The sequence below is a fragment of the Streptomyces sp. NBC_01006 genome, assembly GCF_045162725.1.
Classification (GTDB): Bacteria; Actinomycetota; Actinomycetes; order Streptomycetales; family Streptomycetaceae; genus Streptomyces.
Genome location: NZ_CP108700.1, coordinates 5,660,889 through 5,776,231 on the forward strand (window position 1 = coordinate 5,660,889; position 115,343 = coordinate 5,776,231).

Annotated in this window: 95 protein-coding genes, 1 pseudogene and 2 riboswitches (2 of these 98 cut by a window edge); of the genes and pseudogenes, 57 read left to right on the forward strand and 39 right to left on the reverse strand. The window is 71.8% G+C overall.

Annotated elements, in window-relative coordinates:
- Positions 1–851: the start of a phosphate acetyltransferase gene (gene pta / locus OG509_RS26095; protein ID WP_406184939.1), read on the reverse strand. Its footprint begins 1,234 nt before the window's first position; only the first 851 of its 2,085 coding nucleotides appear in the window; the start codon lies at positions 849–851; the stop codon falls past the left edge of the window.
- Between the two features lie 302 nt (positions 852–1,153).
- On the opposite strand from pta, the gene OG509_RS26100 reads away from it, so the two are divergent.
- A complete protein-coding gene (locus OG509_RS26100) occupies positions 1,154–2,179 on the forward strand; it encodes an ATP-dependent 6-phosphofructokinase (RefSeq protein WP_406184940.1) in 1,026 nt (341 codons plus the stop codon).
- A gap of 130 nt (positions 2,180–2,309) precedes the next feature.
- On the opposite strand, the gene OG509_RS26105 is transcribed toward OG509_RS26100, so the two are convergent.
- Entirely contained in the window at positions 2,310–3,002 is a 693-nt protein-coding gene (locus OG509_RS26105) for a helix-turn-helix domain-containing protein (protein ID WP_406184941.1), read from the reverse strand.
- 337 nt (positions 3,003–3,339) lie between these two features.
- On the opposite strand from OG509_RS26105, the gene OG509_RS26110 reads away from it, so the two are divergent.
- On the forward strand, positions 3,340–3,735 hold the full coding sequence (locus OG509_RS26110; protein WP_030857249.1) for a MerR family transcriptional regulator: 396 nt from the start codon (positions 3,340–3,342) through the stop codon (positions 3,733–3,735).
- Between the two features lie 18 nt (positions 3,736–3,753).
- Positions 3,754–4,128, forward strand: coding sequence for a thioredoxin (trxA, locus tag OG509_RS26115; RefSeq protein ID WP_406187685.1), 375 nt, complete (start codon positions 3,754–3,756; stop codon positions 4,126–4,128).
- On the opposite strand, the gene glgB is transcribed toward trxA, so the two are convergent.
- From glgB to OG509_RS26135, 4 genes are all read right to left on the reverse strand, one after another.
- Positions 4,118–6,406, reverse strand: a complete 2,289-nt coding sequence (gene glgB, locus OG509_RS26120; protein WP_406184943.1) for a 1,4-alpha-glucan branching enzyme — start codon at positions 6,404–6,406, stop codon at positions 4,118–4,120. The genes trxA and glgB overlap by 11 nt on opposite strands.
- Positions 6,403–7,854, reverse strand: a complete 1,452-nt coding sequence (locus tag OG509_RS26125; protein WP_406184945.1) for a maltokinase N-terminal cap-like domain-containing protein — start codon at positions 7,852–7,854, stop codon at positions 6,403–6,405. The genes glgB and OG509_RS26125 overlap by 4 nt, the downstream gene beginning before the upstream one ends.
- Positions 7,855–8,007: 153 nt before the next feature.
- Positions 8,008–9,702 (reverse strand): maltose alpha-D-glucosyltransferase, encoded by a 1,695-nt coding sequence (treS, locus tag OG509_RS26130; protein WP_385584442.1) that lies wholly within the window; start codon positions 9,700–9,702, stop codon positions 8,008–8,010.
- Positions 9,699–11,693, reverse strand: coding sequence for a maltotransferase domain-containing protein (locus tag OG509_RS26135; protein WP_406184948.1), 1,995 nt, complete (start codon positions 11,691–11,693; stop codon positions 9,699–9,701). Before OG509_RS26135 ends, treS begins: the two co-directional genes overlap by 4 nt.
- A gap of 665 nt (positions 11,694–12,358) precedes the next feature.
- Between OG509_RS26135 and glgP the strand changes: the two genes are divergently transcribed.
- Complete coding sequence (glgP, locus tag OG509_RS26140; protein WP_406184950.1) at positions 12,359–15,013, forward strand: alpha-glucan family phosphorylase; 2,655 nt, start codon at positions 12,359–12,361, stop codon at positions 15,011–15,013.
- Positions 15,014–15,040: 27 nt separating this feature from the next.
- Here the strand turns inward: glgP and OG509_RS26145 are convergent, their stop codons facing one another.
- Positions 15,041–16,063 carry an Lrp/AsnC family transcriptional regulator gene (locus OG509_RS26145; RefSeq protein WP_406184951.1) on the reverse strand — a complete coding sequence of 341 codons (1,023 nt, stop codon included), beginning with the start codon at positions 16,061–16,063 and terminating at the stop codon, positions 15,041–15,043.
- A gap of 158 nt (positions 16,064–16,221) precedes the next feature.
- Here OG509_RS26145 and OG509_RS26150 point away from each other — a divergent pair, with 158 nt between their 5' ends.
- Both OG509_RS26150 and OG509_RS26155 read left to right on the forward strand, forming a co-directional pair.
- Positions 16,222–17,775 carry an MFS transporter gene (locus tag OG509_RS26150; protein ID WP_406184952.1) on the forward strand — a complete coding sequence of 518 codons (1,554 nt, stop codon included), beginning with the start codon at positions 16,222–16,224 and terminating at the stop codon, positions 17,773–17,775.
- Positions 17,776–17,939: 164 nt separating this feature from the next.
- Complete coding sequence (locus OG509_RS26155) at positions 17,940–19,025, forward strand: hypothetical protein (protein WP_406184953.1); 1,086 nt, start codon at positions 17,940–17,942, stop codon at positions 19,023–19,025.
- Positions 19,026–19,210: 185 nt separating this feature from the next.
- Here OG509_RS26155 and OG509_RS26160 read toward each other — a convergent pair whose 3' ends face one another.
- Positions 19,211–21,478 (reverse strand): M4 family metallopeptidase, encoded by a 2,268-nt coding sequence (locus OG509_RS26160; protein WP_406184955.1) that lies wholly within the window; start codon positions 21,476–21,478, stop codon positions 19,211–19,213.
- Positions 21,479–21,859: 381 nt separating this feature from the next.
- Here OG509_RS26160 and OG509_RS26165 point away from each other — a divergent pair, with 381 nt between their 5' ends.
- Positions 21,860–23,347: a sugar transferase gene (locus OG509_RS26165; protein WP_406184956.1), complete on the forward strand. Its 1,488-nt coding sequence runs from the start codon at positions 21,860–21,862 to the stop codon at positions 23,345–23,347.
- A gap of 26 nt (positions 23,348–23,373) precedes the next feature.
- Here the strand turns inward: OG509_RS26165 and OG509_RS26170 are convergent, their stop codons facing one another.
- On the reverse strand, positions 23,374–24,318 hold the full coding sequence (locus OG509_RS26170) for a GDP-L-fucose synthase (RefSeq protein ID WP_053689472.1): 945 nt from the start codon (positions 24,316–24,318) through the stop codon (positions 23,374–23,376).
- 206 nt (positions 24,319–24,524) lie between these two features.
- On the opposite strand from OG509_RS26170, the gene gmd reads away from it, so the two are divergent.
- The 4 genes from gmd to OG509_RS26190 all read left to right on the forward strand — a co-directional run bounded on the left by gmd (position 24,525) and on the right by OG509_RS26190 (position 29,678).
- A complete protein-coding gene (gene gmd / locus OG509_RS26175; RefSeq protein WP_406184957.1) occupies positions 24,525–25,538 on the forward strand; it encodes a GDP-mannose 4,6-dehydratase in 1,014 nt (337 codons plus the stop codon).
- A gap of 245 nt (positions 25,539–25,783) precedes the next feature.
- The gene (locus OG509_RS26180; RefSeq protein WP_406184958.1) at positions 25,784–28,564 is read left to right on the forward strand and encodes a LamG-like jellyroll fold domain-containing protein; all 2,781 of its coding nucleotides are present in this window, start codon (positions 25,784–25,786) and stop codon (positions 28,562–28,564) included.
- A gap of 102 nt (positions 28,565–28,666) precedes the next feature.
- Positions 28,667–29,344 (forward strand): hypothetical protein, encoded by a 678-nt coding sequence (locus tag OG509_RS26185; protein WP_406184959.1) that lies wholly within the window; start codon positions 28,667–28,669, stop codon positions 29,342–29,344.
- Between the two features lie 121 nt (positions 29,345–29,465).
- Positions 29,466–29,678, forward strand: a complete 213-nt coding sequence (locus OG509_RS26190) for a DUF6458 family protein (protein ID WP_030857282.1) — start codon at positions 29,466–29,468, stop codon at positions 29,676–29,678.
- A gap of 7 nt (positions 29,679–29,685) precedes the next feature.
- Here OG509_RS26190 and OG509_RS26195 read toward each other — a convergent pair whose 3' ends face one another.
- A complete protein-coding gene (locus OG509_RS26195) occupies positions 29,686–30,801 on the reverse strand; it encodes a glycosyltransferase (protein WP_406184960.1) in 1,116 nt (371 codons plus the stop codon).
- A complete protein-coding gene (locus OG509_RS26200; protein ID WP_398906228.1) occupies positions 30,798–31,367 on the reverse strand; it encodes a WcaF family extracellular polysaccharide biosynthesis acetyltransferase in 570 nt (189 codons plus the stop codon). Before OG509_RS26200 ends, OG509_RS26195 begins: the two co-directional genes overlap by 4 nt.
- Before the next feature lie 115 nt (positions 31,368–31,482).
- On the opposite strand from OG509_RS26200, the gene OG509_RS26205 reads away from it, so the two are divergent.
- Positions 31,483–33,003, forward strand: a complete 1,521-nt coding sequence (locus tag OG509_RS26205) for a hypothetical protein (RefSeq protein WP_406184962.1) — start codon at positions 31,483–31,485, stop codon at positions 33,001–33,003.
- A 15-nt stretch (positions 33,004–33,018) separates the two neighbouring features.
- Here the strand turns inward: OG509_RS26205 and OG509_RS26210 are convergent, their stop codons facing one another.
- The 3 genes from OG509_RS26210 to OG509_RS26220 are packed head-to-tail and all read right to left on the reverse strand — an operon-like array spanning position 33,019 to position 37,228.
- Complete coding sequence (locus OG509_RS26210; protein ID WP_406184964.1) at positions 33,019–34,242, reverse strand: hypothetical protein; 1,224 nt, start codon at positions 34,240–34,242, stop codon at positions 33,019–33,021.
- Positions 34,239–36,026, reverse strand: a complete 1,788-nt coding sequence (locus OG509_RS26215) for a lipopolysaccharide biosynthesis protein (protein WP_406184965.1) — start codon at positions 36,024–36,026, stop codon at positions 34,239–34,241. The genes OG509_RS26210 and OG509_RS26215 overlap by 4 nt, the downstream gene beginning before the upstream one ends.
- Positions 36,023–37,228 carry a glycosyltransferase family 4 protein gene (locus tag OG509_RS26220; protein ID WP_406187686.1) on the reverse strand — a complete coding sequence of 402 codons (1,206 nt, stop codon included), beginning with the start codon at positions 37,226–37,228 and terminating at the stop codon, positions 36,023–36,025. The genes OG509_RS26215 and OG509_RS26220 overlap by 4 nt, the downstream gene beginning before the upstream one ends.
- Before the next feature lie 172 nt (positions 37,229–37,400).
- Here OG509_RS26220 and OG509_RS26225 point away from each other — a divergent pair, with 172 nt between their 5' ends.
- Positions 37,401–37,871, forward strand: coding sequence for an adenylyltransferase/cytidyltransferase family protein (locus tag OG509_RS26225; RefSeq protein WP_406184967.1), 471 nt, complete (start codon positions 37,401–37,403; stop codon positions 37,869–37,871).
- On the opposite strand, the gene OG509_RS26230 is transcribed toward OG509_RS26225, so the two are convergent.
- Together OG509_RS26230 and glgX are read right to left on the reverse strand one after the other, a co-directional pair.
- Positions 37,852–38,574: a CDP-alcohol phosphatidyltransferase family protein gene (locus OG509_RS26230; RefSeq protein ID WP_406184968.1), complete on the reverse strand. Its 723-nt coding sequence runs from the start codon at positions 38,572–38,574 to the stop codon at positions 37,852–37,854. The two genes, OG509_RS26225 and OG509_RS26230, sit on opposite strands and share 20 nt — an antisense overlap.
- 131 nt (positions 38,575–38,705) lie before the next feature.
- Positions 38,706–41,063, reverse strand: a complete 2,358-nt coding sequence (glgX, locus tag OG509_RS26235) for a glycogen debranching protein GlgX (RefSeq protein WP_406184970.1) — start codon at positions 41,061–41,063, stop codon at positions 38,706–38,708.
- Positions 41,064–41,243: 180 nt separating this feature from the next.
- Between glgX and OG509_RS26240 the strand changes: the two genes are divergently transcribed.
- From OG509_RS26240 to OG509_RS26270, 7 genes are all read left to right on the forward strand, one after another.
- Positions 41,244–42,464: an Ig-like domain-containing protein gene (locus tag OG509_RS26240; protein WP_406187687.1), complete on the forward strand. Its 1,221-nt coding sequence runs from the start codon at positions 41,244–41,246 to the stop codon at positions 42,462–42,464.
- A gap of 108 nt (positions 42,465–42,572) precedes the next feature.
- Positions 42,573–43,814, forward strand: coding sequence for an Ig-like domain-containing protein (locus tag OG509_RS26245; RefSeq protein WP_406184972.1), 1,242 nt, complete (start codon positions 42,573–42,575; stop codon positions 43,812–43,814).
- Between the two features lie 85 nt (positions 43,815–43,899).
- Positions 43,900–44,667, forward strand: a complete 768-nt coding sequence (locus OG509_RS26250; RefSeq protein ID WP_385588144.1) for an enoyl-CoA hydratase/isomerase family protein — start codon at positions 43,900–43,902, stop codon at positions 44,665–44,667.
- A 243-nt stretch (positions 44,668–44,910) separates the two neighbouring features.
- Positions 44,911–45,414: an ATP-binding protein gene (locus OG509_RS26255; RefSeq protein WP_406184974.1), complete on the forward strand. Its 504-nt coding sequence runs from the start codon at positions 44,911–44,913 to the stop codon at positions 45,412–45,414.
- Positions 45,415–45,817: 403 nt separating this feature from the next.
- Complete coding sequence (locus OG509_RS26260; RefSeq protein ID WP_403724278.1) at positions 45,818–46,597, forward strand: polysaccharide deacetylase family protein; 780 nt, start codon at positions 45,818–45,820, stop codon at positions 46,595–46,597.
- Complete coding sequence (locus tag OG509_RS26265; protein ID WP_406184976.1) at positions 46,594–47,784, forward strand: YncE family protein; 1,191 nt, start codon at positions 46,594–46,596, stop codon at positions 47,782–47,784. The genes OG509_RS26260 and OG509_RS26265 overlap by 4 nt, the downstream gene beginning before the upstream one ends.
- 79 nt (positions 47,785–47,863) lie before the next feature.
- The gene (locus tag OG509_RS26270) at positions 47,864–48,076 is read left to right on the forward strand and encodes an EF-hand domain-containing protein (RefSeq protein ID WP_030159204.1); all 213 of its coding nucleotides are present in this window, start codon (positions 47,864–47,866) and stop codon (positions 48,074–48,076) included.
- 62 nt (positions 48,077–48,138) lie between these two features.
- Here the strand turns inward: OG509_RS26270 and OG509_RS26275 are convergent, their stop codons facing one another.
- The 5 genes from OG509_RS26275 to OG509_RS26295 are packed head-to-tail and all read right to left on the reverse strand — an operon-like array spanning position 48,139 to position 51,380.
- Positions 48,139–48,675: a PadR family transcriptional regulator gene (locus tag OG509_RS26275; RefSeq protein ID WP_406184978.1), complete on the reverse strand. Its 537-nt coding sequence runs from the start codon at positions 48,673–48,675 to the stop codon at positions 48,139–48,141.
- Between the two features lie 25 nt (positions 48,676–48,700).
- Entirely contained in the window at positions 48,701–49,540 is an 840-nt protein-coding gene (locus tag OG509_RS26280) for an energy-coupling factor ABC transporter ATP-binding protein (protein WP_406184979.1), read from the reverse strand.
- On the reverse strand, positions 49,537–50,286 hold the full coding sequence (gene cbiQ / locus OG509_RS26285) for a cobalt ECF transporter T component CbiQ (protein WP_406184980.1): 750 nt from the start codon (positions 50,284–50,286) through the stop codon (positions 49,537–49,539). The genes OG509_RS26280 and cbiQ overlap by 4 nt, the downstream gene beginning before the upstream one ends.
- A gap of 3 nt (positions 50,287–50,289) precedes the next feature.
- Positions 50,290–50,682, reverse strand: a complete 393-nt coding sequence (locus OG509_RS26290) for an energy-coupling factor ABC transporter substrate-binding protein (RefSeq protein ID WP_406187688.1) — start codon at positions 50,680–50,682, stop codon at positions 50,290–50,292.
- Between the two features lie 2 nt (positions 50,683–50,684).
- Positions 50,685–51,380, reverse strand: a complete 696-nt coding sequence (locus OG509_RS26295; RefSeq protein WP_406184981.1) for an energy-coupling factor ABC transporter permease — start codon at positions 51,378–51,380, stop codon at positions 50,685–50,687.
- A 28-nt stretch (positions 51,381–51,408) separates the two neighbouring features.
- Positions 51,409–51,617: riboswitch (cobalamin riboswitch) on the reverse strand.
- A gap of 60 nt (positions 51,618–51,677) precedes the next feature.
- Here OG509_RS26295 and OG509_RS26300 point away from each other — a divergent pair.
- A pseudogene (locus OG509_RS26300) lies at positions 51,678–52,675 on the forward strand (IS5 family transposase).
- Between the two features lie 209 nt (positions 52,676–52,884).
- Here the strand turns inward: OG509_RS26300 and OG509_RS26305 are convergent.
- The 7 genes from OG509_RS26305 to gcvT all read right to left on the reverse strand — a co-directional run bounded on the left by OG509_RS26305 (position 52,885) and on the right by gcvT (position 59,065).
- A complete protein-coding gene (locus OG509_RS26305; RefSeq protein ID WP_406184983.1) occupies positions 52,885–53,391 on the reverse strand; it encodes a hypothetical protein in 507 nt (168 codons plus the stop codon).
- A 117-nt stretch (positions 53,392–53,508) separates the two neighbouring features.
- On the reverse strand, positions 53,509–53,916 hold the full coding sequence (locus tag OG509_RS26310; protein ID WP_406184984.1) for an SsgA family sporulation/cell division regulator: 408 nt from the start codon (positions 53,914–53,916) through the stop codon (positions 53,509–53,511).
- Between the two features lie 207 nt (positions 53,917–54,123).
- Entirely contained in the window at positions 54,124–54,402 is a 279-nt protein-coding gene (locus OG509_RS26315) for a hypothetical protein (RefSeq protein WP_406187689.1), read from the reverse strand.
- 107 nt (positions 54,403–54,509) lie between these two features.
- Positions 54,510–55,892, reverse strand: coding sequence for an L-serine ammonia-lyase (locus OG509_RS26320; protein ID WP_406184985.1), 1,383 nt, complete (start codon positions 55,890–55,892; stop codon positions 54,510–54,512).
- 279 nt (positions 55,893–56,171) lie between these two features.
- Entirely contained in the window at positions 56,172–57,428 is a 1,257-nt protein-coding gene (glyA, locus tag OG509_RS26325) for a serine hydroxymethyltransferase (RefSeq protein WP_403724243.1), read from the reverse strand.
- Positions 57,429–57,443: 15 nt separating this feature from the next.
- The gene (gcvH, locus tag OG509_RS26330; protein ID WP_406184986.1) at positions 57,444–57,824 is read right to left on the reverse strand and encodes a glycine cleavage system protein GcvH; all 381 of its coding nucleotides are present in this window, start codon (positions 57,822–57,824) and stop codon (positions 57,444–57,446) included.
- A gap of 125 nt (positions 57,825–57,949) precedes the next feature.
- Positions 57,950–59,065: a glycine cleavage system aminomethyltransferase GcvT gene (gene gcvT / locus OG509_RS26335; RefSeq protein WP_406184987.1), complete on the reverse strand. Its 1,116-nt coding sequence runs from the start codon at positions 59,063–59,065 to the stop codon at positions 57,950–57,952.
- 184 nt (positions 59,066–59,249) lie between these two features.
- A riboswitch (glycine riboswitch) is annotated at positions 59,250–59,354 on the reverse strand.
- Between the two features lie 255 nt (positions 59,355–59,609).
- Between gcvT and OG509_RS26340 the strand changes: the two genes are divergently transcribed.
- The 11 genes from OG509_RS26340 to OG509_RS26390 all read left to right on the forward strand — a co-directional run bounded on the left by OG509_RS26340 (position 59,610) and on the right by OG509_RS26390 (position 71,557).
- Positions 59,610–60,257: an AAA family ATPase gene (locus tag OG509_RS26340; RefSeq protein ID WP_406187690.1), complete on the forward strand. Its 648-nt coding sequence runs from the start codon at positions 59,610–59,612 to the stop codon at positions 60,255–60,257.
- A gap of 106 nt (positions 60,258–60,363) precedes the next feature.
- The gene (locus OG509_RS26345) at positions 60,364–61,101 is read left to right on the forward strand and encodes an enhanced serine sensitivity protein SseB (protein ID WP_406184989.1); all 738 of its coding nucleotides are present in this window, start codon (positions 60,364–60,366) and stop codon (positions 61,099–61,101) included.
- Positions 61,102–61,157: 56 nt separating this feature from the next.
- Positions 61,158–61,898 (forward strand): enhanced serine sensitivity protein SseB C-terminal domain-containing protein, encoded by a 741-nt coding sequence (locus OG509_RS26350; RefSeq protein ID WP_030159172.1) that lies wholly within the window; start codon positions 61,158–61,160, stop codon positions 61,896–61,898.
- A 511-nt stretch (positions 61,899–62,409) separates the two neighbouring features.
- A complete protein-coding gene (locus OG509_RS26355; RefSeq protein ID WP_403724231.1) occupies positions 62,410–63,402 on the forward strand; it encodes an ABC transporter permease in 993 nt (330 codons plus the stop codon).
- A 41-nt stretch (positions 63,403–63,443) separates the two neighbouring features.
- The gene (locus OG509_RS26360; protein WP_406184991.1) at positions 63,444–65,204 is read left to right on the forward strand and encodes an ABC transporter substrate-binding protein; all 1,761 of its coding nucleotides are present in this window, start codon (positions 63,444–63,446) and stop codon (positions 65,202–65,204) included.
- Between the two features lie 151 nt (positions 65,205–65,355).
- Positions 65,356–66,357: an ABC transporter permease gene (locus tag OG509_RS26365; protein WP_382985786.1), complete on the forward strand. Its 1,002-nt coding sequence runs from the start codon at positions 65,356–65,358 to the stop codon at positions 66,355–66,357.
- Between the two features lie 35 nt (positions 66,358–66,392).
- On the forward strand, positions 66,393–67,466 hold the full coding sequence (locus tag OG509_RS26370) for an ABC transporter ATP-binding protein (RefSeq protein WP_406187691.1): 1,074 nt from the start codon (positions 66,393–66,395) through the stop codon (positions 67,464–67,466).
- Between the two features lie 5 nt (positions 67,467–67,471).
- Positions 67,472–68,551: an ABC transporter ATP-binding protein gene (locus OG509_RS26375; protein ID WP_406184992.1), complete on the forward strand. Its 1,080-nt coding sequence runs from the start codon at positions 67,472–67,474 to the stop codon at positions 68,549–68,551.
- Between the two features lie 196 nt (positions 68,552–68,747).
- Positions 68,748–69,404, forward strand: a complete 657-nt coding sequence (locus OG509_RS26380) for a trimeric intracellular cation channel family protein (RefSeq protein ID WP_403724220.1) — start codon at positions 68,748–68,750, stop codon at positions 69,402–69,404.
- Between the two features lie 57 nt (positions 69,405–69,461).
- Positions 69,462–70,313, forward strand: coding sequence for a thioesterase family protein (locus tag OG509_RS26385; protein ID WP_406184994.1), 852 nt, complete (start codon positions 69,462–69,464; stop codon positions 70,311–70,313).
- An 80-nt stretch (positions 70,314–70,393) separates the two neighbouring features.
- Positions 70,394–71,557, forward strand: a complete 1,164-nt coding sequence (locus OG509_RS26390) for a cysteine desulfurase family protein (RefSeq protein WP_406184995.1) — start codon at positions 70,394–70,396, stop codon at positions 71,555–71,557.
- Here OG509_RS26390 and OG509_RS26395 read toward each other — a convergent pair.
- Positions 71,550–72,239, reverse strand: a complete 690-nt coding sequence (locus OG509_RS26395; RefSeq protein ID WP_406184996.1) for an N-acetylmuramoyl-L-alanine amidase — start codon at positions 72,237–72,239, stop codon at positions 71,550–71,552. The genes OG509_RS26390 and OG509_RS26395 overlap by 8 nt on opposite strands.
- A 69-nt stretch (positions 72,240–72,308) precedes the next feature.
- On the opposite strand from OG509_RS26395, the gene mnmA reads away from it, so the two are divergent.
- Positions 72,309–73,445 (forward strand): tRNA 2-thiouridine(34) synthase MnmA, encoded by a 1,137-nt coding sequence (gene mnmA, locus OG509_RS26400; protein WP_406184997.1) that lies wholly within the window; start codon positions 72,309–72,311, stop codon positions 73,443–73,445.
- Positions 73,446–73,554: 109 nt separating this feature from the next.
- Positions 73,555–74,079 (forward strand): CAP domain-containing protein, encoded by a 525-nt coding sequence (locus OG509_RS26405; protein ID WP_406184998.1) that lies wholly within the window; start codon positions 73,555–73,557, stop codon positions 74,077–74,079.
- Between the two features lie 22 nt (positions 74,080–74,101).
- On the opposite strand, the gene OG509_RS26410 is transcribed toward OG509_RS26405, so the two are convergent.
- On the reverse strand, positions 74,102–75,028 hold the full coding sequence (locus OG509_RS26410; RefSeq protein WP_406184999.1) for an NADP-dependent oxidoreductase: 927 nt from the start codon (positions 75,026–75,028) through the stop codon (positions 74,102–74,104).
- Positions 75,029–75,152: 124 nt separating this feature from the next.
- Between OG509_RS26410 and OG509_RS26415 the strand changes: the two genes are divergently transcribed.
- The 10 genes from OG509_RS26415 (at position 75,153) to gatB (ending at position 87,003) form a co-directional block, all read left to right on the forward strand.
- Positions 75,153–76,142: a GlxA family transcriptional regulator gene (locus OG509_RS26415; RefSeq protein ID WP_406185001.1), complete on the forward strand. Its 990-nt coding sequence runs from the start codon at positions 75,153–75,155 to the stop codon at positions 76,140–76,142.
- Between the two features lie 93 nt (positions 76,143–76,235).
- Positions 76,236–76,583, forward strand: coding sequence for a DUF1330 domain-containing protein (locus OG509_RS26420; RefSeq protein ID WP_406185003.1), 348 nt, complete (start codon positions 76,236–76,238; stop codon positions 76,581–76,583).
- 134 nt (positions 76,584–76,717) lie between these two features.
- On the forward strand, positions 76,718–77,407 hold the full coding sequence (locus OG509_RS26425) for an SDR family oxidoreductase (RefSeq protein WP_406185005.1): 690 nt from the start codon (positions 76,718–76,720) through the stop codon (positions 77,405–77,407).
- Positions 77,404–78,387, forward strand: coding sequence for a methionine synthase (locus tag OG509_RS26430; RefSeq protein WP_406185006.1), 984 nt, complete (start codon positions 77,404–77,406; stop codon positions 78,385–78,387). The genes OG509_RS26425 and OG509_RS26430 overlap by 4 nt, the downstream gene beginning before the upstream one ends.
- A 31-nt stretch (positions 78,388–78,418) precedes the next feature.
- Positions 78,419–80,632: an NAD-dependent DNA ligase LigA gene (gene ligA, locus OG509_RS26435; RefSeq protein WP_406185007.1), complete on the forward strand. Its 2,214-nt coding sequence runs from the start codon at positions 78,419–78,421 to the stop codon at positions 80,630–80,632.
- A gap of 397 nt (positions 80,633–81,029) precedes the next feature.
- Positions 81,030–83,228, forward strand: a complete 2,199-nt coding sequence (locus OG509_RS26440; protein ID WP_406185008.1) for a putative bifunctional diguanylate cyclase/phosphodiesterase — start codon at positions 81,030–81,032, stop codon at positions 83,226–83,228.
- Positions 83,229–83,434: 206 nt separating this feature from the next.
- Entirely contained in the window at positions 83,435–83,731 is a 297-nt protein-coding gene (gene gatC, locus OG509_RS26445; RefSeq protein WP_007266718.1) for an Asp-tRNA(Asn)/Glu-tRNA(Gln) amidotransferase subunit GatC, read from the forward strand.
- Between the two features lie 5 nt (positions 83,732–83,736).
- Positions 83,737–85,233: an Asp-tRNA(Asn)/Glu-tRNA(Gln) amidotransferase subunit GatA gene (gene gatA / locus OG509_RS26450; RefSeq protein ID WP_053691155.1), complete on the forward strand. Its 1,497-nt coding sequence runs from the start codon at positions 83,737–83,739 to the stop codon at positions 85,231–85,233.
- Between the two features lie 62 nt (positions 85,234–85,295).
- Entirely contained in the window at positions 85,296–85,475 is a 180-nt protein-coding gene (locus OG509_RS26455; RefSeq protein WP_229345000.1) for a hypothetical protein, read from the forward strand.
- Positions 85,476–85,491: 16 nt separating this feature from the next.
- The gene (gatB, locus tag OG509_RS26460; RefSeq protein ID WP_406185009.1) at positions 85,492–87,003 is read left to right on the forward strand and encodes an Asp-tRNA(Asn)/Glu-tRNA(Gln) amidotransferase subunit GatB; all 1,512 of its coding nucleotides are present in this window, start codon (positions 85,492–85,494) and stop codon (positions 87,001–87,003) included.
- A 74-nt stretch (positions 87,004–87,077) separates the two neighbouring features.
- On the opposite strand, the gene OG509_RS26465 is transcribed toward gatB, so the two are convergent.
- The 3 genes from OG509_RS26465 to OG509_RS26475 all read right to left on the reverse strand — a co-directional run bounded on the left by OG509_RS26465 (position 87,078) and on the right by OG509_RS26475 (position 91,727).
- The gene (locus tag OG509_RS26465; RefSeq protein WP_406185010.1) at positions 87,078–88,916 is read right to left on the reverse strand and encodes a protein kinase domain-containing protein; all 1,839 of its coding nucleotides are present in this window, start codon (positions 88,914–88,916) and stop codon (positions 87,078–87,080) included.
- Positions 88,917–88,989: 73 nt separating this feature from the next.
- The gene (locus OG509_RS26470) at positions 88,990–89,628 is read right to left on the reverse strand and encodes a GNAT family N-acetyltransferase (protein ID WP_406185011.1); all 639 of its coding nucleotides are present in this window, start codon (positions 89,626–89,628) and stop codon (positions 88,990–88,992) included.
- A complete protein-coding gene (locus OG509_RS26475) occupies positions 89,625–91,727 on the reverse strand; it encodes a penicillin acylase family protein (RefSeq protein WP_406185013.1) in 2,103 nt (700 codons plus the stop codon). Before OG509_RS26475 ends, OG509_RS26470 begins: the two co-directional genes overlap by 4 nt.
- A gap of 64 nt (positions 91,728–91,791) precedes the next feature.
- On the opposite strand from OG509_RS26475, the gene OG509_RS26480 reads away from it, so the two are divergent.
- Positions 91,792–92,526 (forward strand): siderophore-interacting protein, encoded by a 735-nt coding sequence (locus OG509_RS26480; protein ID WP_406185014.1) that lies wholly within the window; start codon positions 91,792–91,794, stop codon positions 92,524–92,526.
- A gap of 24 nt (positions 92,527–92,550) precedes the next feature.
- On the opposite strand, the gene OG509_RS26485 is transcribed toward OG509_RS26480, so the two are convergent.
- Positions 92,551–93,051: a DinB family protein gene (locus OG509_RS26485; protein ID WP_385581207.1), complete on the reverse strand. Its 501-nt coding sequence runs from the start codon at positions 93,049–93,051 to the stop codon at positions 92,551–92,553.
- A 33-nt stretch (positions 93,052–93,084) separates the two neighbouring features.
- Complete coding sequence (locus OG509_RS26490) at positions 93,085–93,882, reverse strand: GNAT family N-acetyltransferase (RefSeq protein ID WP_406187692.1); 798 nt, start codon at positions 93,880–93,882, stop codon at positions 93,085–93,087.
- 61 nt (positions 93,883–93,943) lie between these two features.
- On the opposite strand from OG509_RS26490, the gene OG509_RS26495 reads away from it, so the two are divergent.
- The 6 genes from OG509_RS26495 (at position 93,944) to OG509_RS26520 (ending at position 101,638) form a co-directional block, all read left to right on the forward strand.
- On the forward strand, positions 93,944–94,378 hold the full coding sequence (locus OG509_RS26495; protein ID WP_406185015.1) for a signal peptidase I: 435 nt from the start codon (positions 93,944–93,946) through the stop codon (positions 94,376–94,378).
- Between the two features lie 204 nt (positions 94,379–94,582).
- Positions 94,583–96,832: an MMPL family transporter gene (locus OG509_RS26500; protein WP_406185016.1), complete on the forward strand. Its 2,250-nt coding sequence runs from the start codon at positions 94,583–94,585 to the stop codon at positions 96,830–96,832.
- A 39-nt stretch (positions 96,833–96,871) separates the two neighbouring features.
- A complete protein-coding gene (locus OG509_RS26505) occupies positions 96,872–97,426 on the forward strand; it encodes a GNAT family N-acetyltransferase (RefSeq protein ID WP_406185018.1) in 555 nt (184 codons plus the stop codon).
- 103 nt (positions 97,427–97,529) lie between these two features.
- Entirely contained in the window at positions 97,530–98,147 is a 618-nt protein-coding gene (locus tag OG509_RS26510) for a hypothetical protein (RefSeq protein WP_406185019.1), read from the forward strand.
- 189 nt (positions 98,148–98,336) lie between these two features.
- The gene (locus OG509_RS26515) at positions 98,337–98,504 is read left to right on the forward strand and encodes a hypothetical protein (protein ID WP_406185021.1); all 168 of its coding nucleotides are present in this window, start codon (positions 98,337–98,339) and stop codon (positions 98,502–98,504) included.
- A gap of 80 nt (positions 98,505–98,584) precedes the next feature.
- Positions 98,585–101,638, forward strand: a complete 3,054-nt coding sequence (locus OG509_RS26520) for an AAA family ATPase (protein WP_406187693.1) — start codon at positions 98,585–98,587, stop codon at positions 101,636–101,638.
- Here the strand turns inward: OG509_RS26520 and OG509_RS26525 are convergent.
- From OG509_RS26525 to OG509_RS26535, 3 genes are all read right to left on the reverse strand, one after another.
- A complete protein-coding gene (locus OG509_RS26525) occupies positions 101,604–101,771 on the reverse strand; it encodes a DUF6191 domain-containing protein (protein ID WP_385581397.1) in 168 nt (55 codons plus the stop codon). The two genes, OG509_RS26520 and OG509_RS26525, sit on opposite strands and share 35 nt — an antisense overlap.
- A 51-nt stretch (positions 101,772–101,822) precedes the next feature.
- Complete coding sequence (locus tag OG509_RS26530; RefSeq protein WP_406185023.1) at positions 101,823–103,055, reverse strand: PQQ-dependent sugar dehydrogenase; 1,233 nt, start codon at positions 103,053–103,055, stop codon at positions 101,823–101,825.
- A gap of 165 nt (positions 103,056–103,220) precedes the next feature.
- Positions 103,221–104,228, reverse strand: a complete 1,008-nt coding sequence (locus tag OG509_RS26535) for an aldo/keto reductase (RefSeq protein ID WP_406185024.1) — start codon at positions 104,226–104,228, stop codon at positions 103,221–103,223.
- Between the two features lie 79 nt (positions 104,229–104,307).
- Between OG509_RS26535 and OG509_RS26540 the strand changes: the two genes are divergently transcribed.
- The 6 genes from OG509_RS26540 to serA all read left to right on the forward strand — a co-directional run bounded on the left by OG509_RS26540 (position 104,308) and on the right by serA (position 114,075).
- Entirely contained in the window at positions 104,308–105,255 is a 948-nt protein-coding gene (locus OG509_RS26540) for a 2-hydroxyacid dehydrogenase (RefSeq protein ID WP_406185025.1), read from the forward strand.
- A 348-nt stretch (positions 105,256–105,603) separates the two neighbouring features.
- Positions 105,604–108,438 (forward strand): putative bifunctional diguanylate cyclase/phosphodiesterase, encoded by a 2,835-nt coding sequence (locus OG509_RS26545; protein WP_406187694.1) that lies wholly within the window; start codon positions 105,604–105,606, stop codon positions 108,436–108,438.
- A gap of 204 nt (positions 108,439–108,642) precedes the next feature.
- The gene (locus tag OG509_RS26550) at positions 108,643–110,529 is read left to right on the forward strand and encodes an acetolactate synthase large subunit (RefSeq protein WP_406185026.1); all 1,887 of its coding nucleotides are present in this window, start codon (positions 108,643–108,645) and stop codon (positions 110,527–110,529) included.
- Positions 110,530–110,561: 32 nt separating this feature from the next.
- Positions 110,562–111,086 (forward strand): acetolactate synthase small subunit, encoded by a 525-nt coding sequence (gene ilvN, locus OG509_RS26555; protein ID WP_030159104.1) that lies wholly within the window; start codon positions 110,562–110,564, stop codon positions 111,084–111,086.
- A gap of 124 nt (positions 111,087–111,210) precedes the next feature.
- On the forward strand, positions 111,211–112,212 hold the full coding sequence (gene ilvC, locus OG509_RS26560) for a ketol-acid reductoisomerase (RefSeq protein WP_385581238.1): 1,002 nt from the start codon (positions 111,211–111,213) through the stop codon (positions 112,210–112,212).
- A gap of 273 nt (positions 112,213–112,485) precedes the next feature.
- The gene (gene serA, locus OG509_RS26565) at positions 112,486–114,075 is read left to right on the forward strand and encodes a phosphoglycerate dehydrogenase (protein ID WP_406185028.1); all 1,590 of its coding nucleotides are present in this window, start codon (positions 112,486–112,488) and stop codon (positions 114,073–114,075) included.
- Positions 114,076–114,169: 94 nt separating this feature from the next.
- Here the strand turns inward: serA and OG509_RS26570 are convergent, their stop codons facing one another.
- On the reverse strand, positions 114,170–115,343 hold the 3' portion of the coding sequence (locus tag OG509_RS26570; protein WP_406185030.1) for an MFS transporter. The gene runs 464 nt beyond the window's last position; only the last 1,174 of its 1,638 coding nucleotides appear in the window; its start codon lies beyond the right edge, outside the window — the gene reads right to left on this strand; its stop codon occupies positions 114,170–114,172.

The window sequence follows — 115,343 nt, forward strand, 5'->3', positions numbered from 1 at the left end:
AGGGTCAGCAGCACGCCGGCGATCGGCGGGGTGCCCGAGGCGTGCGCGGCCAGCGCCCCGATGACCAGGTCGGCGCGGTCCCCGGGGGTGACGACCAGGCAGCCGGGCGTCAAGGCGTTCAGGAAGTTCGGCAGCATGGCTCCGCCGAAGACGAAGTCCACGGCGTCGCGGGCCAGCCCGGCGTCGTCGCCGAGGAGCACCTCGGCGCCGAGCGCCCGGGTGATCTGGGCGACGGTCGGGGCGGAGAGCGACTTGTCGTCCGGCAGCACGTAGCAGGGCACGGGCAGGCGGGCGGCCAGCCGCTCGGCTATGGCGTCCCGGTCCTCGGCGGCCACCCGGTTGACCATCATCGCGACGACGTGGCAGCCGAGGCTCTCGTACGCGCGGAACGCGCTCTGGGCCTCGGCGCGCACGGCCTCGGCGGGGTGCTTGGTGCCGCCGACGACGGGCACGACGACGGCCCCCAGTTCGTTGGCGAGGCGGGCGTTGAGCGCCAGCTCGTCGGGGAGGTTCGTATCGGCGTAGTCGGTGCCGAGGACGAGCATGACCTCGTAGTCGCGGGCCACCCGGTGGTAGCCGTCCACCAGCCGGGACACGAGCTCGTCGGTGCCCTTCTCGGCCAGGATGGCGGAGGCCTCGTGGTACTCCATGCCGTAGGCCGTCGCGGAGTCCTGGTCGATCCGGTAGCGGGCCTTCAGGAGGTCGAAGAGGCGGTCCGGTGCGTCGTGGAGCAACGGCCGGTAGACGCCGACCCGTGCCGTTTGCCGGGTCAGCAGCTCCATGATCCCCAGCTCGACGACCTGGCGGCCGTCCCCCCGCTCGATACCGGTCACGTACACGCTGCGCGTCACGCGTGGTCTCCGTCCCATCGTGTGGATGTCGTGGATGTAGTGGATGTGGTGGTTTTTTCCCCGTTAGGGTGGGCCTGACCTCTTGACAATACCTCGGCGGACAGATAGGGCGCCCGCCAGGAAAGGCCTGATCGCAGGGGTCGAAAGGCCTGGTGGGCGGAGCAGCGCGGAACGCGCCGCACCCCCGGCCCGTGGAACAATCGGACAGGCCTCACCATGACGAACACGACGCCCTTCAGATGTACGGCTGTCCGCCCGCACGCGTACGGCCCGGTACGACCAGGAGCAGGAGACACAGCACGATGCGTATCGGAGTTCTCACCGCAGGCGGCGACTGCCCGGGCCTGAACGCTGTCATCCGTTCGGTCGTACACCGCGCCGTGGTCGGCCACGGCGACGAAGTCATCGGCTTCGAGGACGGCTTCAAGGGCCTCCTGGACGGCCACCACCGCCCCCTCGACATCAATGCCGTCAGCGGCATTCTGGCCCGCGGCGGCACGATTCTCGGTTCAGCCCGCATGGAGCGCGCGCGGCTGCACGAAGCCGCCGAGAACGCCGAGGAATTGGCGACGCGCTACGGCATCGACGCCCTCATCCCGATCGGCGGCGAGGGCACCCTGACCGCCGCCCGGATGCTCTCGGACGCCGGGATGCCGGTCGTCGGCGTGCCGAAGACCATCGACAACGACATCTCCTCCACCGACCGCACCTTCGGCTTCGACACCGCCGTCATGGTCGCCACCGAGGCCATCGACCGCCTCAAGACCACCGCAGAATCGCACCAGCGCGTGATGGTCGTCGAGGTCATGGGCCGGCACGCGGGCTGGATCGCCCTGGAGTCCGGCATGGCCGGCGGCGCCCACGGGATCTGCCTGCCGGAGCGCCCGTTCGAGGTGGACGCCCTGGTGAAGATGGTGGAGGAACGATTCTCACGCGGGAAGAAGTTCGCCGTCATCTGCGTGGCCGAGGGTGCGCACCCGGCCGAGGGCTCCATGCCGTACGAGAAGGGTGCCATCGACCAGTACGGTCACGAGCGCTTCGCCGGCATCGGCAACCGCCTGGCCGTCGAGCTGGAGCACCGCCTCGGCAAGGAGGCCCGCCCGGTCATCCTCGGCCACGTCCAGCGCGGCGGCGTCCCCACCGCCTACGACCGCGTCCTCGCCACCCGCTTCGGCTGGCACGCGGTGGAGGCCGTCCACCGCGGCGACTTCGGCAACATGACCGCCTTGCGCGGCACCGACATCGTGATGGCCCCCCTGGCCCACGCGGTCACCGAACTGAAGACGGTCCCGGACGACCGCATGTACGAGGCCGAATCGGTCTTCTGACCCACCCGGTCGCGGGCCTTCCGCCCCACCCGGGCGGGACCTCCGACCCGAATTGCGCAGCGAACGGCCCCGATCACGTCCACGACAGGACGCGATCGGGGCCGTTCACGCAAGCGGCGCCCCGGGCCGCCTACCGGGGCCCGGAGGCGTAGGACCAGAAGTGGGTCACTATGTCGGCCAGGAACTGGCGGCCCGCGTCGCCCGTGCCGGCCTCGCCCGAGGCGCCGCCCCAGCTCAGGGTGGCCACCATCTTCGACTGGTAGTCCTCGTGCAGCCGCTCCAGGACCGGCTCCAGGTGCTGCTTCGGCACCGGCAGCAGCTTGGCCAGCGGCTTGACGTACGCCTGCCAGCGGGTGGTCACCGCGTTGCGCAGGAGCTCGGCGAGCTCGTCCTGCTTGCCCGTCGCCGCCACGAACTGGGCCAGCGACAGCCCGAGCACCTGCGCCAGGGCCACGGACTGCCGTTCGTTGCCCTTCCAGCGCCCGGTGTCCTCCATCTTCTGGTACGCGGCCGTCTCCAGCCCGATCCGCCGGGCCAGCTCGTCGGCGGCCATGCCGCGGGCCATCCGGTGCTCCCGCAGGGTCACGGGCTCGGCGAGCAGCTCGCCGGGTGCGCACCACAGGACGCCGGCCAGCGCCGTGAGCTCGGCGGAACTCGGCGATATCTCACCGCGCTCCCAGGCCATCACGGTCTCGGGCTCGACGATCAGTCCGTACTGGGCACGCAGGCCATAGGCGACATGACCGGGAGCCATGCCCAGGGCTGCGCGGAGGCGACGCGCGGCGGGGGCATTGAAGGGAGGGCTGGAGTGCACAGGGCACACCGTAGGAGTGCCCAAGGGGTGGCGACTACAGACCGTTCAAACAAGCCCAGAACTCGTAGGAACGTCCTAGGGAGTTCAATGTCGGGGGCGAGTTTCCCGGCGACTGTCCGGTAATCGGACCAGCTCTAGATCCATTTCCCAGCGTACGGTTCCGGCCGACCGCGCGAAACCCCTGCGCACGATGTTCACCGATCTTCCCCACCCCCTCCTGAACCGGCCTCCCACCCCGTGCGTGATCCATGTCGGGGGCCCTCGCATACGGGGGTGGCGAGGGCCCCACCCCTCACCCCGATCCGCTCCTTGCCTTGACGTCGGCGTCAAGCCTTACGGTCGGGGCATGCGAATCGGCGAACTGGCGGAGCGGGCCGGGACCAGCACGCGGACCCTGCGGTACTACGAGTCGCGCGGACTGCTGCCCGCGCGCCGCACCGGCAACGGCTACCGCACGTACGACGAGGACGACCTGCGTCTGCTGCGCCAGATCCGCATGCTCCAGGACTTCGGCTTCGAGCTGGAGGAGACCCGCCCGTTCGTCGACTGCCTGCGCGCCGGCCATCCCGCCGGGGACTCCTGTCCCGCGTCCCTGGCCGTGTACCGGCGCAAGCTCGCCGAGCTCGACGGGCTGATCGGCCAGCTGGCCGACGTACGGGAGCAGGTCGCGCGGCAGCTCGCCGCCGCCGAGGACGCCGCCGGGGAGGCGGCGTCGCCGCGCTGTGAAATGACCGGACCGTAGGAAGAGAGGGTGAACGAGATGATTCACGCCGAGGGTGTCGCCGAGGTGACCGACCAGGACTTCGAGGCGGAGGTGCTCGCCGAGCGGGGGCGTCCCGTCCTCGTGGAGTTCACCGCCGACTGGTGCGGGCCGTGCCGGCAGCTCGCGCCCGTGCTGTCCGCCGTCGCCGCCGAGGAGGCCGACCGCCTCAAGGTCGTGCAGATCGACGCGGACAGCAACCCCGCCACCGTCGTCCGGTACGGGGTGCTGTCCATGCCGACCCTGCTCGTCTTCCGCGACGGCGAGCCCGTGAAGCAGATGGTCGGGGCCCGCGCCAAGCGCAAGCTCCTTCAGGAACTCGAAGACGTCACCGCCGTCACCGGCGCCACCCGAGTCACCGCCGTCACGGCCTGAGCCAGACCGTCGCCAGCGGCGGGAGTGTCATGCGCAGGCTCGCCTTGCGGCCCTGCGCGGGCACGGGCTCGGGCCGCAGCGGCTGCAGATGGCGCACGCCGCTGCCGCCGTACTGCTCCAGGTCCGTGTTCAGGACCTCCCGCCACCACGGCACCTCCTCCGGGACGCCGATCCGGTAGCCGTGCCGCACCACCGGCGAGAAGTTCGACACGCACAGCAGCTGCGAACCGTCGTTCGCGTACCGCAGGAACGCGAAGACGTTGTCCTCCGCCGCGTCCGCGTCCACCCACGCGAAGCCCTCCGCCGCGGAGTCCCGCTCCCACAGTGCGGGCGCCGCCGTGTACGTGCGGTTCAGGTCGCGCACGAGGTCGCGCACACCCCGGTGGTCGGCGGCCGCCGCGTACGAGGAGTCCAGCACCCACCAGTCCGGCCCGTACGTCTCCGACCACTCCGAACCCTGGGCGAACTCCTGCCCCATGAACAGCAGCTGCTTGCCCGGATGGGCCCACATGAAGCCCAGGTACGCCCGGTGCGCGGCCCGCTGCTGCCACCAGTCCCCGGGCATCTTCGACACCAGCGAGCCCTTGCCGTGCACCACCTCGTCGTGCGAGATCGGCAGCACGTAGTTCTCGCTGTACGCGTAGACCATCCCGAACGTCATGTCGTGGTGGTGGTACTTGCGGTGCACCGACTCCTTCGACGCGTAGCGCAGGGTGTCGTGCATCCAGCCCATGTTCCACTTCAGCCCGAAGCCGAGCCCGCCCGCATCCGTCGGCCGGGTCACGCCCTCCCACGCGGTGGACTCCTCCGCGATCGTCACCACGCCCGGACAGCGCCGGTACACCGTCGCGTTCATCTCCTGGAGCAGCGCCACCGCGTCCAGGTTCTCCCGCCCGCCGTGCTCGTTCGGCGCCCACTCGCCCTCGCCCCGCGAGTAGTCCAGGTAGAGCATCGAGGCGACGGCGTCCACCCGCAGCCCGTCCACGTGGAACTCCTGGCACCAGTACACGGCGTTCGCGACGAGGAAGTTGCGGACCTCCTTGCGGCCGTAGTCGAACTCCAGCGTCCCCCAGTCCGGGTGCGCGGCCCGCCGCGGGTCGTGGTGCTCGTACAGCGGCCGCCCGTCGAACTCCGCGAGCGCCCACTCGTCGCGCGGGAAGTGCGCGGGCACCCAGTCGACGATCACCCCGATCCCGGCCCGGTGCAGCGCGTCCACCAGCATCCGGAACTCGTCCGGGCCGCCCATCCGCGAGGTCGGCGCGTAGAACCCGGTCACCTGGTAGCCCCACGAACCGCCGAAGGGGTGCTCGGCGACCGGCATCAGCTCCACGTGCGTGAAGCCCAGCTCCTTGACGTACGGGGGGAGCTGCTCGGCCAGCTGCCGGTACGAGAGCCCCGGCCGCCAGGAGGCCAGGTGCAGCTCGTACACCGAGAACGGGGCCTCGTGCGCCGGGCGGGCCCCGCGCCGCGCCATCCACTCCGCGTCCTGCCACTCGTAGTGGGACGCGGTGACCACCGAGGCGTTGGCCGGCGGGACCTCCGCGGCGCGGGCCATCGGGTCGGCGCGCAGGGTGTGGCTGCCGTCCGGCCGCGTGATGTCGTACTTGTAGAGCGCCCCCTCGCCCACCCCCGGCAGGAACAGCTCCCACACGCCGCTCGCGCCCAGCGAGCGCATCGGGTACGCGACCGAGTCCCAGTACGAGAAGTCGCCGCTGACCCGCACCCCCTGGGCGTTCGGCGCCCACACCGTGAACCGGGTGCCGGCCACGCCCTGGTGCTCCATCGGCCGGGCGCCGAGCGCCGTCCACAGCTCCTCGTGCCGGCCTTCACCGATCAGGTGCAGGTCCAGCTCGCCGAGCGCGGGCAGGAACCGGTAGGGGTCGTGCACCTCGATCTCGTCCTCGTCGTACGCGACCAGCAGCCGGTAGTCCGGCACCCCGGCCAGCGGCAGCAGCCCCGAGAAGAGCCCGTCGCCGTCGTCGTGGAGCTCGGCCCGCAGCCCCTTCGCGATGATCGTGACCGCCTTGGCGTACGGGCGCAGCACGCGGAAGACCACCCCGTCCCGCCGGGTCCGGGCGCCCAGCACCCCGTGGGGGTCGTGGTGGCGCCCCTCCAGCAGCCGGGCCCGTTCCGCGGCGCCGAGCGCGGGCGCCGGCCGTACCCCGTGTGCGGGAGCCCGCCGGGCGCGCGGTGCCTGGGCTCTGCGCGGCGCGGCCGCGGCCGGAGCCTGGGGCGGGGGCGGCGGGGTGGTGGAGGGTGACTGACGGGCGGGGCTCACGTGTGCGGCCTCCTAGGCGGCTGCGGGCGGGGGTGGGGGGAGAGGGAGGGGAAGCCTTCGGCGGGGGCGGGCCCGGCGCCCGGCTGCGCGCGGCCGAATCCCCGGTCCGCGCCGGCGGCCAGCCGCCGGATCGCGGCCATCGGCACGTGCAGCCAGTCGGGGCGGTGCCGGGACTCGTACCGCGCCTCGTACACCGCCTTGTCGGTCTCGTACGCGCGCAGCAGTACGAGGTCCTCGCGCGGGTCGCGGCCGGTGGTGCGGGCGTAGCCCTCGCAGAAGGCGGCCCGGCAGGCGTCCGCCCAGGCGGGGGCGAACGGGCGGTGGGAGCGGGCCGCGTAGTCGAACGAGCGCAGTATCCCGGCGATGTCGCGGACGGCGGGTTCGGGGCGGCGGCGGTCGGCCAGCGGCCGGGCCGGCTCGCCCTCGAAGTCGATCAGCGCCCAGCTGCCGTCGGCGGTGCGCAGGGTCTGGCCCAGGTGCAGGTCCCCGTGGATCCGCTGGGCGGGCACCCCGGCCCCGCGGGACACGGCCAGCGCGTCGAACGCCCCGCGCAGCCCCGCCTCGTACGGCTGCAGCGCGGGCACCTCGCGGGCGGTGGCCGCCAGCCGGGCCGTCATCCCGGAGGCGAGCCGGGCGGTCTGCTCCGGGCCCAGCGCGAGGGTGGGCAGCGCGGCGGCGAGCGCGCTGTGCACCTCGGCGGTGGCCCGGCCCAGCGCGTGCGCCTCGGAGGTGAAGTCGGCCCCCGCGCGGAGCCGGCCCAGCGCGAGCTGCCAGCCGTCGTCGGAGCCGCGCAGATAGGGCTGGAGCACGCCCAGGGTCAACGGTTCTCCACCGGGCAGCGCGGCCTCGTACCAGGCGACCGGCGCGGGGACGCGCGCGCACCCGGCGGCCGCCAGCGCTCTCGGCAGCTCCAGGTCGGGATTGACCCCGGGGCCGACCCGGCGGAACACCTTCAGGATGTACGAATCCCCGTAGATCAGCGAGGAGTTGGTCTGCTCCCCGGACAGTGGCCGGGGGGCGAGCGCCGCCGGGATCAGCGCCATCGGGTCGCGGTCGAAGCGCAGCGGGCCGAGGGTGCCGGGAGCCCGCAACCGTTCCAGCAGCAGCGCCGCCAGCCGCGGATCGCCCAGCCCCTCGTACACGCACTGGCCGGCGTACGGGCCCTGCTCGGCGCGCCCGATCAGCGCGGGCGCCAGGGCGGGCGGCAGTGCGGGGCGGACGCCGAGCAGCAGCTGGTAGCAGTCGCCGTCGACGTCCAGGAGCAGGTGGACGAGCCGGGGGGAGGAGCCCGGCGGCAGCAGGTCGGCCGCCGAGATCATCCGGAGCCGGCCGATGCGCCGGCCCTTGCCGGCGAACCAGCGCTGGAGCGGCAGCCAGTCCCGGAGCATCGGCTCCAGCGGACTGAGTCCGGTCGTGCTCGTCGTCCCGGCGGATGCAGCCTCCGACATGGCGTCGCGTCCTTTCCCCGGGCCGTCACAGAATGCGGAGAGTGTCCCGGATCGCGTCAGTTGCTTCTCCGGTGGTGTACGAGTGTCGGGTCAGGATGATCCGTACAGGGGCGGGCGATTGACCCATTCGCGCGCCCACCCCGTACTCGGCGGCTACTCGTTGCGCAGACGGAACCAGTAGAAGCCGTGCCCCGCGAGGGTGAGCAGGTACGGCCACTCGCCGATCGGCGGGAAGCGCACGTCACCCGTGAGCTCCACCGGGACCCGCCCGTTGAACGACTGCAGGTCCAGCTCGGTGGGCTGTGCGAAGCGGGAGAAGTTGTGCACGCACAGCACCAGGTCGTCCCCGTACTCGCGCAGGAAGGCCAGTACCGCCGGGTTGGACGAGGGCAGTTCGGTGTACGAGCCGAGGCCGAAGGCCGGGTTCGCCTTGCGGACCTCGATGAGCCGGCGGGTCCAGTGCAGCAGTGAGGAGGGCGATGCCATCGCGGCCTCGACATTGGTGACCTGGTACCCGTGGACCGGGTCCATGATGACCGGCAGGTTCAGCCTGCCCGGATCGCAGGAGGAGAAACCGGCGTTGCGGTCCGGGGTCCACTGCATCGGGGTGCGCACCCCGTCGCGGTCGCCGAGCCAGATGTTGTCGCCCATGCCGATCTCGTCGCCGTAGTAGAGCACCGGCGAGCCGGGCAGCGACAGCAGCAGGGCGGTGAACAGCTCCATCTGGTTGCGGTCGTTGTCGAGGAGCGGGGCGAGCCGGCGCCGGATGCCGATGTTGGCCCGCATCCGCGGGTCCTTGGCGTACTCGGCGTACATGTAGTCGCGCTCTTCGTCGGTGACCATTTCGAGGGTGAGCTCGTCGTGGTTGCGCAGGAAGATGCCCCACTGGCAGCGGTCCGGGATCGCCGGGGTCTTGGCCAGGATTTCGGAGACGGGATAGCGCGACTCTCTTCGTACGGCCATGAAGATGCGCGGCATGACGGGGAAGTGGAACGCCATGTGGCATTCGTCCCCGCCGCTCGCGAAGTCGCCGAAGTAGTCGACGACGTCCTCGGGCCACTGGTTGGCCTCGGCCAGCAGCACGGTGTCGGGGTAGTGCGCGTCGATCTCGGCGCGGACCCGCTTGAGGAGCTGGTGGGTGCGCGGCAGGTTCTCGCAGTTGGTGCCCTCCTCGGCGTACAGGTAGGGCACGGCGTCGAGCCGGAAGCCGTCGATGCCGAGGTCGAGCCAGAAGCGCAGCGCCGAGACGATCTCCTCCACGACGGCCGGGTTCTCGTAGTTGAGGTCCGGCTGGTGCGAGAAGAAGCGGTGCCAGTAGTACTGCTTGCGGACCGGGTCGTAGGTCCAGTTCGAGGTCTCGGTGTCGATGAAGATGATGCGGGCGTCCTGGTACTGCTTGTCGTTGTCGGCCCACATGTAGTAGTCGCCGTACGGGCCGTCCGGGTCCTTGCGGGACTGCTGGAACCACTCGTGCTGGTCGCTGGTGTGGTTCATGACGAAGTCGATGATCACGCGCATGCCGCGGTGGTGCGCGGCGTCCACGAACTCCACGAAGTCGGCGAGGTCGCCGAACTCGGGCAGCACGGACGTGTAGTCGGCGACGTCGTAGCCCCCGTCGCGGAGCGGCGAGGCGAAGAACGGCGGCAGCCAGAGGCAGTCGACGCCCAGCCACTGCAGGTAGTCGAGCTTGGCGGTGAGCCCCTTCAGGTCCCCTACGCCGTCGCCGTTGCTGTCGTGGAAGGACCGTACGAGCACCTCGTAGAAGACCGCCCGTTTGAACCAGTCGGGATCGCGGTCCTTCGCGGGGGTGTCCTCGAACGTGTCGTGGACGGGATCGTTGATCATCATGTGGTGGGTGACCCTCCGGTGGGCGGGGACGGTCGCAGGGCCGCGAGTACGTGAGCGGGCGTTCGGCCCGGCTCCAGGCGTACGTAGTTGGCCCTGCCCCAGTGGTAGGTCTCGCCGGTGAGCTCGTCGCGCACCGCGAGGGACCCGTGCCAGTCGAGGCCGAGTACCGGCATGTCCAACGAGACCGTCGCCTCCTGGGTGTGGTGCGGATCGAGGTTGACGACCACCAGTACGGAATTGGCGCCCGCGTGCTTCGAATAGGCGATCACCTGGTCGTTGTCGGTCGTGTGGAAATGGATGTCGCGCAGCTGCTGGAGCGCCGGGTTGCGGCGGCGCAGCCGGTTCAGGGAGGTGATCAGCGGGGCGATCGTGCGGCCCTCGCGGTCCGCGGCCGCCCAGTCGCGTGGCCGGAACTCGTACTTCTCGGAGTTCAGGTACTCCTCGCTGCCCTCGCGGACCGGGGTGTTCTCGCACAGCTCGTACCCGGCGTAGACGCCCCAGGTGGGGGAGAGGGTGGCGGCGAGGACGGCGCGCACCTCGAAGGCGGGGCGGCCGCCCTGCTGGAGGTACTCGTGGAGGATGTCGGGCGTATTGACGAAGAAATTCGGCCGCATGACGGAGGCCGAGCGGGTGTCCGCGAGCTCGGTCAGGTACTCGGTCAGCTCGGCCTTCGTGTTGCGCCAGGTGAAGTACGTGTACGACTGCTGGAAGCCGACCGCGGCGAGCGTGCGCATCATGGCGGGCCGGGTGAAGGCCTCCGCCAGGAAGATCACGTCGGGATCGGACTTGTTGATGTCCGCGATCACCTTCTGCCAGAAGACGACCGGCTTGGTGTGCGGATTGTCCACCCGGAAGATGCGGACGCCGTGGTCCATCCAGTACCGCAGGATGCGGACCGTCTCCTCGACGAGCCCGGCCATGTCGGTGTCGAAGTGGATCGGATAGATGTCCTGGTACTTCTTCGGCGGGTTCTCGGCGTACGCGATCGTCCCGTCGGCCCGGTGCCGGAACCACTCGGGGTGCTTCTCCACCCAGGGGTGGTCCGGGGAGCACTGGAGCGCGAAGTCGAGCGCGATCTCCATGCGCAGCTCGCGGGCGCGCGCGACGAAGGCGTCGAAGTCCTCGATCGTGCCGAGGTCGGGGTGGACGGCGTCGTGGCCGCCCTCGGTGGAGCCGATGGCCCACGGCACCCCGGGGTCCCAACTTCCAGCCGAAAGGGTGTTGTTCGGTCCCTTGCGGTACGTACTCCCAATGGGGTGGATCGGTGGCAGGTACACCACGTCGAATCCCATCGCGGCGATGGCCGGCAGCCGCTCGGCGGCGGTGCGCAGCGTTCCGCTCACGGGCTCCTCGCCGGGCTCGACGAGGGCCCCTTCGGAGCGCGGGAACATCTCGTACCAGGAGCCGAAGAGGGCCCGCTTGCGCTCCACGACCAGCGGCAGGGCCTTGGAGGCGGTGACCAGCTCCCGGTACGGGCGCCGGGTGAGGGCGGCCTGGACCGGGGGCGCGAGGGCGGCGGCGTACCGCAGCGAGACCGGGCGGTCCTCGTCGCGCATCGCCTCGGCGGCGGCCAGGACGTGCTCGCGGCCGTCCTTCTTCGGGATGCGGGAGCCGGCCCGCTCGTAGAGCTCGGCGCCTTCGAGCAGCGTGAGCCCGGGGTCGATGCCCGCGGGGATCTTGATGGCGGCGTGGGCCTGCCAGGTGCCGACCGGGTCGCTCCACGCCTCGACGGTGTACGTCCACCTCCCCTCGGCCTCGGCGGAGACCCGCGCGCCCCACCGGTCGGTGCCGGGCGCCAGCTCGCGCATCGGCACGGGGGGCCGCAGCCGCCCGCTGGGGTCGCGGAGCACGACATGGGCGGCGACGGCGTCATGGCCCTCGCGGAACACGGTGGCGGAGATCTCGAAGACCTCTTCCACGACCGCCTTGGCGGGTCTGGCTCCGCAGTCGACGGCGGGGCGGACGTCCAGGACGGGAATGCGACCGATCATGATGGGATCACCTGGGGGCAGTTCGCAGGGCTCGGTGACAACAGCCCAGCCGGAGCACCGGCTGGTCGTGCACGCTCTGTTCGCTCTGTTTCTAGCCGCTCAGAAGACGGCTGGGCTGCGGGCATGGCCGCTCCTGTCCGCGTTCACTCGGGTGGCGGGAGAGGTGGTGGGGCGGGGTGCCGTGCGTGTACGCGGGGAGCCCTGCCCACTCTCACCCCGCTCAATCCGTGCGCTCGGTTAACTACTCGTACGTAGTCGCGCGGCCCAGACCAAGGTCTTGGCCGACATCCGCCGAGGCTCAGTCAAGTCGGTTGGGACTACCGGATGTACGTCGTGAAACCTCCGTCCCACCGGTATCACGGGCACCATCGGTGGTCGGGGATTTGGGGCGGTTAGGGCGGAATGTCCGTAGTGGCAGCGCTCTCCGGAGGAGGGGTCGGCGGGCCCGTCTCCGTGCATTCCGTGTGCGTTTCCGACCGCCGGAATGTCCTGAATTCACGTCACCATTTTCGAAGGAACGTTCCTGTTCCGTCCGGTGACGCCGTCCCCCGCCACGGCACCGTGGCAGGGCGGGGTCAGGTGAAGCTAGCCTTCCCGGGGTGATGCGCGGACGCACAGCGTGGTGCGGCCGCTTCGATCCGCAATCGCCTGCGAAGGTAGAACGTGTGAAGGCTATCCGTCGATTCACCGTGCGCCCCGTCCTCCCGGAACCATTGCTTCCGCTTGCCGATCTCGCGCGTAATCTGCGCTGGTCCTGGCATGCCGAGACCCGTGAACTCTTCCAATCCGTCGACCCCGAGGGCTGGCAGGCCGCCGGCGGCGATCCCGTCCGGCTGCTCGGCGCGGTCTCCGCACCCCGGCTCGCAGAACTGGCCGGCGACCGGCGCTTCCTGCGGCGGCTCGCCGTCGTCGCCGCCGACCTCGACGACTACGTCCACGGCGGGAGGTGGTACCAGAGCCACGAGGACCATGCCGAGCTGCCCGCCGGGATCGCCTATTTCTCCCCCGAGTTCGGGATCACCGCCGCCCTGCCGCAGTACTCCGGCGGGCTCGGGATCCTCGCCGGGGACCACCTGAAGGCCGCCAGCGACCTCGGCGTCCCCCTCATCGGAGTGGGACTGCTGTACCGGCACGGCTACTTCCGCCAGTCCCTCTCCCGCGACGGCTGGCAGCAGGAGCACTACCCCGTCCTCGACCCCAACGAGCTCCCCGTCTCCCTGCTGCGCGACGACGAGGGGGCACCGGCCCGGGTGACCCTGAGCCTGCCCGGCGGCCGGGCCCTGCACGCGCACATCTGGCAGGCCCGCGTCGGCCGCGTACCGCTGCTGCTCCTCGACTCCGACGTGGAGGACAACGACTCCGGCGCCCGCGAGGTGACCGACCGGCTCTACGGCGGCGGCAGCGACCACCGCCTCCTCCAGGAGATGCTGCTCGGCATCGGAGGCGTGCGCGCGGTGCGCACGTACTGCCGGATCACCGGGCATCCCGACCCCGAGGTGTTCCACACGAACGAGGGACATGCCGGCTTCCTCGGACTCGAACGCATAAGGGAACTGGAAGGGGAGCAGGGGCTCGGCTTCGAGGCCGCCGTCGAGGCGGTGCGCGCCGGGACCGTGTTCACCACGCACACGCCGGTGCCCGCCGGCATCGACCGCTTCGAGCGGGCCCTGGTCGCCCGGCACTTCGGGCCCGGCGCGGAGCTGGCGGCCCTGCCGGTCGACCGGATCCTGGAGCTGGGCGCCGAGTCCTATCCCGGCGGCGACCCCGGGGTGTTCAACATGGCGGTGATGGGGCTGCGCCTGGCCCAGCGCGCCAACGGGGTCTCCACCCTGCACGGGGCGGTCAGCCGCGGCATGTTCGCCGGACTGTGGCCGGGCTTCGACCCGGCCGACGTGCCGATCACCTCCGTGACCAACGGGGTGCACGCCCCGACCTGGGTGGCCCCCGAGGTGGTCCGCCTGGGCGTGCGCCAGATCGGCGCCGGGCGGACCGAGGACGCGCTGTCGGTGGGCGGCTCCCAGCGCTGGGACGCGGTCGCCGACATCGCCGACCAGGACATCTGGGACCTGCGGCGCGTACTGCGCGAGCAGCTGGTGCAGGAGGTGCGCGACCGGCTGCGGGCCTCGTGGCTCCAGCGCGGGGCCGCGGAGGCCGAACTCGGCTGGGTGGACTCCGTACTCGACCCGGACGTGCTCACCATCGGGTTCGCCCGGCGCGTGCCCTCGTACAAGCGGCTCACGTTGATGCTGCGCGACCCCGAACGGCTGCGCGCGCTGCTGCTCGACCCGGACCGGCCCGTGCAGATCGTCGTCGCGGGCAAGGCGCACCCGGCCGACGACGGGGGCAAGCGGCTCGTGCAGGAGCTGGTGCGGTTCTCCGACGATCCGCGGGTGCGGCACCGGATCGTCTTCCTGCCCGACTACGGCATGGCCATGGCGCAGAAGCTCTACCCGGGCTGCGACGTCTGGCTGAACAACCCGCTGCGGCCGCTGGAGGCCTGCGGGACCAGCGGGATGAAGGCGGCGCTCAACGGCTGCCTCAACCTGTCCGTGCTGGACGGCTGGTGGGACGAATGGTTCGAGCCGGATTTCGGCTGGGCCATCCCGACGGCCGACGGGCTCGGGACGGACGAGGACCGGCGCGACGACCTGGAGGCGGGCGCCCTCTACGAGTTGATCGAGGACCGGGTCGCGCCGCGGTTCTACGACCGGGCCGGCCGCAGCGGACTGCCGGTGCGGTGGATCGAGATGGTCCGGCGCACCCTCGTCTCGCTGGGGCCCAAGGTGCTCGCGGGCCGCATGGTGCGGGAGTACGTGGAGCGGCTGTACGCGCCGGCCGCGCGCGCCCACCGGGGCCTGAACGCGGACGCGGCACGGGACCTGGCCTGGTGGAAGGGCCGGGTCCGGGCGGCCTGGCCGCGGGTCGTCGTCGAGCACGTGGAGGCGCTGGCCGCAGCGCCGGTGAACGGCACCGCCGAGCTCGGGGCCACCCTCACGCTGCGCGTGCGGGTGGCGCTGGACGCCCTCACGCCCGAGGACGTCGAGGTGCAGGCCGTCGCCGGGCGGGTGGATCCGCAGGACGTGATCCGCGACGGGCGGTCCTTCCCGCTCAAGCCGACCGCCGGGCCCGACCTGGAGGGGCGCTGGATGTACGAGGGCCCGCTGGCCCTCGACCGTACGGGGCCCTACGGGTACACCGTACGGATCCTGCCCGCGCACCCGATGCTGGCGACACCGGCCGAACTGGGGCTGGTCGCGGCCCCGGTGGACACCGAATCGGCCGGTGACGCGGGCGCGGGGGGCGGCGTACTCCTGCGCTAGCGGCCGGGAGCCGACAGGGCTCCTGGGTCAGGGGGCGGGCGGCGGATCGACCAGCCGCCCGCCCTCCACCAGCATCCCGGCCCGCTTGATGTTGCGCAGGGTCGGGATCACCTCCAGGTGCTGGATGCCGGGCACCGCGCCGATCCGCTCGGTCATGTACGTGTACAGGGCGTCGGTGTCCCGGCACACCACCACGGCCATCAGGTTGGCCGTGCCGGTCACCGCGGCCGCGAAGGGCACCTCCGGGTGCGCGGCGAGCGCGGCGCCCGCCTCCGCCAGCCGGGCCGGGGCCGCGGTCAGCAGCAGCGTGGCCTCCGCCTCGAAGCCCAGGGCCGACGGGACGAACTCCACGTCGAAGTAGAGCGCCCGCAGCTCCCGCAGCCGGTCCAGCCGACGCCGGGCGGTGGACTCCGACAGGCCCGAGGCGCGGGCCAGCTCCGGATAGCCGGCCCGGCCGTCCTGGGCGAGCACCGCCAGCAGCGCGAGCTCGGCCTCGTCCAGGGCGTACCGCTCCTGCTCCGGCCCGTGCACCACGGGGGTCCGCGCCGGGGGCCGGTCCAGCGCCGCGATCTGCTCCGGCCGCAGGACGTCCAGGCCGCACCACTGCGCCGGGCCGCCGATGAACACCCGCAGGATGGTGTGGGCGCTGACCCCGGTCACCCGGCGGGTGCGCGGGAGCTTGTCCAGCAGCAGGCCGTCGCGGTCCTGCCGGGTCCGGGCCTTGGTCAGACAGTTGATCTCGGTGCCGCCGGAGCCGAGCTTCACCCAGGAGATGTCCGGCCGCCGGGCCAGAGCCTCGGCCACCGCGAGCGCGGCGTCCGGCGCGCACTGCACCCGCAGCCAGGATTCGAAGAGCCCGACCCGGTTGCCCAGCGGCAGCCCGACCACCCGGAGCAGGCCCGAGGTCCGCAGCCGGCGGTAGCGGCGCACCACCGTCTGGTCGGAGACCTCCAGCACCTCGGCGATCCTGCTGAAGGCGGCCCGGCCGTCGATCATCAGGGCCTGCATCAGAGCGCGGTCGAGGTCGTCCAGCTGTAGGGGCGGGATCATGGTTTCCATCATGACAGGGTCCGCGATGGGTGAAATCCGGCAGCGAGGGGGGTCTGGGTGGGGGATCCGCCGCCCGGATGGGAGTTTGGGGCCACCGCCAATCCCAACCCCCACCCCACCCCTGCCGGGCCTCCGGCCGGGTCCCGAGGAGTTCTCCCATGCGTAAATGGCTCCCGCTCACCGCGGTGTGCCTCGGGGCGTTCATGCTCCTGGTCGACGTCACGATCGTGATGGTCGCCCTGCCGGACATGGCCGCCGACATGGCTTCCGAATCTTCCCTGGGCGGTTTCGCCGGACTCCAATGGGTCATGGACGTCTACGCCCTGGCCCTCGCCGCCCTGCTGCTCGGCGCCGGCTCCCTCGCCGACCGGATCGGCCGCCGCCGCGTCTACCTCGGCGGGCTCGGGATCTTCGCCGCCGCCTCGCTCGCCTGCGGGCTGGCCGGCGGCCCCGCCGCGCTGATCGCCTTCCGCGCCGTCCAGGGCATCGGCGGCGCCGCGATGTTCGCCACCACCATGGCCCTGCTCAGCAGCGCGTACCAGGGCCGCGACCGCGGGGTCGCCTTCGGCGTCTGGGGCGCGGTCAACGGTGCCGCCGCCGCGGCCGGCCCGATCATCGGCGGGCTGCTCACCGAGCACTTCGGCTGGCGCTGGATCTTCTTCATCAATCTCCCCGTCTGCGCCCTGGCCGTGTACGTGACCCTCCGGTCGGTCACCGAGTCCCGCGACCCGCGGGCCAAGGGCCTCGACCTGCCCGGCATGGCCGCGTTCACCACGGGCGCGGCGGCGGTCACGTACGCGCTGATCCGCGTCGGCGAGAACGGCTGGACCGGCGCCGCCACCCTCGGCCCGCTCGGCCTCGGCGTGGCCGCTTTCGCCGCCTTCGTCCTGGTCGAACTGCGCAGCTCCCACCCGATGCTGGACCTCTCGCTGTTCCGCAGCCGCTCCTTCGCCGGCGTCATGGCCGGGGCGCTGCTGCTGTCCGGCGCGGCGTTCTCGTACCTGATGTACGTCTCCTTGTGGCTGCAGTCCGCGGAGGGGATGAGCCCGGTCTCCGCCGGGCTGGTGCTGGTGCCGCTGAGCATCTCCTCGTTCGCCGTCTCCGCGGTGGCCGGGCGGCTGCTGCACGGGGCTCCGGCGCGGCTGACCATCGGCGGCGGGCTGCTGCTGATCGGCGCGGGCGCGCTGCTCCAGGCCTGGATGACGGACGCGGGCGACGGCTGGTCGGTCCTGGTCCCGGGCCTGGTGGTGACCGGGCTCGGCGTGGGCATGGCTACCCCGGCACTGGCGGCCGCCGCGATGGGGGCCGTGGCCCCGGCCCGGGCGGGCATGGCCGGAGGTGCCCTGAACACCGCGCGGCAGCTGGGCATGGCGCTCGGTATCGCGGTGCTGGGCGCGGTCTTCCAAGCCGGGCTGCGGGACGGGCTCAGCGGCTCCGGCCAAGGGCACGGCACGGCCGAGGCGTTGGCCTCCGGGCGGGCCGGGCAGCTGCTGGCGGCGGGCCCGGCGGCCAGGGTCTGGGTGGAGGAGGCCTTCGCGAGCGGGCTGCGGGGGACCTTCCTGACCTCGGGGCTGATGGGGTTGGCGGGGGCGCTGGTTGTGCTGGTGCTGGTCCGTACGGAGGCCCCGGGTCAGGGGCCGGGTCAGGCAGCGGCGCCGCTCCCGGGGCCGGCCGCCGCGGGTGCTCCGGCGCCCGAACGCGCGTCCGTGTAGCGGGTGCGGGCGGGACCGTACGGGCGCAGGCCACCGATCCGGGAGGGTGAACCTTCGAACGCGCTGCGCATGCCGAAACGTTCCGGCAAGGGGCGCCGCTCCTACGCTGCCCGCTGGATGCCACCGGACCGGCATCCAATGCCCACAGAACGGACTGCTTCCCCATGCGTCTTCGCCCGACCGCCGCAGTGCTCCTCGGCGCTCTCACACTCGTCCTGCCGACCGCCGGTCCGTCGTTCGCCGGCGGCAACGACGACCTCGGCCGGCTGCAGTACATCATCGACAACGACGAGCGCGCGCAGATCCGCCCGTCGGACAACGACACCTGCTACGAGCTGACGGACACCTCGCGCAACCGCCCCGCGACGGCGGTGCACAACGGCACCGAGTCGCGTGCCCTGCTCTACCCGAACCACGGGTGCGGCGGCCGGGTGGAGCGCGAGCTGCAGCCGGGCGACACGGTGTACAACGTCGAGGTCCTCTCGGTGAGTTTCGTGCCGACCCGCGTCCGCCGCGACGACTGGGGCGACAACCGCCGTGACGACTGGCGCGACGACGAAGACGACTTCCGCTCGCACCGGACCCCGATCGCCGATCCCGAGCCCGGCCGGCAGCAGGAGCACGGCCAGGATCAGGAGCCCGGCCGGCAGCATGAGCACGGCCAGGGCCAGGAGCCCGGTCAGGAGCAGGAGCCCGGTCAGCAGCAGGAGCCCGGCCAGGAGCCCGCCGAGCAGCAGGAGCCCGGTCAGCAGCAGGAGCCCGGCCAGGAGCCCGCCGAGCAGCAGGAGCCTGGTCAGGAGCAGGAGCCCGGTCAGCAGCAGGAGCCCGGCCAGGAGCCCGCCGAGCAGCAGGAGCCTGGTCAGGAGCAGGAACACGGCCAGCAGCAGGAGCACGGTCAGGAGCCCGGCCAGCTGCAGGAGCCCGGCCAGGAGCTCGGCCAGCAGCAGGAGCCCGGCCAGGAGCAGGAGCACGGTCAACTGCCCGGCCAGGAGGAGCAGCCCGGCCAGCAGCTGGAGCCCGGTCAGGAGCAGGACCACGGCCGGCAGCAGGACCACGGCCAGCAGCCCGGCCAGGAGCAGGCGCAGGACCACGGCCAGCAGCCCGGCCGGCAGCAGGAGCCCGGCCAGGAGCAGGAGCACGGTCTGGAGCCCGGCCAGGAGCAGGAGCACGGTCAGGACGAGGGTCGGCACGAGGAGTACTACGAGGGTGCGCCCGACTTCCTCCGCCTCCTCTTCCCCGGCATGCGCTGACCTGAGGACCCGATGAGCGCGAGGGCCCGGCACCCACGGGGTGCCGGGCCCTCGCGGGTCCCTCCCGGGGAGCAGGTCCCGTAGCGCCGGCGCACATGGAACAGGGCCGTCCGGGAGGGTTTCTCCCGGACGGCCCCGCGTTTTTCATGGGGTCAGCCGTGTGGCTTCACCTGCCCCGGTGGGGGTCAGAAGGTGAGCTTCCAGCTGTTGATGTAGCCGGTGTCCAGGCTGGCGAGGTCCGCGACGCGGAGCTTCCAGGTGCCCTGGGCGACCTCGGAGGAGGCGTTCACGGTGAAGCTCTGGACGATGTTGTCCGCGCTGCCGCCGGTCCGGTTGCGCAGGTTGTAGACGGAGCCGTCGGGGGCGACGAGGTCGACCTTCAGGTCACCGACGTAGGTGTGGACGATGTTCACGTCCACCTTGAGGGTGCTCGGGGCGTTGCCCGTGCGGGTCACGGCGATCGGGGACTCGACGGTCGCGTTGTCCGCGATCTGGTAGTCGTTCGTGTTCTCGAACACGTTCTGCTGGGACGTGCCGACGGTCCAGGTGAAGGCCGCCGTGCCCGTCTTGCTCGCCGAGTCGGTCACCGTCACGGTCACGTTGGACGTGCCCGCAGTGGTGGCCGTACCCGAAATCAGACCGGTCGAGGAGTTGATCGACAGGCCGGCCGGCAGGCCGGTCGCCGCGTAGCTCAGCGCACCCGGGTTGGTGCTGGTCGCCTGGACCTGCAGGCTCACAGCGGTGTTGATCTGGGTGGTCTGGTTGGCGATCGGGGTGACCGAGACGCCGGAGACGATGCGGGCGCCGACGTTGATGCCCGCCCAGGCGTTGGCCACGTTGTTGTACGTGGTCGAGCCCTGGCCGTACAGGTCGGCGGCGGCCTGGAGGGTCGCCGTACGGGCGGCCGCGTAGTTGGTGTTCGACTTGAAGTAGCCCACCGTCAGCGCGCGGAACCAGATCTTCGCGGCGGCGTCGCGGCCGATCGCGGTGACCGGGAGGCCGTCGGAGGTCGGCGAGTCGTAGCTCACGCCGTTGATGACCTTGGCGCCGGAGCCCTCGGACATCAGGTAGAAGACGTGGTTGGCCGGGCCCGAGGAGTAGTGGACGTCGATGCCGCCGATGCCCGAGTACCACGCGTCCTTGGAGCCGCCGTCCTTGCTCGGCTTGTCCATGTAGCGCAGCGGGGTGCCGTCGCCGTTGATGTCGATCTTCTCGCCGACCAGGTAGTCGCCGACGTCCTGCGGGTTGTTGGCGTAGAACTCGACGTTCGCCGCCATGATGTCGGAGGTCGCCTCGTTCAGGCCGCCGGGCTCACCGCTGTAGGTCATGTTGCCGGTGACCGAGGTGAGGCCGTGGGTCATCTCGTGGGCGGCCACGTCGATGGACGTCAGCGGGTGCGTGTTGCTCGTACCGTCGCCGTACGTCATGCAGAAGCAGGAGTCGTCCCAGAACGCGTTCACGTACGCGTTGCCGTAGTGGACCCGGCTGTACGGGGCCACGCCGTCGTTGCGCAGGCCGTTGCGGCCGTGCACGTTCTTGTAGTAGTCCCACGTCAGCTGTGCGCCGTAGTGCGCGTCGGCACCGGCGGTCGCGCGGTTGGACGCGGCGCCGTTGCCCCACACGTCGGTCGTGTTGGTGAAGAGGCTGCCGGTGCCGGAGCTGCCGCCGTTGAGGTCGTACGTCTTGTGGTTGCCGCGCCCGGCGTCGGTCAGCGTGTAGTTGCTGCCCGACTGCGAGGTGCCCATCGTGACCTGGCCGCTGTACATGGTGTTGCCGGTGCCGGTCTCGATGGCCTGCCACTGGGTGATCTTCGCGCCGGTCTTGGCGTCGGTGACCACGTGCAGCTCGCTCGGGGTGCCGTCGTCCTGGAGGCCGCCGACGACGGTCTCGTAGGCGAGGACGGGGGCGCCCTCGGCGGCCCAGATCACCTTGCGGGCGTTCTTGGACGCCTTGGCGTCCTTGGAGCCCGCGGCGTTCGCCGCGGAGACGGCCTGGCCCTCGGCGCCGGCCGGGGTCACGGTCGCGGTGGTGTCCGCGACCTTGATCTCGTGGTTGGTCGCCTTGGTGATGCTCTTGGTGACGCCGCCCTTGGCATGGACCGTCAGGTCGCCGCCGAGCACGGGGAGTCCGCCGTAGGTGCGCTCGTACGTGGTGTGCGTGGTGCCGTCCGCGTCCTTGACGACGTCGCGTACGACCAGCTTCTCCTGCTCGCCGAGGCCGAGGGCCTTGGCCGCCTGGACGGTGGTCGAGTTGGCGTCGGCTATGAGCGTCGCACGCTCGGACGGGCTGAGATTGACGGCGGAGGCGCCCGGGTTGGGCTGAGCGGCGTTGCGTGCCTGCGACGCGGTGGCGTCGGCGCTGGCGGTGCCGGCCTGGATGCCGACGGCAAGCAGTGCGGCGGCGGCGACGAGAGCGCCGGCCGCGGTGGCACGCCTGTGGGGGGTGTGACTCAACGCAGACTCCTTCTGCAAGGGGGGTTCCGGACGGCTGGGTGGGCCTCCGGGCAGAGCAGGCTGGTGCGAAGAACGGATCGAAGAGTGCCAGCTGCCGGCGTCGATGTCAGGGCCGCGTCAAAAGGTTGGCTGGAAACGGTTCGTTGACCGATAAGACGTATCCGGTATCCGAACCATTCACCTTCGCGTGCGAAAGGGGGATCCGGTATCTGGAACGGTTGGTACCGGTTGCTAACACTTGCGCAACAAGAGGTCTCGTTCGAGCAATCGGCATTTGTCGTACGGGCGTTTGTCGTACTGTTTCCCGGTGCGCCAGTTGTCCGTCGCCAGGGGAAGCCATGGGCACGCGCCACTGTCATAGACCACGTGCCAGGGGGGCCCATGAGGCATGTCCATTTTCCTGCGCAAAGACTGGCCGGAGCGGCAGCTGCGTCCGCGGGGCTCGCGGCCGCCCCGGTGAGGCGGATCGGCGACAAGGCCCGCTGGTACCTGCCCGCTGCTCTCACGGCCGACTTCCTCGGCGCCGCGGTACCCGTAGCGCTGGTCTTCCAGGCGGCGCAGCAGGTCCGGCCGGTGTACTGCGCCCTCGGCGCGGCGCTCGCCTGGACCGGGGTGCAGGCGGTGCGCCGCCGCTACGCCTCCCGCGCGCTGGGAGAATCCCGCGGAGTGCTGCCCGTCCTCCATGACTGGCTGATTCTGATCGGCGTCCTGGCCGTGGCCCGTGTGGTGACCGGCGAGAGCACCCCGCGGCTGTCCGCGCTCGGCGCCCTGCTGCCCGCCCTCCTGGTCACCGTCGCCTGCCACAAACTGACCTACCGCCACCTCTCGGCGGCCCGCCGCGAGGCGCACGCCGTCAGCCGGGTCCTGGTGGTCGGCGAACCCGGCGCGGCCGGGGCCGTCATCGAACACCTGGCCGCGCGCACCGACCACCCCTACGTGGTCGTCGGCGTGGTGCCGGTCGGCGCCGGCCCGCTCGAAGGCGGGGTGCCCGTCGCGGCCCGGCTCGAAGAGAGCGTGCCCGAGGCCCCGAACGCGGACTCCGCCGCCGTGCTCGGCGCCGTCCGCAGCCACCACGCCGACCTCGTCCTGGTCGCCCCGGGCGCCCGGATCGCGGGGGAGCGGCTGCGCAAGGTCGCCTGGGCGCTGCACGACGCGGGGCTGGAACTCGCCGTCTTCCCGGGGCTCGTGGAGGTCTCCGTCAAGCGGCTGGAAACCCTGTCCGCGGGCGGCCTCGCCGTCCTGCGGGTGGCGCCGCCGGTGGGCCGGGGCGTGCAGACCCTGCTCAAGTCGGTCCTCGACCGCACCGGTGCGGCCGTCGGGCTGCTGCTGCTCTCGCCGGTCTTCCTCGGCATCGTCCTGGCGATACGGCTCGGCTCGCGCGGCCCGGCGTTCTACCGCCAGCGGCGCATCGGGCGCGACGGGGTCCCGTTCGTCATGTGGAAGTTCCGCACCATGGTGGTGGACGCGGACCGGCTGAAGAACGATCTGTCCGGGGCCAACGAGAACGACGGCCTGATGTTCAAGATCCGCCGCGACCCCCGGGTGACCCGGGTGGGCCGGCTGCTGCGCCGCACCTCCATGGACGAACTGCCCCAGCTGTTCAATGTGTTGAGCGGGCACATGTCATTGGTCGGCCCGCGCCCGCCGCTGCCGGAGGAGGTGGCCCAGTACGACGAGGTCGAACTGCGCCGGCTCACCGTCCGGCCGGGCATGACCGGGCTGTGGCAGATCAGCGGACGCTCGGACCTCTCCTGGGACGAAACGATCCAGCTCGACCTCCAGTACGTCGACAACTGGTCCTTCACCAGCGACGTCGACGTCATGGGCCGTACCCTCCGCGCCGTCGTCGACGGCCGCGGAGCGTACTAGTACCAGAGGAGCCGCGGCACGTGCGCTCAGCCCTGCTCGCGCCACCACCGGTAGGTGGCGGCGATGCCGTCCCGCAGCCCGATCTCCGGCTTCCAGCCCAGCGAGGTCAGGCGGGTGACGTCCAGGAGCTTGCGCGGCGTGCCGTCCGGCTTGGACGTGTCCCAGGCGAGCCGGCCGCGGAAGCCGGTCACGTCGGCGACGGTCTCGGCGAGGGCCTTGATGGTGAGGTCCTCGCCGCAGCCGATGTTGACCGGCTCGTCCCCGTCGTAGCTGCCCAGCAGCACCGCGCAGGCGGCCGCCAGGTCGTCCACGTGCAGGAACTCGCGGCGCGGCGTGCCGCTGCCCCACAGCGTGACCTCCTCGCGGCCCTCGGCGGCGGCCTCGTGGAAGCGCCGGATCAGGGCGGGCAGCACGTGCGAGGTCTCCAGGTCGAAGTTGTCGCCCGGGCCGTACAGGTTCGTCGGCATCGCCGAGATGTACGAGGCCCCGTACTGCTTGCGGTACGACTGGACCTGGACGATCCCGGCGATCTTCGCCAGGGCGTACGCCTCGTTGGTCGGCTCCAGCGGGCCCGTCAGCAGGGCGTCCTCGCTGATGGGTTGCGGGGCCAGCTTCGGGTAGATGCAGGAGGAGCCCAGGAACAGCAGACGGCCGACCCCGGCGGCGTGCGCGCCGCCGATGACGCTGAGCTGGATCTTGAGGTTGTCCTCCAGGAACTGCACCGGGTAGGTGCTGTTGGCCATGATCCCGCCGACCTTGGCCGCCGCCAGCACGACGGCGTCGGGGCGGACGTCCTTCAGGTACGCCTCCGTGGCGGCGGCGTCGCGCAGGTCGAGATCGGCGCGGCCCCGGGTGAGCACCTCGTGGCCGTCGGCGGTGAGCCGGCGGGCGACCGCGGAGCCCACGAGGCCGCGGTGGCCCGCGACGAAGACGCGGGCGTTCGGGGGCAGGAGCGGCAGCGAACTTGTCATACCGCCGATGATGCCAGTCCGCCGCCGCGGGGCGCGGACGAGGTCCGGCCGCCGGACGGGGCCGCCCGGTCGCCGCGAGCGGAATCCGGGCGAAGGGGGCGGGTGCGGGCCGTGTACGGTACGCATCCAGCCTCGTACGGGTGGGGCGGCTGGGGCGGGGCCCCGCTCACCAGAACAGACCGACACGATCCCCAGGGGGACCCCAGATGGGCAAGACCGCACTCATAACCGGCGTCACCGGGCAGGACGGCTCGTACCTCTCCGAGCTGCTGCTCTCCAAGGGGTACACGGTGCACGGCCTGGTGCGGCGGTCCTCCAGCTTCAACACCGAGCGGATCGACCACATCTACCAGGACCCGCAGGCCCCCAACCGGTCCTTCGTCCTGCACCACGCCGACCTCTCCGACGGCGTGGCGCTCGTGAACCTGCTCCGCGAGATCCGGCCCGACGAGGTCTACAACCTCGGCGCCCAGTCGCATGTGCGGGTGTCCTTCGACGCCCCCCTCTACACCGGGGACGTGACCGGCCTCGGCGCCCTGCGGCTCCTGGAGGCGATCCGGGCCAGCGGTGTGAACACCCGGATCTACCAGGCCTCGTCCTCGGAGATGTTCGGGGCCACCCCGCCCCCGCAGAACGAGAGGACCCCGTTCCACCCGCGCAGCCCGTACGGCGCCGCGAAGGTGTTCGCGTACTGGACCACGGTGAACTACCGGGAGGCGTACGACATGTTCGCCGTCAACGGGATCCTCTTCAACCACGAGTCCCCGCGCCGCGGCGAGACCTTCGTGACCCGCAAGATCACCCGCGCGGTGGCCCGGATCAAGGCCGGCCTCCAGGAGCACCTCTACCTGGGCAACCTCGACGCGGTCCGCGACTGGGGCTACGCCCCCGAGTACGTGGACGCCATGTGGCGGATGCTCCAGCAGGACGAGCCGACCGACTACGTCGTCGCCACGGGAGTGGCCGCCACGGTCCGCGAGTTCGTCGAGTCCTCCTTCACCCACGCGGGCCTCGACTGGGCCGAGCACGTGCGCTACGACCCGAAGTACGAGCGCCCGAGCGAGGTCGACGCCCTCATCGGCGACGCCTCCAAGGCCAATGAACTGCTTGGCTGGAAGCCGACGGTCCTCGTGGCCGAGCTGGCGCGGATCATGGTCGACGCCGACATCCGGCAGGTCGAGGACCAGCTGGCGGGCGCGACGGTCCGCATCGACCGCTGAAGGCCTTATATTTCGCCTACGATTTGCCGTGTCCCGGCCATCTCCACTGGTATCGGTGGGTGTGGCCGGGGCAAACCCGTCGTATGTCCGCTGTGCGCCCTCCAACCTGAACCGTTCATTCCAAGTTGGTATGCAATGGGTCAAGGGAGGTGACCGGGTCCTCGCAGGAGCCCTAGTCTGCGCCAGTACATATGGCTGTTCGGATAGTTCAAGCCATCAAACCGGGCAACTGCCCTGGGGGGCTCATGCGTAGATCCAGAGGGCTGACTGCTGCCCTCGTCCTGTCACTGGCCGGCGCCGGCACCGGCATAGGTCTGGTGCTGATGCCCGAGGCGTCCGCCATCACGCCTCCCGTGGCATTCACCGCCGACGAGCTGCCCACCTGGCAGCCCAACGGCGTCGTCTTTGCGATGGCCGAGGCGAACGGCACCGTCTTCGCCGGCGGCACCTTCTCCGCCGTCCGCCCGCCCGACGGCACCAGCGGCGCGGAGCAGGAAGCGGTCAACTTCGTGGCGCTCGACGCCGCGACGGGCAACCCGACCTCGTGCAAGCTCGCCTTCACCATCGGCGACGGCAGCGCGACCGTGCGCGCCCTCGAAGTCTCCAAGGACAAGAAGACCCTGTACGCGGGCGGCTACTTCGGCGCCGTCAACGGCACCCCGGTCTCCAGCGTGGCCGCGATCGACATCGCGACCTGCACCCCCAAGGCCGCCTTCCACCCGGGCTTCCCCGCCACCGTGCGCGGACTGGCCGTCTCGGACGACACCGTGTACGCGGCCGGCGACTTCGCAGCCGTCGAGGGCCAGACCCGCGAGCGGTTCGCCGCCGTGGACGCCGGCTCCGGCTCTCTCAAGCCCTTCACCGCCAACGCCGACGAACCCGGCCGCGCGGTCGAGGTCACCCCGGACGGCAAGAACGTCCTCCTGGGCGGTGACTTCTTCGACATCAACGGCAAGAGCACGCACGCCCTGGCCGTCGTGAACGCCACCACCGGCGCCGTCACCAAGACGTACAGCAACATCCCGTCGAACTCCGTGGTCAAGGACATCGCCACCGACTCGACCGGCTTCTACACCGGCAACGAGGGCTCCGGCGGCGGTGTCTTCGACGGCCGCATCGGCCTGAACCTCAGCGACTTCAGCGAGAAGTGGCGCGACCGCTGCCTGGGTGCGACCCAGGCCGTCCTGCCGTACGACGGAGTGCTCTACAGCTCCTCGCACGCGCACGACTGCTCGCTGGAGGGTCAGTTCCCCGACGGCAAGCGGAACTTCTTCAACGCGCAGCTGACCAACTACGAAGGCGCCGCCCCCGCGCCCGTGGACGGCTTCGTGCGCAGCCCGCGCAAGCTCGGCTGGCACCCCACCGCCAACGACGGCATCGGCGAGGGCATCGGCCCGCGTGCCATGACCATCGCCGAGAAGAACGACGTCAAGTACATGTGGGCCGGCGGTGAGTTCACCGCCATCAACGGCAAGCCGCAGCAGGCGCTCACCCGCTTCGCCTCCACCGGCGACGTCGGCGCCCCGACCACCCCGGTCGCGAGCGCCGGCAGCGTCAAGCCCGGTGAGGTCCAGGTCCGCTGGCGCACCAGCTACGACGCCGACGACAGCAAGCTGACGTACCGGATCTACCGCAACGGCTCGTCCAGCCCCATCGCCACCGTCGCCGCCGAGTCCCTGGAGTGGCAGCGTCCGCAGGCCTCCTGGACCGACACCACGGTCAAGGACGGCCAGTCGTACACCTACCGCGTGACGGCCACCGACGCGGCGGGCAACACCAGCGCCCTGTCGGCCAACGCCTCGGTCACGGTCCCGAGCTCGGTCCAGTCGTACCCGAACCAGGTCCGCGCCGACGGCGCCAGCCTGTACTGGCGCTACGACGACACCGTCAGCCCGTACGTCGCCGACTCCTCGGTCGCCGGCAACACCAGCGGCGTGCAGCTCAACGCCCCGGCCCTGCGCCAGACGCCCGGAGCGATCAGCGGCGCCAGCACGGCGATGGGCTTCAACGGCACCAGCCAGCAGGTGTACAGCGACCACCGCCAGACGGTGGGCAGCGCGTTCTCGGTCGAGACCTGGTTCAAGACCAACACCACGCGCGGCGGCAAGCTGATCGGCTTCGGCAACAACACCGACCGCACCAGCGGCACGTACGACAAGCAGATCTACATGACCAACACCGGTCGTCTGGTCTTCGGTGTCAGCAACGGCTCGGCCCGCACCATCACCACCGGCCTGTTCGACACGTACAACGACAACAAGTGGCACCACGTCGTCGGCAGCATGGGCGCCGGCGGCATGGAGCTGATCGTCGACGGCCAGAGCAAGGGCACGCTGAACAACGTCACCAGCTCGGTCTCGTACGAGGGCTTCTGGCACGTCGGCGGCGACAACCTCGGCGGCTGGCCGACCAAGCCGACGAGCAACTTCTTCGCCGGCCAGATCGACGAGACGGCCGTCTACCCGAAGGCGCTCACCGCGGCCCAGGCCAAGAGCCACTACGACCTGGCCAAGGCGCCGTCCGACTCGGTCTCCAAGGTCTCCGCGACCGAGGACACCTACGTCAACCAGGGCGCCCCGAGCGCCGCCAACGGCGCGAGCAGCTCGCTGGCCGTGCGCGGCACGTCGGCGTACCAGACGTACCTGCGCTTCAACCTGCCGGCCGCGCCGGCCGGGCAGGTGCTGAAGTCCGCCTCGCTCCAGATCAAGACGTCGACCCAGGCGAACGCCGGCACGGCCGACAAGATCTCCGTGGTCCCGGTCACCGGCACCTGGAGCGGCGCGAGCACGACGTTCAACACCAAGCCCGCCCTCGCCGCCACCGAGCTCGGCGCGTTCGCGAGCGTGCCGGACGGCTCGGCGATCCAGAGCACCCCGCTGGACACCGCCGCGCTCACCCCGGTGCTGGGCAGCAGCTACAGCCTGGCTCTGACCAGCACGGGCACCGACCCGCTGTGGATCTGGTCCATGGAGTCGACGGCGGCGGACGCCGCTCCGCAGCTCGTCCTCACCTTCGGCCCGAAGTAACCGCCAAGGCTGATGCGGGGCCCGGTACGCAAGACGTCCGGGCCCCGCGCTCCACCCCCGAGTTCCGCCGATCAACTGGCACGTAATACAGGAGCCCCAGAGATGTACCGACGCTCCGCCGCGGCTGCTGTTCTGCTGGCCGCAGCTCTGACCCTGACCGCCTGCAGCTCGGGCGGCGACGGCAAGGCCGACGCCGAGGCGGCGAAGCCGAAGCCGCCGGCCGCGTCGGCGGTCCCGGACCCGGCGGACGCCTCGGCGGCGCCGGTCTCTCCCGACGCGAAGCCGACCGGGCCGGTCCTGCCGGACACGAAGCTCACCCCGAAGACGGGCAGCTTCAAGCCCAACGAGAAGCAGTACCTGAGCGGTCGGGTCCCGGAGAAGATGGACCCGGCGGCGGTCCTCCAGACCGGCCAGGAGTCCTGCCAGCGGGTGGAGCGCACCGCGAAGCGCGACAAGGACGCGGCGACCGGGGCCATCGTGGCCGGGGAGATCCCGGGGGCGAAGGACGCGATCACGTACCTGTGCCCGGAGCAGAAGCCGATCCTGGACGCGGCGTCCAAGGGCTTCGCCGACGGCACCCGCCAGTCGCCCGCGGCGGGCACGTACCGGGCGCTGACCCAGGCCACGACGTGCACCTGGGAGGCGAAGGGCAAGGACGGCGCGGTCCTGGCCTCGGGTCCGGAATCCACCCCGAAGCCCGGCGACAAGATCACCGCCGCGATCCCCGCAGGCACGGCGACCTTCACCTCGACGGGCTGCTACGCCTGGATCCCGGCGTAACCTCCCCGCCGCGTACGCGAACGCCGCCCCCAGCCCGAACTCCGGGCCGGGGGCGGCGTTTTCGCATCCGCTTCCCGGGTAGCCGCGCGGTCAGACGACCACGACTGTGGAGGCGAATCACATGGGAGGCATCGGCGGCTGCATCGCGCTGATCGTGGTGGGGGCCATCCTCACCTTCGCGACGGACTGGAAGATGGAGAGCGTCAACCTCGACGTCGTCGGACTGATCATGATGGCGGCAGGCGCCATCGGGCTCGCCGTCTACGCGAGCGTATTCAAGCGCCGACGCGCGGCGGCCCTACCGGTGGTGGACGAGACCCACCGCGAGCTGTAGACCGCCGTCAGCGCAGAGCGGCCTCGTAGACCGCGAGCAGGGTGTCCAGGACCGCGTCCATCGAGAAGGACTCCGCGGCTAGTTCGCGGGCCGCCGCCCCGGCCTGCGCGTTCTCGTCAGGGTCCAGGAGGGCCAGGACGGCCTCCGCCACGCCCGAGGGGCCCGGGGTGACCGCTCGGCCCGCGCCCGCGGAGGCGATGTCGCGGGCCAGGCCGTTCGAGTGCGTGACCACCGACGGGACGCCCACCGACAGGGCTTCCAGGACCGACATCGGGAACGGCTCGTCCACCGACGGCAGGACGTAGACGTGGGCCCGGCGCAGCTCCGCCAGGACCTCGGCGGTGGACAGTGCCCCCGGGACCGTGAAGCGGGACGTGAGCCCCAGCTCCGCGATCCGGGCCCGCACCGCCGCCAGCTCGCCCTCGTCCGGGCCGGCCACCACGAACTCCGCGTCCGGGTGCGCCGCCAGGACCGCCGGGGCCGCGTCCACGAAGTCCACCGGGCGCTTACGGGCCTGCAGTCGCGCCGAGTACAGGATGCGCGGGGGACCGGCCGGGGCCGGCCGCTCCTCCTGCGCGGGCGTGCCGTTCACCAGCCGTACGGCCCCCGCGAGCGCGCCGCCCACCACCGCGTCGAGGCCCTCCCGTTCGTGCGGGGTCAGGTACAGCACCGCGTCCGCGCCGCGCAGCAGCCGCCGTACGGCCACCGCGTCCAGCACCTTGGCCAGCACCTTCTCGCTCGGGTCCACCATCCCGTGGGTCTGCAGCACCAGCGGCTTGCCGGCCCGCAGCGCCGCGAGGGCCACCGGCAGGGTCACCAGGTCCCGCGCCAGGTGGACATGGACCACGTCCGCGTCCCGGACCAGCCGGCCAGCCGAGGCCAGCAGGGCCGGCGAGGTCATCCCGCTGAAGCCCAGCGGCAGGATGCGGTGGGCCGGGAACAGCTTCGCCGGCACCCCCTCCACCGAGGTCGGCCACGGATCGGGGAAGCCCTCGCCGAGGGCCAGCAGCCCGGCCTCGTGTCCGTGCGCCCGCAGCCCCTTGGCCAGGTTCAGCGCGACCCGGACCGGCCCGCCGAACGCGTGCGAGGGGGAGTGGAGCGTGACGGCGTGCAGGACTCTCACTTGGGCTCCTCGGCCTTGGGCTCCTCGGCCTTGGGCTCCTCGACCGGGCGGCGCTGCCCGTCCATCGTCTGCAGGGTCAGTGCAGGAAGGTTTCTGTGGACCACCGATCCGGCGCCCGCCACCGCGCAGCGGCCCACCGTGACCCCGGCCAGCACGGTCGCCCGTACGGCCACCCACGCGCCGTCCTCGACCACGATCGGCGCGTTGCGGTAGCGGAAGTCGGCGGCCCGGTGGTCGTGCGAGCCGGTGCAGAGCATGGCCTCCTGCGAGATGCAGACGTTCGCCCCGATGGTCACCGGCTCCAGGTTCAACAGCCAGGCGCCCTCGCCGATCCACGTGTGATCGCCGACGGTGAGCTTCCACGGCCACAGCACCCGTACCCTGTGCCGGATCAGCACGCCCTCGCCGATCCGCGCGCCGAACGCGCGCAGCAGCGCCACCCGCAGCCGGGCCGGGCAGAACCACGCCATGAACAGCGTGTTCATCACCGCGAACCAGAGCGCCTGCGTCAGCAGCCCGCGCCCCTTGTCGTATCCGGCCAGCGTGAAGGCAGGAAGATCACGCAACTGTCGCCCCTCATCGTGCGCTGCGGGCTCGTCGCGCTCCGCAGGCGTGCCTCCCCGGGCGCCGCCCGCTCAGACTAGACTGCGCGCGGACCAGGCACATGGGGTGGGGGCAGCAGTGGCAACGGACATACGCAAGCCCTCGGTGACCCCGCCGGTTCCGTCCGCCCCGGAGCCGCAGGACGTGCACCGGTGGGGCCGGGTCACCACCCCGCGCACCCTGCTCTCCCGCGCCCTGTCCGTCCCGCTCATCCTCGGCTTCACCGTCTTCCTGCCGCTGATCGTCGCCGTCCAGTCCGGCGACGGCCAGCGCGACGCCGCCTTCTGGCTCCAGCTCCTGCTCACGATGTACGCGGGAGCCCGGCTCTCCGCGATGGTCCTGACCAGCCGCCGCAAGCTGCTCCAGGGATCCTTCTGGCTCTTCGTCTACATGGCGATGGGCGTGGCCCCGCTCGCGCAGGCGGTCCTGGGCCGGGTCCCGACCCCCGTGGTCGGCCCCCGCTCCGACCTCACCGTCGCGATCGGCCTGGTCCTGCTCGGCTGCACGGCGTTCGACGTCGGCGTCCTGCTCGCCCGCCACCGGCCGACCGGGCGGGCCGGCGGCTCCCAGAAGGAGCCGCGGCCGGTCATGGCCCACCGGCGCCGCCTCCAACTGCTGACCGGGATCGCCTTCCTGTGCAGCGCCGCGTTCATCATGAAGCTCGGCGGCCCGGCGGTGTTCTTCTCCAGCCGCCAGGAGATCATCGCGGGCATCGAGGAGGCGGGCGTCTCCAACGGCGACGGCCAGGCCGGCCAGGCGCTGCTGCGCGGCTTCGGCACGGTCCCGGCGCTGCTCGCCCTGCTGCTGTACACGCGCTGGCTGATCACGTCGACGTACGCCCGCCGCAAGGTGTCGATCATCGTCACCTGGGGGGCGCTGGCCCTGCTCAACGTGGTGGTCAACAACCCGATCTCGAACCCGCGGTACTGGTTCCTCACGGTCATGTTCGCGATGCTGTTCACCGTCTTCCCGGTGAGCGCCGCGATGTACCGGGTGGCGCTGTCCATGGCGGTGGTGATCGCCCTGCTCGTGTTCCCGTTCGCGGACCGCTTCCGGTACGACGAGAAGAACTACAAGCCGGTCGAGACGACGTCGTTCCTGGAGCCGATGGCGCTCAAGGACTACGACCAGATCGGCATGTTCGCGAACACCATCACGTACTCGAACTCCGGGCCCGGGCACCTGTACGGGAGCCAGCTCGCGGGATCCGTCTTCTTCGCGGTGCCGCGCTCGGTCTGGCCGGGCAAGCCGAAGGACACGGGCGTGATGGTCGGCGAGTGGATGGGGACGGTCAACACCAACCTTTCGTCCCCGATCTGGGCCGAGCTGTGGCTGGACTTCGGCCCGCTGGGCATGGGCGCCGGGCTCCTGGGCATGGGGTACGCGGCGGCCCGGGTGGACCGCCGCTACGCGAAGCGCGCCACGCGGCGCTCGCCTCCGGGCAGCCTGATCTCGGTGGTGGTCCCGCTGGTTGCGGGCTACTCGTTCATCCTCCTGCGGGGCCCCCTGCTCCAGGCCTCCGGCCGGGTGGCGATCGCAGCCCTCTGCCTGGCACTGGTCGCGACGTACCGCCAGGACAAGACCACGATCTTGCGCTAGGCCGTGTCTTTCGGGTCAGGCCGCCGTCGTCACCGGCGGCTCCGGCGCGCGGGCCGGGACGCGGGAGACGCGCAGCCAGGCCGCCGTGGCCTTCAGGGCCGAGCCAGCCGCCAGGCCCCATGCGGCGCCGGCCACGCCGGCCACCGCGTAGCCGCCCAGCAGCAGCGCCACCGACAGCAGCGAGAACACCACCTGCAAGGACAGCGTCGCCTTCGGGTTCAGCACCCGCAGGGTCAGCAGGGCGCACGTGCCCAGGCCCATCACCGCGTACTGGGCTCCCGTGGCGGGTAGCAGGGCGGACGCCGCCGCCCACGTGTCGCCCAACAGCTCCCGGCCCAGGCCTTCGGGCAGCGCGTACAGGGCCGCGCCCCAGCCGGCGCCCAGCGCCGCCAGCACACCGCCCATCGCCGCCGTCAGCCGGACCACGCCCCGCTTGCCCGACGCCCGCCCGACCACCGGCGGGCCGAACGCGTTCGCCGAGTTGAACAGCACGTTCAGCGGCCCGAACAACGTCGTCGCACCCCGCAGCGCGCCCACCGCCAGCGGGGTCGCGAACAGGCCGAGCCCCAGCACCGCCAGCTGGCTGGAGCCGTTGCCCACCGCGAACTCGACCACGAACCGCTGCCCCAGGTGCCCCCGCCGCAGGTACGGCCGCAGATCGGCCACCGAGCCCCGGACGTACGGACGCAGGAGCCAGAGCCCCAGAGCGAGCGCCGGAAGCGCCGAGGCCCCCCACACCAGCACCAGCCGCCCCGCCGAAGCCCCTTCGGGCTGGAGCAGCAGCGCCGCGACGACGCACACCAGCCGCAGCGCGTCCGCGGCCAACGCCCGCTCGGGGGTGCGCAGCGCGGAGAAGCAGTACCGCAGCCCGTCCTGGACGAGCACCAGCGGCAGTACGAGGCCCAGCGCGAGGAACGCCCAGCCGCCGGCCCCGGGCACGGCGAGGCCTACGACGGCCAGCGCCGCGCCCGCCGCCGCCGAGGCGGCCCCGGTGAACGCGAGGCCCGAGCGGCACACCGCGCCCAGCCGGTCCGCGTCCTTCTCCAGCACCACCGTCTGGCCCACGTACGCCATGTTCAGCCCGAGGAGCACGCTGAACGTCACGTACACCATCGAGAAGTCGGCGAAGCCGGACGCCGAGGACAGCCGGGCGGCCAGCACCAGCACCAGGATGTTGGTGGCGCTGGACGCGGCCTGGTCCAGGACCGAGGAGACGGCGGCGAGGCCGCGCCGGCTCATCTGCGGCCCATGCGCACCGTGCGCAGGGCCACCGTGTCCGTGCCGTCGCCCGGGATGTGCTGCTCCGGTTCGGCCTGCCGGCGCGCCTGCTGGCCCTGGCCCTGTTGCCCCTGGTTCGGCTCCCGCGTGAGCGGCTGCGCCTGCGGCGCGGACGGCCGGGAAGCCTGCGCCGGGGCGGCGGACGCGCCCTTCGCCTTGCCGCCGCGGCCGCCCCGGCCGCGCTTCTCGCCCGGCAGCGGAGCGTGCAGCACCGCGCCGAGCACCGTGCCGCCGGCGCCGCTGATCAGCTCGCGGATCCGGGACAGGTCGGTGCGGTGGACGGCGCGCGGGTCGCAGACGACCAGGACGCCGTCGACGCGGTCGACGAGCGCGAGGGCGTCGGCGTACGAGAGCACGGGCGGCGCGAGCACGACGACCGTGGAGTTGGGGGAGTCGGCCTCGGAGATCAGGCGGGTGGCGCGCGGGGAGGTCAGCGCGCGGGCCACGTTGCGCACCGGCTCGCCCGGGATCAGGTCGAAGGCGCCCGACTCCCCGGCGTCGACGACGAGCTGGCGCCCGTCGGGCCACTCGGTGTCGCCGTGGGCCGCGGCCGCGCCGCCCGGCGCCTGGCTCCAGCGCGGCCGGCCGACGCCGGTCGGCAGCTGGCTGGCCAGTACCGGCGTGCGCAGGTCGGCCTCGATGAGCAGGACGTCCTTGCCGGTCTCCGCGAAGGAGGCGGCCAGGTTCACCGCGGCCGCGGCGGCGGTCTCGCTGCTGCCGCGCGGGGCGACGACCAGCAGCCGGCGCCGGTCGGCGAAGCGGGAGTCGTACGCGAGCCGGAAGGCCACCGAGCGGAACTCCTCGGCGAGCCGGGGGTCCTCCTCGCCGGCCGCGAGCAGCGGCCCGCCGCCGGTCTTGGACCGCGGCAGGTAGCCGAGTACGGGCGCGCGCAGGGCCCGCGCGACATCGCCCTCGGAGCGCGGCGCGGGGTCGAACACGAGCCGGACCCACGCGGCGAGCAGGCCCAGGGCGAGGCCCACGGCCGCGCCGAGCGCCAGCGACATCAGGAGGCCGGGGCCGTCGGTGTCGGACGGCGGGGTCGCGGGGCTGGTGACCCGGCCCGGGCTCATGTCCAGGGCCTGGAGCTTGGCGATGTTGCCGTTGAGGGTGTTGACCTTGCTCTGCAGGTCGGTCTTCGAGGCGTACGCGGCGTCGCGGCCCGTGCCGGCCGGCATGGTGTTGATCTGCTTGACGAGCTCGTCCAGGTTCTTGGCGACCGGGTCGCGCTGGTCCTGGTAGCCCTTGACCATCTTGTCGCGCGTGACGTCGAGGGACTCCTGCCGCTTGAGCAGGTACGCCTCGGTCATCGCGTTGGCGCGGGTGGCCGCCTCCTTGGCGGAGGACGCGGTGTACGTGAAGCGCAGCACCATCGTCTGCGGCGGGTTGGTCACCTGCAGGCCGCTGCGCAGGCCGGCGAAGTCCTTCGAGGTCACGCCGAGCTTCTTCGCGGCCTCGTTGGCTATGGAGGAGCTGAGCGCGACCTGCCGCTCCGATCCGATGTTGATCGCCTTGTCGGGCGCGAGGCTCGGGTTGAACGGGTCGTCGGTGGGCGCGCGCAGCACGATGTCGGCGGTGGCGACATAGGTGTCGGACGTGGATATGCCGAGGTAGACGCCGCCCAGCAGGCCGATGCCGACGCCCGCCCCGAGGAGGCGGCGGTAGCGCAGGAGCTGCTTGAACTGGTCCCTGAGGAGGTCCGGTTCGTCCTCCGCCGGGACCGACGCAGGGCGGTTCGTCTCGATCACGGCTGCGGACCCCCAAGTGCTTCGTCTATCAGTGCGTCGATACGGGCCAGGCCCGCGTCACGGCTCAGGTGGGCCGCCACGTGCCGGGGCCCGGCCGCCCCGAGCGCATCCGCGCCCTCGGGGTCCTCGGCGAGGGCCCGTACGGCCTTCAGCAGGGCGTGGGGGTCCTCCGGTGGTACGAGCACCCCTGCGCCCGAGCGTTCCACTTCCTGGGCCGTGCCGCCCTGCGCCGCAACGGACGCGATGACGGGTCGGCCGGCCTGGAAGTAGGAGGTCAGTTTGGACGGCACGCTCATGTCGAGCACGGCCGCGTGCTGCGTCACGGCGAGAACGTCCGCCGCCGCGAGGATATCCGGGAACTCTCCGTCGGCGGCAGGGGGGATGATGTCCAGATTCGGCACGTCTGCCGCGAGGTCGGCCAGGGCCGAGCGCTGACTGCCGTCGCCCATCAGGACGAAACGGACACCCGGATCCAGGCGGGCGGCGCCCACGAGGACTTCGAGGCCCTGCTTGAGGCCCATGTTCCCGGAGTGCAGGACGACCGGCTCGCCGGGGGCCCAGCCGAGGTGGCGCCGGGTCTGGCCGCGCGGCCGGGTGGGCTGCGGGACGTGGGACCAGTTGGGCACGAGGCGGATCTTCTTCGGGTCCACGCCCATGCCGACGACCCGGTCCACGAAGGTCTCGTGGATGACGCCGACCAGGGTGGCCCGCTTCAGGGCGTACGCCTCCGCGCGCCCGGCGATCGCGGCCGCCTTGTCGCCGCCGCTGATTCCGCTCTGCGCGGCCGCCGCGCCCATCAGGTCCTGGACGACCGGGATGAACGGGACCTTCCAGCGGGCGGCGAGCCGGGCCGCGAGGATCCCGCCGGCCAGGCTGGGCATCTGGGCCATGACCGCGTCCGGGCGCTGCATCCGGGGCGGGGCCACGGAGCCGTGTAGCAGAATCGATCCTTCAAAAAGGGCCCGCTTGACGGCGGTCTGACGGGGCGGCACGGTGTGTGCACGCCGGTGCACTGTGACCCCCGCGCGCCGTTCCGTGCGCCGGAGCGCCCCCTTGTACTCCGGCTCCAACGACCACGACGGGTAGTGCGGCATGCCGGCGAGCACATGGGTGTCGTGGCCGAGATCCGCCCAGTGCTCCGCGATCTGGGTGGCGTACGGCCCAATCCCCGCGTGCTCGGGAGCGTAGTTGGTGGAAACCAGCAGCAGGCGCCGGTGACCGGATCTCGACACTGAACGTCCCCTTCTCCCCAGGATGATGCGCACGTCACCCTATTCGTTCACCGACAGCGTGCGGAACGTGCACGCTATTGTCTGCTAATCCACCACACCGGGGGGTGTGGTCGCTGGGGGGTAACTCATGACGGAGCGCGACATGTCCGACCTTGGCGCACCTGCGCACAGACCGTACCGAGTCGGGTACGCGCCGGGTGCGTACGATCTGTTCCATATCGGGCATCTCAATATCCTTCGGCACGCCCGGAGTCAGTGCGACTACCTGGTCGCCGGGGTGGTCTCCGACGAGATGGCGGAACTGGCCAAGGGGCGCCGCCCGATGATCCCGCTCGTGGAGCGGCTGGAAATCGTCCGTAGCGTCCGGTACGTGGACGCGGCGTTCGTCGAAACGGTCCCGGACAAGGTGGAGACCTGGAAGCAGGTCCGCTTCGACGTGATCTTCAAGGGCGACGACTGGAGGGCCACTCCCAAGGGCGACAAGCTGGAGAAGGACTTCGCCGCCGTCGGCGTCGACGTCGTCTACTTCCCCTACACGGTGCACACTTCCAGCACCCAGCTGCGCCGGGCCCTGGACGCGCTGTCCGAGCCGCTCAGCGCGGAACGGCGCTGAGCTCCCGGAACCACTTCGCGAGGAACGCCGCCAGGAACAGCACCGCGACCGCGCCGAGCCCCGCGTACGCCCAGCGGAACAGACCCCCGCCCCCGAGCACCAGGAACACCAGGCAGAACACGCCGTAGTCCACGGGCAGCAGCGCCACCGCACGCACGGTCGAGGGCGCTGCGGCGGGGCTCCCCGGCGCCGGCTTCGGCTTGAGCTTCTCGGTCAGCAGCCCGCCGAAGAAGGTGACGACCGAGGCGAACTGGAAGCCCAGCGGCACCAGCAGCCAGCCGGCGGCGCCCGTCCCGTACGCCTCGGGGAAGCGGTAGAACGCGATCAGTACGCAGCTGTGCAGGGCGGTCAGCTTGGCGCAGTCCACGACGTGGTCCAGCCACTCGCCCGAGGCGCTGCCGCCCCCGCGCAGCCGGGCCAGCTGCCCGTCGGCCGAGTCGAAGGCGAAGCCGACGGCGAGCGCGGCCCACACGGCGACGCCCAGTCCCCACGAGGGCGCGGCGAGCGCCACGGCGGCCGCGGCGGCGAAGCTGAAGGCGGCGCTGACCAGCGTCACCTGGTTCGGGGTCAGCCCGAGCGCATGCGACACGGCGGCCAGATACCGCCCTGCGGGCCGGTTGACGAACCGCGAGTAGAGCGACACCCCCTTCGCCGACTTCTGCGCCCCGCGCAGCTCCCGCAGCGCGGTCCCCACTGTCGCCATGCGTACCCCTGATTCCTGCCGATGTGGCACACGCGTACGGGTGCACGTGTGTACGAGGCCACATCATCGCAGGACGGGGGAGGGCCCCCGCCCCGCTTCGGCCGCGCGCCCTACCCGGCCGTGCATCCACCTCAGCCGACCACCCGCAGCAGCAGCACCGACCGGGCCGGCACCGTCAGCGTCTCCCCGCCCCGGTGCCGGGTGCCGGGAGGCGCGGCCTGGTCCTCCCGCGCGGTGTCCAGCACCAGCTCGTAGACCGCCGCCCACGGTGCGCCCGGCAGCACCCACGCCACCGGCCGGTCCCCGGCGTGCAGCAGGGCCAGGAAGCTGTCGTCGCTGACCTGCCGCCCCCGCTCGTCGCGGCCCGGGATGTCCCGCCCCGACAGGTACATGCCGAGCGCGGCGGCCGGGGCGTACCAGTCCCGCTCGGTCATCTCCGTGCCCGACGGGGTGAACCAGGCCAGGTCCCGCAGCCCGTCCGCGCCCTGCGGCCGCCCCGAGAAGAACGCCCGCCGGCGCAGCACCGGATGCTCCTGGCGCAGCGCCACCAGCCGCGCGGCCAGCGCGAACAGCTCCTGCCAGGCCGGATCCTCCAGCAGCGACCAGTCCACCCAGCCCGTCTCGTTGTCCTGGCAGTACGCGTTGTTGTTGCCGCCCTGCGTCCGCCCGAACTCGTCCCCGGCCACCAGCATCGGCACCCCGGTCGACAGCAGCAGCGTGGTCAGCAGGTTGCGCAGCTGCCGCCGCCGCAGCACCCCGATCCGGGCATCGTCCGTCTCACCTTCGACCCCGCAGTTCCACGAGCGGTTGTCGTTGGTCCCGTCGCGGCCCGCCTCCCCGTTCGCCTCGTTGTGCTTGCGCTCGTACGACACCAGGTCGCGCAGGGTGAAGCCGTCGTGCGCCGTCACGAAGTTCACCGAGGCGTACGGCCGCCGCCCGCCCCACGCGTACAGGTCGCTGGAGCCCGACAGCCGGTACCCGAGGTCCCGTACGTCCGGCAGCGCGCCCCGCCAGAAGTCCCGGACGGCATCGCGGTACCGGTCGTTCCACTCCGTCCACAGCGGCGGGAACGCCCCCACCTGGTAGCCGCCCGAGCCCACGTCCCAGGGCTCGGCGATCAGCTTGACCCGACGCAGCACCGGGTCCTGGGCGATCACCGCGAGGAACGGCGACAGCATGTCCACGTCGTGCATCGAGCGGGCCAGCGCCGCCGCCAGATCGAAGCGGAACCCGTCCACCCCCATCTCCGTCACCCAGTAGCGCAGCGAGTCCGTGATGAGCCGCAGCACGTGCGGGCGCCCCGCGTGCAGGGTGTTCCCGCAGCCCGTGTAGTCGGCGTACCGGCGTTGGTCGGACTGGAGCCGGTAGTAGCCCCGGTTGTCGATCCCGCGCAGCGACAGCGTCGGGCCCAGCTCGCCGGCCTCCGCCGTGTGGTTGTAGACCACGTCGAGGATGACCTCGATCCCGGCCGCGTGCAGGGCCCGCACCATCCGCTTGAACTCGCCGACCTGCTGCCCGGCCGTGCCGGACGAGGAGTAGCCGGCGTGCGGGGCGAAGTAGCCGATCGAGTTGTAGCCCCAGTAGTTGCGCAGGCCCCGGCGCAGCAGGTGGTCCTCGTGCGCGAACTGGTGCACCGGCAGCAGTTCGACCGCCGTCACGCCCAGCTTCACCAGGTGCTCCACCGCCGCGGGATGGGCCAGGCCCGCGTACGTGCCGCGCAGCTCCTCGGGAACACCCGGATGGCGCATCGTGAACCCGCGCACGTGCAGCTCGTAGATCACCGAATCGGCCCACGGGGTCTTCGGCCGGACGTCGTCGGCCCAGTCGTCGTCATCGTGGACGACGACCCCCTTGGGGACGTACGGCGCCGAGTCGCGGTCGTCGCGCACGGTGTCCGCGATGTACTGCTGCGGCCAGTCGCGGACGTGCCCGTACACCTCCGGCGGCAGCACGAAGTCCCCGTCGACGGCCCGGGCGTACGGGTCCAGCAGCAGCTTGGCCGGATTGAACCGGGCCCCCGTCCAGGGGTCCCAGCGGCCGTGCACCCGGAACCCGTACCGCTGCCCGGGGCGCACCCCGGGCAGGAAGCCGTGCCAGATCTCGTGCGTCAGCTCGGTCAGCGCACACCGGGTCTCGGCGCCCTCCGCGTCGAAGAGGCACACCTCCACCGCCTCCGCGCCCTGCGCCCACAATGCGAAATTGGTGCCCGCCGTCCCGTCCGGGCCACTGTGGAACCGCGCCCCCAGCGGGTGCGAGGACCCCGGCCACACCGGGGGTCCCGAGCGAGTGACGGCCCGTAAGGCCGACTCGCGACCCTGGATCACCGGCCCGCTCCACCGGCCGTTGACGTGCGGGGCGGGCGGCGCGGCCCCGCCGCTGCGCACCGCTTCCACCGCCTCCCTCGTCCCGACCGGCTCCACTGGGGCCACTGAGGTCACTGACTCCATGGCGGCGGCATCCACCGCCTCTTGCTCGGCTGCGCTCGACACTGCCCGCCTCCACGGCTCCTGGGTACCGGCGGGGGAAGGCAGTGCGGCCCCGGCGTCCCTGCCCGGGCCCGCCCCCGTCTGGTCCTTCCCACTGTTCTGCCCGGAGAGATCTGCCCGGAACGTGGCCCGCGCTCACGTTTCCCCCGGAGGGGCCCCGTCGTTGGAGGGACCGTGACACTTCTGACGAGGCGGGCAGGGGCGGGCTTGGCCGCCGTGGCGGCATGGGCGGGCCTGCTGGGCGGCCTGGCCGGATGCACCGCGAGCGGCGGTTCCCCCGTCGAGATCCAGCTTCCCGGCAAGCCCCGGTCGCCCGACGAGGCCATCCGGATCACCCCCGACGACAACGCCAAGGGGGTCCCGGCCGAGGGTCCGCTGACCGTCAGAGTGCCCGAGGGCCGCCTCGAACGGGTCGTGGTGACCAAGGTCGAGGACGCCCAGGAGGAGCGCGTGCCCGGCTCCATCGCCCCCGACGGCCTCAGCTGGAGCCCCGACGCCGAGGGCGGCCGGCTCGCGCTCGCCGCCAAGTACACCGTGGACGCGGTCGCCCTCGACGGCCACAACCGGCGCCAGGCCCGGCACACCACCTTCACCACCTACGTCCCCGAGGAGCGGTTCATCGGCTACTTCAAGCCCGAGAACCGCTCCACCGTCGGCACCGGCATGATCGTCTCCTTCAACTTCAACCGGTCGATCGCGAACCGCTCCGACGTCGAGCGGGCCATCACCATCACCTCCAAGCCCCCGGTGCAGGTCGTCGGCCACTGGTTCGGCAAGGAGCGCCTCGACTTCCGGCCCAGGCAGTACTGGAAGCCCGGCACCGAGGTCACCATCACCATGAAACTGCGGGACGTGCAGGGCGCGCCCGGCTCGTACGGCATCCAGGACAAGTCCGTCACCTTCACGGTCGGCCGCTCCCAGGTCTCCCTCGTGGACGCGGAGGCGCACACGATGGAGGTCCGCCGCGACGGGAAGCTGGTCCAAACCCTCCCGATCAGTGCCGGAGCGCCCAAGAACACCACCTACAACGGCAAGATGGTGGTGCTGGAGATGTTCGACGTGACCCGGATGAACGGCCAGACCGTCGGGTTCGGCGGCGAGTACGACATCCCCGACGTCCCGCACGCCATGCGGCTGACCACCTCCGGGACCTTCCTGCACGGGAACTACTGGGCCAGCCCCGACACCTTCGGCTCCACCAACACCAGCCACGGCTGCGTGGGGCTGCGCGACGACAAGGGCGGCGGCTCGGACACCCCGGCCGGCTGGTTCTTCGACCGGACCCTGGTCGGGGACGTGGTGGAGGTCGTGAACTCCCAGGACAAGACGGTCTCCCCGAACAACGGACTGGGCGGCTGGAACATGTCCTGGGCGGACTGGGTCGCGGGCTCCGCCATCACCTGACGGGCGTTCCCTCCTCTTGGGACGGAACGGTGACAAGACCGTTTCTCTTCGTGATCCCCCCGTGTGATTTCCTGTCGACATGCGCGCGACTGTCCGCGCGCGGGGGACATGGGGAGAAGAAGAGTGAACCTGCAGCCGATACGCGGCCGCGCCCGCCGCACCGGCCTGCCGGCCCTCCTGCTCGGAGCGGCACTGCTGCTCACCAGCGCGTGCAGCGGCGGCGGCAACACGGGTGGGGGAGGCGGCGACAACGGCGCCGGCGGAGGCGGCAAGAACGGCACCGAGGCGTCCAAGGCCGTCGTCAGCGTCAAGCCGGACGACGGGGCCAAGGAGGTCGCCACCAGCGGCATCCTGAAGATAACCAGCACCGGCGGCAAGCTCACCACGGTGACCGTCGCCGACACCAAGGGCAACGCCGTCGACGGCAAGCTCGCCGAGGACGGCGCGAGCTGGGAGCCCGCCCGCAACCTGGCCGCCGCCACCGAGTACAAGGTGCACGCCGTCGCCAAGGACGAGTCCGGCCGCGAGTCCGCCAAGGACACCACGTTCACCACTCTCACCCCGACCAACACCTTCGTCGGCCACTACACGCCCGAGGACGGCGAGACCGTCGGCGTGGGCATGCCGGTGTCGTTCAACTTCACCCGCGGCATCACCAACACCGAGGCCGTCGAGAAGGCCATCACGGTGACGGCCGAGCCGTCGGTCCCGGTCGAGGGCCACTGGTTCGGCAACGACCGCCTCGACTTCCGCCCCGAGAAGTACTGGGCAGCGGGCACCAAGGTCACCGTGAAGATGGCCCTCGACGGCGTCGAAGGCCGCCCCGGCGTCTACGGCAAGCAGACCCGTACGGTCACCTTCACCATCGGCCGCTCGCAGGTCTCCACGGTTGACGCGAGCGAGCACACGATGCAGGTCGTCCGCGACGGCCAGGTGTTCAAGGACCTCCCGATCACCGCGGGCGCCCCGTCGACGACCACGTACAACGGTCAGATGGTCATCAGCGAGAAGTACAAGGTGACCCGGATGAACGGCGCGACCGTCGGCTTCGGCGGCGAGTACGACATCTCGGACGTCCCGCACGCCATGCGCCTGTCGCAGTCGGGCACCTTCGTCCACGGCAACTACTGGGCCTCCTCGGGCACGTTCGGCTCCGAGAACGTCAGCCACGGCTGCGTGGGCCTCAAGGACGTCCGCGGCGCCGGTGACGGCAACCAGCCCGCCGCCTGGTTCTTCAACGAGTCGCTGATCGGCGACGTCGTCATCGTGAAGAACTCCAAGGACAAGCAGATCGCCCCGGACAACGGCCTCAACGGCTGGAACATGGACTGGGCGGAGTGGATCAAGTAGTCCTCCCCCGTACGTAGTCGAGTGGCCCGGCGCTGTGACCCACAGCACCGGGCCACTCGCGTTAGCCACCGCTAACCTTCCGCGTATGACCCTCTCTCTCGAAGTCTCCGAAGGCGTCGGCACCCTCCGCCTGGACCGGCCGCCCATGAACGCCCTGGACATCGCCACCCAGGACCGGCTGCGCGAGCTCGCGGTGGAGGCCACCGACCGGGCCGACGTACGCGCGGTGATCATCTACGGCGGCGAGAAGGTGTTCGCGGCCGGCGCGGACATCAAGGAGATGCAGACGATGGACCACGCGGCGATGGTCGCCCGGTCCCGCGCGCTCCAGGACGCGTTCACCGCCGTGGCCCGGATCCCCAAGCCGGTCGTGGCCGCCGTCACCGGCTACGCCCTCGGCGGCGGTTGCGAGCTCGCGCTGTGCGCCGACTACCGGATCGCCGCCGACAACGCGAAGCTCGGCCAGCCCGAGATCCTGCTGGGCCTGATCCCGGGGGCCGGCGGCACCCAGCGGCTGTCCCGGCTGATCGGTCCGTCCAAGGCCAAGGACCTGATCTTCACCGGCCGCATGGTCAAGGCCGAGGAGGCGCTCTCCCTCGGTCTCGTGGACCGGGTCGTGCCCGCCGCCGAGGTGTACGAGCAGGCGCACGCCTGGGCCGCCAAGCTGGCCCAGGGCCCGGCGATCGCGCTGCGCGCCGCCAAGGAGTGCGTGGACGCGGGCCTGGAGGCGGACATCGACACCGGCCTGACCATCGAACGCAACTGGTTCGCGGGCCTGTTCGCCACCGAGGACCGCGAGCGCGGCATGCGCAGCTTCGTCGAGGAGGGCCCGGGCAAGGCGAAGTTCGTCTAGCCGGAAGGCCGTTGGTCCTCCCTAGGGGTGGATTAGCCAGGCCTTAAGGGAGCCTTAAGGCACAGTGGAGATCCACTGCCGGTGATCTTCCGGGAACGGTGGGTCACCGCAGATCAGGGTGGTCCCACGACTCTCCGGTTGCCCTGCGCATATGACGGAACGCCCCCTTGGAATCGACGATTCCGGGGGGTGTTTTCCTAAGGAACGGCCCGGGCGGGCACATCGGCCGTCCATGATGGGTTCATGGCGGGCCTGGAGGGTGTGGAACAGCCGCGGCAGCGCAACAGCGCTTCCGTCGTACGGCTGACGGCGGCTCTTGAGGATGAACAGGGTCTCAAGGCGCTGGAGTTGTACGGGAACCCGGCTGAGGCGGAAGTGATCCTGCCGTCCATGCCGGAGTCGGCGAGCACGGCCCGCCGGCTCACCCAGTACGTGGTGATCCGTTTCTGGGGATTCTCCCCGCAGGTGTCCGAGCACACCGTCCTGCTGGTCTCCGAGCTCGTCGGCAACGCGGTGCGGCATACCGGCGCCCGGTCGTTCGGCTTACGGATGCACCGGCGGCGCGGCTGGATCCGGGTCGAGGTGCGCGACCCCTCGCGCGGGCTGCCCTGCCTGATGCCGGTGCACGAGCTGGACACCACAGGGCGGGGGCTCTTCCTCGTCGACAAGCTCTCCGACCGCTGGGGCGCCGACCTGCTGCCGCGAGGCAAGATCACCTGGTTCGAGATGCGGGTGGCCGACCGCTGACCGCTCCCGTGCGGACATCGCCCCCCGGGAATGCCCGAAGCCCCCGGTCGCCGTGGTGGGGCGTCGTGGGGGCTTCATGGATGCGCCGAGGATCGAAGGGGGTGTGATCCTCGGCGTGGCGACTTCGCTCGGGTCAATGGGGAAGCCGTGATTCCGACTATGGCAGACGGGCGACCAAACGCCAAAAGTCCCAACCTGGACATAAGTGTGCAAATAGCAAGAGTTTCGGGTTAAATCCTAGGTGAGGTGGGCCACCCGCCTCGCAATCGATGAATAACTATCCACCGATCCGTGTGATTCATTGATCTAATACCGGACACTCCCTCGTCCGGGTGCACTCCGGCGAAGATCCCGAAATGGGTCAATCGTTATCTTCCACGCCATCCGCCCCTTAAATGGGCAGGTGCTCTGCTACCCGGACCGCCGATCCGCCCTCCGCGCCGGAGCCGCGGCCGCCGTCGGCGCCCTCACCGCCGCCTGCGGCACGGACGCCCGTACGCCCGCGGGCCCGCCCGCCGAGGCGCCCTCGGCGAAACCCGCCCCCGTCCGGGCCGCCGCCGCCCCGCGCCGGTTCCCCGGCCAGCCCGACGAGATCGCGCACGGTCCGCGCGACCGCCCCCTGGTCGCCCTCACCTTCCACGGCAACGGGGACCCCGCCATCGCCCGGGCCGTACTGGCCGAGGCCGAGAGAGCGGGCGCGCGGGTCACCGTACTGGCGATCGGCAGCTGGCTCGACGCCCACCCGGACATGGCCCGCCGGGTCCTGGACGGCGGCCACGAGCTCGGCAACCACACCCAGCGCCACCTCGCGATCAACGACATGCCCGAGGCGGAGGCCCACGCCGAGATCACCGGCTGCGCCCAGCGGCTGAAGCGGCTCACCGGCTCCATCGGCACCTGGTTCCGGCCCTCCCAGACCCAGTACGCCACCCCGCTCGTCAAGGAGCTGGCCCGGCGGGCGGGCTACCCGCACGTCCTCTCGTACGACGTGGACTCCCTCGACTTCACCTCGCCCGGCGCCGCGGCCGTCATCCGCACCGTCACCGGGACGATCCACGGCGGATCGGTGGTGAGCCTGCACTTCGGCTACGCGGACACGGTCGACGCGATGCCGCCCCTCCTCGAAGAACTCGCGCGCCGCAAGCTGCGCGCGGTGACCACCACGGAGCTGCTGACCTCATGAAGACCACCCGCCTTCCCCGGAAGGCCGCCGTGCTGCTGGCCGGTCTGGTCCTCGCCGCCCTGGCCGGCTGCGGAGCGGCCGACAAGGAGCCCGCCGAGGTGCTCGGCTCCGCGGCCCCGGCCCGTCAGCCCGTCAAGGCCGTCCCGGCCGTACCGCCCGGCCTGGCCGGCATGCCGCCGCTCCTCGACCCGAAGGACGTGTACGCGGCCGACCGGCCGAACAACCTCTCGCCGGTGGTCAGGGACTTCCCGTCGCGCGTCTACGTGCCGAACACCACCTCCAACACGGTGTCCGTCATCGACCCGAAGACGTACAAGGTCATCGACACCATTCCGGTCGGGATCCAGCCCCAGCACGTCGTCCCGTCCTGGGACATGAAGACCCTGTGGGTCAACAACAACCGCGGCCACACGCTCACCCCGATCAACCCGGCCACCGGCGAGGCGGGCGAGCCGGTCGAGGTGCACGACCCGTACAACCTGTACTTCACGCCGAACGGCAAGTACGCGGTCGTGATGGCGTCCATGGACCGCGAGCTGGTCTTCCGCGATCCGCACACGATGAACCGGGTGAAGACGGTCCCGGTGACCTGCTTCGGGGTCAACCACGCGGACTTCTCCGCCGACGGCCGGTACTTCATCGTGAGCTGCGAGTTCTCCGGCGAGCTCCTCAAGGTGGACACCGAGAAGATGGAGGTCGTCGGCCAGCAGAAGCTGCCGTTCGAGGGCGCGATGCCGCAGGACGTGAAGGTCTCCCCGGACGGGAAGACCTTCTACGTCGCGGACATGATGGCGGACGGCATGTGGGTGCTCAGCGGGGACAAGTTCGACATCCCCAAGCTGCTGCCCACCGGGAAGGGCACGCACGGCCTCTACGTGAGCCGCGACTCCAGGGAGATGTACATCTCCAACCGGGGCGAGGGCAGCATCTCCGTCTTCGACTTCAAGCAGAACAAGCTCACGAAGAAGTGGGAGCTGCCGGAAGGCGGCAGCCCGGACATGGGCGGCGTCTCCGCCGACGGCAAGGTGCTGTGGCTGTCGGGACGCTACAACTCCGAGGTCTACGCGATCGACACGGCGACCGGTCAGCAGCTCGCCAGGATCCGGGTGGGCGGCGGCCCGCACGGCCTGGCCGTCTACCCGCAGCCGGGCCGCTACTCGCTCGGCCACACGGGGATCTTCCGCTAGACACGGCCCCCGGACAGGGCCGGGGATGACTGCCGCTACCCTTGGCCGGTCAACAAGCACCGAGAAGGGGTGGATCCCAGTGGCTGACATCGAGAGCGCGCGGGCGACGTTCGGCAAGTTCGACGCGGACGGTGACGGCTTCGTCACGGCGGACGAGTACAGCGCGGCCATGAAGGCGATGGGCGACGCGTTCGTCACCGGCGCCGTCGCGGACGCCGTGATCGCCGCCAAGGACGCGAACGGCGACGGCCGCATGAGCTTCGACGAGTTCTGGGCCGCCCTGAACAAGTAACCCAGCCCTTGCGAGAGCCCTCGCACCGCCCTCCTGAAGGGCGGGCGGGGGCTCTGCCTTGGTCAGGCCATGTCCTCGACCTCGGCCAGGGCCTCCTCCAGCCAGCGCAGCCAGAACGTCTCCAGGCCGGTGCCGCCGTGCAGGACGAGCCGCCGCAGCCGGTCCTCGGCAGAGTCCCGCCCCGGCGGGAAGTCCTTCTCCTCGATGGCCTCGTAGACCGCCAGCTGCCGCCGGTGCAGCTCCAGATGGCGCCGCAGCTCCGCTGCCAGCCCGTGCGGCCCCACCACGGCGGCCGCCCGGATCCGCAGCAGCAGCGGATCCCGGATGGCCTTCGGGTCCTGGCTCTCGCCGACCCACCGCGCCAGCTCCGCGCTGCCGGCGTCCAGGACCTCGTACTGCTTCTTCTGCCCCCGTACGGGCACCTCGCTGGGCAGCGCCCGGATCAGCCCGGCCTCCTCCAGCCGGCCGAGCTCGCGGTAGATCTGCTGATGCGTGGCGGACCAGAAGTATCCGATCGACTTGTCGAACCGCCGCGTCAGCTCCAGCCCCGACGAGGGCTTCTCCATCAGGGCGGTGAGGATGGCGTGCGGCAGCGACATGCCGCCATCCTAGGGATGCAGACCCCTACCGCCAGGCGGACAGGGCTTCCGGGGTCTTCGGGCCCGGGTCCTGGGGGGCCAGCAGGGCGTGGGCGCGGAGGAAGGACGCCACCGCCGGGGACCAGGCCTGGCGCAGCCCTGCCGAGGCCAGGAGCCGCGGGTCCGACAGGAGGGTCTGCGCGGGGCCCGTGCGGATGCCCGACGGGGTCAGGACCGCCGCGTCGTCGGCCCAGCGGACCGCCAGGTCGACGTCGTGCGTGGCCATCACCACCGTGGTGCCGGCCGCGCGCAGCCCCGCCAGGACGTCCAGCAGGCGCTCCTGCCCGTCCGGGTCCAGGCCCGCCGTCGGCTCGTCCAGGATCAGCACCCGCGGAGCCATCGCCACCGCCCCCGCGATCGCCGCGCGCTTGCGCTGGCCGTACGAGAGCAGGTGCGTCGGGCGGTCCCGCAGCGCCGTGATGTCCAGCGCGGCGAGCGCCGAGTCCACCCGGGCGCGGACCTCGTCCGCCGCCAGCCCCAGGTTCATCGGGCCGAACGACACGTCCTGCTCCACCGAGGCCGCGAACAGCTGGTCGTCCGGGTCCTGGACCACCAGCTGCACCGCCGAGCGCAGGCGGGTCAGCCCCGCCCGGTCGTACGAGACCGCCGTGCCGTCGAGGCGCAGCGAGCCCGGGCCGGGCCGCAGGCCCCCGCTCAGCAGCCGCATCAGCGTGGTCTTCCCGCTGCCGTTGCGGCCCAGCAGGACCAGCGCCCGGCCCTCGGCGATGGCGAAGTCCACGTCGGCGAGGACCACCGGGCCGTCCTCGTACGCGTAGCCGGCTCCGGCCAGTTCCACCAACGGGTTCGAGCGGTCCAACGGGTTCACGGGTAAAGCCCCTTCAGGGTGAGGGTCAGGGTGATCAGGGCCGCCAGCAGGGCCCCCGACGCCGCGAGGAACCGCCAGGACAGGGCCGCCTCCGGCACGAGGACCCGCAGCGCGCCGTCGTAGCCGCGCCCGGCCAGGCCCTCCTGGAGCCGCGCCGCGCGATCGAAGGCCCGTACGAAGGAGGTCGCGGCGAGCCCGGCCAGCGAACGCCACAGCGCCGCCCGCCCGGACTGGCCGAGGCGGGCCGCCTGGGCGCGCCGGACCTGGGCCATCGAGTCCAGCAGCAGGAAGCCGATGCGGTACATGACCAGGGCCACGTCCACCACCGGCGCCGGGACCCCGGCCCGGACAAGCCGGGGCAGGACGTCCGAGACGGGCGTGGTGAAGGCGAACAGCAGCACCCCGAGGGAGGCCGCCGAGGTCCGCAGCAGCAACTCGGCGGCATGCAGGGGGCCGTCGGGCGCGAGCGAGACGAACCCGGCCGGGCCGCCGACGGCGACGAGCAGCGGCAGCGCGCCGGTGAAGCAGAAGCCCAGCGGGATCCGGAAGGCCCGCCACAGTTGCCGCCCGGCCACGCCCGCCGGGCCGAGGAGCACGGCCAGGGTGGCGGCGGCGACCAGCGGCCCGCCGGGCCAGGGCGGCAGGCACACGGCGGTGACCGTCAGCCCGAGTCCGAGCAGGGCCTTCTCCAAGGGATGGCGGCGGCGCCACCGACTGCCGTGCGCCGCCACGTCGATCGGCAGCACCGGCTACGACTCCGCGCCGGCGGGATCCGCCGTCGGAGCCGGGGCCGCGGCGCGGTCCGCGGCACGCGTGGCAGCGGCAGCGGCGGCGGCAGTGGCGGCGGCAGTGGCCTGGCGGCGGCCCTTGCGGACCCCGAAGTAGTACGCGAGCACGCCCGCGCCCAGTGCCGCCTGGAGGGCGAACAGCGCCGACTCCACCTCCGCGGAGGGGGGTTCGTACAGCGGGGAGAACCACGGCTCGTAGTCCGGCTTCAGCTCGGTGATCGCCGTCTCCGCCTGCGCGTCGGCGCCCGTGAACGGCTCCTCCTTGCCCTCGCCCATCCCCAGCGCGATCGGCAGTACGGCAAGCATCGCCACCAGGAGCAGCAGCAGGCCGTTGATCTTCGCGTTCCGGCTCATGCTCATCGGACCGCCGCCTCGTGCCCGCTGCGCCCGCTCAGCTTCGCCACGCCCAGCCGGACCAGGTCCGACTTGCTCGACTGCATCAGCAGCCGCATCACGAGCACCGTCAGCAGCCCCTCGCTCACCGCGAGCGGGATCTGGGTGATCGCGAAGATGCCGCCGAACTTCGCGAGGGCGCCCGGGAACCCGGTACCCGGGTCGGGGAAGGCCAGCGCCAGCTGCACGGAGGTGACGCAGTAGGTGACCAGGTCGGCGAAGAAGGCACCGAAGAAGACCGTCACCATCAGCGGGACGTCGAAGCGCTTCAGCAGCAGGTAGACCCCGTACCCCGCCCAGGGTCCGGCGATCGCCATCGAGAAGACGTTCGCGCCGAGGGTGGTCAGCCCGCCGTGCGCCAGCAGCAGCGCCTGGAAGAGCAGGGTGATAGTGCCGAGCACCGCCATGATGGGCGGCCGGAACAGGATCGCCCCGAGCCCGGTCCCGGTGGGGTGCGAGCAACTGCCCGTCACCGACGGGATCTTCAAGGCGGACAGGACGAACGTGAATGCTCCGGACGCCCCGAGCAGCAGCGTGCTCTCCGGGTTCGCCTTCACCTCGCGGGTGAGGGCGCGGACCCCGTGGACGACGAAGGGAGCGGACGCGGCGCCCCAGGCGACCGCGTGCAAAGGGGGCAGGAACCCCTCGGCTATATGCATGTGTGGGGAGACCTCTCCAGCACCTCGTGGATGGACGACGCGCCCCGGCCGGTCTCCTGGCTCACGGGTGCTGATGCCCTGGCTCCGCCTTCCCGGGCGGTGCGGAACCTCCCGCGCCGCCCAGTGGCTTCCCGCAGGATGGAGCCGGACTTCCCGTTCACAGTGGCGAGGGCCGCACCGGTCTTCCACCGGTTTCCCGAACACCAAGGCCCGTTGACCCTAGGGGCTGTTCTGAGTCCGGATCACAATCGGGGCGTTCGGCCTTCGTTCGGGCGCTTCGGCTGGTAGCACGGTTGTATGACGCGTGGTGATCTGACCGATGGCGAATGGGAGTTGATCGAGCCGCACCTCCCGCTGGGGGCGTCCGGGCCGATCCCTGACCTGCGCAGTTACTTCAATGCGGTGATGTGGAGGTTCCGTACCGGCTGCCCCTGGCGGGACGTGCCGGCAAGCTACGGCTCCTGGTCAACGATCTACGACCGGTTCCGCATGTGGGCACGTGGCGGGATCTTCCAGACCCTCATGGACGTGGTGATCGCCGAGGCGGCGGCACGCGACGATGTCGACCTCAGCCTGGTCAGCGTGGACTCCACCGTCGCCCGCGCGCATCACCACGCGGCGGGCATGGTGGTCGACCCCGAGCTCCTGGAGGACCTGGAGAAGGCCTTGATGAAGGAAAAGGGGCTTCGGCAACCGGACAAAACGACTCCGTAGCCGAGGGGCCCGAGGGCGGTGAGGAAGCCGAACGGGCACGGCGCCGCGCGGTACGCCGACGCCGCAAGGTCCGGCTGAAGGCCGCCGAGCTGGGACGCTCCCGGGGCGGGCTGACCACCAAGGTGCACCTCGCGACCGACCGGCGCTGCCGCCCACTGTCCATCATCCTCACCCCCGGACAGGCCGCGGACAGTCCGCGGTTCATCCCGGTCCTGGAGAAAATCAAGGTGCGTGTTCCGATGGGCCGCCCCAGGACCCGGCCGGACGCCGTAGCCGGAGACAAGGCGTACTCCTCCCGCGCCAACCGCGCCCACCTGCGAAGACGCAACATCAAGGCGGTGATCCCGGAGAAGGCCGACCAGGCAGCCAACCGCAAGAAGCGGGGCTCACAGGGCGGCCGCCCGGTCTCCCACGATGCCGAGCTCTACAAAGACCGGAACACCGTCGAGCGTGCCATCAACAAGTTCAAGGAATGGCGGGGGCTGGCCACCCGCTACGACAAGACACCTGAGAGCTATCTCGCCGGACTCCACCTGCGAGGATCCATCCTTTGGCTACGCAGCCTCCCTGGCACCCCGTGATCCGAACTCAGAACAGGCCCTAGTCGGAGGGACGGACCGGCACCAACCCGGCCCGGCTGGTCGCACGTTCAAGGACGGCTGCCCCTTCAACGACCGCGACGCGACCTGGGCGGCTGGTGTGCGCGGCCGCGCCGGGCCGGTACGCGTGCACGCAGGACTGGTTCGGCAACGGGGACCCGGCGGTACCCGTCCAGCCCTCGCCCCCACTCCTAACCGCACACGTTGCGGTGTGCGACGTCCAGCACGAACCGCTCGGGCGCGTGCAGCTTGAAGGTGCTGACGGAGGGCTTGGCGCCGAAGGCGGCGCCGAAGGTCACGTACCCCTCGAAGTCGCCGGTCAGGGCGAGGCCCTTCAGCTGCGGCAGGTGGATCTTGACCAGCTTCGGGCCGTGATACGTGCTGTTGCCCGCGCGGTCGTGTGCCGCGGCGGGATGCAGCCGGATCTCCAGGAAGTACTTCCCGGCCAGCGGTACGGGTGCGCCGGACCCGTCGTGGACCAGCCGGGGGACGCGGGTGACGGTGGCCTGGGGAACGTATCCCCGCAGGTCGATGACGATGCGGTCGTACGTGCAGTGCCCGCCCCAGCGGGCGTTCACGACGAGCGGCGTGGGCGTGGGCCGGACGGCGGCCGAGGCCGGCGCGGCGAGGGTGATCCCGGCGGTGAGCAGCGCACCTGTGGCGAGGGCCACGAGCTGTCGGCGGCGGAGGTGGTTCATGACGTCCCCCTGGTTCTGAGGAGGCGGGGACCGGTGTCACTGCTGAGGACACTTCCGGCAGGCTCATGGTTCCACTCAAACCGGACTAAATTAAAAGGAAACGTCCTCAATGCTGACTTATCGGGGCAGGAGGGTGCTGAGCTCGGCGTCGAGGTCGTAGTGGCGCCGCTCCTCGCCCCGTGGCACCAGAGCGACCAGCCGCCGGCACAGCGCCCGTACGTCCTTCGCCCGGGCGGACACCACGCAGCTCTGCGCGCCGTTGCTGAAGGCGAGGAAGACCCGCGGCTCCCCGCCCTGCCACCGCGGCCACACCTGGATGTCCCCCTCGCCCGTCGCGCAGGTCTCCCCGTCGAGCAGCAGGTCCCGGGAGAAGACCCAGTGCGCCAGGTGCATCCCGGCGCCCCGGAAGTCGAGCGCCAGCTCGTAGGGCCGGTCGCGGCGGTAGGTGAAGGCCCCGCACACCGGCACGGGCTCGGGCGAGGCCTCCAGCCGGAGCGGGAGGACGCGGTACTCGATGCCGTCCATGCGCTGCGCCTCTCTGTCGTGTCCCGGCCGGGGGGCATGCGGCCCTCGCGGGCCCCTCCGGGCAAGCTAGCCCACCCCGCGGCCGCCCCCGTGGGTCGAAGGTCCCGACCCCGGGGGCCGCTGGGCCCGTCTTCTCACAGGAACGGGGCGGGAACGCGAAGGGGCCCGCCCTCCGGGGGGAGGGCGGGCCGCCGCGTCACCGGTCCGTTACGGGACGGGGTTGAACAGGAAGGAGTCGTTGGACTGCCCGATGGCGGTGAAGCCGGAGCCGTTGGCCTGGGCGCCGTTGCTCTGGTTGGAGGCCCCGGAGCCCGTGGCGATCTGCTGGGTGGTGGAGGAGTTGCCGACGTTGCTGCCGGCGACCCCGCTGCCGAGGATCTCGCCGACGGCGGCGTTGGACGAGACGCCCGCACCGGCTCCGTTGTCGGCCTGGGCCGTGCCCGCGAAGAGTGCGACGGCGAAGGGGAGCGCTGCGACAGCCGCCAGGCCCGCAAACCTCGGTTGGCCTGCGAATTCACCGTGTTGGGGAACGCCGGAGGGGCCCGGCGCAGCGCGCCGGGCCCCTCCTTCGTCATGCGTGCCGGATCAGAGGGTCAGCATTCGATGACGTTGACCGCCAGGCCGCCGCGGGCGGTCTCCTTGTACTTGATCTTCATGTCGGCGCCGGTCTCCTTCATGGTCTTGATGACCTTGTCGAGGGAGACCTTGTGGGTGCCGTCGCCGCGCATGGCCATCTTGGCCGCGGTGACGGCCTTGACCGCCGCCATGCCGTTGCGCTCGATGCAGGGGATCTGGACGAGGCCGCCGACCGGGTCGCAGGTCAGGCCCAGGTTGTGCTCCATGCCGATCTCGGCCGCGTTCTCCACCTGCTCCGGGGTGCCGCCCAGGACCTCGGCGAGGGCGCCCGCCGCCATCGAGCAGGCCGAGCCGACCTCGCCCTGGCAGCCGACCTCGGCGCCGGAGATCGAGGCGTTCTCCTTGAAGAGCAGGCCGATCGCACCGGCCGCCAGCAGGAAGTCGACCACGCCTTCCTCGTCGGCGCCCGGCACGAAGTTCACGTAGTAGTGCAGGACCGCCGGGATGATGCCCGCGGCTCCGTTCGTCGGAGCGGTGACCACCCGGCCGCCGGCCGCGTTCTCCTCGTTCACGGCCATCGCGTAGAGGGTGATCCACTCCATCGACAGCGCCTGCGGGTCGCCCTCGGAGCGGAGCTTGCGGGCGGTGTTCGCGGCCCGGCGCCGGACCTTCAGGCCGCCCGGCAGGATGCCCTCGCGCGACATGCCGCGCCCGACGCACGCCTGCATGACCCGCCAGATCTCCAGCAGGCCCTCGCGGATCTCCTCCTCGGTGCGCCAGGCCTTCTCGTTCTCCAGCATCATCGCGGAGATCGACAGGCCGCTCTCCCGGGCCATGCGCAGCATCTCGTCGCCGCTGCGGAAGGGGTACTTCAGCACCGTGTCGTCGAGCTTGATCCGGTCCTCGCCGACCGCGTCCTCGTCCACCACGAAGCCGCCGCCCACCGAGTAGTACGTCTTCTCCAGCAGCGGGGCGCCCGCGGCGTCGTACGCGAAGAGCGTCATGCCGTTCGCGTGGTACGGCAAGGACCGGCGGCGGTGCAGGATCAGCTGGCTCGGCTCGTCGAAGGCGATCTCGTGCGCGGCCCCTATCTCGGTGCCGAGCAGGCGCAGGCGGCCCGTCTTGCGGATGCGCTCCACCTCGTCGTCGGCCGTCTCCACGTTCACCGAGCGGGGGGAGTGGCCCTCCAGGCCCAGCAGCACCGCCTTGGGCGTGCCGTGGCCGTGGCCGGTCGCGCCGAGGGAGCCGTACAGCTCGGCCCGGACCGCCGCGGTCTGGGCGAGTACGCCGTCCTTCTTCAGCCGGGTCACGAACATGCGGGCGGCCCGCATCGGGCCGACCGTGTGGGAGGAGGAGGGGCCGATGCCGATGGAGAAGAGATCGAAGACGGAGATGGCCACGGTGGCGGACTCCCTTGTCTGCTCGTGGGGTGGGAGGGGGCAGGAGAGGTGGTGCGGGTGGTTCGGGAGCTTCGCGAGGGGTGATTGTTCGGATTTTGTCCGACAGCTGAGCTTAACGTGGCGAAGTGAACGGCTTGTCTGCCGGACCGGGTGCGCGAGGTTGCGGTTAGGCGTGGGTCAGGTCACGTTCCCGCTCCACGACGGCGTCTGCGTACGGCTGCGGTCATGAGAAAGGCCCGGCCCTGTGGAAAACAGGGCCGGGCCCTTCCAGGCCGGCGCCTAGAGCGTCGGGTACAGCGGGAACTTCGCGGCGAGCGCGGAGACGCGCGCCTTGAGGTCCTCGCTGTCGTACGCGGGCTTCAGCGCCTGCGCGATGATCTCGGCGACCTCGGTGAAGGCCTCGGCGTCGAAACCGCGGGTGGCCAGCGCCGGCGTACCGATCCGCAGACCCGAGGTGACCATCGGCGGCCGCGGGTCGTTCGGGATCGCGTTGCGGTTGACCGTGATGCCGACCTCGTGGAGGCGGTCCTCGGCCTGCTGGCCGTCCAGCTCGGAGTTGCGCAGGTCGACCAGGACCAGGTGCACGTCGGTGCCACCGGTGAGGACGTCCACGCCCACGGCCTTGACGTCGTCCTGGACCAGACGGGCGGCGAGGATCTTCGCACCCTCCAGGGTGCGCTCCTGGCGCTCCTTGAACTCGGGCGAGGCCGCCACCTTGAAGGAGACCGCCTTGGCCGCGATCACGTGCTCCAGCGGGCCGCCCTGCTGACCGGGGAAGACCGCGGAGTTGATCTTCTTGGCCAGCTCCTGCGTCGACAGGATGACACCGCCGCGCGGACCGCCGAGGGTCTTGTGCGTGGTGGTGGTCACGACGTGGGCGTGCGGCACCGGGTTCGGGTGCAGGCCCGCGGCCACCAGGCCGGCGAAGTGCGCCATGTCGACCATCAGGTACGCGCCGACCTCGTCCGCGATGCGGCGGAAGGCGGCGAAGTCCAGCTGGCGCGGGTAGGCGGACCAGCCGGCGACGATCAGCTGCGGCTTGGACTCCTTGGCGAGGCGCTCGACCTCGGCCATGTCGACCCGGCCGGTCTCGTCGACGTGGTACGGGACCACGTTGTAGAGCTTGCCGGAGAAGTTGATCTTCATGCCGTGGGTCAGGTGACCGCCGTGGGCCAGGTTCAGGCCCATGATCGTGTCGCCCGGCTTCAGCAGCGCGAACATCGCGGCGGCGTTCGCCTGCGCACCGGAGTGCGGCTGGACGTTCGCGGCCTCGGCGCCGAACAGCTCCTTGATGCGGTCGATCGCGATCTGCTCGACCACGTCGACGTGCTCGCAGCCGCCGTAGTAACGGCGGCCCGGGTAGCCCTCGGCGTACTTGTTGGTCAGGACCGAGCCCTGGGCCTCCATGACGGCGACCGGAGCGAAGTTCTCCGACGCGATCATTTCCAGGGTGGACTGCTGGCGGGCGAGCTCGGCGTCGACGGCGGCGGCGACGTCCGGGTCGAGCTCGTGGAGGGGGGTGTTCAGAACAGACATCAGGATCCCCTGTGGTCAGTTGCCGGCGGTGAGCGTGGCGTACTCCTCGGCGGAGAGCAGGTCGGCCGGCTCCTCCGCGATACGCACCTTGAACAGCCAGCCGCCCTCGAACGGAGCGGTGTTCACGAGCGCCGGGTCGTCCACGACGTCCTGGTTGGACTCGACGACCTCGCCGGTGACGGGGGAGTACAGGTCGCTGACGGACTTGGTCGACTCCAGCTCGCCGCAGGTCTCGCCCGCGGTCACCGTGTCGCCGACCTCGGGGAGCTGGGCGTAGACGACGTCACCGAGCGCGTTGGCCGCGAACTCCGTGATGCCGACCGTCGCGACGCCGTCCTCGGCGTCCGACAGCCACTCGTGCTCCTTGCTGTAACGCAGCTGCTGGGGGTTGCTCATGACCTGATTCTCCTGGATGCGGGGGAGTGCGAACGAACAGTGGTCTTGCGGATCGAGACGGCCGGTACGGGGCCGGGGACGGCGCCCGTACGGGACCGCCGCGGCACCGGTACGGCGTACGGGAGTTACTTCTGCCGCTTGTAGAACGGCAGGGCCACGACCTCGTACGGCTCATGCGTACCGCGAATGTCCACGCCGACGCCGGAGGTGCCGGGCGCGGCGTGCGCCGCGTCCACGTAAGCCATCGCGATCGGCTTGCCCAGCGTCGGGGACGGGGCGCCCGAGGTGATCTCGCCGATGACCTGGCCGTCGGCGACGACGGGGAACCCGGCGCGCGGGACACGGCGGCCCTCGGCGATCAGGCCGACGAGCTTGCGGGGCGGGTTCGTCGCGGCGCGCTCGGCGGCGGCCTCCAGGGCGGCGCGGCCCACGAACTCGCCCTCCTTCTCGAACTTCACGACCCGGCCCAGCCCCGCGTCGAACGGGGTCAGGGAGGTGGTCAGCTCGTGCCCGTACAGCGGCATGCCCGCCTCCAGGCGCAGCGTGTCGCGGCAGGACAGGCCGGCCGGCACCAGGCCGACGCCCTCGCCGGCCTTGGTCAGCGCCTGCCACAGCTCGACGGCGTGCTCGGGGGCGACGAACAGCTCGAAGCCGTCCTCGCCCGTGTAGCCCGTACGCGCGATCAGCGCGGGCACGCCCGCGACCGTGCCCGGCAGGCCGGCGTAGTACTTCAGCCCGTCCAGGTCGGCGTCGGTGAGGGAGGCGAGGATGCCGGGGGACTCCGGGCCCTGCACGGCGATCAGCGCGTACGCGTCACGGTCGTCGCGGACCTCGGTGTCGAAGCCGGCGGCGCGCTCGGTCAGGGCGTCCAGGACGACCTGGGCGTTGGAGGCGTTCGCGACGACCATGTACTCGGTCTCGCCCAGGCGGTAGACGATCAGGTCGTCGACGATCCCGCCGTCTTCCTGGCAGATGTGCGTGTAGCGGGCGCGGCCGACGCCGACCGTGGAGATGTTGCCGACCAGCGCGTAGTCCAGGGCCTTGACGGCCTCCGGGCCGGTCAGCGTGATCTCGCCCATGTGGGAGAGGTCGAAGAGGCCGGCCTTGGTCCGGACGGCGTTGTGCTCGTCGCGCTCACTGCCGTACCGCAGGGGCATGTCCCAGCCCGCGAAATCGGTCATGGTCGCACCGAGCGAACGGTGCAGCGCGTCGAGGGCGGTCAGGCGGGGGGCAGTGCTCATGGGTGTGGCTCCCGGGTCCCAGGGCATGACATGACGAGGACGTTCCTCCCCATCTGTCATCGGAACCTGAGAGGTTCGCCGAGAGTTCCCGGTCGGACCCGGGGAACTTCGACTTGCACCTTGGGTGGAGCGCACGCGGATGCCGTCGCGGTGGACGGCGGCGCGGCTCGCTTTTCAGATCTGCCTCATCCACGCGGTACGGGGCCTGAGAGATTCAAGGGAGGTACTTGCTCCTTCGGCGCCCGGGCACCGCCTCACAGGCGTGCCGGGACTCTCCCGCGCGGATTCAAGCGGCCGGTATGCAGTTGGTCCAGATGGCGCACATCATTGCACGCCGTCCGGGCGATCGGGGGTGCGGGCCCGAAAGAACGTGCGGACGGACGTACGGCAGGACGTACGGAGGGACGTCCCGGGGGACGGGTGCGGCCGGGATGCGCCGACCGGAACCGGGGGTGCCGGATTACCGTCTCTTTACACTCAGTGGGCATGGGGCCCCTGCGGGGCCCGATTGGGGGAGGCGATCACTGTGCGGAGATTCGGAGTGCTGGCGTTGACCGGGACGGGATCCGTGGACGCGGCGGCGACGGCGACGGTGCGGCGGGCGTGCGCCGAGGGCGCTCCCGTACGCGACCTGCGCGGCCGGGGCGCGCACGGCCCGCAGTGGCTCGGCTTCACGGAAGGGGACATCGTCGTGGTGTCCGGCCTGCCGGGCGGCGGCAAGAGCACGCTGATCAAGCGGGCCGCCGAGGACGGCGGCATCGACTCCCAGGACGTGCGCGAGCGCTGGGAGCGCCGGATGCCGAGGGCGCTGCCGTACGCGGTGTACCGGCCGCTGGTCCGCTTCGCCCACTACTGGGGGCTCTGGCGGACCCTGCGCTCCGGCGCCTCGGCGGTGGTCCACGACTGCGGAACGCAGACGTGGGTCCGCAGCCTGCTGGCCGCGGCCGCGCGGCGCCGGGGCCGGGCCCTGCACCTGCTGCTGCTGGACACCAGCCCGGAGGAGGCGCTGGCCGGGCAGGCGGCGCGGGGGCGCGGGGTGTCGGCGTACGCCTTCGCCCGCCACCGGGGAGCGGTGGCCCGGCTGCTGCGCGACGCGGAATCGGGCCGCCTCCCGGCGGGCTGCACCTCGGCGGTGCTCCTGGACCGCGGCTCGGCGGCCCGCGTGACCCGCATAGCGTTCCGGCGGCCGTAGGGACCGCGGAGCGCCGGGGGCCGGCCGGTCGGGGCCCCCGCCGGCGGTGTCGGTCCGAGCCGTTAACCTCGGGCCGACAGCGTGGGGCGAAACAGCGGAGGCGTACATGCAGGGCGGCGGCTGGCCGGACAACGAGCTGGAGCAGGTGCTCGGGGCGGCGCTCGGGCAGGCGGACGCCGGTGCCCGGATCGTCGAGGTGCTCGGCCGCAGCCGGCTCTGGGTGCCGCTGCCCGCCGGTGGCGGCCCGGACGCGGCCGGCGGCCTCACGCTGCCCACCATGGAGATCAACGGGGCGCCGTACGTCCCCGTGTACAGCTCCGAGGCCCAGTTCCGCGCCTGCGCCGGCCCCGCCATGGACTTCGCCGTGGCCCCCGCCGTCGAGTTCGCCCGCGGTCTGCCCCCGCAGCTCGGCATCGCCGTGAACCCCGAGGGCGCCGTCGGCGTCCCGCTGCCCCCGCCCGCCGTCGCGGAGCTCTGCCGCACCGGCCGGACCCCCCTCGACGGCCCCGCCACCGGCGGCCGCGTCCGGCTCTACGAGCCCGACTGGCAGCAGGACCCGGTGGACTTCCTGGCCGCCGCCGCCGAGGAGTTCCGCGCCACCGGCGTGGTCGCCGCCGCCCACCGCTGCCTGGCCAGCGTCGAGGGCGGGGCACCGGAGCTCTACATCGGTGTCCGGCTGCTGGGATGGGAGCCCGAGATGCGGAATGCCCCGATGGACGCCCTCGGCCGGGTCCTGGCCCGCGTGACGCCGCCCTGGCCCGTGCAGTTGATCCTCCTCGACGCCGCGCAGGACCCGGTGGTCGACTTCATCGCCGAGCGCGTACGCCCCTTCTACCTCGCCTAGCGCCGCTTAAGCTGGGTGCCGATACGGGTGGACGGGCGGACGAAGAGGGGTACCGGGTGAGTGCGTCAGGCACGGCCGCGGCCGGGCAGGTCGAGCACATGATGCGCCAGGTGACGCCCGGGCGCTTCGAGAGCTACGAGTCGCTTCTGCACGCCCTCGCCGAGGGCCGCCTGTGGATGCTGCTGTGGCAGGGGCAGCCGGGCTCCCCGGACGCCCAGTACGGCGGCATGGAGGTCGAGGGGCTCGGGTACGCGCCCTGCGTGACCTCCCCCCAGGAGCTGGCCGCCAGCGGCTGGAACCGGGGCTACGAGGTGGTCACCGGCCGGGACGTCTCCCGAGCCCTCTACCCGGACCGCTGGGGCCTGTGGCTCAACCCGCACGTCCAGGGCGGCGGCCTCGGCATCCCCTGGGCCGACCTGCGCCGCATCGCCACCGGGCTCGACCGGATGCCGGCCGGCCCGCTGCGGCTGTCCGAGCCCGCCCTGGAGCTCCCGCAGTTCTACGGGCTGCTGACCCAGCACGCGCACCGCACCCCCGCCGTGCGCTCGCTGCGCCGCGCCTGGGTGCAGCCCTCGCTGGGCTCGCCGTACCTCGCGGTGGGGCTCGACCTGTACGACGCCTCCGCGCCCGCGCTGGAATCCGTACGGGAGATGATGCGCCAGTCGGTCGGCGCGGTGCCCGAGGGCGTGCCGGTGTGCACGGTGGCGCTGGCGGACGAGCACGACCCCGTCGCGATGTGGCTGCGCGCCCAGACGCGCCCCTTCTACGACCGCGAGGGCCAGGCGCCCGTCTACTGACCGGGCTCCGGTCCACTGGCCAGGTCCCGGTCCACTGACCGGGACGGCCGTATCGAGCCAACCGAGGCCGCGGGGAACGACCGTTCCCCGCGGCCTTCGACTTGTCCGGATTTCGTCGGCCTTGTGGGCCCAAAAGGCATGCTCCTACCGCGAGTTGGGCGCCATGTCCGATTGTGTACCGAACGGACGGTCTTGATCCGCTCAGGCGAGAGCGAAGTCCGGATAACGGGAACCCGACCCTCACATCACGGTTGCGCATCCATTCATCTGCGGGTCTGGCGGCTGATCGCAGCGCCGATGAAGACTCCCCACCCAAGAGCCGGTCAGTCCTCCAAGACCCGGTTCGGCAACTGATTTTTTTCTTGTCGCTCCGCACGGCACTTCCCGCAATTCCTGCACCTCACACGCGTCCTGCGTGTCACCACGCACTCCGAGCGCCACTCCGCACCAACGCCGCCACAGCGGCGGGCATGGGCCGGCAACCCGTCGGCCGAGAGGGGTCCCCACCACGATGACGGCACCACTGCACGACACGAGCGCGGAATCACCCGCACCCGTGTCCGTAGCCGACGTCCCAGCCAAGGCCATCGAAGGCCGCTCGCCCGGCCGCATCGCCTGGATGCGGCTCAAGCGCGACAAGGTCGCGCTGACCGGCGGCGTGGTCGTGATCTTCCTGATCCTGGTGGCGGTCTTCGCACCGCAGATCGTGAGCCTGCTGGGCCACCCGCCCAACGAGTTCCACGAGGACCTGATCGACCCGGACCTCGGTACACCGCTCGGTTCCTTCGGCGGCATGAGCTCCGACTTCCTGCTCGGCGTCGAACCCACCAACGGCCGCGACGTGTTCAGCCGGATCGTCTACGGCGCCCGCATCTCGCTGGTCGTCGCGTTCCTGTCGGCGTTCGTCTCGGTCACCATAGGCAGCCTGCTCGGCGCGCTCGCCGGGTTCATCGGCGGCTGGGTCGACGGCATCATCAGCCGCGTGATGGACCTGCTGCTGGCCTTCCCGCAGCTGCTGTTCACCATCGCCCTGGTCTCCGTCGTCCCCAACTCCCTCTGGGGGTTCTCGGGTTCGGGCGTCCGGATGGGCGTACTGATCGTCGTGATCGGCTTCTTCGGCTGGCCCTACATCGGCCGTATCGTGCGCGGTCAGACGATCTCCCTGCGGGAGCGCGAGTACGTCGAGGCGGCGCGCAGCCTCGGCGCCGGGCGCGGCTACATCCTCATCAAGGAACTGCTGCCCAACCTGGTCGCGCCGATCCTCGTCTACTCGACGCTGCTCATTCCGACCAACATCCTGACGGAGGCGGCCCTCAGCTTCCTCGGCGCCGGCGTCAAACCGCCCACCGCCTCCTGGGGAAAGATGCTGTCCGACGCCATCCCCATCTACCAGGACGACCCCGCGTACATGGTGGTCCCCGGTATCACGATCTTCATCACCGTCCTGGCGTTCAACCTCTTCGGGGACGGGCTGCGCGACGCACTCGACCCCAAGGGCAGCTGAACCGCTTCAACGATTCACCCACCAATGGAGGTTGGACCAACGTGATCCGCAGAAAGCAGGCATTCGCGATCACCGCCGTGATCGCCGCCCTGTCCCTGACCGCCGCGTGCGGTGGCAGTGACAGCGGCAAGAAGACCGAGGGCAAGGGCGGCGCCGCCTTCAACGCCGCCACCACCGGCATGGTGAACCCCTCGGACGCCAAGGGCGGGGAGCTCAAGCTCTGGTCGCCGCAGGACGTCGACTACCTCGACCCGGCGCGTGCCTACTACGGCTTCGTGTGGGACATCCAGCGCCTCTACGTGCGCCAGCTGCTCGCGTACGACAGCAAGCCGGGCAAGGACGGCAGCAAGCTCGTCCCGGACCTCGCCGAAGGCCTGCCGGTCCTGAGCAACGAGGGCAAGACGTACACCCTCAAGATCAAGGACGGCGTGAAGTTCGAGGACGGCACGCCGATCACCTCGAAGGACTTCAAGTACGGCATCGAGCGCGTCTTCGCGCAGGACGTGCTGTCCGGCGGCCCGACCTACCTGATCGACATCCTCGACCAGGGCCAGAAGTACCCCGGCCCGTACAAGGACACCGACCCGGGCAAGATGGGTCTGAAGTCCGTCGAGACGCCGGACGACAAGACGATCGTCTTCAACCTGGCGAGCGCCAACTCCGACTTCAGCTACCTGCTGGCCATGCCGTCCTCCTCGCCGGTCCCGGCGGCCAAGGACACGGGCGCCACGTACACCAACAAGCCGGTCTCCACCGGCCCGTACAAGGTCGAGAGCTTCACCGCGAGCAAGGGCGCGACCTTCGTCCGCAACGAGAACTGGGACCCGAAGACCGACACGATCCGCAAGGGTCTGCCGGACAAGGTCTCCTTCACGGTGACCACCAACCCGGACGACATGGACGCGCGCCTGCTGTCGGGCGACATCGACCTCGCCATCGACGGCACGGGCATGCAGCAGGCCGGCAAGAACAAGGTCCTCAAGGACGAGAAGCTGAAGCAGAACGCGGACAACCCGTTCACGGGTTACATCCGCTACTTCGCCTTCCCGACCACGGTCGCGCCGTTCGACAACATCGAGTGCCGCAAGGCCGTCATCCTCGCGGCCGACCCGAAGTCCCTGCAGACCGCCCGCGGCGGCCCGACCAGCGGTGACCTCGGCGCGAACATGCTGCCGCCCGGCATCCCCGGTGCCGACAAGGGCTACGACCCCTTCGGCCTGACCAAGGGCGAGCCGCAGGAGGCCAAGGCCAAGGAGGCCCTCAAGGCCTGTGGCAAGCCGGACGGGTTCGAGACCACCATCGCGGTGCGCAACAACCGCGCCCCCGAGGTGAAGACGGCCGAGTCCCTGCAGGCCTCGCTCGCCAAGGTCGGCATCAAGGTCACCATCGACCAGTACGACGGCAAGCTCTCCTCCTCCGTGATCGGTTCGCCCGAGAACGTGAAGAAGAAGAACTACGGCATCATCGTGATGGGCTGGGGCGCCGACTACAACTCCGGCTCGGGCTTCCTCCAGCCGCTCGTCGACGGATCGTTCATCCAGCCCAACGGCAACAACAACTACACGATGATCAACGACCCGGAGATCAACCAGCTCTTCAAGACGGCCGCCGCCGCCGCGACTCCGGAAGCCGCCGCCCCGTTCTACACGGACATCAACAAGAAGGTCATGGAGAAGGCGCTCTACCTTCCCATCAACTTCGACAAGGCCTTCGTCTACCACAACCCGCGTCTGACGAACGTCTACTTCAACGACTCCATGGGCAAGATCGACCTCGCCACGGTCGGTATCGCCGCCAAGTAAACCGACCGGCACGAGTCGTCGAGTCGTCACGTAACAACAGGCAAGTGCCTTCACCGCACATGCGCTAGTCCGAAGGGCAGGTGAAGGCCGCAGGCGGCGGCTGTCGTCCCCACGAGGGGCGGCAGCCGCCCGCCCCGGGCGGCCGACTGCAGTGCTCGTCTACCTCATACGGCGGCTGTTCAACGTCGTCGCCACGCTGCTGGTGGTCTCCGTGGTCACCTTCGGCATCTTCTTCGCGGTCCCCAAGATCACAGGCAGCGATCCGGCCCTGATGTACGCCGGCCGCGAGACCAACGAGACCGCCCTGGCGGGCATCCGCGTGAAGATGGGCTTCGACAAGCCCATCTCCGAGCAGTACCTGACCTTCGTCAAGGGCATCTTCGTCGGCCGTGACTACGACGGCGGCACCGATGTCACCCACTGCGCCGCCCCCTGCTTCGGATACTCCTTCAAGACCGAGGCGCCCGTCTGGGAGACCATGGTCGACCGCATGCCGGTCACCCTCTCGCTCGCCCTCGGCGCGGCGGTCATCTGGGTGATCGCCGGTGTGGCCACCGGCGTGGTCTCGGCGCTCAAACGCCGGACCGCCATCGACCGCACGGTGATGGTCGGCGCGCTCGCCGGCGTCTCCCTGCCGATCTTCTTCACCGGCATGGTGGCCCCCGCGATCTTCGTCTACGGCCTCGGCTGGCTGGACGTGTCCAACTACAGACCACTCACCGAGGATCCGGTGGCCTGGCTCAACTCCATGATCCTGCCCTGGGTGACCCTGGCCTTCCTCTTCGCCGCCACCTACGCCCGCATCACCCGCGCCACGATGCTGGACGTGCTCGGCGAGGACTACATCCGCACCGCCCGCGCCAAGGGGCTCAAGGAGGGCGTGGTCATCCGCAAGCACGCCCTGCGTTCCACCCTCACCCCGATCGTCACGATGTTCGGCCTGGACCTCGGCGGACTCCTCGGCGGCGCGGTGCTCACCGAGACGACCTTCAACTTCCAGGGTCTGGGGACGGCGGCCGTGGCCGCCATCGGCCAGGGCGACCTGCCCGTGATCATGGGCGTCACCCTGCTCGCCGCGCTCTTCGTGGTGATGGCCAACCTGATCGTGGACCTGCTGTACGCCGTCATCGACCCGCGCGTGAGGCTGACGTGACCGAGAACCCCACCACCGGCAGCGGGCCCGCGTTCGTGCCCGAGCAGGCCGGGCCGACGGACGGGCCGTCCACCAGCACGGCCTTCCTCTCCGTACGCGACCTCAAGGTGCACTTCCCGACCGACGACGGCCTGGTCAAGTCCGTCGACGGGCTCTCCTTCGACCTGGAGCGCGGCAAGACGCTCGGGATCGTCGGCGAGTCCGGCTCCGGCAAGTCCGTGACCTCGCTGGCCATCATGGGCCTGCACCGCACCGGCAACGCCCGTAGCCGCCCGCACATCTCGGGCCAGGTCGTGCTCGACGGCGAGGACCTCGTACGGGCCGACGCCGACCACGTGCGCAAGCTGCGCGGCCGCAAGATGGCGATGGTCTTCCAGGACCCGTTGTCCGCGATGCACCCGTACTACTCGGTCGGCAAGCAGATCGTCGAGGCGTACCGGACCCACCACGACGTCGACAAGAAGACCGCTCGCACCCGGGCGGTCGAGATGCTCGACCGCGTCGGCATCCCGGAGCCCCACCGGCGCGTGGACGCGTACCCGCACGAGTTCTCCGGCGGTATGCGCCAGCGCGCGATGATCGCGATGGCGCTGGTCAACAACCCCGAACTGCTCATCGCGGACGAGCCGACCACCGCCCTCGACGTCACCGTCCAGGCGCAGATCCTCGACCTGATCCGCGACCTCCAGAAGGAGTTCGGCTCCGCGGTCATCATGATCACGCACGACCTCGGCGTGGTCGCCGAGATGGCCGACGACATCCTCGTGATGTACGGCGGCCGGTGCGTCGAGCGCGGCACCGCCGAGAAGGTCTTCTACGAACCCCGCCACCCCTACACCTGGGGCCTGCTCGGCTCCATGCCGCGCATCGACCGCGAGCAGACCGAGCGCCTGATCCCGGTCAAGGGCTCGCCGCCCAGCCTCATCAACATTCCGAGCGGCTGCGCCTTCAACCCGCGCTGCCCGTACGCCGACATCCCCAAGGGCGGCATCACCCGCACCCAGCGGCCCGAGCTCACCGAGGACGACAGCCGGCACTGGTCCGCCTGCCACATGTCGCAGGACGAGCGGACCCGGATCTGGACCGAAGAGATTGCGCCGAAGCTGTGACCGACATGAAGAAGACGGACGCGCCGCAGGACTCCGACGAGGGACCGCTGCTGAAGGTGACCGGCCTGGTCAAGCACTTCCCCATCAACAAGGGGCTGCTGCGCAGGCAGGTCGGGGCCGTCAAGGCCGTGGACGGCATCGACTTCGACGTCCGGCGCGGTGAGACGCTGGGCGTGGTCGGCGAGTCCGGCTGCGGCAAGTCGACGATGGGCCGGCTCATCACGCGCCTGCTGGAGCCCACCGGCGGCACGGTCGAGTTCGAGGGGCGCGACATCACGCACCTCGGGGTCTCCGCGATGCGGCCGATGCGCCGCGACGTGCAGATGATCTTCCAGGACCCGTACGGCTCGCTGAACCCGCGGCACACGGTCGGCACGATCGTCGGCGCCCCCTTCAAGCTCCAGGGCGTCCAGCCGGAGGGCGGGCTGAAGGCGGAGGTGCAGCGTCTGCTGTCCCTGGTGGGCCTCAACCCGGAGCACTACAACCGGTACCCGCACGAGTTCTCGGGCGGCCAGCGCCAGCGCATCGGCATCGCCCGCGCGCTGGCCCTGAAGCCGAAGCTGGTCGTCGCCGACGAGCCGGTCTCGGCGCTGGACGTGTCGATCCAGGCCCAGGTGGTGAACCTGCTGGACGACCTCCAGGAGGAGCTGGGCCTCACGTACGTGATCATCGCGCACGACCTGTCGGTCATCCGGCACGTCTCGGACCGCATCGCGGTGATGTACCTCGGCAAGATCGTGGAGCTGACCGACCGCAAGTCGCTGTACGAGAACCCGATGCACCCGTACACCAAGGCCCTGCTGTCGGCCGTGCCGGTGCCGGACCCCCGCCGCCGGGGCGCGAAGAGCGGCCGCATCCTGCTGAAGGGCGACGTCCCGTCGCCGATCTCGCCGCCCTCCGGCTGCCGGTTCCACACGCGGTGCTGGAAGGCCACGCAGATCTGCACGACGCAGGAGCCGCCGATGCTGGCGCTGGCCACGGGCCACCAGGTGGCCTGCCACCACCCGGAGAACGCCGCCGACCAGGCCCCGGGCGACCCGGCCCTCCCGGGCGCCGCCGAGGCCCTGGCGACGGTCTCGGAGTAACCCGCCCGGAGTCCCGGGGCCCAGAGCCCCGGGACACGGGCATGCCTTCGGCCCGACCCGCCCGGGCCGCGAGCCGGCCCGAGCCCGGCACGCGGCCTCCGGCCGATGCCCGCCGGGGTCCGGGGGCGGTGCCCCCGCGCGGGGTGGCGGGCCGTCCCCGTCCGACCGCCGGCCGGGCGAACGGCACAATGGGGCCGTGCTCCACGATCTCTTCCCGCCCGGGATCCAGCATGCCCTGGACCTCGCCGGCATCTTCGTCTTCGCCACCGCGGGCGCGCTGCTCGCCGTACGCAAGAACTTCGACGTCTTCGGCATCTGCGTGCTCGCGCTGGCCACCGCCCTCGGTGGCGGCCTCTTCCGCGACATCGTCATCGGCGCCGTTCCGCCGGCCGCCTTCGGCGAGCTCAGCTTCTTCGTCACCCCGCTGATCGCCGCGGCGTGCGTCTTCTTCCTCCATCCAGAGGTGCAGCGCATCAACCGGGCCATCAACGTCTTCGACGCCGCCGGCCTCGCCCTCTTCTGCGTGACCGGCACGACCAAGGCGTACGAGTTCGGCCTCGGACTCACCGCGTCCGCCGCGCTGGGCCTGGTCACGGCCGTCGGCGGGGGCGTCCTGCGCGACGTCCTGGCCAACGAGGTGCCGTCGCTGCTGCGCGACCGCGAGATGTACGCCGTCCCCGCCATCGTCGGTGCCTCGATGGTGGCCGTGTTCATCGCGTTCGAGATGCTCAACGCCGTGACCACCGCCCTCGCGATCGTCACCACCTTCGTTCTCCGGCTCCTCGCCATGCGCTACCACTGGCGGGCCCCGCTGGCCTGGAACCGCCGCTCCTCGGTGGCCGAAGAGCCGTAACAAGCACGTAGCAAAGGAAAGCTACCGCTTAGTAGTAACGGCGGTAGGCTCGAAACCATGGCATACGCAGCGACCCAGGCCTCCATCGGCGACAGCGAATTCGACCGGGACACCGCCGTCACCCCGCGCGCGGACGAGTCCGGCGCGTACGACGCGGAGCTCTCCGCCGGCTGGACGATCATCACCGCCGTGAACGGCGGCTACCTGCTGGCCCTGGTCGGCCGGGCCCTGTCGGCGGCCCTGCCGCACCCGGACCCCTTCACCGTCTCCGCCCACTACCTGACCTCTTCGGTGCCCGGCCCCGCCGTGATCCGCACCGAGGTCGTCCGGATCGGGCGCACCCTCTCCACCGGCCAGGCCTCCCTCTTCCAGTACGACGAGAGCGGCGCCGAGATCGAGCGGATCCGGGTCGTCGCCTCGTACGGAGACCTCGCCTCCCTCCCGGACGACGTCCGCACCACCGCCGTCCCGCCGGTGTTCCCGGCGTACGAGGACTGCCTCGGCCCGGAGGCCGGCCCGGCCCCGATCCCCGGCAGCAACGCGATCGTGGACCGGCTCCGACTGCGGCTGGACCCGGCGACGGCGGGCTGGGCGCTCGGCGCACCGTCCGGCAAGGGCGAGATGCGGGCCTGGTTCGAGCTGGCCGACGGCCGCGACGCCGATCCGCTGTCGATGCTGCTCGCGGTGGACGCGCTGCCGCCGACCTGCTTCGACCTGGGCCTGATGGGCTGGAGCCCGACCATCGAGCTCACCGCGCACGTGCGCCGGCGCCCGGCCCCGGGCCCGCTGCGGATCTCCATCACGACGCGGAACCTGGCCGGCGGCTTCCTGGAGGAGGACGCCGAGGTCTGGGACTCCACGGACCACCTGGTGGCCCAGTCCCGCCAACTGGCCCGCGCCCCGCGCTGACCCCCGGATCCGGCCGCTCCGGGCCCCCACCGCCCCGGGGGGTCCGGGGCCCGGGAGGGGACTCGTAGAATCAGGGGATCATGGCCTACCTCGACCACGCCGCCACCACCCCGATGCTCCCGGAGGCCGCTGCGGCGATGACCGCGCAGTTCGCCGCCACGGGCAACGCCTCCTCCCTCCACGCCGCCGGCCGCCGTGCCCGCCGTACCGTCGAGGAGGCCCGCGAGGCCCTCGCCGAGGCACTCGGCGCCCGCCCGAGCGAGGTGGTCTTCACCGCGGGCGGCACGGAGGCCGACAACCTCGCCGTCAAGGGCCTCTACTGGGCCCGCCGCGACCAGGACCCCGCCCGGACCCGGGTGCTCGCCAGCCCCGTCGAGCACCACGCCGTCCTCGACGCCGTCCACTGGCTCGGCGAGCACGAGGGCGCCCGCGTCGAGTACCTCCCCGTCGACCGCTACGGCCGCGTGCACCCCGAGGACCTCCGCGAGGCCATCGAGCGCAACCCCGACGACGTGGCCCTGGCCACCGTCATGTGGGCCAACAACGAGATCGGCACCGTCATGCCGGTACGCGAACTGGCCGCCGTCGCCCGAGAGTTCGCGATCCCCCTGCACTCCGACGCCGTCCAGGCCCTCGGGCAGCTCGACGTCCGCTTCGGCGACAGCGGCCTCGCCGCGATGACCGTCAGCGGCCACAAGATCGGCGGCCCGTACGGCATCGGCGCGCTGCTGCTCGGCCGCGACCAGAGCCCCGTACCCGTCCTGCACGGCGGCGGCCAGGAGCGGCACGTGCGCTCCGGCACCCTCGACGTGCCCGCCATCGCCGCCTTCGCGGTGGCCGCCGTGATCGCCGCCGAACGGCGCGAGCGGTTCGCCGCCGAGATCGGCGCGCTGCGCGACGAGCTGGTCGCCGCCGTGCTCCGCGAGGTGCCCGACGCCGTCCTCGGCGGGGACCCGGACGACCGGCTCCCGGCCAACGCGCACTTCAGCTTCCCGGGCTGCGAGGGCGACTCGCTGCTGCTCCTGCTGGACGCCCAGGGCATCGAGTGCTCCACCGGCTCCGCCTGCACCGCCGGCGTGGCCCAGCCCAGCCACGTCCTGCTGGCCACCGGCACCGACCCGCAGCTGGCCCGCGGCACCCTGCGCTTCTCCCTCGGCCACACCTCCACCAAGGAGGACGTCGCGGCCGTGGCCGCGGCCATCGGCCCGGCGGTCGAGCGGGCCCGCACGGCAGGGCTCAGCTAGGGGTGTCCTGCGCGGCGGGGGCCGCCGCGAGCTCCGAGCGGATCAGGCCCAGGTAGCGGTCCCAGTCCCAGTGGGGGCCCGGGTCCGTGTGGTCCGTGCCCGGGACCTCGGAGTGGGCCACTATGTGCGTACGGTCCACGGGTATGCCGTACCTGCGGCAGACGTCGGCGGCCAGCCGGGCGGAGGCCGCGTACATCACCTCCGTGAAGTCCTGCGGCCGGTCCACGAAGCCCTCGTGCTCGATGCCCACGCTGCGCTCGTTCATCGAGCGGTTGCCCGAGTGGAAGGCGACATCCATCTCGCGCACCATCTGCTCCAGGCGCCCGTCCTGGCCGACTATGTAGTGCGCCGATGCCTGGTGGAACGGGCTCTTGAAGGCGTCCACCGAGGACGCGAAGCTGCCCTGCGTGACATGCACGACAATCCGGTCCACCCGGTAGTCCTCGGGCCGGTCCGCCATCCGCCAGTTCGCCGGCGAGGCCGCCGTCCAGCCCGCGCCCGCGTGGTCCACCTCGCCCTCCTTGCGCGGCTTGCCCACTCCCGGCAGCAGCCACCAGGCACGCCGCAGCTCGTCCTGCCCGGCGATCGCCGCCGCCGTGAAGACCCCCAGCCCCCCGAACAGCACCGCCCGGCGGGTCCTGCGCGGCGCCGCCTTCGGCGCGGGCTCGACCTTGCTCCCCATGTGATCCACCCCCCGCACGTGATAACGCGCTGTGACCCCGGCCGGTTCCCCCGTACTCTGGACGGTGCTATGACTGAGAACCTGCCGCGCACCGATCGCCCACTTCGCGTCCTGGCCGCCATGTCCGGCGGCGTGGACTCCGCCGTCGCCGCCGCCCGCGCCGTCGAAGCCGGGCACGACGTGACCGGCGTCCACCTCGCGCTCTCCGCGAACCCGCAGTCCTTCCGGACCGGCGCCCGCGGCTGCTGCACCATCGAGGACTCCCGCGACGCCCGCCGCGCCGCCGACGTCATCGGCATCCCGTTCTACGTGTGGGACCTCGCCGAGCGCTTCCGCGAGGACGTCGTGGAGGACTTCATCTCCGAGTACGAGGCCGGGCGCACCCCGAACCCCTGCCTGCGCTGCAACGAGAAGATCAAGTTCGCGGCCCTGCTCGACAAGGCCCTCGCCCTCGGCTTCGACGCCGTCTGCACCGGCCACTACGCCACCGTCGTGCTGAACGAGGACGGCTCGCGCGAGCTGCACCGCGCCTCCGACATGGCGAAGGACCAGTCGTACGTCCTCGGCGTACTCGACGAGAAGCAGCTGGCCCACGCGCTGTTCCCGCTCGGCGACACCCTCACCACCAAGGAAGAGATCCGCGCCGAGGCCGAGGAGCGCGGCCTGGCCGTGGCGAAGAAGCCCGACAGCCACGACATCTGCTTCATCGCCGACGGCGACACCCAGGGCTTCCTCGCGAGCCGGCTGGGCAAGGCCGAGGGCGACATCGTCGACGGGGCGACCGGCGAGAAGGTCGGCACCCACGACGGCGCCTTCGGATTCACCATCGGCCAGCGCAAGGGCCTGCGGATCGGCCACCCCGCCCCCGACGGCAAGCCGCGCTACGTCCTCGACATCTCCCCGGTGAACAACACCGTCACCGTCGGCCCCGTCGAGGCCCTCGACGTCAGCGCCCTGACCGCGATCCGCCCCCGCTGGTGCGGCTCCACGGCCGCCGCCCCGGGCACCTACACCGCGCAGCTGCGCGCCCACGGCGGCGAGACCGAGGTCTTCGCCGAGCTCGTGGACGGCGAGCTGCGGGTGCGCTTCACGGAGCCGGTGCGGGGGGTCGCCCCCGGCCAGGCGATCGTGCTCTACGACGGCACGCGCGTGGTCGGCTCCGCCACCATCGCGACGACGACCAAGGCCGCGGCCGCGTCCGTGTGAGGCCCCGCCCCGGGTGCGGGTGCGGGGCGGCGCGGCCAGACTCGGTAGTGGAAGTGGGGGACGCCGGGGGCGGAGGGGGACCACCCCGGTCCTATCGCCAAGGGGAACCATGAAGACGAGAACCCGCTCGCTCCGCCGCCTGTCCGTCGCCGCCTGCGCGGTCCCGCTGCTGCTCACGGGCGTCGCCGCGGGCACGGCGGCCGCCGCTGCACCCGCGGCCGCCCCACAGTCCGCCCCCGCCACCTTGCGGGCCATCTCGGCGGGCGAGATCCTCACGCTCGTCAACGCCGAGCGGGCCAAGGTCCCCAACTGTCCGGCGCTGGTCGCGAACGCCCAGCTCACCCAGGCCGCGCAGACGCACGCCGACGACATGGCGAAGAACAACCTCACCGGACACACGGGCTCCGACGGGTCGAACGAGACGGCCAGGCTCGACAAGGTCGGCTACAAGTGGGGTGCGTGGGGCGAGAACGTCTCCGGACCCGGGTACGCCGACGCCGCGGCGACCGTGAACGGCTGGATGACCAGCAGCAGCGGCATCCACAAGGCCAACATCCTGAACTGTAATTTCACCGAGACGGGCGTCGGAGTGTCCGGCGACCGGGCCGTGCAAGTGTTTGCGAAGCCCCTGTGACCGGCCCTGATTCCCGGGCCGTCTAGCCGACCGTCAGCACGATCTTGCCGGTGGTGCGTCCGAGCTCGCCGATCTCGTGGGCCTTCGCGGCCTGCTCCAGCGGCAGGACCGTGTCGACCAGCGGCTTCAGCAGGCCCTGGTCGGCCAGCGCCGCGATCTCCTCCAGCCCCTTGAGGTCGGGCTCCACCAGCACCCAGGAGGCGTGTACGCCCTGCGTGTCGGCCGGGATCCCGTCCGGGCCGGGCAGGGTCACCAGGTGCCCGCCGGGCTTCAGCACCTTCAGCGAGCGCTGCGCGTAGTCCCCGCCCACCGCGTCGATCACGACGTCCACGTCGGAGACGGCGTCCTCGAAGTCCGTGGTGCGGTAGTCGAGCACCTCGTCCGCGCCCAGCTCGCGCAGCAGCTCGTGCTTGGCCGCGCTGGCCGTGCCGATCACGTACGCGCCGCGGGCCTTGGCGATCTGCACCGCCAGGTGTCCGACCCCGCCGGCCGCCGCGTGGATCAGCACCCGCTGTCCGGCCGTGACCCCGGCCGTGTCCACCAGGGCCTGCCAGGCGGTCAGCGCCGCCAGCGGCAGGGCCGCAGCCTGCACGTGGTCCAGGGAGGCCGGCTTGCGGGCGAAGTGCCGGGTCGGGGCGACCACGTACTCGGCGTAGCCGCCGGCCTGGCGCGGGAAGTTCGGCATGCCGTACACCTCGTCGCCCTCGCGGTACAGCGTCACGCCAGGGCCGACCGCCTCGACGGTGCCCGAGACGTCCCAGCCGACCATCGGGACCTCGCCCCAGGCGATCAGGGCGGCGCCGCTGGCCCGGGTCTTCCAGTCGACCGGGTTCACGCCGGCCGCGTGGACCCGTACGAGGATCTCGTTCAGACCCGGCTCGGGCCGGTCCGCCTCGACCTCGGTGAGAACCTCGGGCCCGCCCCACTGGCTCACGACGACCGCGCGCATGACTGTCTCCTCAGGTGTTTCTTGGGATGTTCCGTGCCGGTTTTCCCGGCCGGTGATCCCAGCTTGGCCGCATCCGCCCCCGCATGGTGTTGGCCGTACGGCCACCATGTGACAGGATCTGGCCATGTCCGTTTTGCAGCGTGTTGCCGTACTCGCCCTCGAAGGTGTCGCCCCGTTCGAGCTCGGAATGCCGTCCCGGGTGTTCGGCAACGCCCGTGCCGAGGACCTGAGCCCCCTGTACGAGGTCACCGTCTGCACCGCCGACGGACAGCCCGTGACCAGCGACGCGGGCTTCACCATCGGCGTCACGGCGGGCCCCGAGGCCCTCGCCGCGGCCGACACCGTGATCGTCCCGCCCACCCACGCCATGCCCGGGCTGCTGCGCGGCGAACCCCTGCCGCAGGCCCTCGTCGACGCGCTCGCCGCCATCCGGCCCGGCGCCCGGATCGTGTCCATCTGCACCGGCTCCGAGGTGCTCGCCGCCGCCGGGCTGCTCGACGGCCGGCGCGCCACCACGCACTGGGCGCACGCGCCGGAGTTCCAGCGGGCCTTCCCGCGCGTCCTCCTCGACGAGGACGTGCTCTTCGTCGACGACGGCTCCATCCTCACCTCGGCGGGCGTCGCCGCCGGCATCGACCTGTGCCTCTACCTGATCCGCGCCGACCACGGCACCGCCGCCGCCAACCGCGCCGCGCGGCTGTGCGTCGTACCGCCGTGGCGGGACGGCGGGCAGGCCCAGTACATCGACCGGCCCGTCCCCGAACCCACCGTCGCCACCACCACCGCCACCCGCGCCTGGGCCCTGGAACGCCTCGCCGAGCCGGTCACGCTGGCCGAGCTGGCCGCCCACGCCCGGATGAGCCTGCGCACCTTCACCCGGCGCTTCCGCGACGAGGTGGGCATGACCCCGGTGCAGTGGCTCACCGTCCAGCGCCTCGAAGTCGCCCGCCAGCTGCTGGAGTCCAGCGACCTGCCCGTCGACCTGGTCGCGCACAGGTCGGGCTTCGGCTCCGCCAACTCGCTGCGCCAGCACATGCGGACCGCCCTGGGCATCTCGCCGATCGCCTACCGCCGGACCTTCCGTCCCGGCAGCCCGGTGGCCGTGGGGGCATGACCTCGGAGGTCATGGCCTTCGACTCCCCGTCTTGGCAGGATCGGATCAACAGCCCGATCCGGTGCACCGCTTGAGACCTCGGAGGCCAGGCCCATGACCGCGTACGCCATCGCCCACATACGGCCCGAGACCATGAACGAGGACATCCTCCGCTACATCGAGGAGATCCAGTCGACGATGGACCCCTACGAGGGCCGCTTCCTCGTCCACGGAGCGCAGGTCGAGGTCCTGGAGGGCCCCTTCCCCGGGACCGTGGTGGTCCTGGGCTTCCCGGACATCGAGCGCGCCCGCGCCTGGTACGCCTCCCCGGCCTACCAGGCCCTGATCCCGCTGCGCACCCGCCACATTCCGGGCGAGGTCATCCTGGTGGACGGAGTCCCGCCCGGCTACGACGCGACGAAAACGGCGTCCCGCCTACGCACCGAAGCCGCCCTCCGATGACCAACCGGGCCGCGTTCCCGCGATCGGGGCGGCCTGCCGCGCGGGCGGGCCGCTGACCGAACGGGCCACCGCACCGGTGGGCGGCGTCCGGGCTACGGCCTGCCCGGCGGGGGTGACCTGCGAGCATGGGGGGCATGGCTACTCACCTGATCACCGGTGCCGGCGCGGGTATCGGCGCCGCCGTCGCCGCGCGGCTGCACGCCCGCGGCGACGACCTCGTCCTGCTCGCCCGCGACGCCGCCCGCGGCAAGGAGCTCGCCCTGCGCTACCCCGGCTCCCGGGCCCTCGTCGGCGACCTCTCCGACCCCGACCGGCTGTCGTGGGCCTTCTCCAAGCAGCCCATCCCCGAGCGGATCGACTCGCTCCTGCACATCGCCGGGATCGTCGACCTCGGCCCCGTCGGCGAGCTGCGCCCCAAGACCTGGCACCAGCAGCTCAACGTGAACCTGATCGCCCCCGCCGAGGTCACCCGGCTGCTGCTGCCCACCCTGCGCGCCTCCCGCGCCACCGTGGTCTTCGTGAATTCCGGCGCCGGCCTGACCGCCCACGCAGACTGGAGCGCGTACGCCGCCTCCAAGCACGGGCTCAAGGCCCTCGCCGACTCGCTGCGCGCCGAGGAGAAGCCGAACGGCATCCGCGTCACCTCCGTCTACCCCGGCCGGACCGCGACCGCCATGCAGGCCAAGGTGCACTCGCAGGAGGGCAAGGAGTACGACGCCGCCCAGTGGATCGACCCCGAGTCCGTCGCGACCACGATCGTGATGGCCGTCGACCTGCCGCGCGACGCCGAGGTCAACGACCTGAGCGTGCGGCCCGGCCGATGACCGCGAGCGCCACCGGCGTCGGCTCCCTCCCCGGCGGCGACGCCCGCGAGGCCGCCAAGACCGCCACCGGGTCCTTCGAGGACTTCCCGTACCTCCCCGAGCTGCCCGCCCGCGGGCCCGGCGCGGACATGATCGGCCGCTCCCTCGGGCTGCTCGTCGAGATGTACGCCCACGTCGAGCCCAGCGGCTGGCGGATCAGCGACCGCCCGGGACGCGACACCCGGCGCGCCCGTTCCTGGCTCGGCGAGGACCTCGACGCCCTGGAGGAGTTCACCCAGGGGTACACCGGCAAGCTCAAGGTCCAGGCCGTCGGCCCGTGGACCCTGGCCACCGCCCTGGAACTGCACGGCGGCGAGGCCGTGCTCCAGGACGCCGGAGCCTGCCGCGACCTCGCCGGATCGCTCGCGGAGGGCCTGCGCGACCACCTGGCCGACGTGCGCAGGCGCATCCCCGGCGCCGAGATCGTGCTCCAGCTCGACGAGCCGTCCCTGACCGCGGTCCTGCTGGGGCGCGTACGGTCCGCGAGCAAGTACCGGACCTACCGGGCCGTCGACCGGCAGGTCGTCGAGGGCACCCTGCGCGAGCTGTTCGCCGTCCACGACGGGGAGGTCATCGTCCACTCCTGCGCACCCGAGGTGCCCTTCGGGCTGCTCCGGCGGGCCGGCGCCACAGGTGTGTCGTTCGATTTTTCCTTGCTCACCGAGCGCGAGGACGACACCATCGGCGAGGCCGTCGAAGGCGGCACGAAACTCTTCGCCGGAGTGGTGCCGGGCACCGACGCCCCGTTGTCGGACCCTGCCGGTAGCGTCATGGGTGTCAGGAAGCTCTGGCGCAGGCTGGGGCTGGCCCCGGGGACTCTGGCGGAGTCCGTCGTGGTCACCCCGGCGTGCGGTCTGGCGGGCGCTTCGCCCGCCTACGCCCGCGCCGCGCAGGCGCACTGCGTCAGGGCGGCGAGGTCGCTCGCCGACAACCCTGAGTGACGTAAGCAGACGGGCCACGGGAGGACACGGCATGGCAGCCGAACAGAAGCAGGCCGGCGGCGGCACGGCCGCACCGGCGGCGGTGCGTGAGCAGCACGCACTGCTGGCCGAGCAGGTCGAGGAGCACCGCTTCCGGTACTACGTGAACGACCAGCCGGTCGTCAGCGATGCCGAGTTCGACAAGCTGCTGCGCTCGCTGGAGGCGCTGGAGGAGCAGTATCCGGAGCTGCGCACGCCCGATTCGCCCACCCAGAAGGTGGCCGGGGCGTACGAGACGGACTTCGCGTCCGTCGAGCACCGGGAGCGCATGCTCTCCCTCGACAACGCCTTCGACGACGAGGAGTTGGCGGCCTGGGCGGAACGGGTGGCCCGGGACGTCAACACCCCCGATTTCCACTACCTGTGCGAGCTCAAGGTGGACGGCCTCGCCGTCAACCTCACGTACGAGAAGGGCCGCCTGACCCGGGCCGCCACCCGCGGCGACGGCCGCACCGGCGAGGACATCACGCCCAACGTCCGTACCATCGCGGAGATCCCGGACCGCCTCAAGGGCGACCGGATCCCCGAGCTGGTCGAGATCCGCGGCGAGGTCTTCTTCCCGATGGAGAAGTTCGAAGAGCTCAACGCGCGGCTCGTCGAGGCCGGCGACAAGCCCTTCGCCAACCCGCGCAACGCGGCGGCCGGTTCACTGCGCCAGAAGGACCCGAAGGTCACCGCCACCCGCCCGCTGCACATGGTGGTCCACGGCATCGGCGCCCGCGCCGGCTTCGAGATCGACAAGCTGAGCCACGCGTACGAGCTGCTCGGCGAGTGGGGCCTGCCCACGGCCCGGCACAACAAGGCGGTGTCCTCGCTCGCGGAGGTCCGCGAGTTCATCGCCTACTTCGGCGAGAACCGGCACTCCGTGGAGCACGAGATCGACGGCGTCGTCGTCAAGCTCGACGAGATCCCGCTCCAGGGCCGCCTCGGCTCCACGGCCCGCGCCCCACGCTGGGCGATCGCGTGGAAGTACGCCCCCGAAGAGGTCAACACCAAGCTGGTCGACATCAAGGTCGGCGTCGGCCGCACCGGCCGGGTGACCCCGTACGCGCAGGTGGAGCCGGTGACGGTGGCCGGCTCGGAGGTCGAGTTCGCGACCCTGCACAACCAGGAGGTCGTCAAGGCCAAGGGCGTGCTCATCGGGGACACCGTGGTGCTGCGCAAGGCCGGCGACGTCATCCCCGAGATCCTCGGCCCGGTGGTGGACCTGCGCGACGGCAGCGAGCGGGAGTTCGTCATGCCGGCCGAATGCCCCGAGTGCGGGACGGCGCTGCGGCCGATGAAGGAGGGCGACATCGACCTCCGCTGCCCCAACGGGCAGACGTGCCCGGCCCAGTTGCGCGAGCGGCTGTTCTACCTGGCCGGCCGCGAGTGCCTGGACATCGAGAACTTCGGCGCGGTGGCCGCGGCCGCGCTCACCAACCCGCTGGAGCCGGCCGAGCCGCCGATGCTCGACGAGGGCGACCTGTTCGGCCTCACCATCGAGCAGCTGCTGCCCATCAAGGCGTACGTCCTGGACGCCGACAGCGGGCTGCCCAAACACGATCCGAAGACCGGCGAGGAGAAGATCGTCACGGTCTTCGCCAACCAGAAGGGCGAGCCGAAGAAGAACGCCCTGTCCATGCTGGAGAACATCGCGGCCGCCAAGGACCGCCCGCTGGCCCGCTTCATCAACGGCCTCTCCATCCGGCACGTGGGACCCGTCGCGGCGCAGACCCTGGCCCGCGAGTTCCGGTCGATCGAGCGGATCGAACAGGCCACCGAGGAGGAGCTCGGCGCCACCGAGGGCGTCGGACCGATCATCGCGGCGGCGGTCAAGGAATGGTTCGCCGTCGACTGGCACCAGGAGATCCTGCGCAAGTGGCGGGAGGCCGGGGTACGCATGGAGGAGGAAGGTTCCGGTGAGGAGGAGGGGCCGCGCCCGCTGGAGGGCCTGACCGTCGTCGTCACCGGAACTTTGCAGAGCCACACGCGGGACGGTGCGAAGGAGGCCTTGCAGAGCCGCGGCGCCAAGGTGACCGGATCCGTCTCGAAGAAGACCTCCTTCGTCGTGGTCGGCGAGAACCCGGGATCCAAGTACGACAAAGCGATGCAGCTGAAACTGGCCGTCCTCGACGACGCGGGCTTCGCGGTGCTGCTCGAACAGGGCCCGGACGCGGCGCGCGAGGCGGCGCTCCCGGTGGACGGCGGCGGCGAAGCGGAGTAACGCGCCCCGGCCGACACGCAGGTCTCGTACCGGGGGAGTAGCGAAGGCGAACGGATGCGTGGCGTGCGGCCGTACGGGCGGGCGCACGCCAGGCGCAACTCCCGGTGGTAAAAGGCCGGTACAGGGCTGTTCGCAGGGCGGTGACCTGTCGGATCATCGGATGGGTGACCCGGGAGTCCTGGTCCAAACTCACCCGTTCGGCGGATACCGTACTGATGAGGATGGCTGGGTCGCATTCGGGCAACCGCCGCCGACCGCTGCCCCTGGGGGCCTCTCGCGTCCTACTGTTGAGGGGGGCGCCTGTCGTGCACGGCTGCGTGATGCGCTTCCGGCCGTGATGGCATGACATCGGGGCCATCGCGTGGCATCGGCATTGCCGGCTGTGAGAGGGACGGGCATGAAACCCACCGAAAGCGCCGACCCGTCACCTGATGTCGGCGGGGAGATCCCGTCCATGCGGACGGGCCGGCTCGGTGTCCTGCGTGCCAGGACGCCGGACAACCGCCCGCTCGACAGCGGCACGGGATCGGGCAGAGCGGCGCAGCGCACCGTGCTGCCGTTCATCGTCGTGGGCCTGTCCGCCGTCGTCCTCGCGATCGGCATCGTCTCCGCGCTGAGTGAGCGTCATGCCCTGTTCCCCGGCGGCCCGGTCGGCTGGGCGCTCGCCCTGCTGACCGGCATCATCGTCGGCCACCTCGTCGCGCTGGGCCGCGACCGCTGGTGGGGCGGCACCGGTTCGGGCGCGGCGCTGACCCTCGGCGTGCTCGTCCTCTACGGCTGGGTGCCCGCGGGACTCGTCTCGCTCGCGGTGGTCTCCCTGGTCGGGGCCGCGCGCCGGCACCGCTGGCGGCAGGGGCTGCTGCACGGCGCCACCGACATCCTCGGCATCGGCGCGGGAGCCCTCGTACTCGCCGCGTTCGGCGAGGCGCCCACCGTCGAGACCCCGTGGCGGCCCACCACCTGGGGGCTGGAAGCCGTCCCCGAGATTGTCCTGGTGGCCCTCGCCTACCTGCTGGTCACCAAGGTGCTGCTGTGGCTCGCGCAGACCCCGCGCGGCGGCGCCCTGCCCACCATCGCCCGCACGGCCCTGCTCCGCCAGGCCTTAGTGGCGGTCGCCCTGCTCGGCATCGCCCCGCTGATCTGCGTGGTCGCCGTGACGCAGCCGGTGCTGCTGCCGCTGTTCGCCGTACCCCTGATCGCCCTGGACTCCACGCTGTGGATCGCCCGTGCCCGCGCCGAGGAGCAACTGCGCGATCCGCTGACGGGGCTGCCGAACCGGCAGTGGCTGCTGGAGCGGACCTGGTCCGCCCTGGACGAGGCTGAACGTTTGGGCACCCGGTCAGCTCTTGTGTTGATCGACCTGGACCGGTTCCGCGCGGTCAACGACACGCTGGGCCACCTCGCCGGTGACCGGCTGCTGCTCCAGATCGCCGACCGGCTCCGCCAGGCCCTGCCCGAGGACGCCGAGGCCGCGCGCCTCGGCGGCGACGAGTTCGCCGTACTCCTGCCCGTCGCCGACTCCACCACCAGTGCCCAGCGGGTCGCCCGCCACCTCGTCGCCGAGCTCAGCTCGCCCCTCGACCTGGACGGCCTGACCCTCGTCCTGGAGGCCAGCGCCGGCCTCGCCGTCTTCCCCGACCACGCGCTGGACGCGGAGGGGCTGCTGCGCCGCGCCGACGTCGCGATGTACCAGGCGAAGCGGGACCGCACCGGCGTGGAGGTGTACGAGTCCAAGCGCGACAGCAACACGCCCGACCGGCTCGGCCTCCTCGGTGATCTGCGCCGCGCCCTGGATGCCGGCGAAGTGGAACTCCACTACCAGCCCAAGGTCCGCTTCGACGGCCAGGTGGCCGGGCTCGAAGCCCTGGTGCGCTGGGTGCATCCGGAGCGGGGCCGGGTGTCGCCGGACGAGTTCATCGCGATCGCCGAGACCTCGGGGCTGATGCCCCACCTCACCGAGTACGTGCTGGAGACCGCCCTCGCCCAGGTGGCGCGCTGGCGGGCGCAGGGCCTGAAGGTCCCGGTCGCCGTCAACGTCTCGCCCCGCGACGTGCACACCCCCGGATTCGCGGGCGCGGTCGCGGCCCGGCTGGCCCGGCACGGGGTTCCGGCCAGCGGGCTCCAGCTGGAGATAACGGAACACGTGCTGCTGGAGGACCCGCAGCGGGCCGCCGACACCATGGCGGGCCTGACCGGCCACGGCGTGAAGATGTCGCTCGACGACTTCGGCACGGGCTACTCCTCCCTGGTGCACCTGCGGCGGCTGCCGGTCAGCGAGCTGAAGATCGACCGCTCGTTCGTGGCGCGGCTCGCGGTGGACGCGCAGGACGCGGAGATCGTCCGCTGCACCGTCGACCTGGCCCACTCGCTCGGGCTGCTCGTCGTGGCCGAGGGCGTCGAGGACGACGAGACCTGGGAGCGCCTGCGCGACCTGGGCTGCGACGCCGTCCAGGGCTGGCTGGTCGCGGCCGCCATGCCCCCGCAGGAGGCCACGGCCTGGCTGCTGGCCCGCGGCGAACGCGGCTGGCGCCGTCCGGCGGACATCACGGCGGAACTGGCGGCCTCCCCGGCCCCGGCGGAAACCCCGGCCCAATAGCCGGGCCGGCAGCCGCGAGAGCAGCCGTACGAGGACCCGTACGAGCACCCGTACGAGCACCCGTACGAGGACCGTACGACCACTCCGCCCCGTGGCCCGCGCCGGGCCCGGGGCGCCCTGGTGGGAAACGGTTTCGTGGGTCCGGGGCCCCGCCCCATAGGATTGGGCACGAAACTACACACTCACCACCCCCAGAGGATCGCTGCATGCCTGGCATCACGCGCGAGGAGGTTGCCCACCTCGCTCGGCTGGCACGTCTGGAGCTGAAGAGCGAAGAGCTGGACCACTTCGCCGGACAGCTCGACGACATCATCGGCGCGGTCGCCCGCGTTTCCGAGGTCGCCGACCAAGACGTCCCGCCGACCTCCCACCCGCTGCCGCTGACGAACGTCATGCGCGCGGACGAGGTCCGACCGTCGCTCACCCCCGAGCAGGCGCTTTCCGGCGCTCCCGCCCAGGAGCAGCAGCGTTTCAAGGTGCCGCAGATCCTGGGGGAGGACTAACAACCATGACTGACCAGATCATCAAGCTCACGGCCGCCGAGACCGCCGAGAAGATCGCCTCCGGCGAGCTCACGGCCGTCGAGGTCACCGAGGCCCACCTGGCCCGCATCGACGCGACCGACGAGAAGGTCCACGCCTTCCTGCACGTCGACCGCGAGGGCGCCCTCGCCCAGGCGCGCGCCGTCGACGCCAAGCGCGAGCGCGGCGAGAAGCTCGGCCCGCTGGCCGGCGTCCCGCTCGCCCTCAAGGACATCTTCACCACCGTCGGGGTCCCGACCACCGTCGGTTCGAAGATCCTCGAAGGCTGGATCCCGCCGTACGACGCCACCCTGACGCGCAAGCTGAAGGAAGCCGACGTCGTCATCCTCGGCAAGACCAACATGGACGAGTTCGCCATGGGGTCCTCCACCGAGAACAGCGCGTACGGGCCCACCGGCAACCCCTGGGACCTCACCCGGATCCCCGGCGGCTCCGGCGGCGGCTCCGCGGCGGCCCTCGCCGCCTTCCAGGCCCCGCTCGCCATCGGCACGGACACCGGCGGCTCCATCCGCCAGCCCGCCTCCGTCACGGGCACGGTCGGCGTGAAGCCCACGTACGGCGGTGTCTCCCGCTACGGCATGGTCGCCTTCTCCTCCTCCCTCGACCAGGGCGGGCCCTGCGCCCGTACGGTCCTGGACGCGGCGCTCCTCCACGAGGTCATCGCCGGCCACGACCCGATGGACTCCACCTCCATCGACGCCCCGGTCCCGCCGGTCGTCGAGGCGGCCCGCAACGGCTCCGTCGCCGGCATGCGCGTCGGCGTCGTCAAGCAGTTCGCCGGCGAGGGCTACCAGGCCGGCGTCGTCCAGCGCTTCAACGAGTCCGTCGAGCTCCTCAAGGAGCTGGGCGCCGAGATCGTCGAGCTGGACTGCCCCTCCTTCGACCTCGCGATGGCCGCGTACTACCTGATCGCGCCGTCCGAGTGCTCCTCGAACCTGGCCCGCTTCGACGCCATGCGCTACGGCCTGCGCGTCGGCGACGACGGCACCAAGTCCGCCGAGGACGTCACCGCGCTCACCCGCGAAGCCGGCTTCGGCGACGAGGTCAAGCGCCGCATCATCCTGGGTACGTACGCGCTGAGCTCCGGCTACTACGACGCGTACTACGGCTCCGCCCAGAAGGTCCGCACGCTCATCACCCGGGACTTCGAGAAGTCCTTCGAGCAGGTCGACGTGATCGTCTCCCCGACGACCCCGACCACCGCCTTCGCCATCGGCGAGCGCACCGACGACCCCCTCGCCATGTACCTCGCGGACCTGTGCACCATCCCGACCAACCTGGCCGGCAACTCCGCCATGTCGCTCCCCTGCGGCCTGGCACCGGAGGACGGTCTGCCGGTCGGGCTCCAGATCATCGCCCCGGCGATGAAGGACGACCGGCTGTACAAGGTCGGCGCCGCCGTGGAGGCAGCCTTCGTCGCACGCTGGGGTCACCCGCTGCTTGAGGAGGCACCGTCCCTGTGAGCACCAGTGCACTGTCCAAGGCCAAGGGCTTCAAGAAGTCCAAGACCGGTACGTACCTGTCGATGGGTACCACCGCCTTCGGCGCCCTCGGCGTGATCAAGCAGGTCAAGAAGGCCCGCACCGAGCACGACACGCTGAAGCTCGTCGACGCCGTCGTGTCCGCCGCCGCCATCGTCACCGGCCTCGCGATCCTGTACCGCGAGCTGAAGCGCCTGGGCGACGACGACGTCCTGCTGGGCTGAGAGGGAAAGTTTCACCGTGACCACCTTCACCGAACTGCTGTCGTACGAGGACGCTCTCGCCTCGTTCGACCCCGTCATGGGCCTTGAGGTCCATGTCGAGCTCGGCACCAAGACCAAGATGTTCTGCGGCTGCTCGACCGAGCTGGGCGCCGAGCCCAACTCGCAGACCTGCCCCACCTGTCTCGGTCTGCCCGGCTCGCTGCCCGTCGTCAACGCGATCGGCATCGAGTCGGCCATCAAGATCGGCCTCGCGCTGAACTGCGAGATCGCCGAATGGTGCCGCTTCGCCCGGAAGAACTACTTCTATCCGGACATGCCGAAGAACTTCCAGACCTCCCAGTACGACGAGCCGATCGCCTTCAACGGCTACCTCGACGTACAGCTGGAGGACGGCGAGATCTTCCGCGTGGAGATCGAGCGCGCCCACATGGAGGAGGACACCGGCAAGTCGCTGCACGTCGGCGGAGCCACCGGCCGTATCCACGGCGCGTCCCACTCCCTGCTGGACTACAACCGCGCCGGCATCCCGCTCATCGAGATCGTCACCAAGCCGATCGAGGGCGCGGGCGAGCGGGCCCCCGAGGTCGCCAAGGCGTACGTCGCCGAGCTGCGCGAGGTCATCAAGGCCCTCGGGGTCTCCGAGGCCCGCATGGACAAGGGCCAGATGCGCTGCGACGTGAACCTGTCGCTGCGCCCGACCCCCGAGTCCGAGTTCGGCACCCGCAGCGAGACGAAGAACGTCAACTCGCTGCGCTCCGTCGAGCGCGCGGCCCGCTTCGAGATCCAGCGCCACGCGGCCGTGCTGTCGTCCGGCGGCACGATCGTGCAGGAGACCCGGCACTTCCACGAGGAGGACGGCTCCACCACCGCCGGCCGCATCAAGGACAACGCCGAGGACTACCGGTACTTCCCGGAGCCCGACCTGGTCCCCGTCGCCCCGGCCCGCGACTGGGTCGAGGAGCTGCGCGGCGGCCTGCCCGAGATGCCGCGCGTGCGCCGCAACCGGCTCCGCGAGGAGTGGGGCGTGGGCGAGCACGACATGCAGTCGATCCTCAACGCGGGCGCGGTGGACTCCATCGTCGCCACGATCGAGGCGGGTGCCGACTCGACCGCCGCGCGCAAGTGGTGGATGGGCGAGCTGGCCCGCAACGCCAACGAGCAGGGCGTCGTCGTCGACGAGCTGCCGATCACCCCGGCGCAGGTCGCGCGCGTCGCGGCCCTGGTCGCGGCCGGCGAGCTGAACGACAAGCTGGCCCGCCAGGTCCTGGAGGGCGTCCTCGCCGGCGAGGGCACCCCGGACGAGGTCGTCGAGAAGCGCGGCCTGAAGGTCGTCTCGGACGAGGGCGCGCTCGGCGCGGCCGTGGACGAGGCCATCGCGGGCAACGCGGCCATCGCGGACAAGATCCGCGGCGGCAAGATCGCGGCCGTCGGCGCCCTGGTCGGCGCGGTCATGAAGACCACCCGCGGCCAGGCCGACGCGGCTCGCGTCAAGGAGCTCATCCTGGAGCGCCTGGGCGTCCCGGAGTAGTCGACACAGTCGCTCCCGTACGACCGCGACGGCCCCGCACCGGACTTCACTTCCGGTGCGGGGCCGTCCGTCGTTCAGCGGGTCAGCTGCGGTGCCGCGATGACGACGGTGCCGTTGTCGCAGCCCATGTCCACCTTGACGCGCAGCCGCAGCGCGCCGGTCACGTCCACCGACTGAGTGGCCGGCTTGCCGAGCTCGACCAGCTCGGAGAAGGCCGCGGGCTTGCCGTCGAGCGAGATGCTGACCCGCCCCTTCTCGTGCGTGGAGCCGTCGTCGATCCCGGCGGTGAACTCCAGGTGCTTCCACTCGCGGTTGAGGTCGAACTCCGTGATCGCCTCGTCGTTGCAGTCGGGCTGGGCGATGAAGGCCGCCCCGTACTGCTTGGTGTTGATCTTCGCGGCCCCGACGCTGAAGTTGCCCAGCCCCGCGATGGGCGTCAACAGGGTCAGGTCGGCGGCCTTGATGTCCGCCGCCACGCCGCCCGGCTGGGTACCACTGGCGGTCGGGCCGGGCGTCGCCTCGGCGTCCGGACTCCCGCTCCGGCTCTCGCTCTCGCTCGGCGAGGGACTGGGCGTCGGGGACTCCTCCTGCGGTACTGCCGCGTCGGAGGCGGAGCTGCCGCCCTTGCCGCCCGAGGCCTGGTCGCCGCCCTTGTCCTTGTCCAGCAGCCGTACGCCGAGCACGGCGAGCGCCGCGATGACCAGGACGGCGGCCACCGAGCCCAGGACGAGCCCGGCCCGCCGCTTCCTCGGCGCGGCGGGCACCGGGGGCGGGGACTCGTGCAGCGGGTACGTCGGCCCGTACCCGGCGGGCACGTGCTCCGGCTGGGGCTGCACCTGGAGCTGAGGCTGTGCGTCCTGGGTCGGCGGGGACGGGGGCGGGGAGTGGACGGGGGGATAGGCGGGGGTGTGGACCGGCGTGTGGACCGGCGGCGGGCTCGCGGGCTGCGGAGGCACCACGGGCTTCGACGGGACCGGCGCCGGGACCGCGTCCTGCACCGCCCGCTGCGAGGTCGAGGAGGTCGTGGACACGACCGCGTGCCGTACGTCCTTCATCCAGCCGGCCAGGCTGACGGGCCGCTCGGCCGGATCACCCGCGTAGACGGCGGCGATCCGGGCGCGCCGCTCGGGGTCCAGCACCGCGATCTGGGGCAGCGCCGACATCGCCCGGGCCAGCTGCTCCGGGGAGTTGGGCGGGGACTCGCCGCTCAGCAGGAAGTACGCGATCGCTCCGAAGGCGTAACGGTCCGCCGCCGGGGTGCGCTTGCCGTCGAAGACCTCGGGAGCCGCGTACCCCGGGGTGAACCACACCTCCGCCGTCTGGTGGTCGGCGGTCAGCTTGCTCAGCCCGAAGTCCACCAGCGTGGCCTGCCCGTGGCCGTCGACCATCACATTGCCGGGTGACAGGTCACCATGGATCACCTGGCGTCCGGACGGCGTGGCCTTCCCCGAGTGCAGCCAGTCCAGTACGTCGGCGAGCTGCTCCAGCGTCCGCATCACCTCGCGCCGCTCGGCGGCGCTGGCGAGGTTCCGTTCGGCGCGCCAGTCGCGCAGGTCGAGCCCGTCGACGTGGTTCATCACGAGGACGAGGGCCCGCCCGGTCAGCGTCCCGGACTCCCCCGACCGGTGGATCGGCGGCCCCTCGAAGTGCTCCCGGACGCCGACGACGCCCGGGCGGTGCACGAAGCGCAGGAGCTCTGCCTGCTCGTTCCACTTGCGGCTGATCCGGTCGAACTCGTCGGGCGTGATGGTCGTCTTGGAGTCGAGCACCTTGACGACCACCGGTTCGCTGCCACCCGCGAGCTCGATCTCCGCGAGATAGAGCACGGCCTCACCACCGCGCCCGATCGACCGGAGCAGCCGGTACCGGTCTGCTGCCGCATCCGGCCCGATGTGCAGATTCTGGCTGGTCAATTTCCCCCCAGCGCCGATGCTTTGAGTGGGCATCAGTCTGGCGTGGCCTGGATCACACGGTCAATCGGAACGGTCAGTTTGCCCCGGGGCGGAAGAAGACGAGGCGGGCCCGCTTCGCCGGCAGGTACACCTCGGGCAGGTCGATCTCCGGGAGGTCGACCTCCGGGCCGAGCTCGAAGCCGCTCCGCACCAGGCGGGCGATGGCCTTCTCGTTGCGGGCGTCGGGCTCCGCGACGATCCGGCGGGTGGTTCCGTCCGAGAGGACGTAGGAGAGGAAGGCCCCGATCAGGCCCGCGCTGAAGCCGCGTTCGGACCCGCCCCGCGCCGGGCCGATCATCAGGTGCACGCCGGTGTCACCGGGCAGCACCTCGTAGCACTCGCTGATCCGGTCCTCGGCGCAGTCGTATGTCTGGAACAGCCCGACGGGCTCGCCGTCGCGGCGTGCCAGGAACGCGTGGTGGGTCGTGCGGCGGTCGACGTCCTCGTAGATCTCCCGGACGAGCTCGCGGCTGGCCTCGCGCATGCCCCAGAAGCGGGCCCGCTCCTCGCTGACCCAGGAGTGGATCAGCGCGGCGTCGGCGGCCGGGTCGACGGGGGTGAGGGTGACCGTGCCGACGCCCTCGACGCGCTGGGAGTACACGGGCTGCCGGGTGCCGGGGGTGGTGCCGGGGGTGGGGCCGGGGGTGGACGCGGACGCGCTGCTGCTGGTCATACGGATTCCTTGGTGAGACGGGTCCAGTCGGTGACGACGGGGACGAGTTCGCACTGGGCCCAGTACGGGAGCTGGTCGCGGTGGTGGGGTGATCCGGTGACACCGTCCGCGCCGAGCGGGACCGCCCAGAGGCTGTCCTCGCGGCGGGCGAGGTCCCACACGTAGCGGGCCGCCGAGGCGCGGGCGGTGAGATCGGTGAAACCGGGCACGGTGGAGGTGGCGTTCACGCAGTCGTGGTCGCCGCCGAGGCCGGGCCACTGCGCGTCCGGGTCGGGCAGCGCCGACCAGGGCGTGAGGCGGTGCACCTGCGACCACGGGGTGTCGGGAGCCTCCGCCGCGGCGGTCTCCTCCAGGGCGGCGCGTACGTGGGCCGCCCGGTCGAGGGCGGGCAGGAGAGTGGTGGTCAGCAGCCCCTCCAGGGCGTAGCCGACGCGGGGGACCAGGTACAGCCAGGGGTGGAACACGTCGGGGCCGGTCGGCGCCCCCGCCAGCCCGGCGAGGGCGGGATCGGCGGCGAAGCGTCGTACGGTCGCGGTCCGGAAGGCCGAGAAGACGGTGGCGTCGGTGCTCTCGGCGGCCATGTGCCGGTCCCAGGCGAGCAGTCGGGAGCGCAGCGCCCGCGCGGCGGGGGACAGGCCGTCGAGCCCGGGCAGCAGGGCCAGCAGCGGCGCGGCCGAGGCCAGGTAGGTGTCCCGGTGTACGTCGGCCATCGCCTTCGGGGACCAGTCCGCCGAGCCGGAGAGCAGCTCGCGGATGCGGTCGGCGCGGTGCGGGGGCGCGAACTCCACGCCGAGCGGCGAGGCGATGCCGCGCGCGTTGGCCATGACGGCGAAGCCCTGCACGGGCTCGGCGGGGGTCTCGGCCCAGCCCTGCCAGGCGTACCGCGGATCCCAGGCGGGCACCGGGCGCAGCCGGTTGGCCGGGTCGCGCAGCGGGACGGTGCCGGCCACGCGGTGCAGCAGGCCGCCCTCGGTGTCGGCGGCGTGGACGACGTTGACGGGCTCGGCCCAGCCGTCGAGGGCGCGGTCGATGTCGGCGACCGTACGGGCGCGCAGCAGGGCGGGCAGGACGGCGAAGCCGAGGTCGCGGCGGACGCGGGGCGGGTAGCGGAGCGAGAGGGTCTGCTCCTCGTCCTCCTCCCGGTCCGCCGTTGCGCCGCCGGTGATCACGGGGCCGCGGGCGGTCTCCAGGACCTCGACCCCGACCGGGTCGGCTCCGGCGACGGCGATCGTCTCGGTGTGCCGGTGGGCGGGCTCCCAGGCGCCGTCGGGGCCGAGGGCCTCGATGCCGTCGCCGTCGGCGGTGCGGCGCAGCTTCTCGACGTACAGGTCCTGGTAGTCGGCCATGGCGTTGGTGATCGCCCAGGCGGCGCTGCCGGTGTGCCCGAAGTGGCCGAGGCCGGGGATGCCGGGGACGGCCAGGCCGAGGACGTCGTACTCGGGGCAGGAGAGCCGTATCTGCTGGTACACGCCCGGGTCCTCGATGAACCGGTGCGGGTCGCCCGCGATGAGCGCCGAGCCGGAGCCGGTCCGCTCGCCCGGGACCAGCCAGCCGTTGCTGCCGGCGGTGCCGGGGCCGTCGGTGGCGAAGAGGGTGACGGCCCCGTCGCCGAGGGCGCGGGCCACGCGCTCGCGCCACAGCTTGGTGGCGAACCCGGCGAAGAGGATGTGGGTGGCGATCCAGATGCCGAGCGGGACCCACGGCTCCCAGGGGGTCGGGGTGTGGCCGGTGCGCGCGAACCGCTCGTCGCGGGCGGCGCCTTGGGCCAGCCCGTCGTTGACGCCGTCCACGTAGGATCCGACCCAGGCCGCGGTGTCGGGGTCGAGGGCCTCGTGGCAGCGGCGGGCGGTGTCGGCGAGCCGGGACCGGCGGGCGAACCGGTCCCAGGCGACGGAGTCCGGGCCGAGGAAGGCGGCGCTGGAACCCTGGGCGCGGTGGCGCTCGACCTCCAGCTGCCAGGCGCGGTCGAGGGCGGTGGCGTATCCCTGGGCGTAGGCGAGGCGGTCGGCGTCGGGGGCGCGGAGATGGGGGATGCCCCAGTCGTCCCGGTAGAGCTCGAACGCGTCGGCGCCGGCGTTGTTCGGAAGGCTCACACTCATCCCCCAGTGCATTAGGTTAGGCTGCCCTAACTATAGGGGTTCGAGGGGCAAGGGGTGGTCGCACATGGCAGGCGTCGGCAAGGGATGGGAAGGCGTGGTCCTGCGGCTTCTGCGCGGCAAGGACTTCACGTTCACGGTCACGGGCGCGGAGGAGATCACGGAGCACTACCGCCGCGTGTACGTGGAGGACGGCGGGCTGCTGGAGGCGGCGGGCGAATCGCTCCACCCGACGATGTGGGTGCGGCTGTGGTTCGACAACGCGGGCAAGCCGCACACGCGGGCGTACACGCTCGTCGACCCGGATCCGCAGGCAGGAACGTTTGCCCTGGAGTTCGCCCTCCACGACGGGCCCGCGAGCGCGTGGGCCCGGTCCGCGAAGGCCGGTGACACCATCGAGGCCACCGTCCAGGGGACAGGCTTCACCGCTCCGGCGCCGGAGCCGGAGCGGCTGCTGGTGATCGGCGACCCGGCCTCCGTCCCGGCGATCAACTCCCTGCTGGACGCGTACCCGCAGACCCCGGCGACGATCTGGCTGGAGACGCAGCACGCCTCGGACGCCGACCTCCCGGTACGGCTGGACCCGGCCCGGCACGAGATCCGGCGGGTCGGGCGCGCGGGCTCGGCGCTGGTGGAGCAGGTCAAGGCGGAGCTGCCGGAACTCGTCGCGGACCCGGAGTCGGCGTACGTCTGGCTGGCCTGCGACACGGCGACGACGCGCACGCTGACGGCGTACCTGCGCAAGGACCTGGCCCTGCCGAAGCAGCGGGTGAACGGCCTGGGCTACTGGCGGGCGGCCTGACGGACCGGGCAGCCGGCGGGCCCGTCAGGCTCCGGTGGCGCCGTCGATGGCCTGGCGGAGGAAGTCGGCGTGGCCGTTGTGGCGCGCGTACTCGTGGATCAGGTGGAGCATGACGAGGCGCAGCGAGGCCTCCTCCTTCCAACTGGCCACGTACGCCGTCACGTCGAGCGACTCGGCGGCCGCCTCGATGCGGCGCGCGTGCGCGACCTCCGCCTCCCAGGCGCCGAACGCCTCCTCGCGCGTGGCGTCGGAAGCCTCGTAGGCGGCCTGGAAGTCGTGGGTGTCGGACCAGAGGTGGGGGAGCTCCTCGCCGTTCAGGGTGCGGCGGAACCAGTGCCGCTCGACCTCGCCCATGTGCCGCACCAGGCCCAGCAGGGACAGGGTGGACGGCGGCATCGAGGGCCGCCGCAGCTCCTCGTCGGTGAGCCCCTCGCACTTCCAGGCGAGCGTGGCCCGGTGATAGTCGAGGAATGCGCGCAGCGTCTGCCGCTCGTCGCCGGTCAGGGGTGGCCCTATGCGTTCCATCCAGCGATCTTCTCCCGGCGCCTCCCGCCCCCGCTACGGCTTTGCGGTCCAGACGTACGGGACCGTCGTGCCCAGGGTCGCGAAGCCCAGGCGGTCGAGGATCGGGCGGCTGTCGGGGGAGGCGTCGACCTGGAGGTACCGGATGCCGCGGGCCGCCGCGATACGGGCGCGGTGGGCGACCAGGAGGCGGTAGATACCGCGGCCCCGCCACTGCGGCAGGGTGCCGCCGCCCCAGAGGCCGGCGAACGAGGAACCCGGTCGCATCTCCATGCGGGCCGCGCTCACCGGGGTGTCCCCGGCCATCGCCACGACCGCCGCGAGGGTCTCCGGCTCGTCCCTCAGCAGGGTGAGCAGCAGGTGCCGGATCGAGGGGCGCTTCGTCCCGAAGGCCTTCGCGCGGACGTCCATCATCAGGTCGACGCCCGCCTCGTCCGTCACCGTCCGCAGGGTGATCCCCTCCGGCGGTTCCACCGGCAGTGCGGCGAGCTCGTCCACCCGTCCCACCATCAGGGTCTCGGCCGGCTCGGGTACGAAGCCCGCCGCGCGCAGCCGGTCCCCGAGATCCGTCGGCCGGTCGTGGCCGTACAGCTTCCACTCGAACTCGCCGGCCCCCTGCCCCGCGAAGTGGGCCACCTGCGCCGCGATCTGCGCGTCCGCCGTCTGCTCGTCGAGATCCGACCAGAGCACCCCGTTCCACCCGGGACCGGCCGCGGTCTGCCGTACGACCGCCCCCGCACGCTCCACCCGGGCGCCCGCGGTGTCCGGCAGCGCGTCGCGGCGCATCTCCCGGTCGTACGCGGCCCGTACGTTCGCCAGTTCGTCGGCATCCATCGTCATCGGGCCAGCTCACCAGCCGTCGGCACCGCCGCACAACTGCATTAGCCTCACCCCCGTGAACGACGACTCCACCTCCACGGCCTCCACCACCCCCGCCGACTCCGTCTACACCGGCAAGGCCACCCCGGATGCCGCCACCGACCGCGGCTGGCTGCTCGGCCACTTCAAGGACCCCGCCGATCCGCGCCACAGCAAGGACGTGGAGATCAAGTGGGGAGTCCACCCGAAGGGCGACGAGCGGGCCCAGTGGGTGCGGGGCGAGGAGCGCACCGCGCTCCAGGTGCTGATCAGCGGCCGCTTCCGGCTGGAGTTCCCGGGCCGGACGGTCGTCCTCGCCGAGCAGGGCGACTACGTCGTCTGGGGCCGCGGCGTCGACCACTCCTGGTACGCCGAGGAGGACGCGGTGGTACTCACCGTCAGGTGGCCCTCCGTCCCGGGCTACCGGGCCGACGAGCCGGACGGCCCGTCGAACGGCCCGTCGGGCGGATGACCTTGGTCCCGTACCGCCCCGCGCCCCTGTGACGATGCACACGAAACGGGCCAACGATCACGAAACGCTGGGATCGTGGCGGTGTAGACCATCTTGGCCGACCCCCGGGCGATCCCCGGGCCGCCGGCCGGGCCTTCACGAGTTCTAGCGTTCTTTGCATCGGGCAGCCCCGGTAAAGATCCGAACCACCAGGGAGCACGTCCGTTGGCAGTGATCGCACGCTGGTGCCTGCGCCACCGCCTGGTGGCCGTCCTCCTGTGGCTGCTCGCCCTCGGCGGCACGGCCGTGGCCGCGGGGACCGCCGGATCGGCGTTCTCCAACGACTACGAGGTCCCCGGCACCGAGTCCAGCCGCGCCAACGCCCTCCTGCGCGCGGGCTTCCACGGCCAGGGCGGAGACACCGACACCGTCGTGTGGCGGGCCCCGGAGCATCAGAGCGTCCGTACTCCCGCCGTCGAACAGCGCATGGCCAAGGCCCTCGACACCATCGCCGGGCTCCCCGGCGTCGGTTCGGTCGCCGGCCCGTACGGCGCCGGCCCCGAGAGCACCGCACAGATCAGCCCCGACGGGCGGACCGCCTATGCCGTGGTGACGTTCGACCGGCAGGCCGACTCCGTACCCAAGGCGCAGGCCAAGGCCGTCGTCGACACCGCGAAGAACCCCACCACCGAGGCGGACGGACTCCAGGTCGAGCTCGGCGGCCGGGCCGTCGCCCTGACCGAGGCGCCCACCGCCCACCTCGCCGAGGTCATCGGCGTGGCCGTCGCGGCCCTCGTACTCTTCCTCGCCTTCGGCTCGCTCGCCGCGAGCCTGCTGCCCATCGCGACCGCCCTCGTCAGCGTGGGCACCGCGTATTTCGGCATCACCCTGCTCGGGCACGCCATGCCCGTCGCCGACTTCGCCCCGATGCTCGGCACCCTCGTCGGGCTCGGCGTGGGCATCGACTACGCGCTGTTCATCGTGACCCGGCACCGCAAGGGCCTGATGCGCGGCCTGCCGGTCGAGGAGGCCGCCGAGCGGGCCGTCGCGACCACCGGTCGGGCCGTCGTCTTCGCCGGGGCCACCGTCTGCATCGCGCTGCTCGGCATGCTGGTGCTGCGGCTGAACTTCCTGAACGGCGTCGCGATCGCCGCCTCCCTCACGGTGGTGCTGACCGTCGCCGCCTCGGTCACCCTGCTCCCCGCCCTCCTCTCGTACATCGGCATGCGCGCCCTCTCGCGCCGCGAGCGCCGCAGGCTCGCCGCCGAGGGCCCGCGCCCCGAGACTCCCACCGGGTTCGCCGCCCGCTGGTCGGCCTTCGTGGAACGGCACCCCAAGCTGCTCGGCATCGTCGCGACGCTGGTCATGGTGGTCCTGGCACTGCCCGCCCTCTCGCTCCACCTGGGCACCTCCGACCAGGGCAACAACCCCGCGGGCTCCACCACCCGGCAGGCCTACGACCTGCTCGCCGACGGGTTCGGGCCCGGCGTGAACGGCCCGCTCACCGTGGTCTCCCGCCTCGACGGCGCCGGGGACCGGCTCGCCGTCGACCAGCTGGCCGAGGCGCTCCGCAGGACCGACGGCGTCGCCGCCACCGGCCCGGCCGTCTTCAACCGGAGCGGGGACACCGCCGTCCTGACCGTCATCCCGGACTCCGCCCCGCAGTCCCGGGCCACGAGCGAGCTGGTCACGACGCTGCGCGAGAGCGTCATCCCGGCCGCCGGGCAGGGCAACTCCATGACCGTCCACGTCGGCGGGGTGACCGCGGGCTACGACGACTTCGCCGACGTCATCGTCGGGAAACTGCCGTTGTTCGTCGGGGTGGTGATCGCCCTCGGCTGCGTCCTCCTGCTGCTGGCGTTCCGCTCCCTCGGTATCCCGCTCAAGGCGGCCGCCATGAACGTCGCCGCCGTCGCCTCCTCCTTCGGCGTCGTCGTCGCGATCTTCCAGTGGGGCTGGGGCAGTGAGCTGCTGGGCCTGGGCAGCGCCGGCCCGATCGAGCCCTTCCTGCCGGTGATCATGGTGTCGGTCCTCTTCGGGCTGTCCATGGACTACCAGGTGTTCCTGGTCAGCCGGATGTACGAGGAGTGGCTGGAGACCGGCGACAACCGGCGGGCCGTCCGGGTCGGCCTCGCCGAGACCAGCCGGGTGATCAACTCGGCGGCGGTCATCATGATCGCGGTCTTCCTGGCCTTCGTGCTCAGCGGCGACCGGATCATCGCGATGTTCGGCATCGCGCTCGCCTCGGCCGTCGCACTCGACGCCTTCGTGCTGCGCACCCTCCTCGTCCCGGCGCTGATGCACATGCTCGGCAGCGCCAACTGGTGGCTGCCCGCCTGGCTGGACCGCCGGCTGCCCAAGATCAGCATCGAGCCCCCTGAGCGCCGTTCGCGTGCGACACTGCCCGCGCAGCGGCCCGCCGCGGATCCCGCCACGAGCGAGGACGGCGCCGAGCCCGCACCGGCATCCCGGTGATCCGGCAACCCGCCGTATGAGACCCAAGGAAGAACCCGCATGTTCTCGATAGACCTCGCCGACGACGCCCAGCTGTTTCCGCTGGAGGTCTGGCACGCCGAGGAGTTCCTGGCGCACATGGACCGCGGCCGCGCGTTCATCGGCGAGCACATCGTCCTGGCCGACATCGTCACCGACCTCGACTCGGCGCGCGGATTCCTCTCCTCGTACGCGCAGAAGACAGCCGCCGACGGCGGTCGGCTCTACGGCATCCGGGTCGGCGGCACCCTCGTCGGCGGGGTCCTCTTCCGGATCTTCGAGGCCGACTCGGGCAACTGCGAGGTCGGCTGCTGGCTGGAGCCCGAGGCGGCCGGCCGGGGCCTGGTGACCAGCGCCTGCCGCGTCCTGATCGACTGGGCCTTCCGGGAGCGCGGCATGCACCGCGCCGAATGGCACGCGTCCGCCGCCAACCGGAAGAGCCTCGCCGTCGCGGAGCGCCTCGGCATGACCCGTGAGGGCGTCCTGCGCGAGAGCTACCCCCACCGCGGCGTCCGCCAGGACACCGAGATCTGGGCGGTCCTCGCCCACGAGTGGCCGCCGGCCCCCACCGCCTGACACCACCCGCCGCGGCCCCGGTCCGGGGCCTGCGGCCGGCCCGGTCCGAAGGCGCCGGGGCCTTCTCAGAAACCTCTCAGACAAGCCGCCTACGGTGCCCCGCATGGACACCACGAAGACCGCCGACCCGACCGCTCCCGAGGCGGACACCGCCGAGCCCCAGGCCGCCGAGGCCGCCGAGGCCGCCGAGGCCGCCGAGGCCGCCGAGGCCAAGGCTGACCTCAAGGACGCCCCCGCCGCGGAGACCGAGGCCCCCGAGGCCGACCTCTCCGACGAGGACCTCGAGGACGAGCTCCACGACGAGCTCGACGAGACGGAGCAGCGGTCCGAGGGCGTCGGCGCCGCGGCCTCCGCCGTCGTCGCGGCCGGGCTCGGACTCGTCGCCCTCAGCGGAAGCTGGGTCTCGCGCGTCATAGCCGAGCGCCAGACCCTCGTGGGCCAGATCGAGTCGGTCAACGCCGCCACAACCGAGGCGAAGATCGAGGCCCTGTACGGCGACGCCTGGCACATGACCGCCCTCGTCAACGGCGTCATGTCCACTCTCGCCCTGCTGCTCGCCGTCTTCGTGCTGGCCCGCCCCGCCTTCGGCGCCCCCGGCCGCACCCTCCCCGCCTGGGTCCGCGCCGTCTCCTGGGCCGCCGTCGCCCTCGGCGCCCTCGGCGTCCTGCTCTTCGGCCTCATGTACTTCGACATCCTGGCTCCCCTCCCGAAGGCCGCCTAGGACCTCCACCCGCCTGCCTAGGACCCCCTCCTAGGCACTCCCGGCCCGACCCGGGGTCCTTCGGCCGCGGCCTAAGGACCCCTGTCCCGTACAGATGCGGCATGCGCCCGATGTGCCGGCACCCCCTGGGACGCGAATCTTGGATCACACCGAACGAGGTGCCGAGAAACGCGAACCGAGGAGTACGAGATGTTCGAGTACGAGATCGCCACCGCCCGCCGCGCCGACCTCATCCGCGAGGCCGACCGGTACCGCCTGGTCCAGGAGGTCAAGAAGGCTCGCCGCGCCTCCTCGCGCAGCCAGGAACCCGAACGGCAGGTGAGAGGGCAGCGGAGCCGCTTCACGCGTGCCGCGTGACCCGCGCCGCGGACCGCGTGGACTGACACGTGATGAGAAGCGCACTGCCGACGAGTGCCGCCGGCCAGGACTCCTGTGCGATGCTCGGCGACGTGGAGACCAGATCTGTCAGCCCGGTGTTCGTCGGCCGAGCCGACGAACTGGCCGTACTCACCGACGCATTGGCCCGAGCCGAGGGCCGCGAGCCGCAGGCGATGCTCGTCGGGGGCGAGGCCGGGGTCGGAAAGACCCGCCTCACCGAGGAGTTCCTCTGCGAGGCGGCCCGCCGCGGCGCGGTGGTGGCCGTCGGAGGCTGTGTGGAGATCGGGGCGGAGGGCCTTCCCTTCGCCCCGTTCTCGACGGCCCTGCGCACCCTGCACCGGCAGCTCCCCGGGGAGTTGGCGGCCGCAGCCGCGGGCCAGGAGGACGAACTCGCCCGGATCCTTCCCGAACTCGGCGACACCCCCCGCGGACCGCACGACGAGGAGAGCACCGCCCGGCTCTTCGAACTGACGGCCCGGATGCTGGAGCGGCTCGCCGCCGAGCGCACCGTCGTCCTCGTCCTGGAGGACCTGCACTGGGCGGACACCTCCACCCGGCACCTGCTCTCCTATCTCTTCCGCACCCTCGCGAGCGGCCGGCTCGTCGTCGTCGCCACCTACCGGGCCGACGACGTCCACCGCCGCCACCCGCTGCGCCCGCTGCTCGCCGAACTCGACCGGCTCCGCACCGTCCAGCGCATCGAACTGCCCCGCTTCAACCGGGCCGAGGTGCGCCGCCAGCTCGCCGGCATCCTCGCCTCGCAGCCCGACGAGGCCTTCGTGGACTCCGTGTTCGACCGCTCCGACGGCAACGCCTTCTTCGTCGAGGAACTCGCCGCCTGCCAGCGGAGCGGCTGCCAGGCGGGACTCACCGAGTCCCTGCGCGACCTGCTCCTCGTCCGCGTCGAGGTGCTGCCGGACGCCGCCCAGCGCGTGGTGCGCATCGTCGCCGAGGGCGGCTCCACCGTGGAGTACCCGCTCCTGCGCGCCGTCGCCGGGCTCACGGAGGACGAGCTGATCGAGGCCCTGCGGGCCGCCGTCGGCGCCAACATCCTCCTCGCCACCCCCGACGGGGACGGCTACCGCTTCCGCCACTCGCTGGTCCGCGAGGCCGTCAGCGACGACCTGCTGCCCGGCGAGCGCGCCCGCGTCAACCGCCGCTACGCCGAGGCGATGGAAGCCGACGACACGCTGATCCGCGCCGAGGAGCGGATCATCCGGCTGGCCAGCTACTGGTACTGCGCCAACGACGCGGCCAAGGCGCTGCCCGCCGTCCTCGCCGCCTCGGTCGCCGCCCGCCGCCGGCACGCCTACTCCGAGCAGCTGAGCCTGCTGGAACGGGCGTTGGACCTGTGGGAGAGCGCGCCGGAGGAGATCCGCGAGGCGCTGCGCCCGGTGGACTACACCGATGTGTACCCTCCATGCGGCTGCGACCCGGCCACCACCCCGCTGAAGCGGCTCGACCTGCTGGCCGAGGCGACCGTCGCCGCCCGCTTCGGCGGCGAGCGCGAACGCGCCCTCAAGCTCACCAAGACGGCGCTGCGGCTGCTGGAGGACGAGCAGGACCCGCTGCGCGCCGCCTGGTTCTGGACCGAGCGCTCCCGGCTCGTCTCCAGCCTGGCCCGCGGCGACGGCTGGGAGGAACTCGCCAAGGCCCAGGAGCTCGTCAAGGGGCTGCCCCCGTCCCAGGTGCACGCCGAGGTCCTGGTCCGGGCCGCGGGCTGGGGCATGCTCCACAACCCCGGCCCTGGCAACCTCGAAGCCGCGGAACGCGCCGCCGCCTACGCCCGCATGGTCGGGGCCGAGGAGATCGAGCTCAACGCCCGGATCACGGTGGGCTGCCTGCTCACCGACTCCGGCGACGCCGAGCGCGGCCTCGCCGAGATGTTCGCGGTCTGCGAGCGGGCCACCGAACTGGGGTTCGTCATGCTGGCGGGACGTGCACATATCAATCTCACCTCTCAGCTGGAAAGCATGGGCCGGTCCCGCGAAGCCGTGGAACTGGCCGAACAAGGGGTCGAACTCGTCAAGAGGTCACGGCTGCTGGACACCGAGGCCTGGCTCAGCGGGAACATGGCGGAGAGCCTGTACAGCCTCGGCCGCTGGGACGAGGCCGCCGAGGCCGCCCAGCGCGGCCTGAGCGTCGGCCAGAGCGCCGCCCCGCGCGGCTCCGCCTCCGCACGGCTGTCCTACCTGGCCCTGGCCCGCGGCGAACTGACCGAGGCGACCGGCCGGCTCGCGGCCGCCCACGCCCACTTCGGCACCCACGACAGCCAGCCCCAGCACCGCATACCGCTCTACCGCCTCGCCGTCGGCATCGCCGCGGGCGAGGGCCGGATCACCGACGTCCGCGCGGAGATCACCGACGCGCTCGCCTACGGCTTCCCGCCGGGCCACCACCGCTACGCCTGGCCGTTGCTGCTCGCCGCCGCCTCCGCCGAGGCGGACGCCCGCGGCCTCCCGGTCGCCGACGCCGGCCGCGAAGCCGCCCTGCACGTGCTCCGCGCCGCCGCCCGCGCCCTGGCCACCCCCGTGCCCGTGTGGGCCGCCCACGCCGAGTTCTTCCGGGTGGAGCTCAAGCGGGCCGAGGACCGGGACACCGCCGCCGACTGGGCCGGCGTCGAGCAGGCCATCCGCCCGCTGGAACGGCCGTTCCTGCTGGTCCGCGCCCGCCACCGGCTCGCCGAGGCATTGCTGGCCTCCGGCGGCGACCGCGAGCCCGCAGCCGTGGTGCTCCGCGAGGCCTATGCCACCGCGGACCGGCTCGGCTCCCGCAGGCTCCGCGAGGACCTGGCCCTGCTCGCCCAGCGCGCCCGGCTCCCGCTCACCGGGCCCCACGCGCCATCGGCCCTGCCCGCAGCTGCCCCCGACCCCGTCGAGGCCCTGGGCCTGACCAGCCGCGAACGCGACGTCCTGCGCCTGGTCGCGGCGGGCAACAGCAACCGCCAGATCGCCGAGGAGCTGTTCATCTCCCCGAAGACGGCCAGCGTGCACGTCTCGAACATCCTGGCCAAGCTGGGCGTCTCCGGCCGCGGCGAGGCGGCCGCCCTCGCCCACCGGCTGCGGCTCTTCGTGCCCCTCACTCCCGCGGGGACGGCTCCGCCGGGCGTATGAGGACCTTGCCGGAGTCCAGGTCTATCGGACCGCGTCCCGGATCGCCGTCGTTCACGTCGGTCCGGGACAGTTCCAGCCGCTTCTTCTCCTCGTCCGTGTGCTTGCGTCCCGGGTTGAAGAGCTCCTCGATCATGTTGAACACCGCGCCCACCGTGCCTTTCGCCCCCCACCAGGGCTCTGTCGGTTACCGCACCGTCAGTGTCAGGATCCTGTCGTCGCCCGCCTCCGGCGAGCCGCGCCCGTCGGTCTCGCTCGTGACCAGCAGCAGTCTGTCCCCGCCGAGGGCGATCACCGTGCGCAGCCGGCCGTACTTGCCCGACAGGAAGGCCTCCGGCTCTGCGACCGGCTTCGCCCCGGCGAGCGGGATCCGCCACAGCCGCTCGCCCTTCAGCCCGGCCATCCACACCGAGCCCTGCGCCCAGGCGATCCCGCTCGGCGAGGCCTCGTCGGTCTTCCACACGGCCACCGGATCGCGCAGGCCCGGCTTGCCGGCCTTCCCCTCGGCCTCCGGCCAGCCGTAGTTCGCGCCGGGCTCGATCAGATTCAGCTCGTCCCAGGTGTTCTGGCCGAACTCGGCCGCCCACAGCCGTTTGTCCTTGTCCCAGGCCAGGCCCTGCACATTGCGGTGCCCATAGGAGTACACGACCGAATCGGCCTCGGGATTCCCGTGCACCGGCTGCCCGTCCGGGGTCATCCGCAGGATCTTGCCGCCCAGCGACTTCTTGTCCTGCGCCAGCCCGGTGTCGCCGGTCTCGCCCGTCCCCGCGTAGAGCATCTTGTCCGGGCCGAAGGCGATCCGGCCGCCGTTGTGGATCAGTCCCTTGGGAATGCCCCGGAACACCGTGTCCGGCGCGCCCAGTTGCTGGCCGGGATCCCGCTGCTCGTCGTACCGCATCCGGGCGATGCGGTTGTCGGACTCCGTCGTGAAGTACGCGTACACCATCCGGTCCGAGGCGTACGAGGGCGACAGTGCGAGCCCCAGCAGCCCGCCCTCGCCGCCCGGGGCCACCCCGGGCACCTTGCCGATCTGCGTCACCGTGCCGGTGGCCTGCGCGACCCTGCTGATCGTCCCCTTGTCCCGCGAGGCGACCAGCAGGTCCCCGTCGGGCAGCGGAGCCACGCCCCACGGGGACTCCAGGCCCTTGGCGACCTCGCCCGCCACCGTCACGGAGCCCTTGGCCGGCGGCGCGGCCTCCGCGGAAGCGGACGGGGAGCCCGCGGGACCGGACCCCGGTGCGGCGGGTGACGCGCCCGGTGGTGACGTGCCCGGCTTGGCGGCGGGGGAGCCCGCCGGTGCGCAGCCCGCTGCGAGCAGAGCCCCGCATCCCGCCAGGGCGAACGCCGCCAGCACTCCGCGGGTCCGGGTGCGCGGGCCCTCGTACCGCTCGTACCCCTTGTGTGCCTGTCCGTCTCGCATCGTCCTGCTCCCCTCCGGTCGGCGATCGCGCCCTTCACCTGTCTCAACAGCTGCGGCACTTCCCGAAGTTCCGACGCTCGTACACCCGATCGAGTGGTTGTCCCGAGCTCGGCACCGGGTTCGCTCCCGGCTCGTTCCCGGCTCTCTCCCCGGTCCGCGCCGGGGTCAGTCCCAGGCTCCCACCGCCGCCGGCAGCGCCGCGATCTCGGCCAGGTCCCCGCCCGTCAGCCGCAGCCGGGCCGCCCCCGCGTTCTCCGCCGCCCAGTACGCCCGGTCGGCCCCCGGCACCGGCACCACCTGCGGCCCCTGCGCCAGCACCCACGCCAGTGCCACCTGCGCCGCCGTCACCTGCGGCCCGAGCCGCCGCGCCACCCGCCGCAACCCCGCCACCAGCACCTGGTTCGCGGCCATCGACTCCGCCGTGAACCGCGGGTGCCGGGCCCGCACGTCCTCCCACTCGAAGCCCTCGCCCGGCCGGAGCGTCCCGGTCAGGAACCCGCTGCCCAGCGGCATCGCCGCCAGGAACCCCACCCCGCGCGCCGCGCACCACGGCAGCAGCCGCCGCACCGCCTCCGGGGACCACACCGACAGCTCCGCCTGCACCGCGCTCACCGGGAACACCTGCTGGACCCGCTCCAGGTGCCCCAAGGTCACCTCGTACGCCCGGTCCCCGCGCCGCCCCGCCCCCGGCCCGGCGCCCGCCCCCAGCGCGCAGAACCCGAGCGCCCGCACCTTCCCGGCACCGACCAGCTCCGCCATCGCCCCCCAGGTCTCCTCGACCGGGACCTCCGGATCCACCCGGTGCAGCTGGTAGAGGTCTATGACGTCCGTCCGCAGCCGCCGCAGCGAGGCGTCGCAGGCCCGCCGCACGTACCCGGGCCGCCCGTCCGCCACCACGTGCTGCTCGCCCGCCCGCAGCCCCACCTTGGCGGACACGAACGCGTCCGCGCGCCGCTCCCGCAGCACCCGCCCCAGCAGCAGCTCGTTGGTGAACGGCCCGTACATGTCGGCGGTGTCCAGCAGGTTCGCCCCGAGGTCCAGCGCCGTGTGCACCGTGGCCAGCGACTCCGCCCCGCGGCGCCGCGCGGGCGCGTACGCCCAGCTCATCGGCATGCACCCGAGCCCGACGGCGCCCACCGCCAGCGCCCCCGCCCCGATCGACCTGCGCTCCACCCGTGCGTCCCCCTCCCGGTCCGGAAAACAAACTAACGGCTTGATCAGGATCCATTGGCCTTGGCATAGCCTCCTGGTCATGGATGCAAAGACTGCGGACGTCTGGCTGCCCTTCCCCGCCGAGGAGATCGAGGGCCTTCCCGACGCCTTCACCTACCGCCGGTGGGACGGTGAGGACGCCTTCCCGGCCGATCCGGCCGCCTGCGTCTTCTACGTCGCCCCGTACATGAAGTCCGCCGAGGTCACCCTGCGCCCCCTGGCCGGCATGCCGAACCTCGAAGTCGTCCAGACGCTGACCGCGGGCATGGACCACGTCATGGGCGGCCTCGACCTGCTGCGTCCCGGCGTACGGCTGTGCAACGCGCGCGGCGTCCACGAGGCGAGCACCGCCGAGCTGGCGCTCACCCTCACCCTCGCCTCGCTGCGCGGCATCCCGGGGATGGTGCGCGGCCAGGACCGCGAGGAGTGGCGCTCCGGCTTCTACGACGCCCTCGCCGACAAGTCCGTGCTGATCGTCGGCTACGGATCGATCGGCGCGGCCATCGAGGACCGGCTCGCCCCCTTCGAGTGCGCGCGGGTGGTACGGGTCGCACGCTCGGAGCGCACCACCACGCACGGGCCCGTGCACGCTCAAGCCGAACTGCCCCGGCTGCTCCCCGAGGCCGACGTGGTGATCCTCTCCACCCCGCTGACCGACGCGACGCGGGGCCTGGCGGACGCCGCGTTCCTCGCCCGGATGAAGGACGGCGCCCTGCTGGTGAACGTGGCGCGCGGTCCCGTCGCCGACACGGGCGCCCTGCTGGCGGAGCTGGAGTCGGGCCGGCTGCGCGCGGCGCTCGACGTCACCGACCCGGAACCGCTGCCCGTCGGCCATCCGCTCTGGCATGCTCCGAACGTCCTGATCACGCCTCACGTGGGTGGCAGCAGCACGGCGTTCGCGCCGCGGGCAAGGCGCCTGGTGGCCCGCCAGCTCCACCGGTTCGCCGCCGGGGAGCCCGTGGAGAACACGGTCCTGATCACCGACTGACGCGCAATGCGCACGCTCCGCATCCGTCCGGACGCACACAGTGGCAACAACTCCCCGCGTGGTAACGGAGAGTAGACCATCTATGTCCCTGAGTGACGAAAGTGGTGTATCGTCCGGAACAAGGGGCTGCAGCGCTTTCGTCTGGCGCTGGGGAGTGATCGGACACTTTGGGGGGCGACGGGCGATGCGCGGCCAATGGACGATGGATCCGATGCGGCACAGCCGCCGGAGGCGACACTGCCGGGACTGGGCGCCGGAACCAGCCAGCGAGGGGGACCGGTGAGTGCCCCGGGGGCGGCGCTGCTGACCAAGCCGCCCGTTTCGGGCGGCGGCGGCAGGAGCCTGGCGATGCAGCTGCTCCTCGCAATGATCAGCGGTGGGTACGCCGTCGGCGCCGCCCTCGGCTGGGGCTCCGAGGAACTCGCTGAGATCATGGGCGATTTCGGGCTCAGCGCCGCCGCGTTACTCGCCGCCGTCTCCTGCTACACGTACGCGCGGACGATCGACAGCCGCGAGCGCCCGGCCTGGCTGCTCTTCGCGGTCTCCTCCCTCATGGGAGCCTGCGGCAACGGCGTCTGGGGCTGGTACGAAGTGGTCCTCGGCGAGGTCGTGCCGAAGCCCTCGCTCGCCGACTTCGCGTTCCTCTGCTTCGCGCCGCCCGCCATCGTGGGCCTGCTCGTCCTCGCCAAACGCCCGGTCACCCGCGCCGGCTGGGTCTGCCTCGGGCTCGACTCCTGGCTCATCGGCGGCTCCCTGCTCACCCTGTCCTGGAGCCTGGCCCTCGCGCACGCGGCGCGGACCGCCCAGTCCGGGGCCCCCGGCAGCGTCCCGCGCGCCGCGCTCTCGCTCGCCTACCCGCTGCTGGACATCGCGCTCGTCTCCATGGTGCTCGTCCTGCACTTCCGGCGCTCCGAGGCCAACCGCTCGGCCGTGAACACCGCCATCGCGGCCCTGGCCCTGACCGTGCTCAGCGACGCCCTGTTCACCTCGCCGCTGCTCAGCGCCGAGTACCAGTCCGGTCAGCTGCTCGACGCCGGCTGGTTCGCCGGCTCGCTGCTGCTCGCCTACGCGCCCTGGGGGGCCCGGCGCGCCCATCCGGACCCGGGGACGCCGGGGCTGCCGCGCGCCGAGCGCCCGGTCAGCCGTCCCATCACCGGCTCGCTGCCCGCCCTCACGCCGTACCTCGCGGCTGCCGTCTGCACCCTGGGCATCCTGTACAACGTGGTGGACGGCCGGAAGGTCGACCGCGTCGTCGTCTTCACCGGCTGCACGGTGGTGCTCGCCCTCGTCATCCGGCAGGGCATCATGCTCATCGACAACATCGCGCTGACGCAGGAACTCGCCCAGAAGGAGAACCACTTCCGCTCCCTGGTCCAGGGCTCCAGCGACGTCATCATGATCGCCGCCCCCACCGGGACCCTGCGGTACGTCAGCCCCGCGGCCGCCGGGGTCTACGGGCGCGAGGCCGAGGAGCTCGTCGGCACCGAGCTCGCCACCCTGATCCACCCGCACGACCTGGGCCGGGTGGTCCACGAGGTACGCCGCTTCCTCGCCGCGCCGCCCGCCGAGGAGCCGACCACCCGCATCGAATGCCGCTTCAAGTCCGGCAGCGGCGAATGGCTGAATGTGGAGTCCACCGTCAACCGCCACCAGGGCGGCCTCATCCTCAACAGCCGCGACGTCACCGAGCGGGTCCGCCTCCAGGCGCAGCTCCAGCACAGCGCCGAGCACGATCCGCTGACCGACCTGCCCAACCGGGCCCTGTTCACCCGCCGGGTCCGCCAGGCCCTGACCGGCCGGCGCGCGGGGGACCGCAGCTCCGCCGTGCTCTTCATCGACCTCGACGGGTTCAAGGCGGTCAACGACACCATCGGCCACCAGGCGGGCGACGAGCTGCTGATCGAGGCCGCGCGCCGGCTCCAGGACTCGGTGCGTGCCGGGGACACCGCCGCCCGGCTCGGCGGCGACGAGTTCGCGGCGCTGATCCTGGGCGACGGCAGCCGCGACCGCAGCGCCCGCGAGTACCAGGTGCGCGAGATCGCGGACCGGCTGCGCACCACGCTGTCCCAGCCGTACCGGATCGCCGGCAGCGACGTCCGGGTCGCCGCCAGCATCGGCGTGGCCTTCGCCGACCCCGGCATCACCCTTTCGGACCTCATGCGCAACGCGGACCTCGCGATGTACCGCGCCAAGGCGGGCGGCAAGGACCGGGTCGAGCTGTACGCGCCCCAGATGCAGGCCGAGGTCGTACGGAAGGCGGAGCTCGCCGGGCGGCTGCGCACCGCGCTCCACGACGGGGAGTTCGCCCTGCTGCACCAGCCGGTCGTCTCCCTGGCGACCGGCGAGGTCACGGCCGTGGCGGCGCAGGCCCGCTGGCGCTCGGCCCAGGGGATCCTGTTCACCCCGGCGGAATTCCTCCGGGTGGCCGAGTACAGCGAGGGCGCCGCGGCGGGGTCCGACGGCCGCTCCGGCCTCCCCGCGGGCATGCCCACCCGGGCCGCCGAGCTGGGGCACTGGCTGCTGGAGGAGGCCGTGGCGCAGGCCGCCGAGCGGCACCGCATCGGGCACGACGTACCGGTGGCCGTACGGATGAGCGCCCAGCGGCTGCTGGACCGGGCCGCGCCGCTCGGCTCCGTGGAGGCCCTGCTGACCCGGCACGGGCTGCCGTCCGGGGCCCTCGTGATCGAACTGACCGTGTCAGACCCCAGGGTCCCCTTCGACGAGCTGGAGCGGCGCCTGGCGGCCCTGCGCCGGCTCGGGGTCCTGATCTCCCTGGACGGCTTCGGCAGCGGCTACGCGGCCATCAGCGCCCTGCGCAGACTCCCCGTGGACATCCTGAAGCTGGACCGGGGCCTGGTCGAGGGCGTGGTCGAATCCGCCCGCCTCCACAAGATCACTGCTGGTTTGTTGCGCATTGCAAATGATTTGGGCATGCAGTCGGTGGCCGACGGGGCGGACCTCCCCGAGCAGGTCATGGCGCTGCGCGCGATGGGGTGCACACACGGCCAGGGAGTGGCTTTTTCCGGCCCACTCGACGAGTACAGGCTGCGCCGCGCGCTGGTGCGCGGTACGTTCCCAGTACCGGGCGGAGCGGCCCAGCCCGCCTTGGCCGGTGGTTCGTCCGGGGGCTCGATGGCCATCCGCAGAGGCTCACATAATGAGACGCCCGTCCCACCCGCTTGACATCCCCCTCCCGCCGGAGGGAGGGTCAGTGCCATGCGCACCCGAATTCTCGTACTTGGAAAGCGCGTCGGCTGAAGCTGGGACCTGCATGTCCCCGCTCCGCACACCCGACGCGCTCCCCTCGCTTGCCTCCCGGCACGAGGGGTTTTTTGTTGCACTGGCACACCTTCGAATCCTCGTAAAACCCTCAGCTTCGAGAAGAGAATGCCGATGACCGAGCAGGCCACCGGGGCCCACCATCCGCAGCCGCGGCCCCGTTCCGGCGGACACCAGCCCGCCGCAGTTGAGCACGTCACGGGTGCGCAGTCCCTCATCCGCTCTCTCGAAGAGGTGGGGTGCGACACCGTCTTCGGTATCCCGGGCGGGGCCATCCTCCCGGCGTACGACCCGATGATGGACAGCACCAAGGTCCGCCACATCCTGGTCCGCCACGAGCAGGGCGCCGGCCACGCCGCGACCGGCTACGCGCAGGCCACCGGCAAGGTGGGCGTCTGCATGGCCACCTCCGGCCCGGGGGCCACCAACCTGGTCACCCCCATCGCCGACGCGCACATGGACTCGGTGCCGCTCGTCGCGATCACCGGCCAGGTCTCCTCCAAGGCGATCGGCACCGACGCCTTCCAGGAGGCGGACATCGTCGGCATCACGATGCCGATCACCAAGCACAACTTCCTGGTGACCAAGGCCGAGGACATCCCGAAGACGATCGCCGAGGCCTTCCACATCGCCTCCACCGGCCGCCCCGGCCCGGTCCTGGTCGACATCGCCAAGGACGCCCTGCAGTCGAGGACCACCTTCTCGTGGCCGCCGTCGCAGGACCTCCCGGGCTACCGGCCGGTCACCAAGCCGCACGCCAAGCAGATCCGCGAGGCCGCCAAGCTCATCTGCCAGGCCAAGCGCCCGGTGCTGTACGTCGGCGGCGGCGTCATGAAGTCCGGCGCGACCGCCGAACTCAAGGTCCTGGCCGAGCTGACCGGGGTCCCGGTCACCACCACGCTGATGGCGCTGGGCTCGTTCCCCGACAGCCACCCGCTGCACGTGGGCATGCCCGGCATGCACGGCGCGGTCACCGCCGTCACCGCCCTGCAGAAGTCGGACCTGCTGATCGCGCTCGGCACCCGCTTCGACGACCGCGTCACCGGCAAGCTGGACAGCTTCGCCCCGTTCGCCAAGGTCATCCACGCGGACATCGACCCGGCGGAGATCGGCAAGAACCGCGAGGTCGACGTCCCGATCGTCGGTGACGCCCGCGAGGTCATCGCCGACCTGATCCAGGCGGTCCAGGCCGAGCACACCGAGGGCAACACCGGGGACTACACCGCCTGGTGGAAGGACCTCAGCCGCTGGCGCGAGACGTACCCGCTGGGCTACGACCTGCCCGACGACGGCATGCTCTCGCCGCAGCAGGTCATCCAGCGCATCGGCGAGCTCGCCCCCGAGCACACCATCTACGCGGCCGGCGTCGGCCAGCACCAGATGTGGGCCTCTCACTTCGTCAACTACGAGGAGCCCCGCACCTGGCTGAACTCCGGCGGCGCCGGAACCATGGGCTACGCGGTCCCCGCCGCGATGGGCGCCAAGGTCGGCATGCCGGACCGCACGGTCTGGGCGATCGACGGCGACGGCTGCTTCCAGATGACCAATCAGGAACTGGTCACCTGCGCGCTGAACAACATCCCGATCAAGGTCGCGATCATCAACAACGGTGCGCTGGGAATGGTCCGCCAGTGGCAGACCCTGTTCTACAACCAGCGGTACTCCAACACCGTGCTGCACGCCGACGAGACGGGCCACGGCACCGTCGGCTCCCAGGTCGGGGAGTCCACCGCCCCCCGCAAGGGCACCCGCGTCCCGGACTTCGTCAAGCTGTCCGAGGCCATGGGCTGCGTGGCGCTGCGCTGTGAGGACCCGGCCGACCTGGACAAGGTCATCGCCGAGGCCAACGCGATCAACGACCGTACCGTCGTGATCGACTTCATCGTCCACGAGGACGCCATGGTGTGGCCGATGGTCGCCGCCGGCACCTCCAACGACGAGGTCATGGCAGCCCGGGGCGTCCGTCCCGACTTCGGCGACAACGAAGACGACTGAGCCGAGAGAGCCTGAGAGAGAGAACGACTCACATGTCCAAGCACACGCTCTCCGTCCTGGTCCAGAACACGCCCGGCATCCTCGCCCGGATCGCCGCGCTGTTCTCCCGCCGCGGGTTCAACATCGACTCCCTCGCGGTCGGTGTCACCGAGCACCCCGACATCTCGCGCATCACGATCGTCGTGAACGTCGAGGACCTCCCGCTGGAGCAGGTGACCAAGCAGCTGAACAAGCTGGTCAACGTGCTCAAGATCGTCGAGCTGGAGCCGCACAACGCCATCGAGCGCGAACTCGTTCTGGTGAAGGTCCGCGCCGACAACGAGACGCGCTCGCAGATCGTCGAGATCGTCCAGCTGTTCCGCGCCAAGACGGTCGACGTCTCCCCGGAGGCCGTCACCATCGAGGCGACGGGCGGTGCCGACAAGCTCGGCGCGATGCTCAAGATGCTGGAGCCCTTCGGCATCAAGGAGCTCGTGCAGTCCGGCACGATCGCCATAGGGCGCGGCGGCCGGTCCATCACGGACCGCAGCCTGCGCGCGCTCGACCGCAGCGCCTGAGCAACACAGCGCCTGAGCAACACCCCCGCGTCGCGTTGCCTCTCGCATCGCGAGACCAAGAAACTTCCTTCACGTTCCCCGCCGTACGGTGGGAGCAACACCAGCGCACCAAGGAGATATCCCAGTGGCCGAGCTGTTCTACGAGAACGACGCCGACCTGTCCATCATCCAGGGCCGCAAGGTCGCGGTCATCGGCTACGGCAGCCAGGGCCACGCCCACGCGCTGTCGCTGCGTGACTCCGGCGTCGACGTCGTCGTCGGCCTGAAGGAGGGCTCGAAGTCCAAGGCCAAGGCCGAGGAGCAGGGCCTGAAGGTCGTCCCGGTCGCCGAGGCCGCCGCCTGGGCCAACGTCATCATGATCCTGACCCCGGACCCGCTCCAGGCCGAGATCTACGAGGAGTCCATCAAGGAGCACCTCGAGGAGGGCGACGCGCTCTTCTTCGGCCACGGCTTCAACGTCCGCTACGGCTTCATCAAGCCCCCGGCCAACGTGGACGTCGCCCTGGTCGCCCCGAAGGGCCCGGGCCACCTGGTGCGCCGCCAGTACGAGGAAGGCCGCGGCGTGCCCTGCATCGCCGCCGTCGAGCAGGACTTCTCCGGCGACGCCTTCGCCCTCGCGCTCTCGTACGCGGCCGGCATCGGCGGCACCCGCGCCGGCGTCATCAAGACCACCTTCACCGAGGAGACCGAGACCGACCTGTTCGGTGAGCAGGCCGTCCTCTGCGGTGGCGCCTCCGCCCTGGTCAAGGCCGGTTTCGAGACCCTGACCGAGGCCGGCTACCAGCCGGAGATCGCGTACTTCGAGTGCCTGCACGAGCTGAAGCTCATCGTGGACCTCATGTACGAGGGCGGCCTGGAGAAGATGCGCTGGTCGGTCTCCGAGACCGCCGAGTGGGGCGACTACATCACCGGTCCCCGCATCATCACCGACGCCACCAAGGCCGAGATGAAGCAGGTCCTCGCGGAGATCCAGAGCGGCGAGTTCGCCAACACCTGGATGGCCGAGTACAAGGCCGGTCTGCCGAAGTACAACGAGTACAAGAAGGCCGACGAGGCGCACCTGCTGGAGACCACCGGCAAGAAGCTGCGCAAGCTCATGAGCTGGGTCGACAGCGACGAGAGCTGATCCGTACGCGAGGGGGCCGGGGCCGATGAGCCCCGGCCCCGCCGCGCACGACGGGCCGGATCGGACCGCTCTGCACGCGGGGCTTGTCCACCCTGGCCAACCCCGGACGGGTGATCCTTCCGGACAGGCGGAATCCAGCACGGAATCCGCCACTACACTGCTCAACACAACGCGTCAGGCCCACAGTGTCGTGCGTCTTCCACGCGGCTACCCCCTCCACCGCCTGCGGCCGTCGGGACGGCCGTCCGCACTGGACTTGTGAGGATGACCCACGTGAGCTCGAAACCTGTCGTACTCATCGCCGAAGAGCTGTCGCCCGCCACCGTCGACGCGCTCGGTCCGGACTTCGAGATCCGGCACGTCAACGGCGCCGACCGCGCGGAGCTGCTCCCCGCGATCGTGGACGTCGACGCCATCCTGGTGCGCTCCGCGACCAAGGTCGACGCGGAGGCCATCGCCGCCGCCAAGAAGCTGAAGGTCGTCGCGCGCGCCGGTGTCGGCCTCGACAACGTCGACGTCTCCGCCGCCACCAAGGCCGGCGTGATGGTCGTGAACGCACCGACCTCCAACATCGTCACCGCCGCCGAGCTCGCCTGCGGCCTGCTCGTCGCCTCGGCCCGCAACATCCCGCAGGCCAACACCGCCCTGAAGAACGGCGAGTGGAAGCGGAACAAGTACACGGGCGTCGAGCTCAGCGAGAAGACCCTCGGTGTCGTCGGCCTCGGCCGCATCGGCGTCCTGGTCGCCCAGCGCATGTCGGCCTTCGGTATGAAGATCGTCGCGTACGACCCCTACGTACAGCCCGCGCGCGCCGCCCAGATGGGCGTCAAGATGCTGACGCTGGACGAGCTCCTCGAAGTCGCCGACTTCATCACCGTGCACCTGCCCAAGACCCCCGAGACCCTCGGTCTCATCGGGGACGAGGCCCTGCACAAGGTCAAGCCGTCCGTCCGCATCGTCAACGCCGCGCGCGGCGGGATCGTGGACGAGGCCGCGCTGTACTCGGCCATCAAGGAGGGCCGCGTCGCCGGCGCCGGCCTCGACGTGTACGCGAAGGAGCCCTGCACGGACTCCCCGCTCTTCGAGCTCGACCAGGTCGTCTGCACCCCGCACCTCGGTGCGTCCACGGACGAGGCCCAGGAGAAGGCCGGCATCTCGGTCGCCAACTCGGTGCGCCTGGCGCTCGCGGGTGAGCTCGTACCGGACGCGGTCAACGTCCAGGGCGGCGTCATCGCCGAGGACGTCCGTCCGGGCCTGCCGCTCGCCGAGAAGCTCGGCCGCATCTTCACCGCCCTCGCGGGCGAGGTCGCGGTCCGCCTCGACGTCGAGGTCTGCGGCGAGATCACCCAGCACGACGTCAAGGTGCTGGAACTCTCCGCCCTCAAGGGTGTCTTCGAGGACGTCGTCGACGAGACGGTGTCCTACGTCAACGCCCCGCTGTTCGCGCAGGAGCGCGGTGTCGAGGTACGCCTGACCACCAGCTCGGAGTCCCCGGACCACCGCAACGTGGTGACCGTGCGCGGCACCCTGTCGGACGGTCAGGAGGTGTCGGTCTCCGGCACCCTCGCCGGCCCGAAGCACCTGCAGAAGATCGTCGGCATCGGCGAGTACGACGTGGACCTGGCGCTCGCCGACCAGATGCTCGTGCTGCGCTACACCGACCGTCCGGGCGTGGTCGGCACCGTCGGCCGCATCCTCGGCGAAGCCGGCCTGAACATCGCGGGCATGCAGGTCGCCCGTGCCGAGGAGGGCGGCGAGGCGCTCGGCGTCCTCACGGTCGACGCGGAGGTGCCGGTGAACGTCCTCGCGGAGATCTCCGCCGAGATCGGCGCGGTCTCGGCGCGCACGGTCAGCCTCGGCTGACCGGCACGCAACCCGCACGCATGAGTGAAGGGCCCGGGGAACTCCCCGGGCCCTTCCCCGTGTTCCACAGGTGCTCCGTTCTGCCGTTCAGGGCTCAGCTCCTGAGGGCCGCGGCCTTGTCGGCCAGCTCCGAGATCTCCTCGGCCAGGGAGGCGAGCTGCCCGGCCAGCTCCTCGACCTCCTCGACCTCCTCGGCCGGCTCCTCGATTCCCTCGGTCGGCTCCGCGGCCTGAGCCGGTTCCGTGGCCGGGGTGCCGAGCCCCCGCATCAGGGCCACCGCGAGGACGCCGGCGGCGAGCAGCAGGGCCGCACCGCCCCAGGCCGCGTACTGCATGCCGTGGACGAAGGCGTCGCGGGCCAGGCCCAGCACCTGCTCGCCCGCCTCGCCGCCGAGCTGCCGGGCGGTGGCGACGGCGCCGCCCAGGGTCTCCCGGACGGCGGGCTCGGCGCCCGACAGGTCGGAGCGGTAGACGGCGGTGCCGAGGCTGCCCAGGACCGCCATGCCGAGCGCCCCGCCGAACTCCTGGCCGGTCTCCAGCAGGGAGGCGGCCGAGCCGGCCTTCTCCGCGGGGGCCGCGCCCAGCGCCATGTCGGAGACCAGGGACATCACGGTGACGATGCCGGAGGCCAGCACTCCGGCGCCGGTCAGCAGCAGCCACAGGGAGTCGCTGCCGACGAGGCCGATCAGGGCGAACCCGGCCGCGGCGAGGGCGAAGCCGCCGGCGATGACGTACGCCCGGTCGGTCTTCTGTGCCAGGGCCGCGCCGACCGGGGCGGCGGCGCCGATGAGGAGCGAGGGCGCGAGGCTCCACAGGGCGGCCTCCAGCGTGCCCATGCCGAGCACCGACTGCAGGTACTGGGTGGTGAAGTAGGCCGAGCCCATCATGGCGAACGCGGCGATGGTGTTGAGGGCGATTCCCGCGCCGAATCCCCGGCCCCGGAACAGGGCCCGGCCGACCATGGCGTCGTCACGGGTGCGCTGGCGGCGGACGAAGGCGAACCCGAAGGCCAGGCCCACGGCAACGCAGACCAGGTAGAGCGGCTCCGGGCCCTCGGCGGCGATCTCCTTGAGGCCGTACACCACCGGGAGCACGGCGGCCGTCGACAGCGGCACGCTCAGCAGGTCGAAGCGGCCGGGCGCCGGGTCCTTGAACTCGGGGACCAGCACCGGGACCAGGACCAGCAGGAGCAGCATCGCGGGCACGTTGATGAGGAAGACCGAACCCCACCAGAAGTGGTTCAGCATCACGCCGCTCATCACCGAGCCG

Bases quoted from the DNA above. Each gene is read 5' to 3' on its own strand.
- OG509_RS26440 (WP_406185008.1), top strand. From the start codon at position 81,030: ATGAAACCCACCGAAAGCGCCGACCCGTCACCTGATGTCGGCGGGGAG.
- OG509_RS26230 (WP_406184968.1), bottom strand. From the start codon at position 38,574: ATGGCGACAGTGGGGACCGCGCTGCGGGAGCTGCGCGGGGCGCAGAAG.
- OG509_RS26265 (WP_406184976.1), top strand. From the start codon at position 46,594: ATGAAGACCACCCGCCTTCCCCGGAAGGCCGCCGTGCTGCTGGCCGGT.
- OG509_RS26510 (WP_406185019.1), top strand. From the start codon at position 97,530: ATGGACACCACGAAGACCGCCGACCCGACCGCTCCCGAGGCGGACACC.
- mnmA (WP_406184997.1), top strand. From the start codon at position 72,309: ATGACTGAGAACCTGCCGCGCACCGATCGCCCACTTCGCGTCCTGGCC.
- OG509_RS26505 (WP_406185018.1), top strand. From the start codon at position 96,872: ATGTTCTCGATAGACCTCGCCGACGACGCCCAGCTGTTTCCGCTGGAG.
- OG509_RS26430 (WP_406185006.1), top strand. From the start codon at position 77,404: ATGACCGCGAGCGCCACCGGCGTCGGCTCCCTCCCCGGCGGCGACGCC.
- gmd (WP_406184957.1), top strand. From the start codon at position 24,525: ATGGGCAAGACCGCACTCATAACCGGCGTCACCGGGCAGGACGGCTCG.
- OG509_RS26185 (WP_406184959.1), top strand. From the start codon at position 28,667: ATGTACCGACGCTCCGCCGCGGCTGCTGTTCTGCTGGCCGCAGCTCTG.
- OG509_RS26180 (WP_406184958.1), top strand. From the start codon at position 25,784: ATGCGTAGATCCAGAGGGCTGACTGCTGCCCTCGTCCTGTCACTGGCC.
- OG509_RS26125 (WP_406184945.1), bottom strand. From the start codon at position 7,854: ATGTCGGAGGCTGCATCCGCCGGGACGACGAGCACGACCGGACTCAGT.
- trxA (WP_406187685.1), top strand. From the start codon at position 3,754: ATGATTCACGCCGAGGGTGTCGCCGAGGTGACCGACCAGGACTTCGAG.
- OG509_RS26420 (WP_406185003.1), top strand. From the start codon at position 76,236: ATGACCGCGTACGCCATCGCCCACATACGGCCCGAGACCATGAACGAG.
- OG509_RS26455 (WP_229345000.1), top strand. From the start codon at position 85,296: ATGGGTACCACCGCCTTCGGCGCCCTCGGCGTGATCAAGCAGGTCAAG.
- OG509_RS26515 (WP_406185021.1), top strand. From the start codon at position 98,337: ATGTTCGAGTACGAGATCGCCACCGCCCGCCGCGCCGACCTCATCCGC.
- gcvH (WP_406184986.1), bottom strand. From the start codon at position 57,824: ATGAGCAACCCCCAGCAGCTGCGTTACAGCAAGGAGCACGAGTGGCTG.
- OG509_RS26150 (WP_406184952.1), top strand. From the start codon at position 16,222: ATGCGTAAATGGCTCCCGCTCACCGCGGTGTGCCTCGGGGCGTTCATG.
- OG509_RS26255 (WP_406184974.1), top strand. From the start codon at position 44,911: ATGGCGGGCCTGGAGGGTGTGGAACAGCCGCGGCAGCGCAACAGCGCT.
- OG509_RS26485 (WP_385581207.1), bottom strand. From the start codon at position 93,051: ATGGAACGCATAGGGCCACCCCTGACCGGCGACGAGCGGCAGACGCTG.
- OG509_RS26225 (WP_406184967.1), top strand. From the start codon at position 37,401: ATGTCCGACCTTGGCGCACCTGCGCACAGACCGTACCGAGTCGGGTAC.
- gatC (WP_007266718.1), top strand. From the start codon at position 83,435: ATGCCTGGCATCACGCGCGAGGAGGTTGCCCACCTCGCTCGGCTGGCA.
- OG509_RS26540 (WP_406185025.1), top strand. From the start codon at position 104,308: ATGGATGCAAAGACTGCGGACGTCTGGCTGCCCTTCCCCGCCGAGGAG.
- OG509_RS26405 (WP_406184998.1), top strand. From the start codon at position 73,555: ATGAAGACGAGAACCCGCTCGCTCCGCCGCCTGTCCGTCGCCGCCTGC.
- OG509_RS26520 (WP_406187693.1), top strand. From the start codon at position 98,585: ATGCTCGGCGACGTGGAGACCAGATCTGTCAGCCCGGTGTTCGTCGGC.
- OG509_RS26545 (WP_406187694.1), top strand. From the start codon at position 105,604: ATGCAGCTGCTCCTCGCAATGATCAGCGGTGGGTACGCCGTCGGCGCC.
- OG509_RS26100 (WP_406184940.1), top strand. From the start codon at position 1,154: ATGCGTATCGGAGTTCTCACCGCAGGCGGCGACTGCCCGGGCCTGAAC.
- OG509_RS26480 (WP_406185014.1), top strand. From the start codon at position 91,792: ATGGCAGGCGTCGGCAAGGGATGGGAAGGCGTGGTCCTGCGGCTTCTG.
- OG509_RS26530 (WP_406185023.1), bottom strand. From the start codon at position 103,055: ATGCGAGACGGACAGGCACACAAGGGGTACGAGCGGTACGAGGGCCCG.
- ilvN (WP_030159104.1), top strand. From the start codon at position 110,562: ATGTCCAAGCACACGCTCTCCGTCCTGGTCCAGAACACGCCCGGCATC.
- OG509_RS26290 (WP_406187688.1), bottom strand. From the start codon at position 50,682: ATGAGCCGGAACGCGAAGATCAACGGCCTGCTGCTGCTCCTGGTGGCG.
- OG509_RS26355 (WP_403724231.1), top strand. From the start codon at position 62,410: ATGACGGCACCACTGCACGACACGAGCGCGGAATCACCCGCACCCGTG.
- OG509_RS26190 (WP_030857282.1), top strand. From the start codon at position 29,466: ATGGGAGGCATCGGCGGCTGCATCGCGCTGATCGTGGTGGGGGCCATC.
- gcvT (WP_406184987.1), bottom strand. From the start codon at position 59,065: ATGAGCACTGCCCCCCGCCTGACCGCCCTCGACGCGCTGCACCGTTCG.
- OG509_RS26470 (WP_406185011.1), bottom strand. From the start codon at position 89,628: ATGACCAGCAGCAGCGCGTCCGCGTCCACCCCCGGCCCCACCCCCGGC.
- OG509_RS26155 (WP_406184953.1), top strand. From the start codon at position 17,940: ATGCGTCTTCGCCCGACCGCCGCAGTGCTCCTCGGCGCTCTCACACTC.
- OG509_RS26245 (WP_406184972.1), top strand. From the start codon at position 42,573: ATGGGGAGAAGAAGAGTGAACCTGCAGCCGATACGCGGCCGCGCCCGC.
- OG509_RS26295 (WP_406184981.1), bottom strand. From the start codon at position 51,380: ATGCATATAGCCGAGGGGTTCCTGCCCCCTTTGCACGCGGTCGCCTGG.
- OG509_RS26415 (WP_406185001.1), top strand. From the start codon at position 75,153: ATGTCCGTTTTGCAGCGTGTTGCCGTACTCGCCCTCGAAGGTGTCGCC.
- OG509_RS26550 (WP_406185026.1), top strand. From the start codon at position 108,643: ATGCCGATGACCGAGCAGGCCACCGGGGCCCACCATCCGCAGCCGCGG.
- OG509_RS26165 (WP_406184956.1), top strand. From the start codon at position 21,860: ATGAGGCATGTCCATTTTCCTGCGCAAAGACTGGCCGGAGCGGCAGCT.
- OG509_RS26250 (WP_385588144.1), top strand. From the start codon at position 43,900: ATGACCCTCTCTCTCGAAGTCTCCGAAGGCGTCGGCACCCTCCGCCTG.
- OG509_RS26145 (WP_406184951.1), bottom strand. From the start codon at position 16,063: ATGATCCCGCCCCTACAGCTGGACGACCTCGACCGCGCTCTGATGCAG.
- OG509_RS26345 (WP_406184989.1), top strand. From the start codon at position 60,364: ATGCAGGGCGGCGGCTGGCCGGACAACGAGCTGGAGCAGGTGCTCGGG.
- OG509_RS26390 (WP_406184995.1), top strand. From the start codon at position 70,394: ATGGCCTACCTCGACCACGCCGCCACCACCCCGATGCTCCCGGAGGCC.
- OG509_RS26475 (WP_406185013.1), bottom strand. From the start codon at position 91,727: ATGAGTGTGAGCCTTCCGAACAACGCCGGCGCCGACGCGTTCGAGCTC.
- OG509_RS26425 (WP_406185005.1), top strand. From the start codon at position 76,718: ATGGCTACTCACCTGATCACCGGTGCCGGCGCGGGTATCGGCGCCGCC.
- OG509_RS26525 (WP_385581397.1), bottom strand. From the start codon at position 101,771: ATGATCGAGGAGCTCTTCAACCCGGGACGCAAGCACACGGACGAGGAG.
- OG509_RS26490 (WP_406187692.1), bottom strand. From the start codon at position 93,882: ATGGATGCCGACGAACTGGCGAACGTACGGGCCGCGTACGACCGGGAG.
- OG509_RS26305 (WP_406184983.1), bottom strand. From the start codon at position 53,391: ATGAACCACCTCCGCCGCCGACAGCTCGTGGCCCTCGCCACAGGTGCG.
- OG509_RS26375 (WP_406184992.1), top strand. From the start codon at position 67,472: ATGAAGAAGACGGACGCGCCGCAGGACTCCGACGAGGGACCGCTGCTG.
- OG509_RS26410 (WP_406184999.1), bottom strand. From the start codon at position 75,028: ATGCGCGCGGTCGTCGTGAGCCAGTGGGGCGGGCCCGAGGTTCTCACC.
- OG509_RS26170 (WP_053689472.1), bottom strand. From the start codon at position 24,318: ATGACAAGTTCGCTGCCGCTCCTGCCCCCGAACGCCCGCGTCTTCGTC.
- OG509_RS26135 (WP_406184948.1), bottom strand. From the start codon at position 11,693: ATGATCGGTCGCATTCCCGTCCTGGACGTCCGCCCCGCCGTCGACTGC.
- OG509_RS26385 (WP_406184994.1), top strand. From the start codon at position 69,462: ATGGCATACGCAGCGACCCAGGCCTCCATCGGCGACAGCGAATTCGAC.
- treS (WP_385584442.1), bottom strand. From the start codon at position 9,702: ATGATGATCAACGATCCCGTCCACGACACGTTCGAGGACACCCCCGCG.
- OG509_RS26275 (WP_406184978.1), bottom strand. From the start codon at position 48,675: ATGTCGCTGCCGCACGCCATCCTCACCGCCCTGATGGAGAAGCCCTCG.
- gatA (WP_053691155.1), top strand. From the start codon at position 83,737: ATGACTGACCAGATCATCAAGCTCACGGCCGCCGAGACCGCCGAGAAG.
- ligA (WP_406185007.1), top strand. From the start codon at position 78,419: ATGGCAGCCGAACAGAAGCAGGCCGGCGGCGGCACGGCCGCACCGGCG.
- glyA (WP_403724243.1), bottom strand. From the start codon at position 57,428: ATGTCTGTTCTGAACACCCCCCTCCACGAGCTCGACCCGGACGTCGCC.
- OG509_RS26395 (WP_406184996.1), bottom strand. From the start codon at position 72,239: ATGGGGAGCAAGGTCGAGCCCGCGCCGAAGGCGGCGCCGCGCAGGACC.
- OG509_RS26310 (WP_406184984.1), bottom strand. From the start codon at position 53,916: ATGGACGGCATCGAGTACCGCGTCCTCCCGCTCCGGCTGGAGGCCTCG.
- OG509_RS26110 (WP_030857249.1), top strand. From the start codon at position 3,340: ATGCGAATCGGCGAACTGGCGGAGCGGGCCGGGACCAGCACGCGGACC.
- OG509_RS26210 (WP_406184964.1), bottom strand. From the start codon at position 34,242: ATGAGCCGGCGCGGCCTCGCCGCCGTCTCCTCGGTCCTGGACCAGGCC.